Annotated in this window: 104 protein-coding genes and 1 riboswitch (1 of these 105 cut by a window edge); of the genes, 56 read left to right on the plus strand and 48 right to left on the minus strand. The window is 72.2% G+C overall.

Annotation, left to right across the window (positions count from 1 at the left end; genetic code table 11):
* On the plus strand, positions 1–412 hold a 412-nt coding region (locus MFF58_RS14925), incomplete at its 5' end, for a DNA translocase FtsK (RefSeq protein ID WP_283206440.1).
* Between the two features lie 328 nt (positions 413–740).
* On the plus strand, positions 741–2267 hold the full coding sequence (zwf, locus tag MFF58_RS14930; protein ID WP_238289294.1) for a glucose-6-phosphate dehydrogenase: 1527 nt from the start codon (positions 741–743) through the stop codon (positions 2265–2267).
* 289 nt (positions 2268–2556) lie between these two features.
* Here the strand turns inward: zwf and rnhA are convergent, their stop codons facing one another.
* From rnhA to MFF58_RS14950, 4 genes are all read right to left on the minus strand, one after another.
* Complete coding sequence (rnhA, locus tag MFF58_RS14935; protein ID WP_238289505.1) at positions 2557–2985, minus strand: ribonuclease HI; 429 nt, start codon at positions 2983–2985, stop codon at positions 2557–2559.
* A gap of 94 nt (positions 2986–3079) precedes the next feature.
* Entirely contained in the window at positions 3080–4045 is a 966-nt protein-coding gene (locus tag MFF58_RS14940) for a homoserine kinase (protein ID WP_238289296.1), read from the minus strand.
* A 91-nt stretch (positions 4046–4136) separates the two neighbouring features.
* The gene (gene ispH, locus MFF58_RS14945; protein ID WP_238289298.1) at positions 4137–5138 is read right to left on the minus strand and encodes a 4-hydroxy-3-methylbut-2-enyl diphosphate reductase; all 1002 of its coding nucleotides are present in this window, start codon (positions 5136–5138) and stop codon (positions 4137–4139) included.
* Positions 5139–5295: 157 nt separating this feature from the next.
* Positions 5296–6141 (minus strand): C40 family peptidase, encoded by an 846-nt coding sequence (locus MFF58_RS14950; RefSeq protein WP_238289300.1) that lies wholly within the window; start codon positions 6139–6141, stop codon positions 5296–5298.
* A 359-nt stretch (positions 6142–6500) separates the two neighbouring features.
* Between MFF58_RS14950 and MFF58_RS14955 the strand changes: the two genes are divergently transcribed.
* A complete protein-coding gene (locus MFF58_RS14955; RefSeq protein ID WP_238289302.1) occupies positions 6501–6845 on the plus strand; it encodes a hypothetical protein in 345 nt (114 codons plus the stop codon).
* Between the two features lie 21 nt (positions 6846–6866).
* On the opposite strand, the gene MFF58_RS14960 is transcribed toward MFF58_RS14955, so the two are convergent.
* On the minus strand, positions 6867–7553 hold the full coding sequence (locus tag MFF58_RS14960; protein WP_238289304.1) for an SDR family oxidoreductase: 687 nt from the start codon (positions 7551–7553) through the stop codon (positions 6867–6869).
* Between the two features lie 219 nt (positions 7554–7772).
* On the opposite strand from MFF58_RS14960, the gene MFF58_RS14965 reads away from it, so the two are divergent.
* Positions 7773–8012, plus strand: coding sequence for a hypothetical protein (locus tag MFF58_RS14965; protein ID WP_238289306.1), 240 nt, complete (start codon positions 7773–7775; stop codon positions 8010–8012).
* Between the two features lie 193 nt (positions 8013–8205).
* On the opposite strand, the gene MFF58_RS14970 is transcribed toward MFF58_RS14965, so the two are convergent.
* The gene (locus tag MFF58_RS14970) at positions 8206–8391 is read right to left on the minus strand and encodes a hypothetical protein (protein WP_238289308.1); all 186 of its coding nucleotides are present in this window, start codon (positions 8389–8391) and stop codon (positions 8206–8208) included.
* Between the two features lie 597 nt (positions 8392–8988).
* Positions 8989–9699, minus strand: a complete 711-nt coding sequence (locus MFF58_RS14975) for an MgtC/SapB family protein (protein ID WP_238289310.1) — start codon at positions 9697–9699, stop codon at positions 8989–8991.
* A 233-nt stretch (positions 9700–9932) separates the two neighbouring features.
* On the opposite strand from MFF58_RS14975, the gene MFF58_RS14980 reads away from it, so the two are divergent.
* The 9 genes from MFF58_RS14980 (at position 9933) to crcB (ending at position 18499) form a co-directional block, all read left to right on the plus strand.
* Positions 9933–10946 (plus strand): AAA family ATPase, encoded by a 1014-nt coding sequence (locus MFF58_RS14980; protein ID WP_238289312.1) that lies wholly within the window; start codon positions 9933–9935, stop codon positions 10944–10946.
* Positions 10947–11194: 248 nt separating this feature from the next.
* The gene (locus MFF58_RS14985) at positions 11195–12064 is read left to right on the plus strand and encodes a DUF58 domain-containing protein (RefSeq protein WP_238289507.1); all 870 of its coding nucleotides are present in this window, start codon (positions 11195–11197) and stop codon (positions 12062–12064) included.
* A 24-nt stretch (positions 12065–12088) separates the two neighbouring features.
* On the plus strand, positions 12089–12568 hold the full coding sequence (locus tag MFF58_RS14990) for a DUF4381 family protein (RefSeq protein WP_238289314.1): 480 nt from the start codon (positions 12089–12091) through the stop codon (positions 12566–12568).
* The gene (locus tag MFF58_RS14995) at positions 12565–13605 is read left to right on the plus strand and encodes a VWA domain-containing protein (RefSeq protein ID WP_238289316.1); all 1041 of its coding nucleotides are present in this window, start codon (positions 12565–12567) and stop codon (positions 13603–13605) included. The genes MFF58_RS14990 and MFF58_RS14995 overlap by 4 nt, the downstream gene beginning before the upstream one ends.
* A gap of 181 nt (positions 13606–13786) precedes the next feature.
* Entirely contained in the window at positions 13787–14716 is a 930-nt protein-coding gene (locus MFF58_RS15000) for a VWA domain-containing protein (RefSeq protein WP_238289317.1), read from the plus strand.
* A 13-nt stretch (positions 14717–14729) separates the two neighbouring features.
* Entirely contained in the window at positions 14730–15650 is a 921-nt protein-coding gene (locus tag MFF58_RS15005; RefSeq protein WP_238289319.1) for a tetratricopeptide repeat protein, read from the plus strand.
* A gap of 11 nt (positions 15651–15661) precedes the next feature.
* Positions 15662–16927 (plus strand): hypothetical protein, encoded by a 1266-nt coding sequence (locus tag MFF58_RS15010; RefSeq protein ID WP_238289509.1) that lies wholly within the window; start codon positions 15662–15664, stop codon positions 16925–16927.
* A gap of 452 nt (positions 16928–17379) precedes the next feature.
* Positions 17380–17889 (plus strand): hypothetical protein, encoded by a 510-nt coding sequence (locus MFF58_RS15015; protein ID WP_238289321.1) that lies wholly within the window; start codon positions 17380–17382, stop codon positions 17887–17889.
* 64 nt (positions 17890–17953) lie between these two features.
* Positions 17954–18026: riboswitch (Fluoride riboswitch) on the plus strand.
* 83 nt (positions 18027–18109) lie between these two features.
* Positions 18110–18499 (plus strand): fluoride efflux transporter CrcB, encoded by a 390-nt coding sequence (gene crcB / locus MFF58_RS15020; protein WP_238289324.1) that lies wholly within the window; start codon positions 18110–18112, stop codon positions 18497–18499.
* A 43-nt stretch (positions 18500–18542) separates the two neighbouring features.
* On the opposite strand, the gene MFF58_RS15025 is transcribed toward crcB, so the two are convergent.
* Entirely contained in the window at positions 18543–19373 is an 831-nt protein-coding gene (locus MFF58_RS15025; RefSeq protein WP_238289326.1) for a pyruvate, water dikinase regulatory protein, read from the minus strand.
* Positions 19374–19836: 463 nt separating this feature from the next.
* Between MFF58_RS15025 and MFF58_RS15030 the strand changes: the two genes are divergently transcribed.
* The 3 genes from MFF58_RS15030 (at position 19837) to MFF58_RS15040 (ending at position 21868) form a co-directional block, all read left to right on the plus strand.
* A complete protein-coding gene (locus MFF58_RS15030; RefSeq protein ID WP_238289328.1) occupies positions 19837–21003 on the plus strand; it encodes a uroporphyrinogen decarboxylase in 1167 nt (388 codons plus the stop codon).
* A 10-nt stretch (positions 21004–21013) separates the two neighbouring features.
* Positions 21014–21445, plus strand: a complete 432-nt coding sequence (hemJ, locus tag MFF58_RS15035; protein WP_238289330.1) for a protoporphyrinogen oxidase HemJ — start codon at positions 21014–21016, stop codon at positions 21443–21445.
* Between the two features lie 75 nt (positions 21446–21520).
* Positions 21521–21868 carry a lysozyme inhibitor LprI family protein gene (locus MFF58_RS15040; RefSeq protein WP_238289332.1) on the plus strand — a complete coding sequence of 116 codons (348 nt, stop codon included), beginning with the start codon at positions 21521–21523 and terminating at the stop codon, positions 21866–21868.
* Between the two features lie 120 nt (positions 21869–21988).
* On the opposite strand, the gene hisG is transcribed toward MFF58_RS15040, so the two are convergent.
* Together hisG and MFF58_RS15050 are read right to left on the minus strand one after the other, a co-directional pair.
* Positions 21989–22981, minus strand: a complete 993-nt coding sequence (gene hisG, locus MFF58_RS15045; RefSeq protein ID WP_238289334.1) for an ATP phosphoribosyltransferase — start codon at positions 22979–22981, stop codon at positions 21989–21991.
* The gene (locus MFF58_RS15050) at positions 22978–24120 is read right to left on the minus strand and encodes an ATP phosphoribosyltransferase regulatory subunit (RefSeq protein WP_238289336.1); all 1143 of its coding nucleotides are present in this window, start codon (positions 24118–24120) and stop codon (positions 22978–22980) included. Before MFF58_RS15050 ends, hisG begins: the two co-directional genes overlap by 4 nt.
* Positions 24121–24600: 480 nt before the next feature.
* On the opposite strand from MFF58_RS15050, the gene MFF58_RS15055 reads away from it, so the two are divergent.
* Positions 24601–25167 (plus strand): histidine-type phosphatase, encoded by a 567-nt coding sequence (locus MFF58_RS15055; RefSeq protein WP_238289338.1) that lies wholly within the window; start codon positions 24601–24603, stop codon positions 25165–25167.
* A gap of 112 nt (positions 25168–25279) precedes the next feature.
* Here MFF58_RS15055 and MFF58_RS15060 read toward each other — a convergent pair whose 3' ends face one another.
* The 3 genes from MFF58_RS15060 to MFF58_RS15070 form a co-directional block, all read right to left on the minus strand.
* Complete coding sequence (locus MFF58_RS15060) at positions 25280–25522, minus strand: hypothetical protein (RefSeq protein WP_238289340.1); 243 nt, start codon at positions 25520–25522, stop codon at positions 25280–25282.
* Between the two features lie 67 nt (positions 25523–25589).
* Complete coding sequence (gene hisS / locus MFF58_RS15065) at positions 25590–27137, minus strand: histidine--tRNA ligase (protein WP_238289342.1); 1548 nt, start codon at positions 27135–27137, stop codon at positions 25590–25592.
* A gap of 250 nt (positions 27138–27387) precedes the next feature.
* Positions 27388–27891 (minus strand): DUF3429 domain-containing protein, encoded by a 504-nt coding sequence (locus tag MFF58_RS15070; protein ID WP_238289512.1) that lies wholly within the window; start codon positions 27889–27891, stop codon positions 27388–27390.
* A 423-nt stretch (positions 27892–28314) separates the two neighbouring features.
* Between MFF58_RS15070 and rho the strand changes: the two genes are divergently transcribed.
* From rho to MFF58_RS15125, 11 genes are all read left to right on the plus strand, one after another.
* Positions 28315–29658 (plus strand): transcription termination factor Rho, encoded by a 1344-nt coding sequence (gene rho / locus MFF58_RS15075; protein ID WP_373323345.1) that lies wholly within the window; start codon positions 28315–28317, stop codon positions 29656–29658.
* Positions 29659–29981: 323 nt separating this feature from the next.
* Positions 29982–30593, plus strand: coding sequence for a Maf family protein (locus tag MFF58_RS15080; RefSeq protein ID WP_238289344.1), 612 nt, complete (start codon positions 29982–29984; stop codon positions 30591–30593).
* A gap of 12 nt (positions 30594–30605) precedes the next feature.
* The gene (locus MFF58_RS15085; protein ID WP_238289346.1) at positions 30606–31625 is read left to right on the plus strand and encodes a cation diffusion facilitator family transporter; all 1020 of its coding nucleotides are present in this window, start codon (positions 30606–30608) and stop codon (positions 31623–31625) included.
* Positions 31622–32467 carry a shikimate dehydrogenase gene (locus MFF58_RS15090; RefSeq protein ID WP_238289348.1) on the plus strand — a complete coding sequence of 282 codons (846 nt, stop codon included), beginning with the start codon at positions 31622–31624 and terminating at the stop codon, positions 32465–32467. Before MFF58_RS15085 ends, MFF58_RS15090 begins: the two co-directional genes overlap by 4 nt.
* Positions 32464–33102 (plus strand): dephospho-CoA kinase, encoded by a 639-nt coding sequence (gene coaE / locus MFF58_RS15095; RefSeq protein WP_238289350.1) that lies wholly within the window; start codon positions 32464–32466, stop codon positions 33100–33102. The genes MFF58_RS15090 and coaE overlap by 4 nt, the downstream gene beginning before the upstream one ends.
* An 87-nt stretch (positions 33103–33189) precedes the next feature.
* Complete coding sequence (locus tag MFF58_RS15100; protein WP_238289352.1) at positions 33190–33381, plus strand: hypothetical protein; 192 nt, start codon at positions 33190–33192, stop codon at positions 33379–33381.
* Positions 33382–33452: 71 nt separating this feature from the next.
* Positions 33453–34175 (plus strand): DNA polymerase III subunit epsilon, encoded by a 723-nt coding sequence (gene dnaQ, locus MFF58_RS15105; RefSeq protein ID WP_238289354.1) that lies wholly within the window; start codon positions 33453–33455, stop codon positions 34173–34175.
* Positions 34176–34342: 167 nt separating this feature from the next.
* The gene (locus tag MFF58_RS15110; RefSeq protein ID WP_238289356.1) at positions 34343–35587 is read left to right on the plus strand and encodes an extracellular catalytic domain type 1 short-chain-length polyhydroxyalkanoate depolymerase; all 1245 of its coding nucleotides are present in this window, start codon (positions 34343–34345) and stop codon (positions 35585–35587) included.
* 139 nt (positions 35588–35726) lie between these two features.
* Entirely contained in the window at positions 35727–36605 is an 879-nt protein-coding gene (locus MFF58_RS15115; protein ID WP_238289358.1) for a TIGR01459 family HAD-type hydrolase, read from the plus strand.
* Between the two features lie 547 nt (positions 36606–37152).
* Entirely contained in the window at positions 37153–37977 is an 825-nt protein-coding gene (locus tag MFF58_RS15120) for a 2-keto-4-pentenoate hydratase (protein ID WP_238289359.1), read from the plus strand.
* Between the two features lie 101 nt (positions 37978–38078).
* Positions 38079–38312: a hypothetical protein gene (locus MFF58_RS15125; RefSeq protein WP_238289361.1), complete on the plus strand. Its 234-nt coding sequence runs from the start codon at positions 38079–38081 to the stop codon at positions 38310–38312.
* 74 nt (positions 38313–38386) lie between these two features.
* Here MFF58_RS15125 and MFF58_RS15130 read toward each other — a convergent pair whose 3' ends face one another.
* Together MFF58_RS15130 and MFF58_RS15135 are read right to left on the minus strand one after the other, a co-directional pair.
* Positions 38387–39094, minus strand: a complete 708-nt coding sequence (locus tag MFF58_RS15130; RefSeq protein ID WP_238289363.1) for a response regulator — start codon at positions 39092–39094, stop codon at positions 38387–38389.
* Positions 39091–39615, minus strand: a complete 525-nt coding sequence (locus MFF58_RS15135) for a MarR family winged helix-turn-helix transcriptional regulator (RefSeq protein WP_238289365.1) — start codon at positions 39613–39615, stop codon at positions 39091–39093. Before MFF58_RS15135 ends, MFF58_RS15130 begins: the two co-directional genes overlap by 4 nt.
* 243 nt (positions 39616–39858) lie before the next feature.
* Here MFF58_RS15135 and MFF58_RS15140 point away from each other — a divergent pair, with 243 nt between their 5' ends.
* A complete protein-coding gene (locus MFF58_RS15140; RefSeq protein WP_238289368.1) occupies positions 39859–41223 on the plus strand; it encodes an 8-oxoguanine deaminase in 1365 nt (454 codons plus the stop codon).
* Between the two features lie 213 nt (positions 41224–41436).
* Here the strand turns inward: MFF58_RS15140 and MFF58_RS15145 are convergent, their stop codons facing one another.
* From MFF58_RS15145 to MFF58_RS15155, 3 genes are all read right to left on the minus strand, one after another.
* Positions 41437–43110: a formate--tetrahydrofolate ligase gene (locus tag MFF58_RS15145; RefSeq protein ID WP_238289370.1), complete on the minus strand. Its 1674-nt coding sequence runs from the start codon at positions 43108–43110 to the stop codon at positions 41437–41439.
* Positions 43111–43469: 359 nt separating this feature from the next.
* Entirely contained in the window at positions 43470–45338 is a 1869-nt protein-coding gene (locus MFF58_RS15150) for a tetratricopeptide repeat protein (protein WP_238289372.1), read from the minus strand.
* A gap of 265 nt (positions 45339–45603) precedes the next feature.
* On the minus strand, positions 45604–47277 hold the full coding sequence (locus tag MFF58_RS15155) for an electron transfer flavoprotein-ubiquinone oxidoreductase (RefSeq protein WP_238289374.1): 1674 nt from the start codon (positions 47275–47277) through the stop codon (positions 45604–45606).
* Positions 47278–47597: 320 nt separating this feature from the next.
* On the opposite strand from MFF58_RS15155, the gene MFF58_RS15160 reads away from it, so the two are divergent.
* Complete coding sequence (locus MFF58_RS15160; protein ID WP_238289377.1) at positions 47598–48464, plus strand: uracil-DNA glycosylase; 867 nt, start codon at positions 47598–47600, stop codon at positions 48462–48464.
* 142 nt (positions 48465–48606) lie between these two features.
* Positions 48607–49521 (plus strand): KPN_02809 family neutral zinc metallopeptidase, encoded by a 915-nt coding sequence (gene ypfJ, locus MFF58_RS15165; RefSeq protein ID WP_238289379.1) that lies wholly within the window; start codon positions 48607–48609, stop codon positions 49519–49521.
* A gap of 128 nt (positions 49522–49649) precedes the next feature.
* Here the strand turns inward: ypfJ and MFF58_RS15170 are convergent, their stop codons facing one another.
* Positions 49650–49910, minus strand: a complete 261-nt coding sequence (locus MFF58_RS15170) for a hypothetical protein (RefSeq protein WP_238289381.1) — start codon at positions 49908–49910, stop codon at positions 49650–49652.
* A 368-nt stretch (positions 49911–50278) separates the two neighbouring features.
* On the opposite strand from MFF58_RS15170, the gene MFF58_RS15175 reads away from it, so the two are divergent.
* Positions 50279–51901 carry an ABC-F family ATP-binding cassette domain-containing protein gene (locus tag MFF58_RS15175; protein ID WP_238289383.1) on the plus strand — a complete coding sequence of 541 codons (1623 nt, stop codon included), beginning with the start codon at positions 50279–50281 and terminating at the stop codon, positions 51899–51901.
* A gap of 112 nt (positions 51902–52013) precedes the next feature.
* Positions 52014–52493: a hypothetical protein gene (locus MFF58_RS15180; RefSeq protein WP_238289387.1), complete on the plus strand. Its 480-nt coding sequence runs from the start codon at positions 52014–52016 to the stop codon at positions 52491–52493.
* 5 nt (positions 52494–52498) lie between these two features.
* On the opposite strand, the gene mnmE is transcribed toward MFF58_RS15180, so the two are convergent.
* Entirely contained in the window at positions 52499–53824 is a 1326-nt protein-coding gene (mnmE, locus tag MFF58_RS15185; protein ID WP_238289388.1) for a tRNA uridine-5-carboxymethylaminomethyl(34) synthesis GTPase MnmE, read from the minus strand.
* Positions 53825–53977: 153 nt separating this feature from the next.
* Here mnmE and bla point away from each other — a divergent pair, with 153 nt between their 5' ends.
* The 6 genes from bla (at position 53978) to MFF58_RS32580 (ending at position 58730) form a co-directional block, all read left to right on the plus strand.
* Positions 53978–54859: a class A beta-lactamase gene (gene bla / locus MFF58_RS15190; protein ID WP_238289390.1), complete on the plus strand. Its 882-nt coding sequence runs from the start codon at positions 53978–53980 to the stop codon at positions 54857–54859.
* Positions 54860–54884: 25 nt separating this feature from the next.
* On the plus strand, positions 54885–55373 hold the full coding sequence (locus MFF58_RS15195) for an aminoacyl-tRNA deacylase (RefSeq protein ID WP_238289392.1): 489 nt from the start codon (positions 54885–54887) through the stop codon (positions 55371–55373).
* 89 nt (positions 55374–55462) lie between these two features.
* Positions 55463–55795, plus strand: a complete 333-nt coding sequence (locus MFF58_RS15200) for a hypothetical protein (RefSeq protein ID WP_238289394.1) — start codon at positions 55463–55465, stop codon at positions 55793–55795.
* 87 nt (positions 55796–55882) lie between these two features.
* Positions 55883–56731 carry a pantoate--beta-alanine ligase gene (gene panC, locus MFF58_RS15205; RefSeq protein WP_238289396.1) on the plus strand — a complete coding sequence of 283 codons (849 nt, stop codon included), beginning with the start codon at positions 55883–55885 and terminating at the stop codon, positions 56729–56731.
* A 255-nt stretch (positions 56732–56986) separates the two neighbouring features.
* The gene (locus tag MFF58_RS15210; protein ID WP_238289398.1) at positions 56987–58291 is read left to right on the plus strand and encodes an OprO/OprP family phosphate-selective porin; all 1305 of its coding nucleotides are present in this window, start codon (positions 56987–56989) and stop codon (positions 58289–58291) included.
* A gap of 163 nt (positions 58292–58454) precedes the next feature.
* Positions 58455–58730 (plus strand): aminoglycoside phosphotransferase family protein, encoded by a 276-nt coding sequence (locus tag MFF58_RS32580; protein ID WP_353959806.1) that lies wholly within the window; start codon positions 58455–58457, stop codon positions 58728–58730.
* Between the two features lie 156 nt (positions 58731–58886).
* Here the strand turns inward: MFF58_RS32580 and MFF58_RS15215 are convergent, their stop codons facing one another.
* Positions 58887–60335 (minus strand): EAL domain-containing protein, encoded by a 1449-nt coding sequence (locus tag MFF58_RS15215; RefSeq protein WP_238289516.1) that lies wholly within the window; start codon positions 60333–60335, stop codon positions 58887–58889.
* A gap of 287 nt (positions 60336–60622) precedes the next feature.
* Here MFF58_RS15215 and MFF58_RS15220 point away from each other — a divergent pair, with 287 nt between their 5' ends.
* Positions 60623–61495: a MipA/OmpV family protein gene (locus MFF58_RS15220; protein ID WP_279603006.1), complete on the plus strand. Its 873-nt coding sequence runs from the start codon at positions 60623–60625 to the stop codon at positions 61493–61495.
* Positions 61496–61556: 61 nt separating this feature from the next.
* Entirely contained in the window at positions 61557–61778 is a 222-nt protein-coding gene (locus MFF58_RS15225; protein WP_238289402.1) for a heavy-metal-associated domain-containing protein, read from the plus strand.
* 21 nt (positions 61779–61799) lie between these two features.
* On the opposite strand, the gene MFF58_RS15230 is transcribed toward MFF58_RS15225, so the two are convergent.
* Positions 61800–61949, minus strand: coding sequence for a hypothetical protein (locus MFF58_RS15230; RefSeq protein WP_238289404.1), 150 nt, complete (start codon positions 61947–61949; stop codon positions 61800–61802).
* A gap of 471 nt (positions 61950–62420) precedes the next feature.
* Between MFF58_RS15230 and mnmG the strand changes: the two genes are divergently transcribed.
* The 4 genes from mnmG (at position 62421) to MFF58_RS15250 (ending at position 66866) form a co-directional block, all read left to right on the plus strand.
* Positions 62421–64328 carry a tRNA uridine-5-carboxymethylaminomethyl(34) synthesis enzyme MnmG gene (gene mnmG, locus MFF58_RS15235; protein WP_238289406.1) on the plus strand — a complete coding sequence of 636 codons (1908 nt, stop codon included), beginning with the start codon at positions 62421–62423 and terminating at the stop codon, positions 64326–64328.
* Positions 64325–64960 carry a 16S rRNA (guanine(527)-N(7))-methyltransferase RsmG gene (gene rsmG, locus MFF58_RS15240; RefSeq protein ID WP_238289408.1) on the plus strand — a complete coding sequence of 212 codons (636 nt, stop codon included), beginning with the start codon at positions 64325–64327 and terminating at the stop codon, positions 64958–64960. Before mnmG ends, rsmG begins: the two co-directional genes overlap by 4 nt.
* The gene (locus tag MFF58_RS15245; protein WP_279603007.1) at positions 64957–65814 is read left to right on the plus strand and encodes a ParA family protein; all 858 of its coding nucleotides are present in this window, start codon (positions 64957–64959) and stop codon (positions 65812–65814) included. Before rsmG ends, MFF58_RS15245 begins: the two co-directional genes overlap by 4 nt.
* Before the next feature lie 158 nt (positions 65815–65972).
* Complete coding sequence (locus MFF58_RS15250) at positions 65973–66866, plus strand: ParB/RepB/Spo0J family partition protein (RefSeq protein ID WP_238289518.1); 894 nt, start codon at positions 65973–65975, stop codon at positions 66864–66866.
* Positions 66867–67093: 227 nt separating this feature from the next.
* Here MFF58_RS15250 and holA read toward each other — a convergent pair whose 3' ends face one another.
* The 9 genes from holA to MFF58_RS15295 form a co-directional block, all read right to left on the minus strand.
* Positions 67094–68125 (minus strand): DNA polymerase III subunit delta, encoded by a 1032-nt coding sequence (holA, locus tag MFF58_RS15255; RefSeq protein WP_238289411.1) that lies wholly within the window; start codon positions 68123–68125, stop codon positions 67094–67096.
* Between the two features lie 83 nt (positions 68126–68208).
* A complete protein-coding gene (locus MFF58_RS15260; protein ID WP_238289413.1) occupies positions 68209–68754 on the minus strand; it encodes an LPS assembly lipoprotein LptE in 546 nt (181 codons plus the stop codon).
* Between the two features lie 164 nt (positions 68755–68918).
* Positions 68919–69875 (minus strand): AEC family transporter, encoded by a 957-nt coding sequence (locus tag MFF58_RS15265; protein ID WP_238289415.1) that lies wholly within the window; start codon positions 69873–69875, stop codon positions 68919–68921.
* A 108-nt stretch (positions 69876–69983) separates the two neighbouring features.
* Positions 69984–72224, minus strand: coding sequence for a TonB-dependent siderophore receptor (locus MFF58_RS15270; protein ID WP_238289418.1), 2241 nt, complete (start codon positions 72222–72224; stop codon positions 69984–69986).
* A gap of 378 nt (positions 72225–72602) precedes the next feature.
* A complete protein-coding gene (locus tag MFF58_RS15275) occupies positions 72603–73481 on the minus strand; it encodes an acid phosphatase (RefSeq protein ID WP_238289420.1) in 879 nt (292 codons plus the stop codon).
* A gap of 317 nt (positions 73482–73798) precedes the next feature.
* Complete coding sequence (locus MFF58_RS15280; protein WP_238289422.1) at positions 73799–74647, minus strand: alpha/beta fold hydrolase; 849 nt, start codon at positions 74645–74647, stop codon at positions 73799–73801.
* A gap of 23 nt (positions 74648–74670) precedes the next feature.
* Complete coding sequence (dapD, locus tag MFF58_RS15285) at positions 74671–75516, minus strand: 2,3,4,5-tetrahydropyridine-2,6-dicarboxylate N-succinyltransferase (protein WP_238289521.1); 846 nt, start codon at positions 75514–75516, stop codon at positions 74671–74673.
* 165 nt (positions 75517–75681) lie between these two features.
* Positions 75682–76134 carry a cyclic nucleotide-binding domain-containing protein gene (locus tag MFF58_RS15290; RefSeq protein ID WP_238289424.1) on the minus strand — a complete coding sequence of 151 codons (453 nt, stop codon included), beginning with the start codon at positions 76132–76134 and terminating at the stop codon, positions 75682–75684.
* A 65-nt stretch (positions 76135–76199) separates the two neighbouring features.
* Positions 76200–76886 carry a response regulator transcription factor gene (locus tag MFF58_RS15295; RefSeq protein ID WP_238289426.1) on the minus strand — a complete coding sequence of 229 codons (687 nt, stop codon included), beginning with the start codon at positions 76884–76886 and terminating at the stop codon, positions 76200–76202.
* Positions 76887–77256: 370 nt separating this feature from the next.
* Between MFF58_RS15295 and MFF58_RS15300 the strand changes: the two genes are divergently transcribed.
* Entirely contained in the window at positions 77257–77823 is a 567-nt protein-coding gene (locus tag MFF58_RS15300; protein WP_238289428.1) for a L,D-transpeptidase family protein, read from the plus strand.
* Between the two features lie 3 nt (positions 77824–77826).
* Here MFF58_RS15300 and MFF58_RS15305 read toward each other — a convergent pair whose 3' ends face one another.
* A complete protein-coding gene (locus MFF58_RS15305; protein WP_238289430.1) occupies positions 77827–78579 on the minus strand; it encodes a YggS family pyridoxal phosphate-dependent enzyme in 753 nt (250 codons plus the stop codon).
* 418 nt (positions 78580–78997) lie between these two features.
* On the opposite strand from MFF58_RS15305, the gene leuS reads away from it, so the two are divergent.
* Positions 78998–81580, plus strand: a complete 2583-nt coding sequence (leuS, locus tag MFF58_RS15310) for a leucine--tRNA ligase (protein ID WP_238289433.1) — start codon at positions 78998–79000, stop codon at positions 81578–81580.
* Positions 81581–81850: 270 nt separating this feature from the next.
* Here leuS and MFF58_RS15315 read toward each other — a convergent pair whose 3' ends face one another.
* The 3 genes from MFF58_RS15315 to MFF58_RS15325 form a co-directional block, all read right to left on the minus strand.
* Positions 81851–82570: an ABC transporter substrate-binding protein gene (locus tag MFF58_RS15315; protein ID WP_238289435.1), complete on the minus strand. Its 720-nt coding sequence runs from the start codon at positions 82568–82570 to the stop codon at positions 81851–81853.
* Positions 82571–82646: 76 nt separating this feature from the next.
* Positions 82647–83420 carry a TerC family protein gene (locus tag MFF58_RS15320; RefSeq protein ID WP_238289437.1) on the minus strand — a complete coding sequence of 258 codons (774 nt, stop codon included), beginning with the start codon at positions 83418–83420 and terminating at the stop codon, positions 82647–82649.
* Positions 83417–84370, minus strand: coding sequence for a lipid kinase (locus MFF58_RS15325; RefSeq protein WP_238289438.1), 954 nt, complete (start codon positions 84368–84370; stop codon positions 83417–83419). The genes MFF58_RS15320 and MFF58_RS15325 overlap by 4 nt, the downstream gene beginning before the upstream one ends.
* Positions 84371–84672: 302 nt before the next feature.
* On the opposite strand from MFF58_RS15325, the gene MFF58_RS15330 reads away from it, so the two are divergent.
* The 3 genes from MFF58_RS15330 (at position 84673) to MFF58_RS15340 (ending at position 88255) form a co-directional block, all read left to right on the plus strand.
* Positions 84673–85581 (plus strand): hypothetical protein, encoded by a 909-nt coding sequence (locus MFF58_RS15330; protein ID WP_238289440.1) that lies wholly within the window; start codon positions 84673–84675, stop codon positions 85579–85581.
* Positions 85582–85704: 123 nt separating this feature from the next.
* On the plus strand, positions 85705–86982 hold the full coding sequence (locus MFF58_RS15335; RefSeq protein WP_238289442.1) for a thermonuclease family protein: 1278 nt from the start codon (positions 85705–85707) through the stop codon (positions 86980–86982).
* 232 nt (positions 86983–87214) lie between these two features.
* Positions 87215–88255: an aldose epimerase family protein gene (locus tag MFF58_RS15340; protein WP_238289444.1), complete on the plus strand. Its 1041-nt coding sequence runs from the start codon at positions 87215–87217 to the stop codon at positions 88253–88255.
* A gap of 15 nt (positions 88256–88270) precedes the next feature.
* Here MFF58_RS15340 and MFF58_RS32275 read toward each other — a convergent pair whose 3' ends face one another.
* The 6 genes from MFF58_RS32275 to MFF58_RS15370 form a co-directional block, all read right to left on the minus strand.
* Complete coding sequence (locus MFF58_RS32275; protein WP_279602974.1) at positions 88271–89002, minus strand: hypothetical protein; 732 nt, start codon at positions 89000–89002, stop codon at positions 88271–88273.
* Between the two features lie 39 nt (positions 89003–89041).
* Positions 89042–89377: a hypothetical protein gene (locus MFF58_RS15350; protein ID WP_238289445.1), complete on the minus strand. Its 336-nt coding sequence runs from the start codon at positions 89375–89377 to the stop codon at positions 89042–89044.
* Positions 89378–89393: 16 nt separating this feature from the next.
* On the minus strand, positions 89394–89819 hold the full coding sequence (locus MFF58_RS15355; protein ID WP_238289447.1) for a hypothetical protein: 426 nt from the start codon (positions 89817–89819) through the stop codon (positions 89394–89396).
* 160 nt (positions 89820–89979) lie between these two features.
* Complete coding sequence (locus MFF58_RS15360) at positions 89980–90531, minus strand: Hsp20/alpha crystallin family protein (RefSeq protein WP_238289449.1); 552 nt, start codon at positions 90529–90531, stop codon at positions 89980–89982.
* 122 nt (positions 90532–90653) lie between these two features.
* Positions 90654–91214, minus strand: coding sequence for an Hsp20 family protein (locus MFF58_RS15365; RefSeq protein WP_238289451.1), 561 nt, complete (start codon positions 91212–91214; stop codon positions 90654–90656).
* Between the two features lie 559 nt (positions 91215–91773).
* The gene (locus MFF58_RS15370) at positions 91774–92799 is read right to left on the minus strand and encodes a KpsF/GutQ family sugar-phosphate isomerase (protein WP_238289453.1); all 1026 of its coding nucleotides are present in this window, start codon (positions 92797–92799) and stop codon (positions 91774–91776) included.
* Between the two features lie 216 nt (positions 92800–93015).
* On the opposite strand from MFF58_RS15370, the gene MFF58_RS15375 reads away from it, so the two are divergent.
* Positions 93016–94449, plus strand: a complete 1434-nt coding sequence (locus MFF58_RS15375; protein WP_238289455.1) for an FAD-linked oxidase C-terminal domain-containing protein — start codon at positions 93016–93018, stop codon at positions 94447–94449.
* A gap of 25 nt (positions 94450–94474) precedes the next feature.
* Here the strand turns inward: MFF58_RS15375 and MFF58_RS15380 are convergent, their stop codons facing one another.
* The 4 genes from MFF58_RS15380 to MFF58_RS15395 all read right to left on the minus strand — a co-directional run bounded on the left by MFF58_RS15380 (position 94475) and on the right by MFF58_RS15395 (position 98681).
* The gene (locus MFF58_RS15380) at positions 94475–95029 is read right to left on the minus strand and encodes a Ros/MucR family transcriptional regulator (RefSeq protein WP_238289457.1); all 555 of its coding nucleotides are present in this window, start codon (positions 95027–95029) and stop codon (positions 94475–94477) included.
* A gap of 426 nt (positions 95030–95455) precedes the next feature.
* Positions 95456–96667 (minus strand): ABC transporter permease, encoded by a 1212-nt coding sequence (locus tag MFF58_RS15385; RefSeq protein ID WP_238289460.1) that lies wholly within the window; start codon positions 96665–96667, stop codon positions 95456–95458.
* Positions 96668–96953: 286 nt separating this feature from the next.
* Positions 96954–97448 (minus strand): DUF4112 domain-containing protein, encoded by a 495-nt coding sequence (locus MFF58_RS15390; protein ID WP_238289462.1) that lies wholly within the window; start codon positions 97446–97448, stop codon positions 96954–96956.
* A 78-nt stretch (positions 97449–97526) separates the two neighbouring features.
* Positions 97527–98681 (minus strand): aminotransferase, encoded by a 1155-nt coding sequence (locus MFF58_RS15395; RefSeq protein ID WP_238289464.1) that lies wholly within the window; start codon positions 98679–98681, stop codon positions 97527–97529.
* A 389-nt stretch (positions 98682–99070) separates the two neighbouring features.
* Between MFF58_RS15395 and MFF58_RS15400 the strand changes: the two genes are divergently transcribed.
* The 5 genes from MFF58_RS15400 to MFF58_RS15420 all read left to right on the plus strand — a co-directional run bounded on the left by MFF58_RS15400 (position 99071) and on the right by MFF58_RS15420 (position 109365).
* A complete protein-coding gene (locus MFF58_RS15400) occupies positions 99071–99259 on the plus strand; it encodes a hypothetical protein (protein ID WP_238289466.1) in 189 nt (62 codons plus the stop codon).
* Positions 99260–99535: 276 nt separating this feature from the next.
* A complete protein-coding gene (locus MFF58_RS15405) occupies positions 99536–100954 on the plus strand; it encodes an MdtA/MuxA family multidrug efflux RND transporter periplasmic adaptor subunit (RefSeq protein ID WP_238289468.1) in 1419 nt (472 codons plus the stop codon).
* Positions 100955–101060: 106 nt separating this feature from the next.
* Positions 101061–104186: an MdtB/MuxB family multidrug efflux RND transporter permease subunit gene (locus tag MFF58_RS15410; RefSeq protein WP_238289470.1), complete on the plus strand. Its 3126-nt coding sequence runs from the start codon at positions 101061–101063 to the stop codon at positions 104184–104186.
* Positions 104183–107635: an efflux RND transporter permease subunit gene (locus tag MFF58_RS15415; protein ID WP_238289472.1), complete on the plus strand. Its 3453-nt coding sequence runs from the start codon at positions 104183–104185 to the stop codon at positions 107633–107635. The genes MFF58_RS15410 and MFF58_RS15415 overlap by 4 nt, the downstream gene beginning before the upstream one ends.
* A gap of 260 nt (positions 107636–107895) precedes the next feature.
* Positions 107896–109365, plus strand: coding sequence for an efflux transporter outer membrane subunit (locus tag MFF58_RS15420; RefSeq protein ID WP_238289474.1), 1470 nt, complete (start codon positions 107896–107898; stop codon positions 109363–109365).
* Positions 109366–109451: 86 nt separating this feature from the next.
* On the opposite strand, the gene MFF58_RS15425 is transcribed toward MFF58_RS15420, so the two are convergent.
* The 3 genes from MFF58_RS15425 to MFF58_RS15435 all read right to left on the minus strand — a co-directional run.
* Positions 109452–110276, minus strand: a complete 825-nt coding sequence (locus tag MFF58_RS15425) for an SHOCT domain-containing protein (RefSeq protein ID WP_238289475.1) — start codon at positions 110274–110276, stop codon at positions 109452–109454.
* 154 nt (positions 110277–110430) lie between these two features.
* A complete protein-coding gene (locus MFF58_RS15430) occupies positions 110431–111030 on the minus strand; it encodes a nitroreductase family protein (protein WP_238289477.1) in 600 nt (199 codons plus the stop codon).
* A gap of 214 nt (positions 111031–111244) precedes the next feature.
* Positions 111245–111469: the 3' end of a GSCFA domain-containing protein gene (locus MFF58_RS15435; RefSeq protein WP_238289479.1), read on the minus strand. It continues 843 nt past the right edge of the window; 225 of the gene's 1068 nt are visible here — the last part of the coding sequence; the start codon falls outside the window, past its right edge — the gene reads right to left on this strand; its stop codon occupies positions 111245–111247.

Raw genomic sequence — 111469 nt, forward strand, 5'->3', positions numbered from 1 at the left:
CACCACGCGCGTGCACGGGCCGTTCTGCTCGGACAGCGAGGTCGAGACCGTGGTCGCCCACCTCAAGCGCCAGGGCCGACCCAGCTACCTCGACGCCGTCACCGCGGACGACGAGGAGGGCGCGGCCGAGAAGGGCGGCGCCAAGGGCAAGGCCGGCCCGGCGGAACTCGAACTCGACGGTGCCGTGTTCGATCAGGGTTCGTTCGGCGAGACCGGCGGCGACCTCTACGATCAGGCCGTGCAGGTGGTGCTGCGCGACCAGAAGGCGTCGACCAGCTACATCCAGCGCCGCCTGCAGATCGGCTACAACCGCGCCGCCTCGATCATGGAGCGGATGGAGGTCGAGGGCATCGTCGGCCCGGCCAACCATGCCGGCAAGCGCGAGATCCTGGTGGAGGACGCCGTCGGCTGAGGGCGGCTTTCCTCGGACGGTGCCTCGGCCAGCGCAGCTGGCAGCGCATCGGATGGCGCGCCGGGCTGGTCGGACGGAAGGCCGCCCCTCCGCGTCCCGGGGCCGCCGGCGCGCCGGGACCGGTTTCCGGCCGTGCGGCGTCGCGATGACGTCTCCAGACGCGCCGCGCTCGATGCGCAGCGGGCGCCGGCGTCGCAGACGCCGATGTCCATCCGGGACGCCGCCATCCTAAGGTCGGCTCCGCGGAGCCGCCGGGACTCCGGAACGGGCCCCGCCCCGGCGGGTTGTCTGGCCGGTTTGCTGCAGCGCAGCCGCACGGGAGGCAGGGATGGCCGAGCCGACGACGACCCTCAAGGACAAGGCCGCCTGCGGCACCAAGCCGGCGCCGCCCTGCACGCTGGTGATCTTCGGGGCCGGCGGCGACCTGACCAAGCGCCTCCTGATGCCCTCGCTCTACAACCTCGCGGGGGCCGGGCTCCTGCCGGAGGGCTTCTCGATCCTCGGGGTCGACCACAACGACGGCACCGACGAGGGTCTGCGCGACACCCTCACCAAGACCCTGGAGGCGTTCAGCCAGGACCCGACCTCCGAGTTCCACGCCGACCATATCGACCAGACGAGCTGGGGCTTCATCCGCGACCGGCTGCACTACCTCAAGGGCGACTTCGAGAAGCCCGAGACGTTCTCCGCGATCCGGGAGCGGGTGACGGGCAGCGCGGTGTTCTACTGCGCGGTGGCGGCCCGCTTCTTCGGGACGATCGTGGACGGGCTCGGGCAGGCCGGCCTGCTCAAGCAGGAGGGTGACGAATTCCGCCGCGTGGTCATCGAGAAGCCGTTCGGCTCCGACCTCGCCTCGGCCCGGGAACTCAACGCCCGCATCCTCAAGCAGGGCGACGAGAGCCAGTTCTACCGGATCGACCACTTCCTGGGTAAGGAGACGGTGCAGTCGATCATGGCGTTCCGCTTCGCCAACGGGCTGCTGGAGCCGGTCTGGCGGCGGGAATACATCGACAGCATCCAGATCACGGCCGCCGAGACGGTGGGCGTCGAGGAGCGCGGCGGCTTCTACGAGCCGACCGGGGCGCTGCGCGACATGGTGCCCAACCACATGTTCCAGCTCCTCTGCATGGTCGCCATGGAGCCCCCGAACTCCTTCGACGCCGAGGCGGTGCGCACCGAAAAGGCCAAGCTCGCCGAAGCCGTGCGGCCGATCCCGCCGACGGATGCGGTGCGCGGCCAGTACACGGCCGGCACCTCGGCGGGGCGCGACGTGCCGGCCTACCGGGACGAGCCGCACGTGGCCGAGGATTCGGTCACCGAGACCTACATCGCCCTCAAGCTCCATATCGAGAACTGGCGCTGGGCCGGCGTGCCGTTCTACGTCCGCACCGGCAAGCGCATGGCCGGGCGGCGCACCGAGATCGCGGTGCTGTTCAAGCCGGCCCCGTTCAAGATGTTCGCGGATACGCCCAATGCGGATCTCGGGCCCACCGTGATGCGGATCCTGATCGATCCCGATCACGGGGTCAGCACCGAGTTCAACGTGAAGGTGCCGGGGCCGCAGATGCGGATCGGCCGGGTGCGGTCCGGCTTCCGCTACAAGGACTTCTTCGCCGACACGCCGAATGTCGGCTACGAGACGCTGCTGTACGACTGCATGACCGGCGACGCGACGCTGTTCCAGCGCGCCGACAACATCGAGGCCGGCTGGGCCGCGGTGGAGCCCCTGCTCGCGGGCTGGCCGCAGGCGGAAGTGGCCTTCTACCCCGCCGGCAGCACCGGCCCCAGAGAGGCCGACGCGCTCCTGGCGCGCGACGGCCGCCACTGGCTGGGTCTCGACGGGACGACGGATTGAGCGAACCGGGCGGAACCGGGCGGGGGCTGCCGGCCGGGCCGCCCGGCTTCACGCCCCCTGGCGACGCCCCCGCCCTCGAGGGCTGAGAGGCGGAACTGGAGCCGGCGCTCCTGTCCGTCAGGCGGGACCCCACCCGGATCCGCCTCGCGGCGATCGGCCCGCGGGCGACCTCGCGGCTTCGGACGGCCCGTGACCGTTTGCGGGTGCAGGGCCGTGCCCTCCGGAAGCGCGGCGGAACTCCGCCCGGGCGACCCGCCGGCGGTGGGCAATCCTTCCGAAACCCGGAATCTCAGCGGCGCTTGAACGGCACCATCGCGGCCACCGCGAGGGCGTCGACCCGGTTGTTCAGCGGGTCGCTGGCGTGGCCCTTCACCCAGTGCCACGCCACCTCGTGGCGCTCCCGGGCGGCGTCGATGCGGCGCCAGAGATCCTCGTTCTTGACGGGCTTCTTGTCGGCGGTGCGCCAGCCCCGGGCCTTCCAATTGTGGATCCAGCTGGTGACGCCCTGGCGCAGGTACTGCGAGTCCGTGAACAGGTCGACCCGGCAGGGGCGCTTCAGCGCCTCCAACGCCGCGATCGCCGCGAGGATCTCCATCCGGTTGTTGGTGGTGTGGGCCTCGCCCCCGGAGAGTTCCTTGCGGGTGTCGCCGAAGATCAGGATCGCGCCCCAGCCACCGGGCCCGGGATTCCCCGAGCAGGCGCCGTCCGTGTAGATCATCACGCGCTTCGGTTCGGCGGCAGACCCAGCCTCGGATTCAGCCTCGGACCCGGCCTCGGGTCCAGCCTCGCTCAGATCGGTGCGCATCCAGCCCTCAACCCTGCCGCCCGTAATCCCGCGCGTCCCGCGCCCGCCGGTGGAAGGTGAGCCGGCGATCGAATTCCCGCGGGTCCTTGGGCTTCACCAGGGCACCCGGCGGCACGTTCAGCCAGTCCACCAGCCGGGTGAGCATGAACCGGAGCGCCGCGCCCCGGCACAGGACCGGCAGGGCCGCGACCTCGGCGGGTTCGAGCGGCCGCACGGCCTCGTAGCCCGCGATCAGCGCCGCCGCCATGTCGCGGTGGAAGGTGCCGTCGACCGAGAAGCACCACGCGTTGAGGCAGACCGCGAGGTCGTACGCGAAGGCGTCCGTGCAGGCGAAGTAGAAGTCGATCAGCCCCGACAGGGCGTCGCCGATGAAGAACACGTTGTCGGTGAAGAGATCCGCGTGGATCACCCCGCCCGGCAGGTCCCGGGGCCAGTGCGCCTCCAGGACGTCGAGGTCGGCGCGGGTGCGCGCCGCGAGGCCGGGCTCGACCGAATCGGCCTGCGCCTCGGCCTGTTCGAAGAGCGGTCGCCAGGCCTCGACCGAGAGGTTGTTCTCCCGCGCCATCGCGAAATCCCGCCCGGCCGCATGCAGCTCGGCCAGTGCCCGGCCGAGTTCCCGGCAATGCTCCGCGCCCGGCGCCTTGACGGACACGCCCTCCAGGAAGCTCACGATCGCGGCGGGCCGCCCGCACAGCTGCCCCAGGGCCTGGCCGGCCCGGTCCCGCACCGGCTGCGGGCAGGCGAGGCCGCGGGCGGAGAGGTGCTCCATCAGGCCGATGAAGAACGGCAGATCCTGCTCCCGCACCCGCTTCTCGTACAGCGTCAGGATGTAGGAACCGTCGGTGGTGTGCAGGAAGAAGTTCGAGTTCTCGACCCCCTCGGCGATGCCCTTGTAGGAGAGCAGGCTGCCGATCGCGTAGGCGGACAGGAAGTCGGCGAGCGCCGCGTCGGATACCTCGGTGTAGACGGCCACGTGTTCGCGCTCTGGATTTTCGGATCTTCGATACAACGAGGGGCGCCGAAGCGCCCCCGCATAAAGCCTGCCGCGCCCGTGTCCAGGCTGCCTACTCGGCGGCCTCGCTGCGCAGCTCCCGCGGCAGCGGGAAGACCATGTCCTCGATCACCGTCGAGACCGTGTCGACCAGGACGTCGTAGCGGGCCGCGAAGGCGTCGATGATCTCCTCAACCAGCACCTCGGGGGCCGAGGCCCCGGCGGTGAGGCCGAGCTTCCGGATGCCCTCGAAGGCCGGCCAGTCGATCTCCTCGGCGCGGAGCACCAGGCGGGTGATCGGGCAGCCGACGCGCTCGGCGACCTCGCGCAGGCGCTGCGAATTCGACGAGTTGGACGAGCCCACGACGATCAGGGCGTCCACCAGCGGGGCCACCTGCTTCACCGCCTCCTGGCGGTTGGTGGTGGCGTAGCAGATGTCGTCCTTGTGCGGCCCGGTGATGGTCGGGAACTTCTTCTTCAACGCTTCGACGATGTGCCGGGTGTCGTCCACCGACAGGGTCGTCTGGGTGACCCAGGCGAGGTTGTTGGGGTTGTCGGGGGTCAGGGCCGCGATCTGGTCGAGATCCTCCACCAGGGTGATCGAGCCCTTGGGCAGCTGGCCCATGGTGCCGACCACCTCGGGATGGCCGGAATGGCCGACCAGCAGCACGTGGCGGCCGCGCTTGTGGTGGATCTCGGCCTCGCGGTGGACCTTCGTCACCAGCGGGCAGGTGGCGTCGATGGTGGTCAGGCCGCGCGAATCGGCGTTGGCCGGCACCGTCTTGGCGACGCCGTGGGCGGAGAAGATCACCGGGGCGGCGCCGTCCGGCACCTCGTCGAGCTCGCGGACGAACACCGCGCCCTTCCGCTTCAGGCTCTCGACCACGTACTTGTTGTGCACGATCTCGTGCCGCACGTAGACGGGCGGCCCGTAGATGGCGAGCGCCCGTTCCACCACATCGATGGCCCGCACCACGCCGGCGCAGAAGCCGCGAGGGGCACAGAGCAGGATTTCCAGCGGCGGCTTGCCGGTGGTGCCCGCGACGGGCTCAGAAGGCGCGATTTCGACGGTCATAGGGGGGATGTGGCGAGGGCGGGGCTATCCTGTCAACAGGAGTCACCCACGAACAGGGCAGGAAGAGGGACGCGGAGCGGCTCTGTAGCACGATTGCCGCGGGACGCACGACGGGGGCGGACCGGGACCCGCGCCGGTCCTCGAACGCCCCCCGAGACTAAAGGCGTCTGAGGCCCGTGACCGCGCCGAAGCTGTTCGCCCGGATCCGGGCGACCGCCGCGTCCAGCGGCTCCGCAGCCACCGCCATGTGGTGGCCGTTGGCGTGGATCAGCGTCCCGGGATCGAGCATCAGCCCGACATGGCCGCGCCAGAACACGAAGTCGCCCCGGCGCAGGCCCGCGAGATCGAGCGGCAGGGCCTGCCCGAGATCTCGCTCCTGCATGTCCGCGTCCCGCGGGCAGGGCAGGCCGGCCGCGTCGAGGCAGAGCTGCACGAGGCCCGAGCAATCGAGGCCGAGGCTGGTGCGCCCGCCCCACAGGTAGGGCGTCCCGATGAGCCGCGCCGCGGTGGCCGGGTAGTCGGGTTCGCACTCCGCGGCGGGCGCGCAATGGTCGGCGAACACGAAGCCGCCCGGCGTTTCCAGGTACGCCCCGGCCGCGCCGGTCACGACGAGGCGCGCCCCCAGGCTCAGATGGGCGCGGACCGGCCGCTTCAGGTCCGGCGCGGGATACAGGAAGGTGCGCAGAGCCGTGACCCGGTGCGTCGGCTCCGGCTCGGCCGGTCCCAGGCAGGCGGACGGCAGGTAGCCGACATACCCGTCGCGGACGAGCTGCACGAAGGCGAAACCGTCCGCCTCGGCGTAGAGCGTGACCGGGTCGCCCTGGAGCGCTTCAGTGTCGAGCCCGGCCTCCGGTCCGGGTGCGCGGCGGAGGGGCGCCGAGGGCGCGACGACCCGGCGCGGCGTGCCATCCACGTAGCGGGCCGCCGCGACGCGGCCGCGCAGGCCGCTGTCGGCGATGTCGGGGCGGGCCGGCGTCAGGCGCGGATCGAGCGTGTCGGTCATGGGAGGATCGTACACGCACCTCGTTAATCCCGCCCGCCCCGCGCGGCCGGGCGACGCGACCGCCGTGCCGGGGCACCGGCGCGCGAATCCGCCGATGCGCCATTATGCCGCACGAGCCGCGTTCTGGGATGGGGAGTGCTGAAGACGTGGTCGTCTGCCCCACCCCGCCGGGCGGATCCGCCCGGGCGCCCTGCTCATTTCGACGCCACGCGACCGTCGGGCGGCATTGGCGCCGCCTGCAAGCCGGCTTCCCGCAGCCATCAGGCATGTGCCCGGCACGGCGGTCGTCCGTTTTTGATGCACTGCACAACCGGCCCGGAAGACGCTATGTCTGTCCCATGAAGACTGCGAGTCGCCCCGTGAAGAAGACGCAGAAGAGCTTTGCCGACCTGCCGCCGATCCGGGTGCGCCGCGAGCCGCCGACGGTGAACGAGGCGGTGGCCGCCGCGCAGGACCTCGCCGACGACGTCGAGCAGCAGGTCGAGATCGCCGCCGGCCTGATGGGCCTGCCGGCGGATGAGGTCCGTCCCCACGTCCTGGCGGCCAAGCTGGCGGCCAGGACGGCCAAGCCGGAGCGCGTCCCGGAGCGGATCCTGACCCATGCGAGCCCGAGCCGGGCCCCCCGCACCGTCGTGGTCGAGCGCCGCACCCGACCGACCGTGGTGATCGAGCGCCGCGGCCGGCCCCTCGACCCGCGGCGCTGAGCCGCCGTCAGGGCGATGGCCTCACCAGGTCAGCGCCTCGCCCCGGAAGTCGAGGTAGTGGGCGCCCGGTCGGCCGAGCTGCGCCGTGATCACGTCGGCGAGGCCGGCGACGCTGGTCGCCACGTCGATGTCGGCCGCCGCCCCGCCCATCTCGGTGCGCACCCAGCCCGGGTGCAGGATCAGCACCGACAGGTTCTCCGCCCGGTGGCGGATCTCGAAGCTGCGCGCCAGGGTGTTCAGCGCCGCCTTGCTGGCCCGGTAGGTCTCCCAGCCCCCGGTGTCGTTCAGGCCGACGCTGCCGAGGACCGAGCTCATCACCGCGATGCTGCCGCCGGCGGCGAGGCGATCGAGGAAGGCTTCGGCGAAGCGGATCGGGCTGACGGCGTTGGTGAGATAGACCTGCGCGGCCACCGCCCGAGGGACCACGTGGAGCGGGTCCTGCGCCTGCGTGGCGACGCCGGCGACCACGAAGATCAGGTCGAACCGCTGGTCCGCCAGCCGGTCGTGAAGGGCGGCGACACCCGCGTCGTCGTCGATGTCGGCGGTCTCGATGCGCAGCGCCGGCGCGCTCAGGCGGCCGAGTTCGGGGGACGGCGTGCGCTGGGTCGCGGTGACGCGCCAGCCCCGCGCCAGGAAGGTCTCGACGAGGCCGAGCCCCAGGCCGCGGGAGGCCCCGACGATCAGCGCGCTCTTCTGGGATGGAATCATGGTCGGTCTCCGGGATCGGCCGGATAAGGTCCGATCGGGTCCGGAGGTTGCGTGACCGGGCTCACGTCCCGGGCGGTCGGGCCTCGTCCGGATCGGATCTGTGGCCGCGTCAGGACACCCTGGCGTGTCGGGGCCTCGGACGCGTTGTGTGCGGGTTCCGACTCAACCGCTCCCGTGCGCGGGCCGCCCGACCGCGGCGCATCGCACGAGCCGCAGGCCATGATCCCGACCCCCACTCTGCTGACCGCCATGCTCAAGCGGGACGACGCCGATCTCTCCTACCTCCAGCAGGCGCTCGCGACCGTCTGCGCGCAGACGGGCGGCAAGGCCGGCACCGTCCTCGAAACGGTCCTCACGCCCGTGCCGAGGCAGCGCGCCGCCGTCGTGCGACCGTTGGCCGTCCAGGTCCAAGCGGAACGATCGCCCGGCCCGCCGGACGCGGACGACCCCTGGCCGTAGGCCGAATGCGGCTTCCTCGTTCGCGAGCGCCGGACGGTGCGCGCCCACCGGCGGGCAGGTCCTCGGTCGGCAAGGCTCTCGGTCGGCGAGATCCGCGGCAGGGTCGAGGCGGAACGCCGGCTCACCGGCGACGAGCCAGGGTCCGACCCCTACCGGTTGCGGACCTGCAGGGCGGGCGCCGGGCGCCGGATCGTCATCGCGACCCTGCGGGATACAGGGCGCTGTGCGGGGGGAAGCTGGCGAGATACCGCGCACGTTCCCAGAGATCGATGCCGTGACCGTTGGACAGCGTGGCCGCCAAGGCTTTCGCCTCGTCGTCGGTGCGTGCGTCGAGGATGTTGGCCTCCCCCACCGTTCCGTCGGGGCTGAGCCTGATCACGCGGTACGCCCTCGGTCCCGGATCAGGATCATCGATGCTGGTTGGGGACCCTGACACGCGCTGATCCGTCTGTTCCGGGCCGAACCACGACAATCGCCCCACGCCCCGTTGCGGGCGCCTACGCCAGCGGATCGAGGCAGACGCGCATCGGCGCGGGCGACGCCGGCGGGAGCCGACCAAGCCGATTTTGCACAATCAACCTGAGAATGCACTTCGGAAAACCACGCAGGATCGCTGATTCCCAGAGCATTCGATCACTTTTCCGTTGATCAGGTGACGCGGTTTGTTTTCGAACATCGAATGATTACGGTGATCATCGCGCAATCCTTGAAGCCCTGCGGGCCCTCGACCCCATCGATCGGACGTTCTTGCAGCGCGGCGGCGGGACTATTCGGTCCTAGAAAGGCAACATCTCTGTCGAGTTCGTGTCGAAGATAATCTTGACTATTCGACTTAAGTCCACCCGCGGTCCTTGGACTGTCGGCGTGGACCGGCGTTCCGGAAGCCCCGGCCGATCCCGGGCCGTTCCTCGCAGGTCCGGGATGGCCGGACGCGGATTCCGATACGACCGGGCCAATCGGGGGTGCTCCCTGTGAATCAGTCGGCGGTCTGGAGCGACCAGGTGGCGTGGCGGATACCCGGGGCGCGGGCGAGTTCGGCCGTGACGGCGTCGAGCTCCTCCGCCTTCACGGCGCTGGCCGTGAGGGTCGCCACCACGTCGACCGCGCTCTCGCCCCGCTCCGCGACCTCGACGTTGCTCACCGGGTAGTTGGCCGCCTCCAGGCGCTCGACCAGAAGGTCCTGGGCGGGTCCCGCCTCGCCGGGGGCCGTGGTGACCTGGACCTCGTAGGTCGCCTCGGTGGCGGATTCGCGGATCGGCGCGCGGTTGATGGCGTTCACCAGCGGCCGGAGCGCGGTGTTGCAGGCGAGCACCGTCACCATCACGAACACGGCCTCCAGGGGCAGGTCGGCCCCGCAGAACGCGCCGACCGCGGCCGAGCACCAGAGGGTGGCGGCCGTGTTGAGGCCGCGGACGTTCATGCCTTCCTTCATGATCACGCCGGCGCCGAGGAAGCCGATGCCGGAGATCACGTAGGCCACCGTGCGGACGCCCCCGTCCGGGCCGGTCAGGCGCATGCCGAGATCCACGAAGGCGCTCGCCCCCACCGCGACCAGCACCGCCGTGCGCAGGCCCGCGGTGCGCTGCCGGTACTGCCGCTCGGCCCCGATGATCGTGCCGAGCACGAAGGCCACGAGCAGGCCGATACCGGATTTGAGCTCTTCGGGAAGGGAGGCGTAGCTGATCATCCGCGGTCTCATGGGAGCGGGGCGGTGACGAAACCGTGACACCGTGGCCCGGGTCGGGCTCGAAAGGGCGACCGGATCGGGATTGACGGCCGCACCGGGCAGCGGGCACACCGGCAAGAGCCTGAGGATCCCTTAAGAATTCGGGACCCGGCCGAGGAGACGTGCAGGATGCAGCACACGGCCCAGGATATGGCCCGACGGGCGGCTTCGGTCCGCACCGGATCGTTCTCCGCATGAGCGGCGCCCTCGCCGAACGCCGGCCCGACACCGCGCCCAGCAGCGCCCCCGACGCCGCCCTGCACGGCCGCGTCATGGCGCTGCGCGAGGGGCTGGAGCGCGGCCTGATCGGCAGCGCCGGCCTCGTGGAGCGCCTGCTGATCGGGCTCCTGACCGGCGGCCACCTGCTGATCGAGGGCGCGCCGGGGCTGGCCAAGACCCGCGCGGTCAAGCGCCTCGCCGACGGCCTCGACGGCTCCTTCGCGCGCATCCAGTGCACCCCGGACCTGATGCCGGCCGACCTCACCGGCACCACCGTCTGGCGCCAGGACAGCGGCACCTTCGAGTTCCTGCAGGGACCGCTGTTCCACGCCCTCGTGCTGGTGGACGAGGTCAACCGCGCCCCCCCGAAGGTGCAGTCGGCGCTGCTCGAATCCATGGCCGAGGGGCAGGTGACGGTCTCCGGCCACACGCATCGCCTGTCCGATCCGTTCATGGTGGTGGCGACCCAGAACCCGATCGAGCATGCCGGCACCTTCCCGCTGCCCGAGGCGCAGCTCGACCGCTTCCTCTTGCACGTCGTCGTCGACATGCCCGACGAGGCCACCGAGCGGGCGATCCTCGACCTCGTGGAGGGTGAGATCACCCACCACGTCGACGCGATGACCATGCGGTTGTCGCTGGCGGACGTGCGCGCGGCCCGGGAGGCGGCACTCGCCACCTACGTGTCGCCGGCGCTCAAGGACTACCTGGTCCGGCTGGTGGCGGCGACCCGCACCGACGCGGCCGCGCCGGACCTGCGCGCCATGATCGAGCACCCGGCCTCCCCGCGCGGCACCCTGGCGCTGATGATGGCCGGCAAGGCCCGGGCCTGGCTGCGGGGGCGCGACCACGTCATCCCCGAGGACGTCACGGAGCTGGCCCGCGACGCCCTCTCCCACCGCATCGGCCTGACCTGGCGGGCGGCCGCCGAGGGCAGGACGGCGCGCGGCCTCGTCGGCGAGCTGGTGCAGCGGGTGCGGGCGCTCTGACGGTGTTCGGGTTCGGGCAGGCGCGCCGCAGATCCCCTCCCCCCTCCGCGGCGGAGGGTACCCCGCGCGGCAGGGGAGGAGCGGGGACCGAGGCCGCGGGCACGGTCTCCCCCGACGTGAAGGCGACATCCCTCTTCGGAAGCGTCGCTGCCCTCTCCCGACCCGGCCTGACGGCCGGGCCACCCGTCCCCGGAAAGGGGGACGGGATTGGCAGCGGCGCGGGCATCCACCTCTCGGGGGAGGCCCTGATGGGCCTGCGCCACCTCGCCCGGCGGGGTTCCGCGCCCGCCACCCGGACGCTGGCCGGGCTCCCCGGCGGCATCGTCACCCGCCGCCGCGGCCGCGGCTCCGAGCCGGAGGATGTCCGCCTCTGGTCCGAGGGCGACGACCGTCGCTTCATCGACCGCAACGCCACCGCCCGCACCGGGCAGCTGCACGTCCGCACCCACCACGACGAGCGCGACCGGGCCGTGGTGCTGCTCGCCGATTTCCGGCCCTCCATGCTGTTCGGAACCCGCCGGGCCCTGCGCTCGGTGGCGGCCGCCGAGGCCCTGGCGCTGCTCGGCTGGCGGATCGCCGCCGATGGCGGCCGGGTCGGCCTCGCGGTGGCGGCCTCCGGGGCGCCGACCGTGCTGCGGCCCGCGGGGGGCGAGCGCGCCATGATCGCGGTCACCGGCGCCCTCGCCCAGGCCCATGCCGACGCTCTCGGGGCCGAGTCCGGTTCCCCGGCCCGCGCGGAGCCGCCGCTCGAGGCGACGCTGGGTCTCGCCCGCAGCCTGCTGCCGGCCGGCGGCCACCTCGTGATCGCCAGCGCCCTGGACGATCCCGGCCCGGGCTTCGACGAACTCCTGACGCTGCTCGCCGAGCGGATCGCCATCCGGCTGATCCTGGTGAGCGACGCCTTCGAGCGCGCCCGGCCGCCGGGCTTCTACCCCTTCGCCCTCGCGGATGGCCGCCGCGGGACCGCGCTGCCGACGGCCGCCGGGCCGGCGGGCGAGTCCGCCGAGGCCCGGCTCGCCGACTACGCCCGCCGGGGCATCGCGGGGGTGCGCCTCGACGTCGAGACCGGCCCGGAGGCCTACGCGCCGCTCATGGAGCGCCTCGATGCGGTGCTGTGAGGCCGGACCCGGCGGCGCGATCCGATGAATCCCGTCACGCCCGCCGAGATCCCCCTGACCCTCGATCAGCTCCGGGGCCTGCACCTGCCCGGCGGCGCCGCGGGCGCCGTGCAGGGCGAGGTCGTCGCGGCGGCCGCCCTGGGCTTCCTCGCCGCCCTGCTGGTGGGGCTCGTGCGCTACGCCCGCGGCCGGGCGCGGGCCACCGTCCGCCGGGCGGCCCTCGCCGAACTCGCCCGGAGCCGCGGCCTCGACCCGGAGGCGCGCCTCGTCGCCCAGGCCCGGCTCCTGCGCCGCCTCGGCCGGACGCTCGACCGGTCCGGCGCGGCCGAGGTCCGGGCGACGGGCGCGGACTGGGCCGCGCGGCTGGACGGGCTGTTCCGGACCGACTTCTTCACCCGGGGCGCCGGCCGGGTGCTCGCCGACGGGCTGTACCGGCGGCAGGATCCCGACCTCGACGCCCTGGACGCCGAACTCGGCCGCCTGATCGGACGGCTGCGGGCATGACCGGCTTCCTGCCCGCGTGGCTCAGCGCGCTCCTGTCGGCCTTCGACCTGGCCGCGCCCTGGGCGCTCCTGGCCCTGCCCCTGCCCCTGCTGGCCGCGCGCCTGATCCCGGCCGAGCCCGAGGGCGGCAGCGGCGCCCTGCGCGTGCCCGGCACGCTGGTGGGCGGGGCGCGCTCCGGCGCCGACCTCGCGGCCCGCGGGCGGCGTCGGGCCCTGCTGACCTGGACGCTCTGGATCGCCCTGGTGGCGGCGCTGTCGGGCCCGCGGCTGGTCATGCCGGCGGCCGCGCTCCCGGCCTCGGGCCGCGAGATCATGATCGCCATGGACCTGTCGGGCTCGATGGAGCGGCGCGACTTCACCCTCGACGGCGAGACCGTGAACCGGCTCACCGCGGTCAAGCGCGTGGGCACCGACTTCATCCGGCGCCGGGCCGGAGACCGGATCGGCCTCGTGATCTTCGCCGACCAGGCCTACGTGGCGGCGGCCCCGAGCTTCGACACCGCCGCGGTCGCCCGCGCCCTCGACGAGGCCACGATCGGCATCAGCGGCCGCTCCACCGGCATCGGCGACGGCCTCGGCCTCGCCCTGCGCCGCCTGGACCCGCGGGATGCCGAGGGCGAGGCCGGGTCCAAGGGCGCCAAGCCCGGCGAGAAGGCCGCGAAGGCCGTGATCCTGCTCTCGGACGGCGCCAACAATGCCGGCCAGACCGCCCCCAAGGACGTGGCCGAGCTCGCCAAGACGCTGGGCATCAAGGTCTACACGATCGCGCTCGGCCCCCGCGACATGGCCGATGCCGACGGCGAGCAGGACGTGGTCGACACCGAGACCCTGCGCGACATGGCGCAGGCCAGCGGCGGCGAGGCGTTCCGGGTGCGCACCACCGACGATCTGGTCCGGGTCGCCGACGCCATCGACCGGCTGGAGGGCGGCCGCGCCCTGGCGCCGCCCCTGCCCCTGCGTCGGGACCTCTGGCCCTGGCCGGCCGGCCTGGCGCTCCTCGCCGCCGCCGCGCTGCTCGCGAGCCGGAGGGGCGCGTGATGGGTCCGCACCCGACCCTTACAGCCGGCCCCCTTATCCCGAGATGCGCGCAGCGCGAGCCCCGCACGAGGGCTCCCGGGATCGCGGCGTCTTCCGGCGGGATCCTTCGTGGCCCCCTTCGCGGCCCCCTTCGCGCTCCGGCCCCTCAGGGTGCGGGGATCTTGGCGGGAGGACCGGCCCGATGAGCGCACTCACCGCCTTCGCCCTCCTGCGCCCCTGGTGGTTCCTGGCGATTCCCGCGGTCGTCCTGCTGGGCCTGCGCGCCGCGTGGCGCTCGGCGCCGCTGGGCGACTGGGCGCGGGCCGTGGACCCGGCGCTGATGGCCCATCTCGCCCGCGCCGGCGCGGTGCTGGGCGGGCGGCGGCAGGCGAACCTCGCCGCCGCGCTGGCGGCCGGGCTGATCGCCCTCGCGCTCACCGGCCCGGCCGTGGAGCGGGCGGACGGGCGGACCTTCCGCAACCTCGACGAGACCGTGATCGTCGTCGACCTGTCCCGCTCGGTCACGGAGGGCGGCAGCCTCCAGGGCGTCCGGCAGGCCGCCGCCGCCGTCGCCGAGGCCGCCGGCACCCGGGCGGTCGCCCTCGTGGTCTACGCGGGCGACGCCTACCTCGCCGCCTCCCCCACCACCGACCGCGACAGCCTCGGCACCACCCTGTTCGCGCTGGACGCCGACACGGTGCCGGACCGCGGCTCCCACCCCGAGCGCGGGCTGGCGCTGGCCCGCCGCACCCTGGCGGAGGCCAACGTGGTGGCGGCCGACGTGGTGCTGATCAGTGACGGCGACGGCATCGGCGAGGCCGCCAACCGCGAGGCCCGCGCCATCGCCGAGCACGGCTGGCGGCTCCAGGCCCTGTTCGTCCCGGCCGACAAGCCGCTGCCCCCCGGCGCGCCCAAGCCCGACCGGACCGCCCTCGACGCCCTTGCCCGGGCCGGCGGTGGCACAGCCGCCGACATCGCGACGCCGGGCCCGGTGCTCGACGCGGTCGGCGCCGGTCTGGCGCAGCACCTCGCGGCGGGCGGCTACGGCGTCCTGGCCTACGCGGATCTCGGGCGCTGGCTGCTGCTGCTGGCGGCCCTGCCGGCCCTGGTCCTGTTCCGCAGGAGCGCATGATGAGGAGCGCGTGATGCGGCTCACCCTCCCCGATACGGGCTTCGCCGCCCCGCTCCGGGCCGGCCTGCCGCCGCGCTGGCGGCGCCGCGCGCGGATCGCCGGCCTGGCGCTCGCCGGCGTCGGCCTCCTGGCGCTGCTCACCGTCTCGCAGCCCCGCACCGGCTTCGGGCGCCTGCTGATGGGTCTCGGCCTGCCGGGACTCGCCGCCGACGTCTTCGTCGATCCGGCCTGGCGCGCCGCCGCGCTCTACGAGGCCGGCCGCTACGACGCGGCGATCGCGCTGTTCCGCACCGGCGGGCGGCGCGCGAGCTACAATCTCGGCAACGCCCTCGCGAGGGCGGGCGACCTCGACGGGGCGCTCGCGGCCTACGACGAGGCCCTGCGCTTCAACCCCCGCGACGCCGACGCGCAGGCCAACCGCTCGCTGATCGCCCGGATGCAGGCCGAGGTGATCGACCGCGGGCCCGGCGGCGGCATCGCCAACGGCACGGCCCAGTACGGCGCCCGCTACAACAACACCGCCAACCAGGATCAGAACAACGACATCAACGCCGCCTCCAGCGGCGAGGGTCTGGCCGGCAACAAGGAGTCCAACGCCAGCGCGTCGCTGCCCGGCAACAGCAAGGTCGCCCGCCGCGGCAAGGCCGAGCAGCAGTCGATCGACGCCGGCAAGGGCCAGGCCCGCGGCTCCGCGGGCGACGCGGCGGGTCGCGGCCGGACCGGCGGCGGCGCCGCCATGGTGGCCGAGGCCCCCGAGCGGGAGGTCCGCCGGGTGACCAAGAGCTTCGAGGCCCACGAGATCCGCCCGGACCGGCTCTGGCTCCAGACCCTGCCGGACGATCCCGGCCGCTATCTCAAGCTGCGCCTGCGCGCCGAGCAGACCCGCCGGGTCGAGGCCGGCACCGCGATTCCAGCCGGGAGCAACCCGTGGTGACTGTGTCCGGGATGCCCGAGAGGCGCGCCCTCGTCCTCATCCTCCTCGCTCCCCTGCTCGCTCCCCTGCCCGCCCGCGCCGAGGTCGAGCCCGGCGACCTCACCCTGACGGTGACGGCCGAGCTGAACGGCAACAGCGCGCCCTTCTCCCGCGAGATGGTGCTCTTGAAGATCCACGGGGTCTACAAGCAGCCGATCCTGCTGGAGGAGGTGGTGCAGCCCTCCCTCGCCAATTTCTCCTGGACGCAGCTCGGCCGCGACCACTGGAGCCGGACCAAGCTCCCCGACGGCCAGAGCGCCATCGCGTTCGACCGCACCGTGGCGGTGTTCCCGCACCATGCCGGGCAGTTCACCATCGAGCCGTTCACCCACAAGCTGACCGTCAACGATGTCGGCGAGCGGCGGGTGGTCGAGGTGCGCTCGAAGCCGATCCCCTTCCCGGTCGCGCCCTGGACCGAGCCCGCCGGCGGCCCGGACGCCAAGGAGCCCTGGTGGCTGCCCGCCAAGGACGTCGCCATCACGGATTCCTGGAGCCCGGACCCCGAGACCATCAAGATCGGCGAGACCGCCCGCCGGATCGTCACCCTGGAGGCGCAGGGCATGGTGGCCGAGGGGCTGCCGCCGCGGCCGGTGATGCGCACCCGCGGCATCATCACCTTCGCGGGGCCCGTCACCCGCGAGACCCTGCTGACGCCCTCGGGCCCCGTGGCCCGCGCCACCTATCAGTGGGACGTGAAGCCCGGCGTCCCGGAGATCATCCCCCTCGACGCCATCGCGATCCCCTGGTTCGACACCAGCACCCGCACGATGCGGGAGACCGAGATCCCGGCCCGGCAGATCGGCGGCGGCCTGCCCGATCAGGAGACCGACCGGGCGCCGCCCCCGGTCCCCTCGCCGCTCGTGACCGCCGCCGCGGCCCTCGCGGCCTTCGGGCTCGGACTGGCCCTGATCGGCTTCGGCCTCGGCCGGCCGTCCTTACGCCTCTCGGGACCGAACCGGCGCGCCCTGCGGGCGGCGGCCCGCACGGGCGATCCGGCCCGGTTCCGCGCGGTTCTGGACGCCGCGATGCGGGAGGCCCCGGACCTCGTCCGGATCTGGCGGGCGCGACCCGGCCTCGCGGCGTCCTTCGCGGCCCTCGACCGGGCGGTGTTCGGCGCGTCCGGCGCCCCCGTCCCGGACCTGCCGGCCCTGGCCCGGTCCCTGTCGCGCCCCGAACGCGTCGCCGGCCCGGCTCCGGGCACGGGCCGTCTCGCCCCCCTCGACGGTCCGGTCGGCTGACCCCGGCGACGGGCACGGGCCGCACGGACTCGGCGGCGGGTGATCGGCGGCTGTGGTCGGCGGCGGTGGTCGGCGGCGGTGGTCGGCGGCGGTGGTCGGCGGCGGTGGTCGGCGGCGGTGGTCGGCGGCGGTGGTCGGCGGCTTGCGGACGCGCCGCCGGGAGCGGCCCGCCGCAGGGCGGCTTGGGCTGACGATCCCGACGGCGACGGCCCCTCGATGCCGGGGACCCCACGAGCCCGGCCGGACGGAGCCTGCCGGTGGGCCTCGCGCGAGGCCGACCCACCGGATGATCGCCGTTGCACAGTTCGTGAGCAAGTATTATTCCTGTGCAACGGCTCAAGTTTCGAGCAGGCATCAATATTTTGCACGATATTGCATCGTCTGATCTGCCTCCGTAGGTTCACAATGTCCGGGCGACAAAGCATCGGGCAGAACCATCAGGGAGGCGCGCGATGGCACACGTGAACGAGGTCAAGGACAGGTTCCGCGCGCGGCTGCAGGAGGCCGATGCCCGCAGCAACGATTTCCGCAAGAAGCTCCTGGAGGACGGCGCCCGGGCGCTGGAGCCGGTCGTCGGCGTGCTGCACCTCATGGCCGAGGTCCTCAACGAGGAGGACAACGTCCACGGCAGCATCACCGGCCTCGAGGCCAAGATCGACCAGGACAACTTCATCAGCCTCTGCGCGCAGCTGCGCGGCACCGAGTCGGAGCAGAAGATCAAGATCAAGTACGGGCCCGAACTCGGCGGCAGCAACTACATCTCGGTCTCGGGCCTGAACCAGCGCTACAACGAGCGCCTCGTGCCCGGAGCGGCGAGCTGCGCCGTCGGCCGGACGGTCGGCAGCGACATCCAGCTCGACGAGCACCGGGGCGACGAGCTGGCCGAGGTGGTGCGCGAGGTCATCGAGGATTTCTACGCCGCCCAGATCGAGCAGCGCAGCCACTTCGCCTTCGCGCGCTGATCCGGCGGGATCGCGGGCGAGCCGGAAAACCCGTTTCCCCCGTCGCGCATCCTGCGCTATCCCTGTCCGCGATGGGGATGGAGCTCCCCGACAACCGCCCGGCAATCCCGTGCCGGGCTGATGGCTCCTACCGCACGGGCGCGCCTGACGCCGTCCGCGGTGGGGCCGTGCGCCGAGCCGCGACGTGACGCAGCCGCCCGACCGAACAGGAAGGGCAGGCATGATCAACACCCTCATCGTCATCCTCGGCGCCGGGCTCGGCGGCGGGACCCGCCACGGGATCAACGTCGCGGTGGCGCGGCTGCTGCCCGGCCTCGGCTTCCCCCTCGCCACGCTGATCATCAACGTGCTGGGCTCGTTCCTGATGGGCGTGCTCGCGGAGGGTTTTGCCCTGCGGGGCGCCGCCGGCCATCCGGCCCGGCTATTCCTGACCACCGGGATCCTCGGCGGCTTCACGACCTTCTCGACCTTCTCCCTCGACGCGATCAGCCTGTACGAGCGCGGCGAGCCGGCCGCGGCCGCGGGCTACGTCGTCGCCTCGGTGGCGGCCGGCCTGGTCGGCCTCGTGGCGGGCCTCGCGCTGGTGCGGGCGATCCTGAGCGGGGGGTGAAACGTTCCGGTTCGCGGGGACCGGTCCTGCCGAGACTCCGCCCTCAATCGGCGATGAACTTGAGCCGGTGGTCGCGGTACAGGTCGACGATCGCCGCCGCGGTCTCCTCGATCGAGCGGCGGGTCACGTCGATCGTCGGCCAGCGGTTCCGGGTGAACAGCCGGCGCGACATCGTGATCTCGTCGGCCACCGCCGAGCGGTCGACGTAGAGGGAGGATTCGTCGGCGTTGAGGCTGGAGAGCCGGTTCTGCCGGATCTGCACGATCCGCTCCGGTGAGGCGAACAGCCCGACGACCAGGGGCTTGCGGGCGCGCTCGATCGCCGGCGGCAGCGGCATGCCCGGCACCAGCGGCAGGTTGGTGGTCTTGAGGCCGCGATTGGCGAGGTAGATCGAGGTCGGCGTCTTCGAGGTCCGGCTGACGCCCAGCAGGATCACGTCGGCCTCCTCCAGATCCTCCGGCAGGTTGCCGTCGTCGTGGGCCAGCGTGAAGTTCATCGCGTCGATGCGCTTGAAGTACTCGGCGTTCAGCATGTGCTGGGCGCCGGGTCGGGCCGTGGTCTCGGCGCCGAGATAGGCGCGCAGCAGGTCGTGGACCGGCCGCAGCACCGACAGGCAGGGGGATCCGGTCTCCCGGGCAACCTCCTCCAGCCGCTCGCCGAGGTCACCGCCCACCAGGGTGTAGAGGACGAGGCCCGGCGCCGCCCGGATCTCGGAGATCACCCGGTCGAGCTGCGCGGCCGAGCGCACCAGAGGGTAGACGTGCTCGATCGCCGAGACGCCCTCGTACTGGGCGGCCGCGGCGCGCCCGACATTGATCAGCGTCTCGCCGGTGGAGTCGGAGACGAGGTGCAGGTGGAAGTAGCTGCGGCCCATTCTGGTCGCCTTTGCGGTCGCCGTTGGCGGGGCCCACGTTGTCCACCGCCGGCCGCCAGGGGAGTCGATGAGTGTGGATAGGATGCCCGACCGGGCCGGTCCAGGGCGATTCCGTTGCGCGCTATCGACTCCGCCGTTCACAGGCAGACGGTCGGGACGCGCAGAATCCGGCCCGCTGGGAGAATCCGGGACGCATCCGGGGCCCGCACTGGACTCGGCGCCGCCAAGCCGCTGTCGGACTTGGCCGTTCTCACAAGATGAAGCGAATCCTTTAAAGCCCCGTTAACGGCGCGGCGCCGGGGACCGCCTGTGGACGCTTTTGCGCTCCCGCGATTCGCCCCCCCAATAGAAAAAACAGAGTCCTAGAATCTCTCTTTTCTTTTCGAAGGGGCCTGTGTGGGGATCGTCGCGCTTCGACTCGACAGGAGGCGCGCCGACGGGCATGCGGGATGACGGATACGGGATGGGAACGACGATGACGGGGACGCAGCGCGAGTCCGAGCGGAAGCCGTCCGAGCGGAAGGTGCTGCGCGTCCTCGAAGGGGACGCGGTCGGACCGCCCCCCGCCTGGATGATGCGTCAGGCCGGGCGCTACCTGCCGGAATACCGGGCGACCCGGGCCGAGGCCGGCTCGTTTCTCGACCTCTGCTACAGCCCGGATTTCGCCGTCGAGGTGACGCTCCAGCCGATCCGGCGCTTCGGCTTCGACGCCGCGATCCTGTTCTCGGACATCCTCGTCATCCCCCACGCGCTCGGGCAGGACGTGCGCTTCGTGGAGGGCGAGGGGCCACGCCTCGACCCCCTCGACGGCCGCGCGGCCTACGGACGGCTGCGCGAGGCCGGCGATCCGGCCGTGATGACGCATCTCGCCCCGGTCTTCGAGACGGTGACGCGGCTGCGCGCGGAATTACCGGGCGAGACCACGCTGCTCGGCTTCTGCGGCGCCCCCTGGACGGTGGCGAGCTACATGATCGGCGGGCGCGGCACCCCGGACCTCGCCCCCGCGCGGGCGCTGGCCGAGGGCGACACCGCGCTGGTGGACGCCCTGATCGACCGCCTCGTCACGGTGCAGACCGACTACCTCGTGCGCCAGCTCGAGGCCGGCGCCGACGCCGTGCAGATCTTCGAGTCCCATGCCGGCACCCTGCCACGCGCCCTGCCGGCCTCCGGCGGCCCGGTCGAGCCCGTGGGCGACGTCGCCGAGAGCGCGCTGCCGGACGCGCCCGCCGCGGATGCCCTCACCCGCTGGTCCCTGCGGCCGATCGCCCGGATGGTGGCGGGCGTCCGCGCCCGGGTGCCGGGCGCCAAGATCATCGTGTTCGCCCGCGGCTCGGGGCTCGACGGCCACGCCCGGGTGGTGCCCGAGACCGGCGCCGACGCGGTCGGGGTCGATTGGGGCGTGGACCTGAAGGCCCTGCGGGCCGCGGTCCCGCCCACCATGGTGACGCAGGGCAACCTGCATCCCGAGACGCTGATCGAAGGCGGCGCCGCCCTGGACGCGGCGGTCGATACCGTGCTGGCGGCGACCGCCGGCCTGCCGCACATCTTCAACCTCGGCCACGGCATCACGCCGCAGACGCCGGTGGCCCATGTCGAGCGGATGCTCGCGCGGCTGCGCGGGCAGGGCTGAGGCGGGACGCGTGCTGTACGACTGGATCAAGGCCGGCCACGTCATCAGCCTGATCGCCTGGATGGCCGGCATGCTCTACCTGCCCCGGCTGTTCGTCTATCACGCGAGCCTGCCGCCCGGCTCGGAGCCGCAGGCCGCGACCTTCAAGGTGATGGAGCGCCGCCTGCTCAAGGCGATCATGACCCCGGCGCTGATCGCCACCTGGGCGTTCGGGCTGGCGCTCGCCGGGATGAGCGGCTTCTACGCGAGCCCCTGGCTGCAGGCGAAGTTCGTGCTGGTGCTCGCGATGTCGGGCATCCACGGCTGGCTCGCCCGGATGGTCAAGGATTTCGCCGCCGACCGGAACACCCGCGGGCACCGGTTCTACCGGGTGCTCAACGAGGTGCCGACGCTGCTGATGATCGGCATCGTCATCCTGGCGATCGTCAAGCCGGGCTCCTGAGCCCGGGATCCCGGGCCGGTTCACCACGCCGCGGCGGCGCGCGGAGCCTTTCGCCGGCCGGACCGTTCTGAGGCCATGTCGAAGTCGTTCCCCGCCGTCCTGGTCCTGACCGCCCTGGCGTTCGGACCCTGCGCGCAGGCCGCGAGCTTCCCGTGCGACAGGGCCGAGGCGGCCGACGAGAAGGCCGTGTGCGCACACCGGCCCCTCAACGACCGGGACGTCGAGATGGCGACCCGGTTCGAGATCCTGAAGGCCGTTCTGCCGATGGGCGGCCAGACCAAGCTGCGCGATGACCAGGAGGCGTGGCTGACGGAGCGCCGGACCTGCGGCGGCGACGTCGCCTGCCTCACCGGGGTGTACGACACGCGGCTGAAGGTGCTGCGCGGGGTCTTGGCGGAGTTCGCCAAGCAGGGGCCGCAGTAGTTCGAGCGGCCGGTCCAGGGCCCCGAACGCGGACGACGGCCGGAACATGCCGATGCCGTCGGCCGGCGCCGGCCGCGAACCCCTAGCGCGCGCCCGCCCTCCGCCCCCGGATATCGGCCCTCACAACCGCGCCAGCAGCCGCTCCGCCAGGGGGTTCTCGGCCGCGAAGGCGTAGTCCACGCGCCGCACCGTCACGGCCCGGGCGCCGGCCTGGACCAGGGCTCCCGCGAGGTCGAACACCGCGCCCTCCGGGCAGCGCAGGACGATCTCGCCCTCCGCGCCCTTCGGCGCGCCGTAGGGCAACTCGGCCTCGTGCAGGCCCGCGATGGTGGCGAGGTCGATCGTGCCGCTCTCCGGCAGGGCGGCGCGCACCTCCCGGGTGGTCCGGGCGCGCTCCTCGGCGGCGATGCGGCCGAGCACGGTGCGCAGGGCCGCCCGCTGGCCCTCGCCCCAGGGCGCCTTCAGCGAGGCGACGAGGTTCGCCTCCGAGCGCAGGATGATGCCGTCGTCCAGCACCTTCAGGGCGTTGGCGCTGAGGGTGGCGCCCGTGGTGGTGATGTCGACCACGATCTCGGCCGAGCCCGCCGCCGGCGCCCCCTCGGTGGCGCCCAGGCTCTCGACGATCCGGTAGTCGGCCACGCCCTTCTCGGCGAAGAACCGGCGGGTCAGGTTCACGTACTTGGTGGCCACGCGCAGGCGCCGCCCGTGGCGGGTGCGCATGCCGGCCGCGACCTCGTCGAGGTCGGACATGTCGCGCACGTCGATCCAGGCCTGGGGCACCGCCACCACCACGGTGGCGTTGCCGAAGCCCAGCGGCGTCAGCAGCTCGACCTGGCCGCGCACGTCCGGCAGGGTCTCGCGGATCAGGTCCTCGCCGGTGACACCGAGATGGGCGGCGCCCGAGGCGAGCTGCGCGGCGATCTCGGAGGCCGAGAGGTAGCGCACCTCGACGTCGGGCACGCCCAGCAGCTTGCCGCGGTAGTCGCGGGCGCCCGCGCCTTGAGCGAGCTTGAGGCCCGCGCGGCCGAAGAACGCGCTGGCATTCTCCTGCAGGCGGCCCTTCGACGGGACGGCGAGGATCAGCGGCAGGGTGGTCGCGTCCGAAGCACTCATCGGCCGGCTCCCGCCACGCGCTCGATCCAGAAGGTGCAGCCCACCGCGGGCAGCGGGACGGGGCTGCCGAGATGGCCGAGCAGGCCGTCGTAGCGGCCGCCGCCGACCAGGATCGGGCCCGCTTCTTCGGTCACCTCGAAGATGAAGCCGGTGTAGTAGTCGAGGTTGCGGGCGAAGCCGCCCTGGAAGCGGAACCGCTCGATCGGCAGGCCGCGGGCCGCGATGAAGCCGGTGCGCTCCTCGAACAGGTCGAGGGCGGCCGAGAGGGCGTCGTGGCGGATCTGCGCGTCGGCGACCAGCGCCCGCAGGTCGCGGGCGGCCGCGTCCGGATGGCCGGCGATCACCCGGTAGCGGTCGAGGATCGCGCGGTTCTCGGCGTTGAGCCCAGCCCCGCCATGGGCCTGTGCGGAGGCCTTGGCGAGGAAGCGCTCGGCAATCTCGCCGGCGCTGCGCCCGCCCACCGCCGAGATGCCGGCGATCGCCAGCACGTCCTCCACGAAGGCGCGCACGCCCCGCGGGTCCTGGCCCTGGATCGCCGCCAGCAGGCCCGCATGGGGATCCTCGGGACGGGTCCCTTCGGCGCCGTTGGTGACGGCATCGAGCGAGCGCCCGGCCGCCAGCGCCCGGAGCGTCCGGCGCTTGGCGGCGGGCGGGACCGCGAGGCCGTCGAGGAGCGCCACGGTCAGGCCCATGTCGCCGAGCCGCACCGCCGGGTCGGTCCGGCCGAACAGCGCGAGGCCTTCCAGGGCGAGACCCAGCACCTCGGCGTCGGCCGCCGGCGTGTCGGTGCGCCCGATCGACTCGATCCCGGCCTGGAAGAACTCGTCGGGCTCGTCGGCGGCGAGCCGGAAGACCGGGCCGCAATAGCTGTAATCCGCCGCCCGTCCGTCGGACTCCGCGCGGTGCAGGCGGCAGACCGGAATGGTGAATTCGGGCCGCAGGCACAATTCGGCCCCGCCCGCGTCCTGGGTGACGAAGATCCGCCGGCGGATATCCTCGCCCGACAGTTCGAGGAACGGCTCCAGCGGCTGCAGCACCGGCGGCGTCACCGGCCGGTAGCCGGCCGCCGCCAGATGCGCGAGCAGCCGCGTGCGCGCCGCGTCCCCCGCCCCCGTCTCTCCCGCCTCCGGTCGTGTCATCGCAATCCACCTCGCGGGCGCTCTGTAGCAACCGCGACCGGGCTTGGCGACCGGGTTGGCGACCGGGTTGGCGACCGGGTTGGCGACCGGGCTTGGCGACCGAGCTTGGCGACGCCGTCGGTCGACCCGAACGGCATCGGCTTCCTCTCCACGGACGCAGCGCCGCGATCCCGGCGGGGCGATCTCGGTGAGCGCGGCGCCACCCGGGCCGGCCCGGCCGCTGGGCCGCGGCCGTCGACCTGCTCCGCGTCCCCGTCGCGGATCGTCTACCCGGTGGATACCGCAAATACAGGGTCGGTTTCGTCGTCGGACATCGTGTCGTGTCAGGACCCTTCCGAGGCCTGATCCCTCGGCGCGATGCAGAGGCGGCGCCTGAAATCTCAGGACGGATCGAAGACGCGGCCGATTGCGTCCGGAGCGATGCCGGATCCATCATGGCGTAACCGGATCGTCCGGCGACGGAGTGGGGACAAGGCTGCGATGCGGCGGCGCGCTTCTCGGGCCGTGGGCCGGCCGCGATGCACCGGGCTGTGCGCCGCGCTGATCACGCTCCTCGCCGCCGCCCCCCGCCGCGCGGCCGATCTCCTGCACCGGACGCCTGAGATCGCGGCATTCCGCGCGGCGACGCTGCTGCGGATGCTGGCGGACCTGCTGGCCGGTGAGGCGCCCCGGGGGCTCGGCGTGCCGCCGCTGGGCCCGCGCGCCCGCCTCGTCGTGCTGGCCGGTGACGACACCACCCTGGCGAACCTGTCGGGCGCCCTCGGTCTGGGCTGGTCGCTCCCGGGGCAGCCGGATCCCACGCCCCCCGGCGCCGCCCTCGCCTTCGAGCTCTGGCGCAACACCGAGACCGGCGCGCGGACGGTCCGGGTCCGGATCTACGCCCAGACCCTCGACCAGCTGCGGTCCGCCCGGGTGCTCGGCCCCCTCGATCCGCCGGTGACGTTGCCGCTGGCGATCGGGATCTGCCGGGCGCGGGAGGGTGCGTGCGGCGTGGAAACCTTCGCGACCAACCTCTGCGCCGCCGTGCCGCCCGTCTGCGTCCGATAGCGCCCGCGCGGAGCCGGCCCCGGACGAGGGCGCGGGCTGGAGACCGGCCGTCTCGGCCCTCCTCCGGATACGTCGCGATGCGTCCGGATGCGTCCGGAGGCCGGACAGGTTCTCAGAGGGGTCGGATGCTGCCGAGCCGGGCCCCGCGGGGCCGACGTGCCGGCTTGCGCCGTGTGAGGGAGGCGAGTGCGGGGGCGCCCGCGACGCCGGCGCTGAGGACGGGGGCACTGCCGGTGCCCGGCGTGGCGGCCGCGACGGCGCTCGGCAGGGGACCGGGGACCGGACGGGCCGCCGAGGCCGGCGCCGCGCAGGCGAGGACCAGCCCGGCCGACAGGATCAGGATCTTGGTGCGCATCCCCGGATCTCCCTGCCGACGGCGTCGCGGCATCGACCGGGATCAACGCCGTCGAGGCCGCGGCGTTTCAACCGGCCGTGGATGTGAAATGCCGGGCCAGCACGGCGCGGACCTGCGCCACCAGATCGGCCTCGGGACAGGAGATCTGCGCCGGCCGCGCGGCCTTCCACTCGGCGTTGCTGGCGATGGACTCGGCTGCCCGGGCACCCTCGATCAGGTCCTTGATCTGGACCTCGCCGGCCAGCCGCTCGTTCGAGCCCTGGATCACCGCCACCGGGGCGCGGCGGCGGTCGGCATACTTCATCTGCGCCTTCATGCCGGCGGCGCCGAGATAGAGCTCGGCCCGGATGCCGTCGGCCCGCAGCAGCGCCACCAGCCGCTGGTAATCGGTCATGTTCTCCCGGTCGAGGACCAGCACCACGACGGGCCCGGGCGTCTCGGCACCGGCGAGCAGCGGGCTGCCGACGAGCTGCAGCGCCGAGAACAGCCGCGAGACGCCGATCGAGAAGCCGGTGGCCGGCACCGGCTCGGCCCGGAACCGCCCGACGAGGCCGTCGTAGCGGCCACCGCCGGCCACCGAGCCGAAGCGCACGGTCTGGCCGTCCTCGTTGGTGACGGGAAACGTCAGCTCGGCCTCGTAGACCGGGCCGGTATAGTACTCGAGCCCGCGCACCACGCTCGGATCGGCCCGGATCACGTCGTGGCCGTAGCCGGCGGCGGCGCAGAGCCGCATGATCGCGTGCAATTCGGCGATGCCCTCGCGGCCGGTCTCGGACGCGCCGACCGCGTCGTGCCAGCCCGCGAAGAACTTCTCCCAGAACGCCATCTTGTCGGCGCCGTCCCCGGCATCGGCCTGGAACGACACGTAGGCGAGGATCCGGCCGATCGCCGCCGCGTCGAGGCCCGCGCCCCGGGTGAAGTCGCCGCTCTCGTCCTTGCGGCCGGCGCCGAGCAAGTCGCGCACCCCGTCGACGCCCAGCCGGTCGAGCTTGTCGATGGCGCGCAGGACCGTCAGGCGCTGGCCGGCCTTGTCGGCGCCGGCGAGCCCGATCGCCTCCATGACGCCGTCGAGCACCTTGCGGTTGTTGACCTTGACGACGTACTGCCCGCCGAGCCCGAGGCGGTTCAGCGTGTCGGCCATCAGCATGCAGGTCTCGGCGTCGGCCGCCACCGATCCGGCGCCGACGATGTCGGCGTCGAACTGCATGAACTGGCGGAACCGGCCCGGCCCCGGCTTCTCGTTGCGGAAGACGTAGCCGGCCCGGTAGCTGCGATAGGGCTTCGGCAGCGCGTCGTAGTTCTCGGCCACGAACCGGGCCAGCGGCGCCGTGAGGTCGTAGCGCAGGCTCAGCCACGCCTCGTCGTCGTCCTGGAACGAGAACACGCCCGCATTCGGACGGTCGAGGTCGGGCAGGAACTTGCCCAAAGCTTCGGTGTACTCGACGAAGGGCGTCTCCAGGGCCTCGAAACCGTAGAGTTCGAAGCTCCTGCGAATCGTCTCCAGCATCCGTGCCTGCGCGGCGATCTCGCCGGCGCGCCGGTCGACGAAGCCGCGCGGCAGGCGGGGCTTCAGGGTCTCGGCCTTCTCGGCCCGGGGGGTATCGGCCTTGGACATGGGTGCGCGTTCGCTTCTCGCGGACCCGGATTCCGGGTCCGGCATCGGATCTTGAATCGTCTCCGGCGGGCGGAGATCCTGGGGCCGGGCTCTAGAGCATGCCGCGCGAAAGGGGAATTCGGTTTCCGGCTGCCCGATGCGAGGCTGGCCCGGTGCGAGGCCGCCTCCCCGATCGGGTCCGGCTCCGCTCGACCGTGTCGTTCCGGAGCGCCGCCGGGGGTCCGGACCGACGGCCCGCGGGCGGGATCCGTCAGTACGGCGCCGTCAGCTTGAGCCAGAGCAGGGCCGCGAGGCTCACGACGGCGATCGGCATCTGCAGGGGGCGCAGGCGCGCATGGGCGAGCGGCACCTCGCCGGCCCGCGCGGCGATCGGGTCGAGGATGCCGATGAGGGCGTAGCCGAGGATCAGCATGGCGAGCGCCGGCACCGCCTTACCCATCACCGCCGCGAACAGGCTGGCGAGCCCGAGGACGTACAGGATCAGCATGGTCACGATCTGCGAGACCTGCGGGCCGCCCTCGGTCCGGAAGCTAACGCCCCGGTGCACGCCCGCCAGGAACAGCAGGATCGAGGCGGCGTACAGCAGGGTGAACAGCGCCACCAAGTAGTCGAGGGGCTGCCCGTTCAGCCACCACGCCCCCGCGGCGCCGACCGCGATCGGCACCATGGGCCCGAAGCCGAAGACGACGTCGAGCCAGGGGATCCGGCGCGGCTCGTGCGCGGTGAGGGTGCGTCCGGTGGCGTCGTCGCGCATGGCGTTCAAGCAGGCTCTCGTGGGATGTTCGGGCGGATTTCTGTTGCGCTGCGGCGCCGGCACGGTGAACGGCCCCGCGCCGGCACGGTTCCGAACCGGGGCCGGCGGCGCCGCGGGCGTCGCCCCGGCCGACCCGCCGGGAAGTCCCGGGCCCGCCGATCCTGACGCCTTGAACTTGCCGAACGCTTGCGCCGCCGCAAGCCCCCTTGAGTACGGTGAGGAAACGCGTTATTTCTGTCCCGCCCTCATCACAAGGTCTGCGCCACAGCGCGCCCGTGAGCCACGAGGGTCCTGCCAAAACGGTTTCGCCAACCTGATCCTCGGGCCCCTCGCCGCAGCGCGGCCCGTCCCTCGGCGCCCGTCCCCCGGGCGCATGGCACAGAACCGGCCCTCCCACCTTCTCCGTCGGTTGCAAGACACTCCATGACGCAAAACCCCGACGCCCTCGCCGACGACATCGAGACCGCGGAGCCGGCTGAAATGCCCGCCGCCCTCGTGGGCGTCCGCGAGGTCAAGCTCCAGGACCTCAAGTCCAAGACGCCCACCGACCTCACGGCCTTCGCCGAGGAGGTCGAGGTCGAGAACGCCTCGACCATGCGCAAGCAGGAGCTGATGTTCGCCATCCTGAAGCAGCTCGCTGCCAAGGAGGTCGAGATCATCGGTTCGGGCACCGTCGAGGTGCTGCAGGACGGCTTCGGCTTCCTGCGCTCCTCCGACTCGAACTACCTGCCCGGTCCGGACGACATCTACATCTCGCCGACTCAGATCCGCCGCTTCGGCCTGCGCACCGGCGACACGGTCGAGGGTCCGATCCGCGGCCCCAAGGACGGCGAGCGCTACTTCGCGCTTCTGAAGGTCAACACGATCAACTTCGAGAATCCGGAGAAGATCAAGCACAAGGTCCATTTCGACAACCTGACGCCGCTCTTCCCCACGAAGCGGTTCAAGCTCGAGCTCGAGAATCCGACCAAGAAGGATTTCTCGCCCCGGATCATCGACATCGTCTCGCCGATCGGCAAGGGCCAGCGCGCCCTGATCGTGGCGCCGCCGCGCACGGGCAAGACCGTGCTGATGCAGAACATCGCCCAGTCGATCACCCTGAACCATCCCGAGTGCTACCTGATCGTGCTGCTCATCGACGAGCGGCCCGAGGAGGTCACCGACATGCAGCGCTCGGTGAAGGGCGAGGTCATCGCCTCGACCTTCGACGAGCCGGCCACCCGCCACGTGCAGGTCGCCGAGATGGTCATCGAGAAGGCCAAGCGCCTCGTGGAGCACGGGCGCGACGTCGTCATCCTGCTCGACTCGATCACACGGCTGGGCCGCGCCTACAACACCGTGGTGCCGTCCTCCGGCAAGGTGCTCACCGGCGGCGTCGACGCCAACGCCCTGCAGCGGCCCAAGCGCTTCTTCGGCGCCGCCCGCAACATCGAGGAGGGCGGCTCGCTCTCGATCATCGCCACCGCGCTCATCGACACCGGCTCGCGCATGGACGAGGTGATCTTCGAGGAGTTCAAGGGCACCGGCAACTCCGAGATCATCCTGGACCGCAAGGTCTCCGACAAGCGCATCTTCCCAGCGATCGACATCACCCGCTCGGGCACCCGCAAGGAGGAGCTGCTGGTCCCGCCGGACGCCCTCAAGAAGACCTACGTGCTGCGCCGCATCCTCAACCCGATGGGCGTCACCGACGCGATCGAGTTCCTCCTCGACAAGCTGCGCCAGACCAAGAGCAACGGCGACTTCTTCGACTCGATGAACACCTGAGGCGACGCCACGGGTATCCCGGCCGCCCGCCGCATCCGGGGTCCGCACGTCGGCGGACCTCGCGGGAGAGCTCCGGGGATCGCCGGGCCGGCCGGTGCCTCTGCCCGTGTCCCGCCGCGGCACAGTTGCGCCCCGCCGCCCGGCGCGGCCGTTGACCGTCCTCTAACCGGTCCCTGCCAGGATCATCACCGGGCGCCAGGTTGCGTATCGGCCCCGCGACAGCCCCGCCGGCCGGTCGAACCCGGCGGTGGGGCTCGTCGCAGCCCCCGCGTCCGGGGCGGCCGCCGACTTGCGCCCGACGCCGGATCCGTGACACTGGCGCGATGCCCCGCTCGCCCTGGATCGGCCCGGACCCGCTCCTCCTCGCCTCCACCAGCCCGACCCGGCGCCTTCTTCTGGAGAGCGCCGCCCTGCCGGTCGAGACCGCCGCCCCCGACGTGGACGAGCGCGCCCTGGAGGCGCAGTGCGCCGGCCTGTCCCCGGCCGACCTCGCCCTGACCCTGGCCCGCGCCAAGGCCCGCGCGGTGGCGGCCCGGTTCCCCGGGCGGCTGGTGGTCGGCGCCGACCAAGTGCTCGCTCTCGACGGCACCGTGTTCCACAAGCCGGAAGACGCCGCCTCGGCCCGGGCGCAGCTCGCCCGGCTCGCCGGCCGGACCCACACCCTGCACGCCGCCGTGGCGCTGGCCGGTCCGGTCACGGACGCCTTCGTGGAGACCGCGCGGCTGACCCTGCGCCCCCTCGATGACCGGGCCATCGCGGCCTATGTGGACTGCGCCGGCGCGGACCGGGTGCGGTCGAGCGTCGGCGGCTATCAGCTCGAAGGGCCGGGGATCCACCTGTTCGAATCGGTCGCGGGCGACCACAGCACCGTCCTGGGCCTGCCGCTGCTGCCGCTCCTCGCGCGGCTCCGCGCCGCCGGGCGTCTGGATTTCTGAGGGAGCACCGCCTTGGCGGGACACGACCACGCGCATGGCGGCCCTGCTCGGGGCAGCCCCGGGCCCGGGAGCCATTCCCACGGGGGACACGGCGGGCATGGGGGGCACGGGGGACACGCCCACGGCGGCCACGCGCACGCGCCGAAGGATTTCGGCGCGGCCTTCGCCATCGGCATCGGGCTGAACACCGCCTTCGTGGTGGTGGAGGCCGTCTACGGCTATCTCAGCAATTCCATGTCGCTCGTGGCCGATGCCGGCCATAACCTCTCGGACGTACTGGGCCTCGCCGCCGCCTGGATCGCCGCGATCCTGGTCCGGCGGCGCGCCACCGCGCGCTTCACCTACGGCTACCGGGGCTCCTCGATCCTGGCCGCCCTGTTCAACGCGGTGTTCCTGCTGATCGCCATGGGTGCGGTGATCTGGGAGGCCCTGGTCCGGCTGGTCCATCCCGAGCCCGTGGCGGGCACGACCGTGATGGTGGTGGCCGCCATCGGGATCCTGGTCAACGGCCTGACCGCGTGGCTCTTCGCCAGCGGCGCCAAGGGCGACATCAACGTCCGCGGCGCCTTCCTGCACATGATGGCCGACGCCGCGGTCTCGGCCGGGGTCGTGGTGGCGGGCCTCGTGATCCAGCTGACCGGCCTCGCCTGGCTCGACCCCGCGGTCAGCCTCGTCATCGCCGCCCTCGTCGTCTGGGCGACCTGGGGACTCCTGCGCGACAGCGTGGCGATGTCCCTCGATGCGGTGCCGCCGGAGATCTCCCCGGAGGCGGTCACCGGCTTCCTGCGCGACCGGCCCGGCGTCGCCGACCTCCACGACCTGCATATCTGGCCGATGAGCACCACCAGCATCGCCCTCACCGTCCACCTCGTGATGGAAGAGGGCCATCAGGCGCACCGGACGCCCGGCAACGGCTTCCTGAACGAGACGGCGGACGGCCTGCGCGCGCGCTTCGGCATCGGCCACGCCACGGTGCAGATCGAGGAGGCCGGCGGCCCGGCCTGCCGCCTCGCGACGGCGTGCGCGGCATGAGCGCCGCCGCGCCGCCCCGCGCCTTCGTGGTCGGCCACCCGATCGCCCATTCGCGCTCGCCGCTGATCCACGGCCACTGGCTCGCCGCGCACGGGATTCCCGGCTCCTACGAGCGCCTGGACGTGGCGCCCGAGGCGTTTCCGGACTTCGTCCGCGGCCTGCCGGCCTCCGGCTACCGGGGCGGCAACGTCACCCTCCCCCACAAGGAAGCGGCCTTCGCGCTCGCCGACACCCTGACGGCGCGGGCCGAGAGGATCGGGGCCGTGAACACCCTGGTGGTCGAGCCGGACGGCCGGATCCGCGGCGACAACACCGACGCGCCGGGCTTCTGCGCCCATCTCGACCAGGCCCTGGGGGCGGACTGGCCGGCGCGGGGCACGGCCGTGGTCCTGGGGGCCGGCGGGGCGGCGCGCGCCATCGTGGCCGGCCTCGCCGAGCGCGGCGTGCCGCGCATCCTGGTGGCCAACCGCACCCCGGCCCGGGCCGAGGCGGTCGCGGCGCTCGCGCCGGGCATCGGCGCGGCGCTGGCCTGGGACGACCTGCCGTCGGCGCTGGAGGCGGCCGGGCTCCTCGTCAACACCACGTCGCTCGGCATGAAGGGCCAGCCGCCCCTCGACCTCGACCTCGCGCCCCTGCCGGCCCGGGCCGCGGTGGCCGACATCGTCTACGCGCCGCTGGAGACGGCCCTGCTGGCCGCCGCGCGGGAACGGGGCCTCGCCGCCGCGGACGGGCTGGGGATGCTGCTGCACCAGGCGGTGCCGGGCTTCGAGGCCTGGTTCGGGCTGCGCCCGACCGTGACCCCGGCCCTGCGCGACCGGATCGTGGCGGATCTCGCCCCATGAGGCCGAAGGCCGGTTCCGGACCCGTCGTGCTCGGGCTCACCGGCTCGATCGGCATGGGCAAGTCGGCCACCGCGGCGATGTTCGCGCGGCTCGGCGTCCCGGTCCACGATGCGGATGCGGCCGTGCACGCCCTCTACGGGCCGGGCGGTGCGGCCGCGGCGGCGATCGGGGAGGCCTTCCCGGGCGTGCGCGACGCGGAGGGCGGCGTCGACCGGACGCGCCTGCGCGCCGCCGTGCTGGGCGCCCCCGACCGGATGGCGGTCCTCGAGAGACTCGTCCACCCGCTGGTCCGGGCGGCCAGCACGGCGTTCCTGGCCCGGCACGCGGACGCGCCCCTGGTCGTCCTCGACATCCCGCTCCTCTACGAGACCGGCGGCGAGGGCCGCTGCGACGCGGTCGCGGTGGTGAGCGCGCCGCCGGACGTCCAGCGCGCCCGGGTGCTCGCCCGCCCCGGCATGGACGAGGCGGCCTTCGCGGCGATCCTCGCCAAGCAGATGCCCGATGCCGAGAAGCGCGCCCGGGCGGATTTCGTGATCGACACGAGCCGGGGTTTTCCCGCTGCCGAGGCCGCGGTGGCGGGGATCGTCGCCCGGCTGACGGAGGGGGGTGCGCCGACGCACCGGGCGGACGGATGACACGGCCGCACGGCCGCATATCTGCGGGTGCCGGTCGCGCGGGCGCGAACCGGCCACGGGGTGGACGCGATGGGACGGCGGTTCGGAATGGTCGATCGGACCGGGCGCGCCGGAATCCTGGCGGTGACGGCCCTGCTCGGAACGACACCGGCGCAGGCCCCGTACGCCGCGTCCTGTCCGCCGCCCCTGAAGCTGGCCGCCGGCGCCTGCCTGGCCGCCTGCCCGGCCGGCTACGCGGATCAGGGCCGCGTCTGCCTCTACCGCAACAGCTCGCGCTGAGGGGCACGGGAGCTTAACCACGCCGGCCTATCCGGGTAGGATCCGCCCCCCATCTGCGAGCCGCGAGACCCATGCTGCGCGAGATCGTCCTCGACACCGAGACCACCGGCACCGAGGCGAAGGGGGGCGACCGGCTGATCGAGATCGGCGCGGTGGAGCTCCTCAACCACATCCCGACGGGCCGGACCTTCCACCGCTACTGCAACCCTCAGCGCGCCGTCTCCGAGGGCGCGTTCAACGTCCACGGCCTGTCCGACGCGTTCCTGTCCGACAAGCCGCCCTTCGCCGACATCGTGGGCGAACTCCTGGCCTTCCTCGCCGACGGGCGCCTCGTCATCCACAACGCGCCCTTCGACGTCGGCTTCCTCAACATGGAATACGCGCGGCTCGGGGCGAACGCCCCCCCGCCAATCCGGCTGGAGGACGTGGTCGACACGCTGCCCATGGCCCGGCGCAAGCACCCGGGGGCGGCCAACAATCTCGACGCCCTCTGCAACCGCTACGGCATCGACAACACCCGGCGCACCAAGCACGGGGCGCTCCTCGACGCGCAGATCCTGGCGGAGGTCTATGTCGAGTTGCTCGGCGGCAAGCAGACCAGCCTCGGCCTCACGGCGGCGGCGACCGCGGCCCCGGCGGCGGGGTCGTCCGGCCGCGAGGCGGCCCCGGCGATGTCCCGACCCTACCGGAGCCGCCTGACCGAGGCGGAGCGCGCCCGCCACGACGGCTTCCGGGCGAGCCTCGGTCCCGCCGCGATCTGGTCCGAGTATATCGGCGCGGACGATCCCGCCTGACCGGTCCGCGCCCGAGGGCGTTGCCGCATCGCACATCGGCGTTTATTGCAATGCACAATAGGTTGTCGGCGCTCCCACCCGCCGGGTGGTGACGCCGAGGCACGCGGCGGCACCGGCGAGCCGGTCCCGCCCGCGGCAGGAATGCTGAGGCAACGAGGCGCGCACGCATGGCCGAGAATTTCGGGACTCGCGACAGGGACAACGAGGCCCAGGACGGCATATCCCGCGGCGGGTCGCCCCTCGCCGACATGATCGAGGCCACCCGCCTCACCGGCCTCGGCCGCCTGGAGGAGGCGACCGCCCTGATCCAGCGCAGCCTCGGCGGCCACAGGGCGGCCCCGCCGGCGGCTCCCGCCCGCAGCGACGAGACCCGGGCCGATACAGGGGCCGAAACACGGGCCGAGACCTCCCGCGGCGCGGCTGAGTCGGGGACGCGGGTGCGCGAGGTGGTCGGCCACGTGGTGCGCGGCCTCGCGCCGGTGCTGAAGGGCCTCGGCAGCCCCCGGCGCCCGTCCGCGCCCCCCGGTGAGCGGAAGCGCCCCGCCGGCAGCCAGTTCGTGGCTCTGAGCCACGCCGAGACCGCCGGCACCCGCGAGTACAAGCTGTTCATCCCGAGCCATCCGGAGGCGCGGGCGCCGCTGATCGTCATGCTGCACGGCTGCACGCAGAACCCGGACGATTTCGCCGCCGGCACCGGCATGAACGAACTGGCCGAGCGCGCGGGCGTGTATGTCGCCTATCCGGCGCAGAGCCGTCAGGCCCACGCCCAGCGCTGCTGGAACTGGTACGAGCCCCGCGACCAGGCCCGGGGATCGGGCGAGGCGGCGATTATCGCGGGCCTCACCCACGCGATCGTGGCGGAGCACCCGATCGACCCAGCACGGGTCTACATCGCCGGCCTGTCGGCCGGCGGCGCGGCCGCCCTCAACATCGCCCGGGCCTATCCCGACCTCTACGCCGCCGTGGGCGTCCATTCGGGCCTCGCCGCCGGCTGCGCCCGCGACCTGGGCTCGGCGCTGATGGCCATGCAGGTCGGCGCGCCGGGCCTCGGCGCCGCGACCGCCTTCGGGGCGCCGGCCGCGGCGATCCGGGTGCCCACCATCATCGTCCACGGCGAGGATGACGGTACGGTGAGCGTGCGCAACGCCGACCAGGTGCTGGCGCAGGCCAACGTCGCGGACCTGACCGCGCGGTCCGAGACCATCGAGGGCCGCGGCCACCCCTTCACCCGCACCCGCTACCGGGATGCCTCCGGGCGCGTCGTCGTCGAGGATTGGCGGGTGCGCGGCGCCGGCCATGCCTGGTCGGGCGGCCACCCCGAGGGCAGCTATACGGACCGCGAGGGGCCCGACGCCTCCCGCGCCATGCTCGACTTCTTCGCCGAGCACCGGCTGGGCCCGCAGCGCCGATAAAGGGTTCCCCAGGGGCAAGCCCTCCGGCGGGCCGCCGGGGCGGGCTCGGGCTTCAGCGCGCCGTGCCCGCTTGCAGGGCGCCGCCCCGCACCCCCACAAGGTCCCGGACCTTCAGAAACCACGATTTCCACGGACCATCATGACCGCGATCCCGACCCTCGACGGCCTCTCGAACGTCGCCGACCGGTACGACCTGATCCTCTGCGATGTCTGGGGCGTGCTGCACGATGGCCAGAAGGCGCACGAACCCGCCGGCGCGGCGCTGATCCGCTTCCGCGGCCTGTCGGGAGACCGGCCGCGCCGGGTGATCCTCGTCTCGAACGCCCCGCGGCCCGGCGACGGCGTGGGGCGCATCCTCGACCGGTTCGGCGTGCCGCGGGAGGCCTACGACGCGATCCTGACCTCGGGCGACCTCACCCGCGGCCTGATCGCCCAGCGCCCCGGCGCCCGGATCCGGCATCTCGGGCCGGAGCGCGACCTCGGCATCTTCCAGGACCTCGACCTCAGCCTCGTCCCCGAGGGGGAGGCCGACCTCGTGGTCTGCACCGGGCTGTTCGACGACCGCAGCGAGACCGAGGAGGATTACCGCGAGGAACTCACGCGCTGCGCCACCCGGGGGCTGCCGATGATCTGCGCCAACCCCGACCTCGTGGTCGAGAGCGGCGACCGGCTGATCCCCTGCGCGGGCCTCCTCGCGGCCGCCTACGCGGAGATCGGCGGCACCGTCGTCTATGCCGGCAAACCGCACCGCCCGGTCTACGAGGCGGCCCTCGGCAAGGGGGCGGACCTGACCGGCGCCCCGGTGGACCCGACCCGGGTCCTGGCGATCGGCGACGCGATCCGCACCGACATCGCGGGCGCCAGCGGCTTCGGCATCGCGAGCCTCCTGGTGGCGCGGGGCATCCACGCGGGGGAACTCGGCGTCACCGCCGCGCATCACCGGCTCGGCGACGTGGCGGAATGGCTCGGCCGGCAGGCGGTGCACCCGGACGCGGTGATCGAGCGGCTGGTCTGGTAGGCACCGGCGCCGCACGATCCGGTGAATGCACGCATCGGGTCGAACAGGTCTGGCCCTCGGAGCGGTCCGTCGGCCACGCGAGCCCCGATACGAGGGGCCGCCCGGTTCAAGGATCGGACGCCTGCATACGCCCCGTGACCCCACGGCGATGGCCGAGAGCCTGCGCTCGCCGCCCGGCGGATCGCCGTCGCCCACAGGGACAGCCCGGGATGCGGGGCCCGCCAGCTCGGCTGGCGGGCCTGGAACATCCTTGCGGCGGAGGGCTCGCGGCGCGACGACCACGAGACGGGCTTCGATCCGCGGGTCGACTGCGCGCTCATCCGGTACAGGGCCGACGTCGCGGCGCCGGTTCCGGCCCGGCGGGGATCCGGCATCGGGCCGCTGACGCAGCCGTTCCTTCGTAGGGCGCCCCTTCGTAGAGTGACCGTCGTAGGGTGACCTTCGGCCCGGCGGTCGGGATCGCCGGGCCGATCCACCGGCGCCGACACCGCCCGCGCCGGCGTAGCGCGGGCGCCAAGCCGCCGATCTCATCACCGGAAGCGGACCTATGACCGAGCCTGTATCCACCGCCGCCCATGCCCGGACCATCCTGGCCGCGCACGAGCATCGGCGCCCGATCCCGCCGCTGACCGGCTGGGATCCGGCCCTCGACCTGCCGGCCGCCTACCGGGTGGCCGCGGAGGTCCGGCGGCTGCGGGAGGCGCGGGGCGAGCGTCCGGCGGGCCGCAAGATCGGCTTCACCAACACGACGATCTGGGAGCGGTACGGCGTCGGCGCCCCGATCTGGGGCCACGTCTACGACACGACCCTGCGTGACCGGGACGCCCTGACGGGGCCGGTGGCGCTCGCCGCCTTCGTGGAACCCCGGATCGAGCCGGAGATCGTGTTCGGCCTCGCCCGCGCGCCGGAGCCCGGCCTGGACGCGGCGGCCCTGCTCGCGTGCTGCGACTGGGTGGCGAGCGGCTTCGAGATCGTGCAGTCGCTCTATCCCGGCTGGCGCTTCGCGGCCCCCGACACCGTCGCGGCCTTCGGGCTGCACGGGATGCTGGTGGTCGGCGAGCGCGTGCCCGTCGCCCGGGCGGACCCGCGGGCCTGGATCGGCGGCCTTGAGAGCTTCACGGCCGATCTCCTGTGCGACGGCGCCGTGGCGGATCGTGGCGGCGGCCGCAACGTCATGGGGACCGGGCCCCTGGCCGCCCTCGCCCACCTCGTCGATGTGCTGGCTAACGATCCGGCTGCGCCGCCGCTCGCCGCCGGCGAGGTCGTCACCACCGGCACCCTCACCGACGCGCTGCCGGTCGCCGCCGGCCAGGTGTGGCGCCTGCGGCTCGCGGGCCTGCCGCTGCCCGGCCTCGACCTCGCCCTGATCTGAACGACCCGCCCGGATCGCCGGGCCGGAACCCTGCGGATTTCCGGACCGGTTCGGGAACTCGGGCATTGGTAATGGTTAGCCGACATGCCAGATGCTGAGACATGCCCGGACGCCTGCGGAGACGCTACACGACCTTCCTCGTCTCCGTCACGGCGGGACGATCCCGCAGCCAGGGCACCACGGTCTACGCGGTCATGATGCCGGGGGCCGAGGAGGCGCTGGAGGCGGTCCGCGCGCGCGCCGACCCGGGCGCCACCGTGGCCATCGTGGGCAGCCTCTCCACCCGGATCGCCAAGGCCCTCAAGCTGAAGCCCGACGAGCCGCGCGCGGTGTAGGGCGGCCCGGGACCGGCCGCCCCGGTCCCGCGGCCGGAAGCCCCGGTCCCGGGCCGGAAGCCCCTGGCCCGGGCTCAATCCACCGCCAGCCGGTAGCCCACGCCCCGCACGGTCTGCAGGAAGACGGGGTTCGCGGGATCGACCTCGGTCTTGCGGCGCAGGCGGTTGATCTGCACGTCGACGGTGCGCTCCGCCGCCGCGCCGCCGCTGCCGGCGAGCTGCTCGCGCTCGACATTGGCGCCGCCCGCCATCGCCAGGACGGTCAGGATCTCGCGCTCGCGCTCGGTGATGCGGATCAGCTCGTCGTCCCGGCGCAGCTCGCCCCGGTCGATCCGGTACGCGAACGGACCGAAGGTCACGGATTCGGCGCCCGCCGCCCGGGGGCGCACGCCGCGCTTGATGATGTTGTTGAGCCGGAGGGTCAGCTCCCGCGGCTCGAAGGGCTTGGGCAGGTAATCGTCCGCGCCGATCTCCAGGCCCATCACCCGGTCGTTGGTGTTGGAGCGGGCCGTGAGCATCAGGATCGGCACCCGGGAGGTCTCGCGCACGCTGCGGGCGTAGTCGAAGCCGTTCTCGCCCGGCATCATCACGTCGAGCACCATCGCGTCGAACACCACGCTCTGGGCCCGCGCCCGCGCCTCCGCGGCGCTCGCCGCCGTGGTGACCCGGAAGCCCTGGTCGGTGAGGTAGCGGGCGAGCAGCTCCCGCAGCCGGCGGTCGTCGTCGACCACCAGGACGTGCGGGGCCTCGTCGGGCAGCTCCGCCCGGACGGGGATCGTCACGCGCCGCTCCCGCGCCGCGCCATCAGGCGTTGGACCGCCGGGCGGTCCTCCGGCTCGATCATGGCCATCAGGAAATCCTCCGGCGAGCCCCGTGCGTCCGGGGCGGCCAGCGCCCGCACGAGGCGACGGGCCTGGACGCGGGTGAGGTCGGCGGCCAGCCCCGCGCCGGCCTCCGTGCAGTAGAGCAGGCGCTGGCGCCGGTCGCTGGCGCCGGGCTTCTGCGCCACGTAGCCCTGGCCGATCAGGTCCTTGAGGACCCGGTTCAGGCTCTGCTTGGTGATGCGCAGGATGTCGAGGAGTTCGGCGATGGTCAGGCCCGGATAGCGGTCGACGAAGTGCAGCACCCGGTGGTGCGCCCGGCCGAAGCCGTAATCCGCCAGGATCCGGTCCGGATCGCCCACGAAGTCGCGGTAGGCGAAGAACAGGAGCTCGATCAGGTCGTCGCTGCCGAGGGTGGCCGGCGCGGCGACCGGGACGGGTTTGACCGCGAAGGACTCCTCGTGCGGGGCTGTCCGTGTCACGGCGCGGCCGCTCCCAACGTGATAGGTCAGTTTCGGTGACGTTTCTCAAGCAGGGCGGGGCCCGTCAACCCTGACGCGCCCCGAGGCACCCGGGCGCGTGACCCGCCCGGCCTGGCGGCGCCTCGCCCGCCCGACTCGCGCGTCCGCGCCCGGACCGGTCCGGGCACTTGCCCCCGGCCGGGCTTGCGGGCGATCCGGCCCCTCCGCTACGCAGTCCCGGGCGGACGGACGGAGCGATCGACCATGGCCGAGGCAGCTGAACCGGGGCGCCGCCTGTGGATCCGCGACCCGCTCGCCATCCTGGCCGAGGGGGCCGGCGGCGGGATCGTGGTCGCGGGAACCCGGATCGTCGAACACGTACCGGCCGGGGCACGGCCCGCGGGGCCCGTGGACGAGATCTTCGACGCGTCCCGCCACGTGGTCATCCCCGGGCTGATCAACACCCACCACCACGCCTTCCAGACGCTGACCCGCGCCCACCCGCTGGCGATCGACAAGCCGCTCTTCCCCTGGCTGAAGGCGCTCTACACGGTCTGGGGGCGGATCACCCCGGAGGCGTTCCGGCTGGCCACGCGGGTGGCCTTCACCGAACTGCTGCTCTCGGGCTGCACCACGGCGGGCGACCACCATTACCTGTTCCCCAGGGGGCTGGAGGATTCCGTGGACGTCCAGGTCGCGGAGGCCCGGGACCTGGGCATCCGCGCCTTCGTCACCCGCGGCTCCATGAGCCTGTCCGACCGGGAGGGCGGCCTGCCCCCGGAGGCGCTGACGCAGGACGACGACGCGATCCTCTCCGACAGCGAGCGGGTGCTGAACCTGTTCCACGACCCCGCCCCCGGCGCGATGGTGCAGATCGGGCTGGCGCCGTGCTCGCCCTTCGCGGTGACCAAGCGCCTGATGCGCGAGAGCGCGGACCTCGCCGCCCGCCACGGAGCCCGCCTGCACACCCATCTGGGCGAGACGCTGGACGAGGACGGCTATTGCCAGTCGATGTTCGGCTGCCGGCCCGTGGAGTACCTGGAGGAGGTCGGGTGGCTGAACGACCGGGTCTGGCTCGCCCACGGCATCCACTTCACCGATGCCGAGGTGGCCCGGCTCGGCGGGGCGGGGGTCGGCGTCTGCCACTGCCCGACCTCGAACATGACCCTGGCCTCGGGCCGCTGCCGCACCTGCGAACTGGAGGCGGCGGGCTCGCCCGTGGGCCTCGGGGTCGACGGCTCGGCCTCCAACGACAGCTCGAACCTGATGGAGGGGGTGCGTCACGCCCTGATGATCAACCGGCTCACCTACGGGGCGGAGGCCGTGACCCATCTGGATGCCCTGCGCTGGGCGACCGAGGGCTCGGCCGCCTGCCTCGGCCGCTCCGATATCGGCCGGATCGCGCCGGGCCGGGAGGCCGATCTCGCGCTGTTCACCCTGGAGGAACTGCGCTTCTCCGGCGCCCACGACCCGCTGGCCGCGCTGGTCCTGTGCGGCGCCACCCGGGCCGACCGGGTGATGGTGGCGGGGCGCTGGCGGGTGATCGACGGGCAGCCGCTCGGGGTCGATACCGGGATGCTCCACGAGGCGCATTCCCGGCTGGCGGTGGCGCTGTTCGGGACGCTGTAGGATCCGGCCGCCGGAGGGCCCGCGCCCGTCCGCGGTCTCCGCCCCGGTCCGGCCCTATCGGGACGGGTCGCCGGCCGCGACGGCGCTCATCCGCGGCCCGAGGGTCGTGACCGGCGAGGTGATCGACGGCGGCGCGACCGGCGTGCCCCGGCCCGATCCCTGGACCGGCTCACCGGAGGGGCGAGCCGGTCCGGCTGCGGGAACCGGCGCTCCTCAGAACAGCCCGTCGATCTGGCCGTTGGCGTCGAGGCGGATCGTGTCGGCGGCGGGCACCCGGGGCAGGCCCGGCATGGTCATGATCTCCCCGCAGATCGCCACCACGAAGCCGGCGCCGGCCGAGAGCCGCACGTCGCGCACCCCCACGATGTGGCCCTCCGGGGCACCCATCAGCCCCGGGTTGGTGGAGAACGAGTACTGCGTCTTGGCCATGCAGATCGGCAAGTGGCCGTAGCCGTCCTTCTCGAAGGCGGCGAGCTTGCCGGCCGCCTTGGCCTCGATCTGGATGTCGGCCGCGCCGTAGAGCTTGGTAGCGATCGACCGGATCTTCTCCGAGAGCGGCGCCTCCGTCTCGTAGGCGTGGCGGATCGGCGCCGGCTCGGCCTGCGCGAGCTTCACCACGGCCCGGGCGAGTTCCTCGGCCCCGGCCCCGCCCTCGGCCCAGTGGCGGCAGGTGATCGCCTCGACGTCGAGCCGCGCGCGGCACAGCTCCTTGAGCTTGGCGTGCTCGGCGTCGGTGTCGGCGTGGAAGTGGTTGACGCCGACCACCACCGGCAGGCCGAAGCCGCGCAGGTTGGTCACGTGCCGGGCGAGGTTGGCGAAGCCCTTCTCCAGGGCGTCGATGTTCTCGGCCCCGAGGTTCTTCTTGTCGACGCCGCCGTGCATCTTGAGGGCGCGGATCGTGGCGACCACCACGACCGCCGAGGGGGCCAGCCCCGCCTGCCGGCACTTGATGTCGAGGAACTTCTCGGCGCCCAGATCGGCGCCGAACCCGGCCTCGGTCACCGTGTAGTCGGCGAGCCGCAGGCCGGCCCGGGTGGCGATCACCGAGTTGCAGCCATGGGCGATGTTGGCGAAGGGGCCGCCATGGATCAGCGCGGGGTTGCCCTCCAGCGTCTGCACGAGGTTGGGCTGCAGGGCGTCCTTGAGCAGCACCGTCATGGCGCCGGTGGCCTTCACGTCCTTGAGGGTGACGAGCTTGCGGTCGCGGGTCTCGGCGATGACGATCCGGCCGAGGCGCTCCTCCAGGTCGGCGAGGTCACGCGCGAGGCAGAACACCGCCATCACCTCGGAGGCGACCGTGATGTCGAAGCCGTCCTCCCGGGGGAAGCCGTTGGCGACGCCGCCGAGCGACTGGGTGATCTGGCGCAGCGCCCGGTCGTTCATGTCGACGACGCGGCGCCAGTGGATGCGGCGCACGTCGATGTTGAGCTCGTTGGCCCAGTAGACGTGGTTGTCGATCAGCGCGGCCGCGAGGCTGTGGGCCGACGTGATGGCGTGGAAGTCGCCGGTGAAGTGCAGGTTGATCTGCTCCATCGGCACGACCTGCGCCTTGCCGCCGCCGGCCGCGCCGCCCTTCATGCCGAAGCACGGCCCGAGCGAGGGCTCGCGCAGGCAGATCATGGTCTTCTCGCCGATGCGGTTCAGGGCGTCGCCCAGGCCCACCGTGGTGGTGGTCTTGCCCTCGCCCGCCGGCGTCGGCGAGATGGCGGTCACCAGCACGAGCTTGCCGGGCGTCCGGCTCTCCAGCCCGGCGATGTAGCCGTGGTCGATCTTGGCGATGTGCCGGCCGTAATTGTGGAGTGCGTCATCCGGGATGCCCAGCGTCTCGGCGACCTGTGCGATCGGCTTCAGGGTCGCGGCGCGGGCGATCTCGATGTCTGACGGCATGGGCGTTCCCTCCCTGGATTGCGGGCTCGGAGCCCGACCGCCGGCTGTTGCCGTGACGGTGTCCGCTCGTGCGGGCAGCCGCCCGCGAACGGCTGCGCAGTGTGCGTCAAACGTGCGGGAAATGCGCGTCGATTTTTATGAGGCGGCGGACAAAAACAAGTTTCTGGTCCGCCGGCCGGGGGAGGCCGGGGGATGGCCGCCATCCCCGGGCCTCATCCGGAGGCGCCGGAGCGCGGCGCAGGCCGCGAAGGGGGCGCCGGAAGGTGCCGCGACCCGTCGAGCCCGCCTTCCCGGGCGGCCTCGCCGCACCGCGGGATGACGGGGGTGGAGGGGAGCCGGCGTCGCGGGGCCGGGCCCCGTCAGCCCCCCGACTTCTTGGCCTTGTCGGCGGCGCCGGGCGCCTCGTGGGGCTGCGGCGCGCCCTTCGGAAGCTCCGGGTTCTCGGCATTGTGCGGGGCGGCCACCGGCGCCGGCACGGTCTCGGCCGTGGCGGTCGGCTTCTCGATGTCCGGCAGACCGTCCTTCAGCTTCGCGTTGATCTGCGCGAGGTCGTCCGGCTCGGGATTGAGGTCCTTGGCATGCTGCCACTGGAACTTGCCCTCCAGCCGCCGGCCCGCGCGCCAGTAGGCGTCCCCCAGGTGGTCGTTGATGGTCGGATCGCCGGGCTTCAGCTCGACCGCCTTCTCCAGCTCCCGCACCGCGTCGTCCCAGCGGCCGAGGCGGAAATAGGCCCAGCCCAGGCTGTCGACGATCATGCCGTCCCGCGGGCTCGCGTCGGCGGCCTGCTGCAGCAGCTTGAACGCCTCGTCGATGTTGGTGTTCTGGTCGACCCAGGAATAGCCCAGGTAGTTCATCACCTGCGCCTTGGCGGCCGGCTGGTTGGCCGGCACGAGGGACAGCGCCTTCTTCAGGTCGGCCTCGGCCTTCGGCCACTGCTTGGCGCGCTCGTAGGCGGTGCCGCGGAAGTAGTAGGTCGTCCAGTAATTGGCCTGCGGCCGGTCGCCGATCAGGTTGATCGCCCGCGAGTAGGTGGCGGCGGCCTCCTCGTACTTCTTGCGGGCGCGCTGGACGTTGCCGAGCGCCGAGATCACGTCGATGTCGTCCGGGTGGGCCTTCATGGTCGCGTCGAGATGCGCGAGCGCCTCGTCGCCCTTGCCCATCTGCTCCAAGTTCAGGCCGACCTGGATGTCGGCGTTGAGCTTGAGCGGCGAGGTCGCGGGGATCTGCGCGTAGGCCTCGTTGGCGCGCTCGGTCTGCTTCATCCGGTCGAGGGTGTCGGCCAGCGTCAGCCGGGCGAGGGCATGGTCGGGGGCGAGGTAGAGGGCCAGCCGCAGGTAGATCACCGCGGGCAGCTCGTCGCCCTGCGTGGAACCGGCCGAGCCCAGCCCGTACAGCACCTCGGCGGCGCCCTCCTGCGCGGTGGTGACCAGGCGCGTGAGGGGCTTGCCCTCCTTGAGCTTGTCGAGGGCGTCGCGCACCAGCGGGTGGCGCGGCGAGAGCTGGTCGAAGTCCGAATAGGCCTGGATCGCGAGGTCGGTGCGGCCGAGGCTCGCCTCCATCCGGGCATAGGCGTCGACGATGCGCAGGGTGTTGCGGTCGGCCTCGTAGGCGGCCTTGAGGCGCCGCTCGGCCTCGGCGTTGTCGCCGGTCACCGCCGCGATCAGGCCGGCATGGTAGTCCCGGAAGGTGTTGTAGTAGCGCTCGCCCCGGAGCTTGTTGACCGTCTCCAGCGCCTTCTTGCCGTCGCCCGCGCCGGCATACGACCAGGCGGTGAGCAGCGTCGCGGTCAGGTCGGTGGCCGCCCCGCGCCCGCTGCGGGAGAAGTTCTGGCGGGCGGCGGCCCACTGGCCGGCCTTGATCTGGCGCACCCCGAGGGAGAGGTTGGCGAGCCCGTTGGTGGGATCGCGGGCGATCAGCTTCTCGGCCGCGCGGAACGCGTCCGGCAGGGCGCCGTCGGCGAGCAGCGAGATGAAGGCGCGCTCGACCAGCTCGGCGTTGCGCGGGTCGGCCTTCACGGCCTCGCGGTAGAAGGTGGCCGCCGCCGCCGTGTCCCGGGAGGCGCCCGCGATGTAGGCCGAGAGGAAGTTGCCCTCCAGCGAGTCCGCGGGCTCGTAGTCGAGCACCGGGGCCGATTCCTTGGGCTGCGCGGCCAGCACGGTCTGCGGGAGCCCGGCGGCGAGCAGCAGGGCGAGCGCCGAGACGCTCCGGCGGGCGCGTGATGTCATCATGAACCGATCGCGGCTCCTGGGCGCCGGCCAGCCAAGGGGCCAGGCGCGAGAATGGCGGGTTATCCCCGGAAAAACGCCGGGGACACTGGACCCATCCCGCCAGCCCCGCAAGGCGAAAGGATGGCGCGGGGCGGATGAGCGGGTCGTCCGCCGTCCCGTCGGCGGGCGCGCCGCGACCCGGTGCGGCACGGGGCCGGCCGCGACGCCCCCGCGCCCGCGGGCGGCGCGCCTCGGCGCCCCTCGGCGTTCCGGCCGGGACCCGGCCTCACATGTTCGGGTAGTTCGGGCCGCCCGGGCCCTCCGGCGTCACCCAGTCGATGTTCTGGTTCGGATCCTTGATGTCGCAGGTCTTGCAGTGGACGCAGTTCTGCGCGTTGATCTGGTAGCGCACGCCGTCGCTGGCGGCGGCATCCTCCACCCACTCGTACACGCCCGCCGGGCAGTAGCGGCCCGAGGGCCCGCCGTAGACGTCGTGCTCGGAGCGCTTCTGCAACTCCAGGTCGCGGACCTTGAGGTGGGGCGGCTGGTCCTCCTCGTGGTTGGTGTTCGACAGGTAGACCGAGGAGAGCCGGTCGAAGGTCAGCTTGCCGTCGGGCTTCGGGTAGACGATCGGCGTCACCTCGGAGAGGGGCTTCAGGCAGGCATGGTCGGGCTTGCCGTGCGAGAGCGTGCCGAACGGCGAGGCGCCCAGCAGGCTGGTCGCCCACATGTCGATCCCGCCGAGCCCCACGCCCACCAGGGTGCCGTAACGCGACCAGAGCGGCTTGACGTTGCGCACGGCCTTGAGGTCCCGCCCGATCGGGCTGTCGCGCCAGCCGGCCTCGTAGGCGGTGAGCTCGTCGCCGGCGCGACCGGCCTTCAGGGCGTCCGCGATGGCCTCGGCCGCCTGCATGCCGGACAGCACCGCGTTGTGCGAACCCTTGATCCGCGGGACGTTCACGAACCCCGCCGAGCAGCCGACCAGGCAGCCGCCGGGGAAGACGAGCTTCGGCACCGATTGCCAGCCGCCCTCCATGATGGCGCGCGCGCCGTAGCCGATGCGCTTGGCGCCCGCGAAGGTGTCGGCGATCAGCGGGTGGGTCTTGAAGCGCTGGAACTCCTCGAACGGCGACAGGGTCGGGTTCTCGTAGTTCAGGTGCGTGACGAAGCCGACCGAGAGCAGGTTGTCGTCGAAATGGTAGAGCCAGGAGCCGCCGCCGGCCTTGTTGGGGAGCGGCCAGCCCATGGTGTGGCGCACCAGCCCCCGCTCGAAGGTCGCGTCCGGCAGCTGCCACAGCTCCTTCACGCCGAGCCCGTACTTGAAGTGGTCGCTGTGCCGGCTGAGGGAGAAGCGCTGGATCAGGCCCTTGGTGAGGTTGCCCCGCGCGCCCTCGCCGAACACCGTGTACTTGGCGCGCAGCTCCATGCCGCGGGTGTAGTCCTCCCGCGGCTCGCCCGAGCGGCCGATGCCGAGATCGCCCGTGGCGACGCCCGCCACGGCGCCGTTGGCGTCGAACAGCACCTCGGAGGCCGGGAAGCCCGGATAGATCTCGACCCCGAGCGCCTCGGCCTGGGCGCCCAGGTACTTGCACACGTTCGACAGCGAGCCGACGAAGTTGCCGTGGTTCGACATGAGCTTGGGGAAGAACACGTTCGGCATGGTGACGCCGCTGTTCCGGGTGAGCAGCATGAACTCGTCGCGCTGGACCTCCGTCTTGAGCGGGCGCTCCGGATCCTGGCGCCACTCGGGCAGCAGCTGGTCGAGGCCGCTCGGGTCGATCACCGCGCCCGACAGGATGTGGGCGCCGACCTCCGAGCCCTTCTCGACGACGACGACGGAGATCTCCTCGCCGATCTCGGCGGCGCGCTGCTTCAGGCGGATCGCGGTGGCGAGGCCGGCCGGGCCGGCGCCCACCACGACCACGTCGAAATCCATGCTCTCGCGTTCGGGCAGCGCCATCCTGGCCTCCTTATTCTTGTTCCGGCGCCCGGTACGTCGCCGGGCCGGCATCCCTGCTGCCGTCTCAAGCGATTCCAAGCTGGAAAGGCAAGGTGCCGAAGCGTCGGCCGCAGGCAAAGTTCCCTGTGCCGCAGGGCGGGCCCCGCGGCGCCGCGCAGCCGGCCGGTCCCCTCCGGCGCGGGCGCCCCACCCTGCGGGGGCCGGGGCGGACCGGCGCCCCCGGGGCGCGGGCACCGCGCTGTTGCGTCACGCAAGCCCTTGCCGGCGGACGGGTTTCATGAGTTGTCCACAGGCTGCCGCGACCCCATCTACCGAGTCACATGCCGAGCCCCTCCGACGCGCAAGCCGACCTGATCGCCTATCTCGACTTCCACGTGGAGGCCGGTGCCGACGCGGTGCTCGACGAGCGGCCGCACGACCGGTTCGGGGAGGCGGATGCGCCGGCGCCGGCCCTACGCGCCCCGCGCCGGCCCGCCGTCCAGGCCGAGGCGCCGGCCCGGACCCTCGTGCCGCCCCCCGGTTCGCCCCCGCCCTCCGCGGCGCCGGCCCGCACCTTCGGCCGCGCCGCGAGCGCCCAGCCCGACGAGGCCGCGAGCGACGCCCGCGCCCGGGCGCGGCAGGCGAAGACGCTGGACGAGCTGGAGCGGATCCTGGCCGATTTCGACGCCTGCCCGCTGCGCTTCACCGCCAAGAACCTCGTCTTCGCGGACGGCAATCCCGCGGCGCGGGTGATGTTTCTCGGCGAGGCGCCCGGCGCCGACGAGGACCGGATCGGCAAGCCGTTCATGGGCCGCTCGGGCCAGCTCCTCGACAAGATGATGAAGGCGGTCGGCCTCGACCGGTCGAGCGCCTATATCGGCAACATCGTGCCCTGGCGCCCCCCGGGCAACCGCAACCCGACGCCCCAGGAGGTGGCCGTGTGCCGGCCCTTCGTGGAGCGTCAGATCGAGCTGGTCGACCCGGACATCATCGTGTGCCTCGGCGCGCCCGCGACCCAGACGCTCACCGGCAGCAAGGACGGCATCCTGCGGACCCGCGGCCGGCTGTTCCCGTACCGCCTGCCGCACCGCGAGGTGAAGCTGCTGGCGACGCTCCACCCGGCCTTCCTGCTGCGCCAGCCGGTGCAGAAGCGCCTGGCGTGGCGGGATTTCCGCGCCCTGCGGTCGCTGCTGGACGGGAAAGCTTGACCGCGGTGGCGGAACCGGCTCTCCCCTCCCGTCATTAGAGCTTCGTTCCCGCCGGCGGTTCGCCGCTGTCCGGACACAACGACGCACAGCAAGGTCCGGCCCCCCGCGGCGGCCGGCGCAGCATCGATGGCGGGACCCAACCATGCGCTGGGAAGATCTACGCAGCTCCGACAACGTCGAGGATCGGCGCGGTGAAGGCGGCGGCGGCGGGGGCGGCATGGGCTTCCCCGGCGGCGGCGCCGGCGGCCTCGGCATCGGCACCATCGTGGTGCTGCTGATCGTCAGCTACTTCACCGGCATCAACCCGGCGATCCTGATCGGCGGCGCCGAGCGGATCGGCGGCGGCCACAGCAGCCAGGAGCAGCCGGCCGACCCGCAGACCCAGGCCAAGCGCCGTCAGGCCCCCACCGACGACAGCGGTCGGTTCGCGTCGAAGATCCTGGGCAACACCGAGGACGTGTGGAGCCAGATCCTGCCGCAGCAGACCGGCAAGCAGTACACGCCGACGACGCTGGTGCTCTACACCGGCGGCACCCGCTCGGGCTGCGGCTCGGCCCAGGCCGCCATGGGCCCGTTCTACTGCCCGCTGGACAAGAAGGTCTACCTGGACACGGGCTTCTTCAAGGAGATGGCCTCGAAGTTCGGCGTGAAGGGCGACTTCGCCTACGCGTACGTGATCGCCCACGAGGTCGGCCACCACGTCCAGGACGTGCTGGGCATCCTCGGCAAGGTGCAGGCCCGCCAGCAGCAGGCGTCGAGCAAGACCGAGGCGAACGCCCTGTCGGTGCGCATCGAGCTGATGGCCGATTGCCTCGCGGGCGTCTGGGCCAAGAACTCCAACGACAAGTATGCCGAACTCGACCAGGGCGACATCGACGAGGCTCTGAACGCCGCCGCCCAGATCGGCGACGACGCGCTGCAGCAGCGCTCGCGCGGCTACGTGGTGCCGGATTCCTTCACCCACGGCTCCTCGGCCCAGCGCCAGCGCTGGTTCACCGCCGGCTACAAGAGCGGCCAGACCAAGTCCTGCGACACGTTCCGCACGGCGAATAACTGAGGCGGCACGGGTTCTCGGGATCGCCCGAGGCTTGACCCGACACGCGCCCTCCCTCCCCGCGGAGGGCGGGCGGCTCCCGGTCACGCGTCGCCCGAGGCCTCAGCGGGGGCGCGGGAGCAGATGCGGGCTCACCCCCGGCTCAACCGCTGCGCGTTGGCCTGCACCTTCCGCCGGTAGCTGCGGATCACCTTGCCGTTGGAGGCGCCGGCGGCCAGCATCAGGGCGGCCTCGCCGGCGGCCAGCATCTTCTCGGTCACCATGAGCTGCGCCTCGGCCTGCGCGGCCGGACCGCCGAAGGCGAACATCGCCATCCGCTGGGCGATCACGCCCTGAGCCTCCAGGCCCAGCATGGCCATGTCGAGGCTCGTCGTCCACCAACCGCAAAGCATCGTGTTCCTCAAAGGTGTCGGCAACCGCCAAGCCCCATGCCAATGGGCCAAGATCCCTGCCAATGGGCCAAGCTTCCTGCCCTCGGCCAGGATCCCTGCCGGTGGCTAAGATTCCTGCCTTCGGCAACGATCCATGCCGTCGGCCGAGCCCCGTGCCGTCGGCCGAGCCTGCCACCATACGCCGGAGCGGCGGCCGGTGCGGCCGGGAAACGACGTAGCTCGCAGAATCGGGCCGAATAGCCGCAAAGCGCACGGATGAAGGCCACGGTTGCGCGGCGCGCAGGTCTCACCGCCGCGCCGCCCGTCTTTGCGCCGTCTCGATCCATGCCGTAAGCGCCCGGGAGGTTTCCCCCGACACGGCCCGCGCCATGATACGCCTCGACAAGATCACCAAGCAGAACGGGCGGCAGCTCGTGTTCATCGAGGCCTCGGCCGCCCTGCAGCGGGGCGAGAAGGTCGGGCTCGTGGGCCCGAACGGGGCCGGCAAGACCACGCTGTTCCGGATGATCATCGGCCAGGAGCAGCCCGACGAGGGTCAGGTCGCCGCCGACCGGGGCATCACCATCGGGTATTTCAGCCAGGATGTCGGCGAGATGGCCGGCCGCAGCGTCGTCACCGAGGTGATGGACGGGGCCGGTCCGGTGAGCACGGTGGCGGCGGAACTCGCCGAGCTCGGCGCGGCGCTCGCCGATCCGGACCGCGCCGACGAGATGGACGCGCTGATCGAGCGCTACGGCGAGGTCCAGGCGCGGTTCGAGGAACTCGACGGCTACGCGCTGGAGGGCCGCGCCCGCGAGGTGCTCGACGGGCTGAGCTTCAGCCAGGAGATGATGGACGGGGATGTCGGCGCCCTCTCGGGCGGCTGGAAGATGCGCGTCGCCCTCGCCCGCATCCTGCTGATGCGCCCGGACGTGATGCTCCTCGACGAGCCGTCCAACCACCTCGACCTCGAGAGCCTGATCTGGCTCGAATCCTTCCTCAAGGCCTATGACGGCGCCCTGCTGATGACCTCGCACGACCGCGAGTTCATGAACCGCATCGTCACCAAGGTGGTCGAGATCGACGGCGGCGCGCTCACCACCTACTCGGGCGACTACGCCTTCTACGAGGGCCAGCGGATCCTGAACGAGGCGCAGCAGCAGGCGCAGTTCGAGCGGCAGCAGGCCATGCTCGCCAAGGAGATCGCCTTCATCGAGCGGTTCAAGGCCCGGGCCTCCCACGCCGCCCAGGTGCAGAGCCGGGTGAAGAAGCTCGACAAGATCGAGCGCGTCGAGCCGCCCCGGCGGCGGCAATCCGTGGCCTTCGAGTTCCAGCCGGCGCCGCGCTCGGGGGACGACGTCGTGATGCTGAAGGGCGTCAACAAGCGCTACGGCAGCCGCACGATCTACGAGGGGCTCGACTTCTCGGTGCGGCGCCGGGAGCGCTGGTGCGTGATGGGCATCAACGGCGCCGGCAAGTCGACGCTGCTGAAGCTCGTGACCGGCACCACCGCACCGGATGACGGGTCGGTCACGGTCGGCGGCAGCGTCAAGCTCGGCTACTTCGCCCAGCACGCCATGGACCTGCTCGACGGCGACCGCACGGTCTTCCAGACCCTGGAGGACGCCTTCCCGCAGGCCGGCCAGGGCTCCCTGCGGGCCCTCGCCGGCTGCTTCGGCTTCTCGGGCGACGACGTCGAGAAGCGCTGCCGGGTGCTGTCGGGCGGCGAGAAGGCCCGGCTGGTGATGGCCCTGATGCTCTACGACCCGCCGAACTTCCTGGTGCTCGACGAGCCGACCAACCACCTCGACATGGGCACCAAGGAGATGCTCATCACGGCGCTCGCCCAGTACGAGGGCACGATGCTGTTCGTCTCCCACGACCGGCACTTCCTGGCGGCCCTGTCGAACCGGGTGCTCGAAGTCACCCCGGAGGGCATCCACCAGTACGGCGGCGGCTACACCGAGTACGTGGCCCGCACCGGCCAGGAGGCGCCCGGCCTGCGGAGCTGACGGGGCGGGGCGGGGCGGGCCGGGGACGGGGCGATCCCTGCGACCGCCGCTCCGCTACCCTCCCGGGGCAACCCGGGTTAGGCTGCGCCGAAACGGCCCTGCGCGAGACGCCGTGCGACGCCTGCTGAAGTTCCTCCACACGATGGGGTCCGCCGGATTGCTGGGCGCGATGGCGGCCCTGGTCGTCATGCTGGGCCTCGCGCCCCCGCCGACGGCCCTACCCGGCTACGCGGCGATCCGGGGCGCGATGGGGGCCGTCGCCACCTGGATCTTCCTGCCCGCCCTCGCCCTCACCCTCCTGTCGGGCCTGCTGGCCATGGCGCTGAACCGCGCCTACCTCAACGCCGGCTGGGCCTGGGTGAAGCTCGCCACCGGCGTCCTGATGTTCGAGGGCGGACTGGTCTACGTGCAGGGCCCGATGCGGCGGGAGGCCGAGCAGAGCGCCCGGGCCCTCGCGGGCCTCGCGGATCCCGGCCTCCTCGCGACCGCTCTGGAGGGCGAGCGCGGCACGCTGTGGGTGCTGCTCGCGGTCTCGGCCGCCAACGTGGCGCTCGGGATCTGGCGCCCGCGCATCCTCCGGATCCCGCGATAGACCCGTCACTTCCCAATACAGAAGCCGGCAAACAAACGGTCGAGCACGTCCTCGACGCCGACATGCCCGGCGACTTCGCCGAGGGACCGGACCGCGAGGCGCAGGTCCTCGGCGGCCAGTTCCGGCAGGCCGCCCGCGCCCGCGAGCAGGCGGTCCAGATGGCCCACGCAGGCTTCGAGGGCCGCCCGGTGACGCGCGCGGGTGATCAGTGCGTCGCCCTGGCCGAGGCCGCTCTCGGCCGCCGCCTGCACGGCGTCGAGCAGGGCGTCGAGGCCGAGGCCCGTCCGGGCCGAGACCGCCAGCGCGGCCTCGGGGAAAGGTTGTAATGAGCCGGCAATTAAGTCGGTCTTCGTGAGCACCGTGCGGTACGACGTTCCGGACCGGCCGAGATCGGGGGGATCCTCTCCGGGCGGCACCAGGACGAGCACCAGATCGGCCGCGTCGATCCGGGCACGGGCCCGCCGGATGCCGGCGGCCTCCACGGGCTCGGCGGTCTCGCGCAGCCCCGCCGTATCGACGAGGATCACGGGGAGGCCGCCCAGGTCCAGCCGGACCTCGATGGCATCCCGGGTGGTGCCGGGGATCTCCGAGACGATGGCGACCTCCCGGCGGCTGAGGGCGTTCAGCAGGGTCGACTTGCCGGCATTGGGTGCACCGGCGAGGACCACCGTGAAACCGTCGCGCAGGCGCTCGCCCCGACGCCCGTCCCGCAAGGCGGCGGCGATCTCGTCGCGGAGGGCGGTGGCGCGTTGGACCAGCCCCGCATCCAGGCCGGCCTCGTCCACGTCGCCCTCGTCGGAGAAGTCGAGGGCCGCCTCGGCGGCGGCGAGGCCATCGATCGCCTGCATCCGCCAGGCCGCGACCTGCCGGCTCAGGGCGCCGTCGAGCTGGCGCAGGGCCTGACGGCGCTGGCCCTCGGTCTCCGCGTCGATCAGGTCGGCCACCGCCTCGGCTTCGGCCAAATCCAGGCGGCCGTTCAGGACCGCCCGACGGGTGAAGGCCCCGGGCCCGGCGGCGCGGCAACCCGGCAGCCCTGCCAGGGCCGTCAGCACGCCCATCCGGACCGCCTGTCCGCCATGGAGGTGCAGCTCGACCATATCCTCGCCGCTGTACGTCTCCGGGCCGGGAAACCACGCGACCAGCGCGCGGTCGAGTTCGGCGCCGTCGACCGGATCGCGGAGGGTTCGGAGCGACAGGCGCCGGGGCGGCGGAAGCGCGGCACCCAGGGCGGTCAGGACGTCCCGGGCGGCAGGACCGCTGATCCGGATCACCGCGACGGCGGCCCGGCCGAATCCACTGGCGGGAGCGAAGAGCGTTTCGGTTTCGGTCATGGTTCGCAGCTTCGCACAGACACCGCCTTCATTCGGCCCCGGGCAGGCGTTTCACGTGAAACATGCCGGCTGCTCCATAGCATCCGGCGCGGCCGGCGTTCCGCGGTGTGGACCGGCATGATGCAGACCCGTCGCACGAGGATGCAGCCCGCCATGCACACGACGCGCCGCGCGCTCTGCCGCGCCCTCCTCGCCGCACCCCTGGTCCTGCCGGTCCGGACGGCCGCCGCCGACACCGATCCCGACCTCGCGGCGATCGAGCGGCGGCTCGGCGGCCGCCTCGGTGTGGCGGCCGGATCGACGGAGCGCCTCCTGATCGGCCACCGGGCCGACGAGGACTTCCCGATGTGCAGCACCTTCAAGGTCCTGGCGGCGGCCGCGGTTCTGGCGCGGGCCGATGCCGGGTCCGAGAACCTCGACCGGGTTGTGACTTACGGCGCCGGCGATCTCCTCAGCTACGCGCCGGTGACCCGGAAAGCCCTGGAATCCAGTGGCGGGACGGGGCGGCTGTTGGTCTCCGACCTCTGCGCCGCCGCCCTGGAATGGAGCGACAATACCGCCGTCAACCTGCTTCTTCCGAGCCTGGGCGGACCGGAGGGCCTGACGGCGTGGCTGCGGCGTATCGACGATCCCCGCACCCGGCTCGACCGCACGGAGCCGACCCTCAACAGCGCGATTCCCGGCGACCCGCGCGATACCACCACCCCCGCGGCGATGCGGTCGACCCTCGGTCGGATCCTGCTCGGCTCAATCCTGGCGCCGGCCTCGCGCGGGCGATTGGAGGGCTGGATGGCGGGAAGCCAGACCGGCTTCAAGCGGCTCCGCGCCGGCCTGCCGAAGGATTGGCCGGTGGGCGACAAGACCGGCAGCGGCGACAACGGCACGGTCAACGACGTGGCGATCCTGCGGCCGCCCGGCCGTGCACCCGTGCTCGCCGCCGTGTACATGACCGGCACGACGGCGCCCGCGGCGGTTTGGGAAGCGGCCTATGCCGAGATCGGCCGGCTCATCGCCGCACGGGCGTCCGGTGCCTGATTGAGACCGACCGTTCGACGAGGCCATGGCCAGGACAGCTTCGAAGACCACCCGCGCGACGCAGGCCCTGGACAGGGCCGGCACCCGCTACAGCCTTCACGCCTACGATTACGATCCGGAGGCCCAGCGCGTCGGCCTCCAGGCCGCCGAGGCTCTGGGTGTCGCACCCGGCCGGGTGCTGAAGACCCTGATGGCGGCGGTGGACGGGCGTCCGGTCTGCCTGCTGGTCGCCTCGGACCGAGAGGTCTCGATGAAGCGGGCGGCCGCGGCCTTTTCGGGCAAAGCCGCCGCGATGCTCAAGCCCGCTGATGCCGAGCGGCTGACGGGCTACCATGTGGGCGGCATCAGCCCGCTCGGACAGAAGCGGCCCTTTCCCACGGCGATCGATGCCGGCTCCCTCGGTGAGCCGGATACGGAGATCCACGTCAATGGCGGAGGCCGAGGCCTGCAGATCCGCCTGAGGGAGGCCGACTTGGTCGCCGTGCTGCAGGCTCGCGTCGTCCCGCTGACATGATCCGCAGCCGGTAAGCGCCCGTTTACCCTGGTCCCCCACGGTGACGGCGCACGGGAGAAGTGAGGCGGCATCGGATGACGGGACGGGGCATGGCGGCCATCGGTTGCGCGCTGCTGCTCGCCGGTCCCTGCGCGGCGGCGGACCTCGATCTGCGCGGCGTCGCGGAGCCCGGTCTCGCCGCAACGCCGCGGTTCTTTCCGCGCAGCGACGGAACCGACCGTCGCCCGGTCTTCGCAATCCGGAACCGCCCGGTGGCGGTGGGATGCACGCCCCGGCGGGTGCCCGTGCCGACCAACGCGCCGGACGACCCGAGCTACGTGGGGTCCGAGTACGGCCTGTCCCATCCGAGCTACTACGGCTTCACGCCTCCGTTGGGCGTCGATGATCCATTCGGGCGATCTCTCCTCCCCTACTGCCCCTGAGGCGATCCTCCGCAGGGAACCGGACCGCTGTTCCCTTGAGGCGGCCGCATGCTCTAGACGGGCAGCGACCCCTGCGGAGCCAGTCCCGTGCCCGATTCGACGCCCCAGCGCTTCACCGATCTCGCCGCCCTCCGGCACTGCGTGGCCGGCTGGCGGGCGGCCGGTGAGCGGGTCGTGCTGGTGCCCACCATGGGCGCCCTGCACGAGGGGCATCTCGCCCTGATGGCCGAGGCGCGGCAGATCGGACGCCGGACGGTTGCCAGCATCTTCGTCAACCCGACCCAGTTCGGGCCCAACGAGGATTTCTCCCGCTACCCGCGGGATCTCGCGGCGGACTTGGCGCTGCTCGCACAGGCCGGGGCCGACGCCGCCTGGACGCCCGAGGTGGACACCATGTACCCGCCGGGCTTCGCCACGCGGATCGAAGTCGCCGGTCTGTCGGAGGGGTTGTGCGGTCCGTTCCGGCCCGGCCATTTCGCCGGGGTGGCCACGGTGGTGACCAAGCTGCTGAACCAGGTTCGGCCGGACGTCGCCCTGTTCGGCGAGAAGGATTTTCAGCAGCTGCGGGTGATCCAGCAGGCGGTGGCCGACCTCGACCTCGCGGTTGAGATCCGCGGCGTTCCGACCCTGCGGGAGATCGACGGCCTCGCCCTGTCGTCCCGCAATCGCTACCTGGCGCCCGAGGAGCGCGCTGTCGCCCCCAAGCTCCACGCCGTGCTGGCCGATATCGCGGCCGCCTCGCGCAACGGCACCCCCGTGGCCGGGCGGATCGCCGCCGGAAAGGCCGCCCTGGAGGCGGCGGGCTTCCGGGTCCAGTACCTCGCGGTCTGCGATGCCCGGACCCTGGCGCCAGTCGAGCGGGTCGACGGCCCCGCCCGGGTCCTCACCGCGGCCTTCCTGGGGCGGACCCGACTCATCGACAATCTCTCCGTATGAGGCCGCCCGGCACGACGCGGCCCGATGTCCCGAAGGTGCGGCCTCTACCCCGCGCGCGGCGCGTCCGGATCCAGGCGGCACGCCATGGATCGTGACGGGCGCCTCGCCGCCGGACCTGCCCCCTCGATCGCGGGGGCGCGCGCCCCGCCTCCTGGCAGCCGGGCCGCGGGGTGGACCGGTCACGCAGCCGGTGTCTTCGCGCCGACCCCACGCCCTGTATCGGCGGTCCGGGCACGACCTGATCTCTGCTGGCGCGTGATCGGTCTCTGCCCAGCACCGGCCGTCCTGGCCATCCTGGCCATCCTGGCCGTCCTCCTCGTCTGGGGGGGGCCTGCCCGCGCGGAGGACGGTGCCGTCGAGGGGATGGCGGGGCCATACGGCGAGCGCCTGCGCTACGACGCGAAGGGCCTGACCCTCGCCTTCCCCGAACAGGCGGTGAAGCTCGAGCTCGGCGGCCGTCTGCACATCGATGCCGGGGCCGCGGGCTTCAGCCGACCCGGACCGAGCGATGCCTTTCCAGACACGATCGCGGTGCGCCGCTCCTGGATCGAGCCGACGCTGACGGTCAGCCGCGACTGGGTGATCGCCTTCCAGTACGATTTCAGCGATCCGATCCTGCCGATCAACGACGCGTTCGTGGCCTGGAAGGGGGTGCCCGACACCATCCTGACCCTGGGCAACATGAAGGTGCCGTTCAGCCTGGAATGGCTGCAGAGCAACAACGACACCCTGTTCACCGAGCGCTCCCTCGCCAACGCCTTCGTGCCGGACCGCCGGTTCGGCTTCGCGGTCGGCCATCATGGACGGGCCTGGACCGCCGTGGCCGGCGTGTTCGGCGATGCGGCCAGCAATGGCATCACCGGTAACGGGGTCGCGGCCGCGGCGCGCGCTACCTGGGCGCCGATCCTGGAGGAGCGCGAGACCCTGCATCTCGGGCTTGCGGGGATCCATCGTCGACGCGCCCGGGGCGACGGTGACTTCGGTTTCTCCACGCCGGCGGAGACCTTCCTGTTCGCGCGGCCCTTCGTGGACACCGGTGACCTGCCCGATGTGGCCCGGGCATCGCGGATCGGGACCGAGTTCGCCTACCGCAACGGGCCATTCCTCCTGCAGGCCGAGTACATCCGGGCCGAGGTCGAGCGGTTCGCGGGGCCCGGCGGCGCGTTGCCGGTCCTCGGCTTCCAGGGCGGCTATGTCGAGGCGGGCTGGGTGCTCAACGGAGACGACCGCGGCTACGCGCTGGTGCCCGACGGCGGCACCAGCTACGCGACCTTCAAGGGCGTGCGCGTGTCGGAGAGTCGGCGGGTGACGCGCGGCGGGATCGGCGTGTTCGAACTGGCTGCCCGCTACAGCGCCATCGAACTCGACGCCCGGGGCTTCCGGGGCGGAACGGAGCGGGACGTCACCGTGGGCCTGAGCTGGTATCCCGAGCCGAATCTCCGCCTGATCGCCAGCTACATCAACGGGCGCGTCCGCCCGGGCGAGGCGCAGGCCGACGCCTTCGGCACCGCGGCGTTCTCGGTCGATACGGTCATCACGCGGCTGCAGATTTACTGGTAGGCGTCGCGATAACCCGGACCTCCCCGGGGCTGAACGCGGCCGGCTCGGACGTGGCGGTGTCCGTGGGGGGCGCGGCCGTCTGCTCGCGACTGGCCGATCCCTGAAGCGGACATCGCCGCTGGCCCCTGCCCGTCCGCGGACGTCGCCGTGCTATCCGCGCCGCATGTTCGAGAACCGCCCGGGTGTCGGGGCCTGGATCCGGTCCGGACAGCCGATCAAGACCCGAGCCGTCCCTCTCCGTCCCGCCCCGAGGATCGGAGAACCGCCGATGCTCAAGCTCTCGCGCGGGCCAGACGAGCGCCGAGGCGGAGCGGTGATGGACGGGTGGGCTGGCGAGGGCGCGGCGCGGGTCCTCGCCCGGGACGACCACGCGCCTCCTGCAGCAGGCCACCGGTACCGGCTCGCCCGCCCGCATGGCGCGTCGAGGATGGGACGATGAGTGGTGCGGTCGGTCCCTCCGGACGGCCGCTTCCGATCCGGCGCCGGCGGCGCCTGCCGGTCGGCGGAAGACCGCTTTCGGCAAGGATTTTCCGCCGTCCGCACGGCCGGCCTGGGTGGACCGCAGCCCTCCGCTCACGCAATCCCGGCTGGGCTTCTAAACCGCCCGGCGGAGAACCGACCGGAAAGGGCGCCGCTCGGGTTCCGGCTCCGTGGGCGGCGTCGGCGTTTCGGTGGGCGGCGCAGACAGGACTTCGGCGCGCACGGGCCGGGGCGTCGCGAAGGCCGCACCCTGGGCGAACGGCACGTCGAGGTCGATCAGATCGGGTACGTCGGCCTCGTCGGCGACATCCATGGCGACCAAGCGGATCCCGGCCCGCGCCAGGGCCGGCGCCGTGTCCTCGACGGCGATGTCCGACAGGCCGCCCCGGCCGGAGCCGGATCGCAGCAGCATGTCGGCCGGCACCTTCACCTGTCCGATACCGAGTGCAGCCAACTCCGCCGCATCGAAGCGGAGGTCGTCCGGCCGGTCGAGGCTGAAGCCGATCCGGTCCCGCAGGGCGGCGAGCAGGCTGCGCTGACCGGCATCGAGGCCCCGCCAGCTCGCCTGCGGCAGGGCCAGCACCAGCCCCCCGGCCAGGGGGGGGGCGTCCGCCGCCGTGCGGGCCAGCTCGCGCAGCAGCCCGGGTTCGAACAGCGACAGGGGTGAGAGGCCGTAGGTCAGCGTGGTCTCGCTGCCCCGCCGGGCGAGATGGCGCACCACGATGGCCGCGCGCTGCAGCATGCGGCGGTCGAGCTCGGTGGTGCGGCCGTAGCGCTCCAGCACCGGCAGGAAGGTCTCGGGCTCGACCGGAACCGGCGTGCCGCCGATCCGCAACCGCGCCAGCGCCTCGTAGGCCACCACCTTGCGCTGTGGCAAGGTGACGACGGGCTGGAGGTGGATCTCCAGTCCCTCCCCCTCGAAGGCCCGGATGATCTCTGCCTCGCTCCCGGGATCCCGGGCAGGCTGCGGCGGAAATGGCCGCGGCGGGATGGACCGCGCTGGCGTAGTCGGGGCGGAGGGCGGTGTCTCTGCCATCGGCGGTGCGTCGGGCGGCGCCCGATGGGCTGCCGGCGGCGCGGCGGTGACCCGTGGACGCGGTGGCGCGGGTTCCGGACTCGCCGCGGGGGCGGGCGCAGGCGGATTCTCCGGCCGGATCTCGGGCCGGGCCTTGAGATCCGCGATCTCGGCATCCTGGGTGCTGACCACCGTGGTCAGGTCACGCACGATGCCGCTCAGGAGGCCGAACTCGACGGTGAGTTCCTCGATCTGGGCCAGCAACGCGGCCTCGGCGGTCTCGGGCGGCGGCTGGACCGCAGCATTGGCCGCGGCCGTCTCGACCTTGAGCAGGCGCCGGGACAGCAGGTCCACCTCGCCGGACAGCTTCTCGCAGCGCGCCTTCAGGGTCGCGATGCGGGTGAGGGCGAGGCTGGCGACGCCGGACGCCAGGGCGCCGAGCGTCAGCGCACTCCAGAGCGGCAGGAACACGGCGAGCGGCCCGAACACGACGAGCCCGAGGAGGCCGACCGTCAACAGCCCCGCGTACCGGCCGAGGACCGGGACCATCGTCTGAACACCCGCCAGGGTCACGCGCCGGTCGCCGGGGGAAATCCCGAGCGAACCCCACCGGGCGTAAACCGAATCGTTCGGATCATTGGCCCTGCCCGCGCAGCCCGGCAAGGCTTGAGAGGCCGCTCCGATGCGCCGGCGGCTGTGAATTCCGGGTGGTGTGACGCCGACGCCCGCTGGAACGTTGCGGAATCATCACGGCCGGTCCGATTGCGGACCGAACCGAGACGGGCGGCGCGCCTTGCGCATGCGCGCGGGATGAAATGACGGCATAAAGCGTGGCCATGACGTCAGTCCCTCCGCGTAGCCCACGACGCCGCGCCGCTTGCGGTGCCGGAATTCTCCTCGCCGTCTGCGGGACGGCGGCGCCGCGCGCCGCGGACCTCAACGCCCAACTCCCGCGCGCCGCGCCGACCTTCGCGATGGTCGATCCGGCCACGTGGATCGTCACGCTGAGCGGCTCGATCCAGGCCGTGCCGCGCTATCCCGGCGCCAGCGATTACACGGCCGTGGGCTATCCCTCCATCGACATCCGCCGGGTGGGTGAGCCGCGCCGCTTCTCGACCCCGGACGACGGCTTCAGCCTGGCCCTGTATGACGACCAGACCTTCCGGCTCGGACCGACGGCGCGCTTCGTACCGGGGCGGTACTACGGCGACGATCGCCGCCATCTCTTCGGCTTCCGCGATGCGCGCTTCGCCGTCGAACCGGGCCTGTTCGTGGAGTTCTACCCGGTGTCCTTCATCCGCACCCGGGCGGAGATCCGTCAGGGCGTGTACGGCCATCACGGCACGGTCGGCTCCCTGGCGGCCGACTACCTCGTCCCAACCGAGAAGTTCCTGTTCTCGGTGGGGCCGCGCTTCAACATCGGCGATGCGAGCTTCGCGCGGAAGTATTTCGGCGTCTCGCCTGCCGAGGCCGCGCTGAACGGCCGGGTTACCCCGTACGACCCGGACAGCTTCTACTCGGCCGGTGTCCTCGGCGCCGTGACCTACACGCAGAGCGAGACGTGGGCCTACACGGCCTATGCGGGCTACACCCGCATCCTGGGCGCCTCGGGCGACAGCCCGCTGGTGCGCCGACCGTTCGGCGACCCGAATCAGTTTCAGTTCGGACTCCGCGTCGATTACGCCTTCCGCATGCCGGCCCTGTTCTGAGCCGCTTGCGCGAGCCGGATCGCACGCCGACATGCCGGCGACACGGTTCTCGGAGGTCCCTATGGACGCGACACGCCCCGAATTGCTGATGCGGGTGGACGGCATGACCTGCGATGGCTGCGCTGCCGCCGTGACCCGCACGGTGAAACGCATCGATCCCAAGGCTGACGTTCAGGTTGACAGGACCGGGGGGCGGGTGGCGATCCGCACCGACGCGCAGGCTCTCGACCTTGCCGAAGCGCTGACGAAGGCCGGCTATACGACCACCGCCATGACCGGCTGACCGTGGAATCCAGCCGGCGACTCAGGAACGGGTGAGAAACATCCCGGTCAGGAGCAGGGCGAAACCGGCGAGCCCGAACAGGCCCTCCTTGCGCTGGGTGCGATCGAGGAAATGCGCGGCGGCGCCGGCCGCGCAGCAGGCGGCGCCCAAGCCGATCGCGAGCGACGACATGTCAGTCTCCCTTACCCGGTGACGCGGGACGAACACTGCATTCGATGGGCCGGGCGGACGTCTTTATCCGCTCGGTATAGCGACGGGGAGAAGATTTACACGGGTCCCCTGTTCTGACAAGCGCGACGTGGCGCGCGATCACCGCATCCATCGCAATACAGCGTGGGATCGGGGTAGAATTCCGTCTCGGACGGAATTGAATACTGCATAATTACGCCCATCCGTCCGGCGTCGGTTCACGACATGCCGGAGGGGCGCGGGCTCGACGCGGACGAGCGCGGCAAGGACGGAAGGCACCGTCATTCCAGGCCGCAGTGAAGCCCTGCGGGACTGCGATCCCCGGGCGGCAGTGCCGCGCGTTGACCATCGCGCCCGCGCCCGCTTAGACCGGCGGCGAGGCATCGGGCCTTCGGGTCCCCTCCCCTGCATGAGGCTGCGGCGGGATCCCTGCGAGAGGCGGTTCGTTAGGCGATGCACACTCCATTACGCGACCGGTTCGATGTCGCGGTCGTAGGCGGCGGCCATGCCGGTGTCGAAGCGGCTGCGGCGGCAGCGCGCTGCGGAGCGCGCACCGCCCTGGTGACCCACGATCCGGCCACGATCGGCGCGATGTCGTGCAATCCTGCCATCGGTGGCCTCGGCAAGGGGCACCTCGTGCGCGAGGTCGACGCCCTCGACGGGCTGATGGGCCGGGTGGCGGACGCGGCGGGCATCCAGTTCCGCCTGCTCAATCGCCGCAAGGGACCGGCCGTCCGCGGACCGCGGACGCAGGCCGACCGCAAGCTCTACGCGGCCGCCATGCAGGCGGCGGTGGCCGATACCGGGGGGCTGTCGGTGATCGCGGGCGCCTGCGAGGACCTTGCCTTCGATGCCGACGGACGCCTCAGCGGCCTCGTCCTGGGGGATGGGCGCATCGTCGCGTGCGGTTCCGTGGTGCTGACCACCGGCACCTTCCTGCGCGGCCTCATCCATATCGGAGAGCGGCAGATCCCGGCCGGCCGGGTCGGCGAGGCTCCGGCGATCGGGCTGGCGCAAACCCTCGACCGCCTCGGCCTCCGGCTCGGCCGCCTCAAGACCGGTACGCCCCCGCGCCTCGACGGGCGGACCATCGACTGGGCGGGCCTCGACATGCAGGAGGCCGATGCGGAACCGGTGCCGTTCTCGACGCTGACCGAGCGGATTACCACTCCTCAGATCCGCTGCGGCATCACCCGGACGACCCGGGCGGTCCACGACTTGATCCGGGCCAACCTGCACCGGTCGCCGATGTATTCGGGCGGCATCGCCAGTCGCGGGCCGCGCTATTGCCCATCCATCGAGGACAAGGTCGTGCGCTTCGGCGACCGCGAGGGTCACCAGATCTTCCTGGAACCCGAGGGCCTCGACGACCCCACCGTCTACCCGAACGGGATCTCTACGGCCCTTCCCGAGCCGGTTCAGCACGACATCGTCCGGGCGATCCCGGGATTAGAGCGGGCCGCGATCCTGCGGCCAGGCTACGCGATCGAGTACGATTACGTGGATCCGCGGGAACTCGATACGGGCCTGCAGGTCAAGCGCCTGCCCGGCTTGTTCCTCGCTGGACAGATCAACGGCACCACCGGCTACGAAGAGGCGGCGGCCCAGGGGCTGGTGGCCGGCCTCAACGCCGCCCGGTACGCCGGCGGCCTCGGCATCGTGGGTTTCGATCGGGCCGAATCCTATCTCGGTGTCATGATCGACGACCTCGTGACCCATGGGGTCAGCGAGCCGTACCGGATGTTCACGTCGCGCTCGGAGTACCGGCTCTCGCTGCGGGTCGACAATGCCGATGCCCGGTTGACGCCCCGCGGAATATCCCTCGGCTGCGTCGGCCGCCATCGGACGGCGCATTTCGCCGCCTCGCAGGGGGCCCTCGACGCGGCCCGGTCCCTTCTCGGCAGCCTCAGCCTCACGCCGAGCCAGGCGGCCGTGCACGGGATGAGCCTGAACCGCGACGGCATCCGCCGCACGGGGTTCCAGCTGCTGGCCTACCCCGAGATCACGTGGACAAGCCTGGCGGCGGTCTGGCCGGATCTCGCGAGCGTGCCGGCGCGCGTCGCCGACCGTCTCAAGACGGATGCGACTTATGCGGTGTATCTCGACCGCCAGAATGCCGATATCGCCGCCTTCCGGCGCGATGAGGCGGTGCGGCTGCCGGCCGGGCTGGATTATGCGGCGATCAGCGGCCTCTCGAACGAGATGCGCACGAAGCTGGAGACCGTGCGTCCCGGGACCCTTGGGCAGGCGGCGCGGATCGAGGGGGTCACGCCGGCCGCGCTGACGCTCCTGGCCGCCCATGCCCGCCGGGGCGAGCGGACGGGTTCGGCCCGGGCGGCGGCCGGCCGCCTGTCGGCATGACCGATCCGGATCGCGCCCGCGTCCTCGCGACGTCTCGTGTTTCACGTGAAACAGCCGAGCGGCTCGACCGCTACGTGGCCGAGCTGCGGCGCTGGCAGCCGATCAAGAACCTGGTCGGCCCGGCGACGCTGGCCGAGGTCTGGAGCCGCCACGTCGACGACGCGCTGCAGCTCCTCGAGCTGGCCCCGGAGGCGCGCACGTGGCTCGACCTCGGCTCTGGGGCCGGCATTCCCGGCCTGATCCTGGCCATCGCCGGGATGGAGCGCGGCATCCGGGTCGATCTGGTGGAGAGCAACGCGCGCAAATGCGCCTTCCTCACCGAGACGGCTCGCCTGACCGAGGCTCCGGTTCGCGTGCGCAACGCGCGGATAGAGGCGGTGGTCGGCGAGTATGCGGGGGTCGAGGTCGTCTGCGCCCGGGCCCTGGCGCCGATGGCGCAGCTCCTCGCCTGGACGGAGCCTCTGTTGAAAACGGGCACCACCGGTCTGTTTCCGAAGGGCCGGGACGTACAAGCTGAATTGACCCGGGCCGCCGCGCAGTGGACAGTCGTTAACGACCTCATGCCGAGCCGCACTGATTCCGATGCCCGGATCGTGCGCGTCACTGCCCTCGCCGCCCCGAGCCACCGATGAGCGAAGCGATCCTCGGCGAGTCCGCCGACCGGTCCATGGATTCATCCATGCGACGCCCCCTCCGTGTGCTGGCGCTCGCCAACCAGAAGGGCGGCGTCGGCAAGACCACGACGGCCATCAACCTCGGCACCGCCCTGGCGGCAATCGGCGAAGACGTGCTGGTGATCGACCTCGATCCGCAGGGCAATGCCTCCACCGGGCTGGGGATCGACCGCGCCAAGCGCCGGGTCTCGACCTACGAGGTGATGGCCGGCGAGGCTTCCCTGGCACAGGCCATCGTCCCCACGGCCGTTCCGCGCCTGTCGATCGCGCCCTCGACCATGGACCTCCTCGGTCTCGAGCTGGAATTGGCCACCCTGCCCGACCGGGCGCACCGGTTGCGCGGCATGCTGAAGAGCCTGTCCCAGGCCCCGAGCCTCAGCCGGATCAGCTACGTGCTGATCGATTGCCCGCCTTCGCTCAACCTGCTGACCATCAACGCGCTGGCCGCCGCGGACGCGGTGCTGGTCCCCCTGCAATGCGAGTTCTTCGCCCTGGAGGGTCTCAGCCAGCTGCTGCGGACCGTCGAGCAGGTCCGCGGCGCCCTGAACCCGAAGCTGACGATCCAGGGCATCGTGCTGACGATGTTCGATCCGCGCAACAACCTGTCCGCTCAGGTGGTGGCGGACGTGCGCGGCTTCATGGGCGACAAAGTCTACGAGACGGTGATTCCGCGCAACGTGCGCATCTCGGAGGCTCCCTCGCACGGCAAGCCGGCGCTGCTCTACGACCTGAAATGTGCCGGCAGCCAGGCCTATCTGCGCCTCGCCTCGGAGGTGATCCAGCGCGAGGGCCGGGTGCCCGCGGCGGCCTGACGGCCCTGCGCCTCCGCGGCCGGGACGATCGGTCCGGTGCCGGGGCGCGTCTGACGACGATGCGGAGACGGCCGCCCACTCGACGGGTGTGTGCGCCGGGTCCGGTGAGCCCCGCGGCGAAGTCGGGGCGAGTGTGGAGCGTGACACGGGTGGCGATCATGGCGGAGGAGGGGGCAAGACCTCGACTGGGGCGCGGACTCGCGGCGCTGATCGGTGATTTCGGCGATACCGGACAGACCCCGCCGAAGGCGGAGGGGCAGCGCAAGGTGCCGGTTGAGTTCCTGCGCCCCAATCCGCGCAACCCGCGTCGCAGCTTCGGCGACGCCGAACTGGCCGAACTCGCGGTCTCGATCAACCAGCGCGGCATCATCCAGCCGATCGTGGTGCGGCCGATCCCCGAGGTGCCCGGCACCTACGAGATCGTTGCGGGCGAGCGGCGCTGGCGGGCGGCCCAGCGCGCCGAACTCGAGGAGGTGCCGGTGGTCGTCGTCGAGATCGACGATCGCGCCTCGCTCGAATTCGCCATCCTGGAGAATGTCCAGCGCAGCGACCTCAACCCGATCGAGGAGGCCTCCGGCTACGAGCGCCTGATGCAGGATTTCTCCTACACGCAGAAAGAGTTGGCTGAGATCCTCGGCAAGAGCCGCAGTCACCTCGCTAACACCCTGCGCCTGCTCAACCTGCCGCCCTCCGTGCAGGACCGGGTCTCCGCGGGCGAGCTCACCGCCGGTCATGCCCGGGCGCTCCTGCCCGTGCGGGATCCGGAAGCGCTGGCCCGCCGCGTCGTGGCGGAGGGCCTGTCGGTCCGGGAGGTGGAGGCCCTCGCGTCCGCCGAGGCCGAGCCGGCCGAGACCCCGCGCGCCGGCCGCCCTCGCCTCTCCGCGGAGCGGTCCGCACCGGTGCGCGACCTGGAGCTGCGAATCCATCGGGCGCTGGGCGTCCCGGTATCCTACCGGCCGAAGGATGGGGATTCGGGCGAGATCCGCATCCGCTACGAGTCCCAGGACGAGCTGCAGGGGCTCCTCAACCGCTTCCGGGTGTCGGACGGCTGAGCCGGGCCGTCCGTGGCCGGGCCGCATCGACGAACGCTCCGCGCCGCGGCGACCGTCTGAGGCTCCGGCCGAGATACCCGGCTCCGTCATCGTTGGCGCAGCGCAGCGGCCTGGGACGGCACGGCGCCCACCCGCGTAGGGCGGTGCCGGATCCTTCCGCTCGCGACGACGGCCGTGCGGAAGCCGCCGACCGCTGCACCCGGGAGAACCCCTGCCCCCGTTCTGCGCTACCGCCGCCGCCGCGCGCCCGCATCGGCAACCCGCAGCAGGGCCGCGGAGGCCTGCGCGTGGGCCAGTGCGGGCTCGGCCCGGCGGCAGGCCAGGATCGCCGCCTGGAGGGCCACGACGGCTTGCCGCAGGGTACCGGGTGCCCAGGTGCCGAGCTGCCCCTCGATGCTGGCCCTGCGCTTGAAATGGAGGCCACGCCACGTGGCCACCATCATGGCCGGCGTCTTGTCGGGATTGTCGAGGCGGGTCGTCAGCAACGTGAGGGCGTGACGCAGGGCTGAGCCCAGCACGACGCCCGGATCCAGACCCTCGTGCCGGAACCGCCGGTAGTCGCGATCCACCGCGTCGCGCCGCCCGTCGAAGGCGGCGTCGATCAGGGTGTTGAGCACGCTGGCCGCGACGTCGCTGGTCACCGCCTCAACGTGGTCGAGGGTGACGGTGCCCTCCCCGGCCGCGTAGAGGGCGAGCTTCTCGATCTCCATCAAGCTCGCCCGGCGGTCTCCGCCCAGGCTGCGGGTGAGAACCTCCCGGGCGGCGCGGTCGATGCGCAGGCCACGCTCCTGGAGCGTGCGCTCGATCAGGTCCGAGAGCGTGCGCTCGTCATCGGCGTAGCAGGGAAACGCCAGCGCCCGGGGCGAGCGCTCGCACAGGACGCGCAGCGGGTTGTTCTTGGCGAGGTCACCGGCCTCCACGACGATGCGGGCGTCCGCGATTGCGGCGCCCAGCACCGCCTCCACGGCGGGCGCGTAGTTGCGGGTGCCGGGCCGGACCCAGATCGACCGCCGGCCGCCGAACAGGCCCATCGTGCCGGCCTCGTCGCAGAGCCGCCCCGGATCGGAGGCGAGGGCGTCGCCGTCGATCCGCACCAGCGCGAAGGGATCCGCCGGGTCGGTGACGAAATCCTCGGCGAGCTTGCGGGCGCGCTCGGTCACCAGGCCGGTATCCGGCCCGTAGACGAGGAGGACGGGAATGCGGGGGTCGGGGCCGCGCCGGATCAGGCCCTCGATCTCGCCGGCCTTGACCGCGGTCACGTCCGGCTCGGGCCGGCTGCCCGCGCCCCTCGGGGCCGCAGGACGATCCCGGAAGACCGGTGGCCACGCGCGCGCATCATGCCCTACGGCTTCGTCGAGAGCACGGCGGCGAGGCGGCTCTTGATCTGGTCGGAGAGCACGCTGGCCAGCCGGATCTCGGCGTCCCGGGCCGCCCGCTGGCTGGCGAAGCGCTGGACCGAGCGGTCGTAGGTCGCCGTCGAAGTGGCGACGCCCTCGGTATAGACCTTGGCGCCGGTCATGTCCTCGAGGCTGTACTTGATGTTGGCCACCAGCGTGCCGGCCTCGGCGCGGCCGGTGGTCGACGAGACGATCGGGGTCTGCACGATCTCGGAGCCGGAGAGCTTCAGCCGGTAGCGCTTGGCCGAGGGCTGGCCCGAACCGTCGAGGTCGAAGACGAGCTCGCTGCGCAGATAGTGCCCGAGCCGCTCCTGGCCCTGGGCCATGGCGACCTCGTCCACCTGAACAGCGGCGAGCAGCGCCGGGACGGATTCGCCGGAGGCGGTCGGCCCGTAGAGGGGGCGGAAACAGGCTGAGAGGCTCAGGCTCAAGCCGGCCGCGCAGGCGAGGCGGGTGACCCGCCCCACGATCGAAACTCCCGAACCCACCATCACGCCGTCGTTCCGCCCCGCTTCGCCGGATCGTTCTAGCGCGGACACGGCGTGCCGCGCCACGACGCTACGGATCAAGTCTTACGATTCCCTGTTGCGCGCCCTCTGCGGCAGGAGCGTGGTCGTCTCGTTTCCGACCCGTCACCGTGCCGGCGGGGAGGCCTTCAGGCGATCGCCGCGAGGTAGGCCGAGACGGTGGCGACCGCCAGAACGGTGGAGACCAGCACCACCGTGGCGGTCAGGTCGGCCTCGCGCCGGTAGAACTCCGCCAGCATGAACGGTCCGGTTCCCGTGGGGAGGGCGGCCATGAGCACGGCCGTGTGCAGCAGGAGCGGCGGCAGGTCGAACAGGTAGCGGCCGAGCCCGTAGGCGAGCAGGGGGTGGAGGGCGAGCTTCAGCCCGACCAGCAGGGCCGCAATCCGCCCCTGCCCGCTCCGGGGGCGGCGCTTCTGGGCCAGGAACAGGCCGAGCGCCACGAGGGCGCAGGGCGCGGCCGCGCCGCCGAGGAGCTTCAGGAACGTCTCTACGGTGGCCGGGAGCGCCAGTCCCGCGCCCGGCACCAGGGCGCCCAGAGCCGGTGCCACCAAGAGCGGATTGCGCAGGAGCGAGCGGCCGACCGCGTGCCAGACGGGGATGCGCGAACCGCCCTGACCCGTCGCCGCCGCTTCCCTCCGGAGCCCGGTCTCGATCAGCACGATCGCCACCGCGAACACGCCGCAGACCGTGAGGATCGCCGCCACCGTCGTGGGTGCCAGGGCCTCCGGCCCGAAGGCGACGAGCGCCAGCGGGAAACCCATGAAGCCGCAATTCGCGTAGCCGGCATTGAGCCCGTCCACGGCGGCATCCGCCAAAGGCTGCCCCTCCCCCCGACGGATCACCACGGTGAGGGCGAAGACCGCGAGGCTGCTGAGACCGAAGGCGCCGATGAAGCCGGGCTTCCAGATGGCGCTCCAATGGGCGTGGGCGGTGACGTCGAACAGGAGCGCCGGCAGCGCCAGGAAGACCACGAAGCGGTTGAGCTCGGTGGTGGCGGCGGCGCCGAGCACGCCGATCCGCCGGACCAGCCAGCCGGCGAAGATCAGCGCGAAGATCGGCAGCACGACCAGGAGGGTCGAGAGCATGGCGGGTCCGGAGCGGGCGGCGACGCTCCGGCCTTACGGCAAGGTCCGCCGCCACCGCCAGTGTCGCGGGTTGGAGCCTGCCATGCTGGCTGCCGACGCTGGACAGGCTTACCAGCGATAGATCAGGCTGCCGATCACGGTCGCCGGGGCACCGCGGTAGCAGAAGCCCGCTTGGCAGTTGTAGTAGTCGCGATCGAAGATGTTGAACGCGTTGATCTGAGCCCGGAAGCCTTTGTACTTCGGGTCGAGGGCGGCGAAGTCGTAGGCGACCAACGCGTCGAACAGCGTCACGGTCGGGTTGCGCACCGTGTTGTCGTCGTCGGCGAAGCTGTTGGTGTTGAACCGGATGCCGCCGCCGAGGGTCAGGCCGCGCAACGGGGAGGAGGGCGGGAACAGGTAGGTCAGGAAGGACGCGAACGTGTCCCCCGGGATGCCCGAGAGCCGGTTCCCGTCGATCGCCGCGCCTGTGACCGCGGATGTCTGCCGGACGAAGCGGAAGTCGAGGTGCGTGTAGGCGACCGTCAGGTTGGTGCCGGGGGCGAAATTCGCGGTCGCCTCCATCTCGAAGCCCCGCGAATTGACCGCGCCGGTGGCTACTTGGTTGGCAAAGTTCGTCGGATCCTGGCGCAGGATGCGCGTCTGGTTGATGTCGAAGCCCGCGATGGCCGCGCTGATGTTCGTGCCCGGGATCAGGTATTTCACCCCCGCCTCGATCTGATCGCCGGTGGCGGGCCGGTAGGGGCGACCGGTGACGGTGCTGACGCCGACCTGCGGGGTGAAGGTCGTGGCGTAGCTGGCATACGGCACGAGGCCGGGCGCGAGCTCGTAGTTCAGGCCGGCGCGGTACGTGAAGGCGCTGTCGTTCTGCCCCTGCGGGCCCGCGACGACGCCCCGGGTGACGCTCGCCGTGTCGGAGGCGACCCAGTCCTCCCGCCCGGTCAGCGTGAGGACGAACCGCCCCCACCTGGCTTGTTCCTGCACGTAGACGCCGACCTGATCCTGCGCCTGACGCGACGAGCGGTCGATGCTCGGGCGGGTGATCGGCTGACGGCCGTAGTTCAAGGTCAGCAGGTTGAGGTCGGGCGCCACGCCGAACCCGGCGCGGCTCGCGAAATCATAGTGGTAGTAGTCGACGCCCGCGAGCAGCATGTGGGCCACCGGCCCGGTCCGGACGTGGCCCTCAAGCTGCGTGTCCACCGCGACGGCGGCGAAGGATTGGTTGAACAGGCCGGTGGAGCGTTGCGCGCTGAGGCCGGTCACCGAATCGACCTGCGTGTACGAGAAGTTGGCCTCGACGCGGGAATAGCGGAAGTTCTGCCGGACGATCAGGTCCGGCGTGAACACGTGCTCGAAGGCGTAGCCGATCCGGTGCTGGTCGGTCCGGTAGGTGTTGAGCGCGCCGTCGCCCGAGTAGATTCGCGACACGCGGAAACCCGGGAGGTTGTAGAAGGCCGCGTTGCCCGGGACGTTCGATTCCTGGAACTCGGTCAGCAGCGTGAAGGTCGTGTCGGCCGAGGGGCGCCACGTGAAGGCCGGCGCGATGGTGAACCGGTCGTCCCGGACGCCGGGGCCGGGCAGGAACGCGTTGGAGTGGCGGGCGACGCCGGTGAGTCGGAAGGCCATCGTGCCGTCCGATCCTTCCACCGGGCCGCCGATGTCGAAGTTCCCCTGGTAGCGGTCGAAGCTGCCGCCCTGGAACCAAAGCTCGCCGAACGGGGCGAAGACCGGACGCTTGCTGGTCACGTCGACGATGCCGCCGGGCGAGCCCAGGCCGTAGAGCCCCGAGGCCGGCCCGCGCAGGATGGTGAGCGCCTCTGTGCCGTAGGGCTCGATCCGGGGCACCGCGAAGCCGACGCCGGTCTGGCGCAGGCCGTCGCGGAAGATGCCGTCGTAGGTCTCGGCGAAGCCGCGGATGTAGAACGCATCGGCGCGCGGATCGAAGCCGAACACGTTGCTGGAGACGCCCGGCGTGTACGCCACCGCCTCGTTGAGGCTCTGCACGTTGCGGTCGTTGAGCTGCTCGCGGGTGACGACGGAGACCGATTGCGGGGTCTCGATCAGCGGCGTGTTGGTCTTGGTGGCGGTGGGGCTCACCCGCGCCACGTAGCCGGTCACGCCCGAAGGCCCCCCGCCGCCGCTGGTCGCCGCGCTGCCGCCGTCGCCGCCGCTCACGTTGACACCCCCGAATCCTGCACCCGCGACGGGCGCGGCGCCCGGACGGGCCGCCTCCACGGAGATCTCGTTGAGCTGCACGGCCGCACCCTGGGCGGCGGCGGTGCCCACGAGGGCGGCCGTCGTGAGGGCGGTGGTGGCGAGGAGCAGCCCGAAGGGGGCGGAACAGGTGGACATCGGAGACCCCGAAACGCGCCCTGACGCGGCGCATCATCCAAGGTCCACCAATCGCGGCGTGTCGAGCAAGTCGAAAACGTGTTGTAAATCACACACTTAGAAGACTTAAAATCTGGAACGGTTCGAGAGAGATCCGCTCTCGACAGGGTTGAAAACCTGTCCCGTCAGGCCAAGGCACCGCAGGCCAGCCCGGGATTCAGGCGCACCGCGGGTGGACGCTTTCGAGGCGTCGGCGGACCCGGGATGACGTGGAGGCCGTACCCGCGCGGAGCCGAGGTCGCTGCCGGCACGATGGGCAGGCCGACGCATCACCGGCTCGGATCCGATGGGCCGCAGGTTCTCGACGGAGACATCGCTGCCTCGTCCGCGAAACCCGCCTCAGAACTCCAGCGGCGGCTCCCGGAGGGCATCCGCCTCCCGCGTGCAGGCTGCCTGATCGGGGGCCGTTCCGGCGCCCGCCAGGGCGGCTCGGAGCTCGCCGCGGGCCTTCTCCAGATCGGCGCGGAAGGTCGGATCGCCCATCAAGGCGGCGAAGACCGACGTGCCCGTGAGGCGCCCCGCCACCACGTCGCTGAGCCAGTGCACGCCGCACACGATCCGGCTCTCGCCGTAGGCGCGGCCGCGCACCAGGATCGGGGTCGCCTTCTCGGGGACCAGGGCCGCCAGGATCAGCGCGTAGGCCCAGCCCTGCGTCGCATGGCCCGACGGATAGCTGAAGCTGTCGGCCAGAGCCTGGCTCCGCTGCACGCAGATCGGCGCCTCGTTGCCCACGAAGGGGCGCAGGCGGCGGTAATGGACCTTCGGTCCCCGCGTCGCCCGGGCGAGGTCGAGGCGGGTCCGCTCCAGGAGATGGATCACCGCGGGAACCCGAGCCTGGTCGATCCGCGTGCCGAGCACGCAGGCGAAATTCTCCAGCACCGCGGACGCACCCTCCGCCACGTCGTTGGCGGCGATCTCCCACCGCGGGGTGCCCCTGAGGACCCGGGTACTGGCGAAGGCCGCCCGGTCGGCCTTGTCGAGGGGCGCATCATGGGCCGGCGGCGACGGCAGGATCTGCACGGCATCGGGTGTCGCCGTCTCGGCCAGATAGGGCTTCACGGCCGGCTTGCCGGGCTTGAGCGTGTCGGTGCCCAGGGACGGCGCCGAGGGCGCGGCCGGCGGGGCAGGGTGGGGCATGTCCTCGGCGTGGGCCGCGACCGGTGCGGCCAGGAGGAGGGTGAGGACGGTCGAAGCGAGGCGGGATGGGGTGCGCAGCATCGGATCCGGGACTCTCTCGGATGAAACCTGCGGGTCGATCCCGCTGACTGACGAACGGCTCGGCCGGCCCGCTCAGTCCCTGCACAGGCGAAACCTCCTGTCCAGGGTGCGGCGGCGACGGTCGCCAGGAGCCCGGCTCCGCGCGAACCCCGCGGCGCGATTGGCAGGGCCGGGAAGCCTCTCGCCCGGACTCGGGTCCGCCGAACCCCGTCCGGGGCTGCCGGACGCCGGGACCCGACTGCCCTGTTCGTGCCCCACGATAACCCTGCGGCACCCTCTGCCCTGCGTCAGACGGGCGGTGTTCCGGACGACTCCCCTCAGGCCGCGCGGATCGCCGCCGCGACCGCACCGGGATGCTCCTCGTGCGGGCTGAGGGCGCCGGGGACCGACACGCCCGTCACCCGGCCGCTGCCGACGAGGGCATCCATCTCGGTCCCCGAGCGCCGGGGCGCTCCCTCAGGCCGCAGGACCAGGATCGGCGGCAACCCGCCGGCGAACAGGTCGAGGAACGCCTCCCGGCTGCCCACCGGATCGAGCCCGCCGGTGACGAAGGCGGCGGTGCCGAACCGGCCGTTGCGCTGGCGGGTGATCGCGTGCTTGTCCCGGACCAGGGCCGGGGTCACCCCCGCGGGGTCGGCGTAGACGTGGGCGCGCATCATCCGGCCGATGATCGGCGGGCTGATGTTGATCCGGTAGAGGGCCTCCCCGAGGATCGGCGCCTCCACGGCCCGGCGGATGCGCGGGAACCAGTGGGCCCGCCCCGGCATCGCGGTGGGCAGCGGCCCCCGCCAGGTCGGCGCCACCAGGACCAGCTGCGCGAAGGCCTGCGGGTGGCGCCTGGCCGCCGCCACGAGGTAGCCGGCGGCATGGCCGGCCGCGACACCGAGGGCGTAGGGGCCGGCGGCGAGGAGCGCGTCCAGGAAGCCGTGGAACGTCGCCGGTTCCAGCGGCACCCGCGTCCGGGGATGGGCGCCGAAGCCCGGCCAGTCGGGAATGCGGCACCGGTATTCGGATCCCAGCGCCTCCGCGAGGCTGCGCATCTCGGCGCGCGCCGAGATGGTCGAGAGGGCCGGAAGCAGCAGCGCCTCCGGCCCCTCCCCGAACACGTCGCAGGGGGTCGGCACGGACCGGCCCGCCACCGTCAGGTTGAGCACCCGCGTCTCCATCGGTCCCCCGCCAAGTCCCAGGATCAGGTGCGGAGCAGCTCGTTGATGGCGGTCTTCGACCGGGTGCCGGCATCGACGCGCTTGACGATCACCGCGCAGTACAGGCCCGGGCCCGGCGAGCCGTCCGGCAGCGCCTTGCCGGGCATCGTGCCCGAGACGACCACCGAGTAGGGCGGCACCCGGCCGTACATGACCTCGCCGGTGGTGCGATCGACGATCTTGGTGGAGGCGCCGATGTAGACGCCCATGGACAGGACGCTGCCCTGGCCGACGATGACGCCCTCCGCCACCTCGGCGCGGGCGCCGATGAAGCAATCGTCCTCGATGATCACCGGGTTGGCCTGGAGGGGCTCCAGCACCCCCGCGATGCCGGCGCCGCCCGAGATGTGGCAGTTTTTTCCCACCTGCGCGCAGGAGCCGATCGTCACCCAGGTGTCCACCATGGTGCCCTCGCCGACATGGGCGCCGAGGTTGACGAAGCTCGGCATCAGCACGGCGCCGGGGGCGATGTAGGAGCCGCGGCGGACGAAGCAGCCCGGCACCGCGCGCAGGCCCGCGGCCCGGAACTCGGCCTCGCCCCAGCCGGCGAACTTGGAGGCGACCTTGTCCCACCAGGGTGCCCCGCCGGGGCCGCCCTCGATCGCCGCCATGTCGTTGAGTCGGAAGGAGAGCAGCACCGCCTTCTTCAGCCACTGGTTCACCACCCAGTCGTGGTTGCCGGACTTCTCGGCGACGCGGGCCTTGCCCGAATCGAGCAGCTCCAGTGCCGCCTCGACCGCCTCGCGCACCGCCCCCTGGGTGGCGGTCGAGATGTTGGCGCGGTCTTCCCAGGCGGCTTCGATGGTCTGGGCGAGATCGGAATGGGGCAGGCCGGCCTGGGACATGGAACGGGTCAGAACTCTTGCGGCGGGAGCCCGTGCTTACAAGGGGGCACCCGCCCTGTCACCTGAGGGCGGCCGGCGTCGCGGTCACCGGCGTTGCACGGCCCCGGATCGCTTCGCTGCGCGCGGCGCCGGGGGAGGGGCCCGGCGCCCTCAGGCGTCGTCGAGCAGCACCCGCACGCGGTCGAGGTCGGCCACGAACGCCGCGAGATCTTCCGCCAGCGTGGCGTGGACCGCCTGCGCGGCCGCCGGGAATTCCTCAAGCACGCGGCGCATCAGCGTGGGGGTGATCCGCATGACCTCGGTGGCGCCCTCGGCGCGGGCCTCGGTGGGGCGCGTGCCGCGCACGAACAGGGCGAGTTGCCCGATCAGCGCGGAGCGCCCGGCGCGAACCGGCTCGGCGGCGCCGCTTCGCGGGATCAGCCGGATCGTGCCCGACAGGACCACGAAGCCGCCATCGGCGGGATCGCCGCGGGCGAAGAGCAGGTCGCCGTCGGCGAGGTCCCGGCGCTCGGCCGCGAAGGTGAGCAGGCGCAGGGCATCACGGTCGAGGAAGCCGAACACGGGCGCAGCGGCGAGGATCGCGATGTCGTCGTCGAGACCCAAGGAATCGCCTCACCAACCCTGCCGACCGGGATCGCAGGATCGATTACACGCAAAAACCTAAACAGTCAGGGCAGTAACTTGTATCCGCCACCCTCGGTCACGAGGATCGCCGCGGTGGCCGGGTTTGGCTCGATCTTCTGGCGCAGCCGGTAGATGTGGGTCTCCAGCGTGTGGGTGGTGACGTGGGCATTGTAGCCCCAGACCTCGGCGAGCAGCGTGTCCCGGTTCACCACGGCGCGCCCCGCCCGGTAGAGGAAGCGCAGGATCGCGGTCTCCTTCTCGGTGAGCTTGAGCTTCGAGCCGCGCTCGCCGACCAGCAGCTTGGCGCCGGGTCGGAACGTGTAGGGGCCGATCTGGAACACCGCGTCCTCGGAGGCCTCGTGGCTGCGCAGGTGGGCGCGGATGCGGGCCAGAAGGATGCCGAACTTGAACGGCTTGGTGACGTAGTCGTTGGCGCCGGCCTCCAGGCCCTCGACGTGATCCGCCTCGGAATCCTGGGCGGTCAGCATGATCACCGGGCCGCGGAATCCGCCCGCCCGCATCCGGCGCACGGCCTCGCGCCCGTCGAGGTCGGGCAGGCCGACATCCATCACGGCGAGGTCGATGCGCTCCGTGGCCGTCCGCCGGATCGCGTCCGCGGCATTCGCTTCCGTGAACACCGCGAATTCCTCGCAGAGATCCAGCTGCTCGGTGAGGGTGTCGCGCAGGATCGCGTCGTCGTCGCAGATCAGCAGGCGGTAGGCATTCGGCATCGTCCGATTCCCAGAGCAGGCAGCGGGAAGGGGCGGGCCGCCTTCCGGGCGCAGCGTGCGATGACTAAGATCTCAGCAGGATCGCGCGCGGCGACTCTGCCGGGGCTTCTGTTTCCGCATCATTGTCCCTGCCGGGGCGACGACGCACCGAAATTTCCCAGGCGTCGACCCTTCGCGACCGGGCGTTGAACGTGTTCGCTCCCGCATCCCGACTCGGCAGCCGGTTGCCGGCCAAGGATAGGGCAACGTTTGTGGCCGGAAACTGGCTTGCGCGCAATTGTTCACCGGTTTCGGGGCACCGATCCCGGGCGACGGAGGCCCCGGTCCGCCGCGGCGGGCTGGCGGAGACAGGAAGCGGAGGAGGGCTGGCATGCGTCAGCGGCGAAGCGAGCGGCCCGGATTCGTCCGTCTGACCCTGGGCGAGATCCGCGTCCGGGCGATGATCGGCGATCGGCGGCGGGGTCAGCTCCTGATCGGTCCGGCGGTGATTCCCTGCGCCCTGGGGGCCGGCGGGATCGTCATCGACAAGCGCGAGGGCGATGGCGGCACGCCGCGCGGACGGTTCCGGCTGCGGGGCGGTGCCTATCGGCCCGACCATCTCGGGATCCGCCCGCGCACCGCGCTCCCGCTCCGGCCGACACGGCAGGACGACGGCTGGTGCGACGATCGTCGCGACCGCCGCTACAACCGGCCGATCCGCCTGCCGGCACCCGGAATCAGCGCCGAGGCGATGTGGCGGGGCGACGGACTCTACGACGTGGTGATCGACCTCGACTACAACCGCGCCCCGATCCGGAAGGGGCGGGGCTCGGCGATCTTCCTGCACGTCGCCCGGGACGGCTACCGCCCCACGGAGGGCTGCGTCGCCCTGGCCCGGGCCGACCTGCTGCGGCTGCTCCGCCGGCTCGGACCACGGACCCATCTGCGGATCGGGTGACCCTCAGGCCTTCCGGGTCCGCGCCCCGAAGATCGCGGTCCCGACCCGCACATGGGTGGCGCCGAGCTGGATCGCGGCGGGGAAATCCGCGCTCATCCCCATGGAGAGGATCGGCAGGTTGTGCTCCCGGGCGAGCCGGGCCAGCAGGGCGAAGTGGGCCGAGGGCGGATCCTCGGCCGGGGGGATGCACATCAGGCCCTGGATCGCCAGCCCGTGGGTGTCCCGGCACTCCGACAGCAGGGTGGCGAGCTGGTCCGGCAGGACGCCGCCCTTCTGGGGCTCCGCACCTGTGTTGACCTGGATCAGCAGCTTCGGCGTGCGGCCGGACCGGTCGATCTCCTTGGCGATCGCCGCCGCCAGGGACAGCCGGTCGAGGGAGTGGATCACGTCGAACAGCGCCACCGCCTCGCGCGCCTTGTTGGATTGCAGCGGCCCGACGAGATGCAACTCGACGTCGGGGTAGCGGGCCCGCAGATCCGGCCATTTCGCGGCGGATTCCTGGACGTAGTTCTCGCCGAACACGCGTTGCCCGGCCTGGAGCGCCGGCAGGATGCCCTCGGCCGGCACGGTCTTGGAGACGGCCACGAGCTGCACCGATGCGGGGTCGCGCTCCGAATCCTCGGCCGCCCGGGCGATGGCGGCGCGCACCTCGGCGAGCCCGGCGGCGACGTCGGCCTGACCGACGGGGAGCTTCGCGGTTGCGTGCCCCATCCCGTCTGTCGGTTGGGTGTTCGTGTCCGTCGTCGCGTCGTCCATGGCGTGTCTGTCCTGTCGCTGCCGGGCGCCGGTCTGCGCGGCCCCGTGCCGTGCTTCTCGAGCGAGGAGACGATCATCCCACCCACCCCCCTCATCCTGAGGCGACGGAGCGCGACGGAGGCCTTGAAGGAGCCCTCCACCCGGCGCGCGATCCCTGGAGCCCTCCTCCTTCGAGGCCCGCTGCCGCGGTCACGTCAGGATGAGGAATGAGATCGGGAGCGCCCCGGCGCAGGCCCTCGGTGTGTTCGGTGTCCCGGTGTTCTGTGTCCCGTCATGCGGACCTATGCGTTCGCGCGCCCCGCGCAAGCCCGAATCGCGCGCCGCGTTGACCGGCTGCGGCGCAGATATGCTATCGCGGCGCAAACCGTGCCGCGCCGGCTCCTGTGGCCGCCGCCGAGCCCCTGACCCAGCCGGATCCATGACCAGCACCGCCCCCCAGCCCGTCGAGCGCTACAACGCCAAGGATGCCGAGCCGCGCTGGCAGGAGGCCTGGGCCGCGCAGCGCCTGTTCGAGACCGACAACGGCGACCCGCGCCCGAAATACTACGTGCTGGAGATGTTCCCCTACCCGTCGGGGCGCATCCACATGGGCCACGTCCGCAACTACGCGATGGGCGACGTGGTCGCCCGCTACAAGCGCGCCCGCGGCTTCAACGTGCTCCACCCGATGGGCTGGGACGCCTTCGGGTTGCCGGCCGAGAACGCCGCCATGGAGCGCAAGGTCAACCCGCGGGACTGGACCTACGCCAACATCGCGTCGATGCGCGACCAGCTGAAGGCCATGGGCCTGTCGCTCGACTGGAGCCGGGAGATCGCGACCTGCGATCCCGACTACTACAAGCACCAGCAGCGCATGTTCCTGGACTTCCTGAAGAAGGGCCTCGTCACCCGGCGCACCGCCAAGGTGAACTGGGACCCGGTGGACCATACGGTGCTGGCCAACGAGCAAGTGATCGACGGGCGCGGCTGGCGCTCCGGCGCCCTGGTGGAGCAGCGCGAGCTGACCCAGTGGTTCTTCAAGATCACCGATTTCGCCGAGGATTTGCTGACCGCCCTCGACGGGCTGGACCGCTGGCCGGAAAAGGTCCGGCTGATGCAGAAGAACTGGATCGGCCGCTCGGAAGGCCTGGAGGTCCGGTTCAGCCTCGCCCGGCCGGTGGCCGGCGCCGACGATTCGGTGACCGTCTACACGACCCGGCCCGACACGCTGTTCGGCGCCAAGTTCCTGGCGATCGCGGCCGACCATCCCCTGGCGGCCGCCCTCGCGGCGGACCGGCCGGACCTGCAGACCTTCATCGAGGAGTGCCGCCGCACCGGCACCGCGCAGGCCGCGATCGACACCGCCGAGAAGCACGGCTTCGACACCGGCCTCACGGTCCGCCATCCCCTGGACCCATCCTGGGAGCTGCCGGTCTACGTGGCGAACTTCGTGCTCATGGAATACGGCACCGGCGCGGTGTTCGGCTGCCCAGCCCACGACCAGCGCGACCTCGATTTCGCGAACAAGTACGGGCTCGGCAACACGCCGGTGGTCTGCCCTGAGGGTCAGGATCCGGCGGGCTTCGTGATCACCGACACCGCCTATGTCGAGGACGGGCGGATAATCAACTCGCGCTTCCTCGACGGGATGAGCACCGGCGAGGCCTTCGAGGCCGTGGCGCGACGTCTGGAAGGGGAGGGGATCGCCGCCCGCAAGGTCCAGTTCCGTCTGCGCGACTGGGGCGTCTCCCGCCAGCGCTACTGGGGCTGCCCGATCCCGATCATCCACTGCGAGTCCTGCGGCCCGGTGGCGGTGCCCGTGGCCGACCTGCCGGTGACGCTCCCCGAGGACGTGTCCTTCGATCAGCCCGGCAACCCGCTGGAGCGGGACGCGGCGTGGCGCAACGTGACCTGCCCGCATTGCGGCGGCCCGGCCCGGCGTGAGACCGACACGATGGACACGTTCGTCGATTCGTCCTGGTACTATGCCCGGTTCACCGCGCCCTGGCTCACGGATGCGCCTACCGACCGGGCCGTGGTCGATCGCTGGCTGGCGGTGGACCAGTATATCGGGGGCATCGAGCACGCGATCCTGCACCTGCTCTACGCCCGGTTCTTCATGCGGGCGATGTGCGAGACCGGCTGGGCCGGCACGCCCGAGCCCTTCGCGGGCCTGTTCACGCAGGGCATGGTGGTCCACGAGACCTACAAGGACGCGGCCGGCGCCTGGGTGCCCCCGGCCGAGATCCGCTTCGCCACCGAGGAGGGCGAACGCCGCGCGTTTCACGTGAAAACTCAGGCGCCGATCACGATCGGCTCCATCGAGAAGATGTCGAAGTCGAAGAAGAACGTGGTCGACCCCGACGACATCATCGCGAGCTACGGGGCCGACACGGCGCGCTGGTTCATGCTGTCCGACTCGCCGCCCGAGCGCGACGTGATCTGGACCGAGGAGGGCGTGCAGGGCGCGGCCCGGTTCGTCCAGAAGGTCTGGCGGCTGGTCAACGCCGCCGGGCAGGCGACCGGAGACGGCGCGGCCGACCTCGCCGTGCGCAAGGCCGCCCACCGGGCGCTCGCCTCCGTCCAGGACGATATCGAACGGCTGCGCTTCAACCGCTGCGTCGCCCACATCTACACCCTGGCCAACGCCCTGGAGGATGGGTTGCGCGGTCCGGTCTCGGCGAGCGCCGCGCGGGAGGCCGCCGGCATCCTGGTGCAGCTGATCGCCCCAATGATGCCGCACCTCGCCGAGGAATGCTGGTCGGTCCTCGGCCGCGGCAACCTCGTCGCCCAGGCGCCCTGGCCGGAGGCTGAAGCCGGGCTCCTCGTCGAGGACGAGATCACCCTGCCGGTCCAGATCAACGGCAAGAAGCGCGCGGACGTCACCGTTCCGCGGGAGGCCGACGCCAAGGCCGTCGAGGCCGCGACCCTGGCGCTGGAGGCCGTCCAGAAGGTGCTGGACGGCAAGGCGCCCCGGAAGGTGATCGTCGTGCCGGGGCGGATCGTGAACCTGGTGGTGTGAGGCGTCGATCGGCTCATCCCACCCGACATCTACTTCCGCCCGCCACGGTCCTCATCCTGAGGTGCCGGAGCGTAGCGGAGGCCTCGAAGGAGCCCTCCAGTCATCGCCGCACTCCTTGGAGCCCTCCTCCGAAGCCCGCTGGCGCGGTCACCTCAGGATGAGGGCGGGGGTGGGATCAGCGGATCGCAAGGCGATGACGGCTCTGCTGTGTAGGGCCTTTGTGACGGCGCCGGTGTCGAGGAAGGCCCTCGTCGCGCCGCGTGTCGCCGCTCACGGCGCCGCCAGCGCCGGATCCTGCCCGCTGGCCTCCAGGCCGCGGCGCACCAGCCCGTCCCGCTTCGCCGACGCGATGAAATCGGCGAGGTACGCCGCCCCCGCCGGACGCCCGACCGGCAGGCCCATCGCCTGCGGGATCTCCATGAAATGTCCCGGCAGCAGCCGCACCTCCGGGTGCGTCGCCGCGTAGCCGGCGAGCGGTTGCTCCACGCCGGCCGCCACCTCCAGCCCGTCCCGCGTGAAGGCCGTCACCGCCTCGGACGAGGTCGGCGCCCGCACCAGGGTCGCGTGCGTCAGGGCGCGGGTCAGGAACAGGTCGTAGGCGCTGCCACGTCCCACCGAGACGCGCACGCCGGCGCGGTCGACCGCCTCCAGGCTCCGGATCGGCGAGGCTGCCGGCACGAGGTAGCTGCCGGCGATCAGCACGTAGGGATCGGTGAAGGTGATGCCCTCGGCCCGCTTCGGATCGATCGCCAGGAAGCAGATGTCCCAGGTCCCGGATCCCGCCGACCCGGAGACCGCGCCCGCCCCCGGATAGGTCACCAACGCCACCGGCACGCCGAGCCGCGCCGCCAGCGCCCGCGCCAGGTCCACCGATACGCCGGCCGGCCCGTCCGGGCCCCCTTGAGCGAGGACCGGGTTGCCGAGGTTGATCGCCGCCCGGAGCGTGCCGGTCGGAGCGAGGTCGTGCAGGATCGCGGGATCGGGTGTCACGGGTTTCGTCTCCGCGCGGGCCAGGGCCGGGAGAAGGAGCAGGCAGAGGGCCGCGGGGATCCGCATTGGGCGCCCGTCAGACCTGCCGTGCCGCGCCGCCGGCCGGGGCCTGCGTCCCGGCCTTGGCCGCTCGCCTGCGCCGACGGACCAGCATGTTGAGCCCCTCGACGCCGGCCGAGAAGGCCATCGCGGTGTAGATGTAGCCCTTCGGCACGTGCGCGCCGAACCCCTCGGCGATCAGCGTCATGCCGATCATGATCAGGAAGCCGAGCGCCAGCATCACCACGGTGGGGTTCCGGGCGATGAAGGCCGAGAGCGGCTCGGCCGCGACCAGCATCACCACCACGGCGACCACCACCGCCACCATCATCACCGGCACGTGCTCGGTCATGCCGACCGCCGTGATGATCGAGTCGATCGAGAAGACGAGGTCGAGGAGCAGGATCTGGCCGATCGCCGCGCCGAAGCCGATCGTCCCGCCGCGCGCCCGCTCGGTCTCCGGCTCCGGATCCACCGTGTGGTGGATCTCCTTGGTCGCCTTCCAGAGCAGGAACAGGCCGCCGCCGATCAGGATCAGGTCGCGCCAGGAGAAAGCCTGGCCCAGCACCGAGAAGACCGGCTCGGTCAGGTGCACGATGAACGCCACGGTGCCCAGCAGTCCCAGCCGCAGGATCAGCGCGAGCCCGATCCCGATGCGCCGCGCCCGGGTCTGCTGATCGGCCGGCAGCTTGTTGGTCAGGATCGAGATGAAGATCAGGTTGTCGATCCCGAGCACCACCTCCATCACCACCAGGGTGGCGAGGGCCGCCCAGACGGCGGGTTGGCCGGCGAGCGCGATCAGGTCCGTCACAGGCGGGGGGCCTCGCTGGTCGGGAACAGGCGGCTGCCCAGGGCGGCGAGGTCGAGCGGGGCGGGCCCGCGCACCGGTTCCGGGGCGAAGACCTGCAGGATCTTCGGGATCACCTTGAAATGCGCCGGCGTCTGGGTGGTCAATTCGCCGTCGGTGTTCACCGGCCGGGGCCGGCGGGTCGTGAGCTTGATCTCCTGCGCGTGGAAGGCACGCACGTCGGCGGCGCGCCCGTGCGTGCCGCGCCGCAGGGCGGGGAGCAGCGCGAGCAGCCGCCACCAGTGATTGATCTCCAAGCTGTAGAAATCGAGCTTGCCGTCATCCACCGCGGCGCTCTCGGCCACCGTCATGCCGCCGCCGTAGTGGCGGCCGTTGCCCACCGAGACCTGGATGGTGGTCACCTTCTCGACCGTGCCGTCGTGCTCGATCGTCACCGTGAAGGGCCGCACCCGGCGCAGCACCCGGATGGCCGCCACCGCGTAGCCGAGCACGCCCCAGGTCTTCTTCGATTCGGCCGTGAGCTCACCCGCGAGTTCCGCCGAGAAGCCGACGCTCGCCACGTTGAAGAAGTAGTGGCCGTTGACCCAGCCGAGATCGACCGGCCGCGCCTGCCCGGTCGGGATGAAGCGGGCCGCCGCCAGGGGATCGAGCGGCAGGTCCAGCGAGCGGGCGAGATCGTTGGCGGTGCCCAGCGGCAGGATGGCGAGCGGGAGACCGGTCTCGACCAGGGCCGGTGCGGCGCAGTTCATGGTGCCGTCGCCGCCGCCGAGGATCACGAGATCGACCTCGCCGGCCCGGGCCCGGATCACGTCGCAGCAATCGGCGTCCGGCGGCGGCTCGACCGGCTCGATGCCGCCGTCGCGGAGGATCTGGCGCACCTCGTCCAGGTCGAGGCCGCCGTTGCGGGCTTTGGCGTTGCAGATCAGCAGGGCCCGGCGCGGGGCGGTGCTCATCGTGAAAACCCGGGCTGCGGGCCGGATGGCGTCTCGATCTGGGGTTGGGCCACGGGATCCTCGATGCGCGGCGGCGCGGAGCGGGAGGGCGCCTGGGAACGGTCGAAGACCGGGCGAGGCCAGGACTATCCCCGACTTGGTACCCAAACGCACGAACGCAACCCCATCATCCCCGCAATCCCGGGCTGGTCGCGGCCGCGCAATCCGGCAGGATGGGGAATGTGCCCGCGCTGTCCCCGGACCTTCCGGGACTCGCGGGTGCGTTCCCAGCCACGTCCAACCCGGCCGCCAGGAAGGCACCGATGCCCGCCACCGTTTCCCACCGCCCGCACGCCCTCGCGCTCGGCCTGATCCTGCCGCTGGCCATCGCGGGCGCTGCCTCGGCCCAGCAGAGCGCGGCCCCGCTCTCGGCCTGGGTGGATCCACCGCCCCGCACGGCCGCGACGGTGCCCGGCGCCGCGACGGCGCTTCCGCGCGATGCGGCGCCGGGCGGCCGGGACCGGGCGGGGATCGCGGTCCAGGACGTGGTGGTCGCGCGGCGGCCGGCGGACCGGGCGCAGGATCGAGCCGGCGAGGGCCGGGAGGCGCGGCCCCTCCGCCAGGCCGCCAGGCCGGAGCCCCGCGAGAGCGCCCTGCCGAAGACCGCCGCGACGCGGCCTCCGGGGCCGAAGCGGGCCGCCGCCCTGGAGCGCTCGGTCGGACGGGGAACGCCGCACCGCCACGGCCACCTGGGGTACCGGTACGCCGAGGCGCCGGTCGCCCCCGGCCCGATTCCCGCCGTCTCCGGCGAGCGGGCCGCCGCAGCCCGGGCGCTGACCGCCGACTACCTCGTCACCGTCTCGGGCCCCGGCGACGCGATGATCGGGGCGGCGAACCGGTTCTACGCGACCCGCATCCGCTTCTACGGGCACCCGGTCACCACGGCCGGACTCGCCGCCGAGAAGCGCAGCTTCGTCCAGCGCTGGCCCGTGCGGCGCTATGAGCCGCGGGCGATGAGCACCGCGTGCGACGCCCAGACCTGCACGATCCGCACCCTCGTCGACTTCCGGACCGCCAACCCGGAGCGCGGCGCGGTCTCCAGCGGGGAGGCCGAGCTGATCCTGGAGGTGGGCTTCGCGGGCGCCCGGCCCTACATTATCGGTGAGACCGGACGGGTCTTGCGCCGCAGCCTCCAAGCCGGCACCCTGGCACCCTCGCCCGGCAAGGCGTAAGAGGCGTCCGGGAAGGTCCCGGGTGCCGTCGGGCGCAGAGGGATACGTCCCGGCCGTCGAACGTTCAGCGAGGCGCACGCGCGCCGGCTTCGTGCCGCGCGGGGTGGGGCCGGGATCGGGTGTATGACGTCTTCAACGGTGGTGGCGAAACAGGATTCGGGGCCGGCGCGTCCGGCTCTCGATGATCCCGGCCGCACCGCCCTGCGCGCGGTGATCCGGGCCGAGATCGCGCGCGCCCGTCCGCGCCCGGTGGCCGTGCGGACGCTGGAACTCCTCGCGGAGGCCGCAACCGCCCCCGAAGGCGCCGGGCCCGGCATCCGGGTGCTCGACCGGCACGGGGCCGTGCGCCTGCGGGGGGAGACCGCCGAGCCCATGACCCTGGCGGACCTGATCGCGGAATTGCAGGAGCGGCATCCCGCCCTGTTCCTGCCGCCGGAGCCGGTGCCGGAGCCGGTGCCACAGGCCGAGGAAGCCCGGGATTCGGCGCTGCTGAGCAGCGCCTACGAGATGAAGGCCGCCACCGCGCGCTTCGTGGAGACGCAGTCGGAGCGGGCCCGATCCCTGGCGGAGCGCTCCTCCGTGCAGGGCCGGGCGCTGGCCCAGACCGCCGCTGGCCGGTTCGCGACCCTGCGGACGCGCCTGCAGGGCCGGTTCAACCGGCCGGTCGATGCCGCGCCCGGCGAGACCGTCACGGCCGAGGCCGCGCGGCCGGCCGATCCCGTGGCGGCCTGGAACACGGGACCCGGCCGGCTCGGTGAGTCCGTGCGCGACGGCCTGGAGGGCCTGCGCGACCGCCTCGGCTTCGGGCGGGACCTCGGAGACGAGGGGGCCAACCGCCAGCGGCGCTGGCTCACGGGGGCCAGCGTGGCCGCCCTGGTGGCGGTGATCGCCGCGGGACTCGTCCTGGAGGGCCGCCCGCCCGAGACCGCGCGCCCCGCGGCTCCCGAAGGAACGCCCCCGGCGACGACGTCCAGGGACGCGGCCCCGGCCGCGCCGCCCGCTGCGGCGCCCTCCGTCCCCGACACGGTCACGCCGCCCCCCGAGACCGGCGGCGATCCCGAGCCCGATTCCACGCCGCCGCCCCCGAATTCCGTGACCGGCCCGGTGCAGGTCGTCGACACCGCCACCCTGAAGGTGGGCGGCAAGGTCGTGCGCCTGTTCGGCGTCGAGTGGGTGCGGGGCGGCCAGGCGGGGGAGCTGGCCCGCTACATCGGCAGCCGGTCGGTGACCTGCCAGCCCGCCCCCGGCAGCGAGACCATGAACTGCCTCGTGGACGGGCGCGATCTCTCCGAGGTGGTGCTGTTCAACGGCGGCGGGCGCGCCTCCCCGGAGGCGAGCCCGGAGCTGGTCGCGGCGGAGGACCATGCCCGGAGCGAGCGGCTGGGCGTCTGGAAGCGCTGAACCCCCCGGTTTCCCGGCGGGGGGGCGGAGCCCTCCGGGGCCTCGGCGAGGGGGACTCGGCGCACCGAAGAAACACGACCCGCGTCCGGAACGGCCTCGCGCGGCCGTCCAATCCGTGCGCCCATCCCGAGGCACCGCGGGGGACAGGCGGCGCGTGCGGGGGCCGTGGTGTGTACCGTGCGGCTCGTGACGGGCGCCCGCTCGGCCGCGTTGCCAGGGAGCGGAGGGACACATGCCGAGCGAGGTTTTCGGTCACACGGCGGAGGGGCAGGCGGTCACGCGCCACGTGCTGAGCCGGCAAAATCTCCGGGTGGCCGTCATCGATTTCGGCGCGGCCGTCACGGCGATCGAGGTGCCCGACCGCGCCGGGCGCGTGGCCAACGTGGTTCTCGGCCTCGACACCCTGGAGGGTTACGAGACCGTCAGCCCGAGCTTCGGCGCGGTGGTCGGCCGCTACGCCAACCGGATCGCGGGCGGACGCTTCAGACTCGACGGCCGGACCTACCAGCTGCCCGTGAACGAGGGTCCCAACACCCTCCACGGCGGTCCGGCGAATTTCGGCAAGCGCCTGTGGCGGGTGGAGCGCTCCGAGGCGACGAGCCTGACCCTGGCCCGCCGCTCTCCCGACGGGGAAGAGGGGTTTCCCGGCACGCTGGACGTCCGGGTCCGCTACAGCCTGCCGGCGGACGGCGTGCTGCGCATCGACTACGCGGCGACGACCGACCGGCCGACGGTGCTGAACCTCACCAATCACAGCTACTTCAACCTCGCCGGGGAGGGGACCGGCAGCGTCCTCGGCCACGTGGTGCAGCTCGCGGCCGACGCCTACACGCCCACCGACGCCACTCAGATCCCCACCGGCGCGTTCCGGGCGGTGGCCGGCACCCCGTTCGACTTCCGCACCCCATACCCGCTGGAGGCGCGCATCCGGGACGGCGACCCGCAGCTCGCCATCGCCAAGGGCTACGACCACACCTTCGTGCTGCGCGGTCCCGCCGGGACGCTCCGGCCGGCGGCCACCTGCATCGAGCCGGTCGGCGGACGGCGGCTCGACGTGGCGACCACGCAGCCGGCGCTGCAGCTCTACACCGGCAACACCCTCGACGGCACGCTGATCGGCCCCTCCGGGCGGATCTACCGGTCCGGCGACGGCGTCTGCTTCGAGACACAGGCTTTCCCCGACGCCCCGAACCAGCCGAGCTTCCCCGCCGCTCTGCTCCGCCCGGGCGAGACGTTCGCGGAGACCACGGAGTTCCGGTTCTCCGTGGTGTGAGGAGGTCGAGCGGCCTCAGGCGGCAGCGGGCAGCGTATCCCCGGCCGCCGGGGCGATCGGGGACACCGCCGGCGCGGCCGGATGCGGTCCCCAGGTCTCGCCGAGGGCGAGGAGGGCGACCTTGACCGCGTCGAGGCGCGACGGCTCGCCCGCCGTCATGCCCTCGGCGGCGGCGACGTCCTTCAGGTACTCGTCCCAGGCCCAGCGCCGCAGGATCTCCCGCTTCAGGGGGCGCAGCAGCCGGGGATGGTCGAGCAGAGCGGCGGGTGTGGCGAATACCGCCGCCGGGTTGACCAGGGCCCGCTCCAGGTCCGGCATGGCCGCGGGGGCCGGGGAGGCGATGCGTGGGGCCGGCGATGGGGCAGGGGGCTCCGGACGGGCCGGCACCGGACGGGCCGGCACCGGGCGCGCCGCGGCGGATTGGTGCGACCGCCGGACCCGCCAGGAAACCGGCCCGGACCGCGCCGCGGGCTCGGCCCCGGAGCTGCCGGAGAAGTCCGGACACCCCGCATGGGCCATCGCCTGCGCCCGCGTCGGGCTGCCCGATGCCAGACCGGCGGCGCGGCGGTCCGGACCGCCGGCCCAGCCCGGCGGCGGCCCGGTCTCCGCCGGCGTCTTCCCGTCGACGCCGAGCACCCAGGCGTCGGCCCGGGTACGGCCCCCGGACTCGACGGCGCGGCCAGCGCGCCACGGAGCCGCCGCGGCGGACGGGTTGTCGTGTTGAGGTCCGATCCTGCCATCCTGCATGGGATCCTCCAGGGTTGCCTCCTCGTCGCGCGCGCCCGGTCAGAGGAGCCCGAGGCGCGCGGCGGATTGCACGCCGAAGCTCGCCGCGAACGACAGCAGCGCGGCGTCCCAGGCGGTCGGGTGCGGCGCGTGGGCGGGCGGCCCGGCCTGCGTGATCGCGAGGCCGAGCCAAGCGAAGCCCGACAGGCTCAGCAGCCCGGCCAGCATCCAGGGCCCGAGCGGCGGCCCGCAGAGCATCGCCAGGGTGAGGCACAGCAGGGCGGACAGACACCAGCCGCCGAGCACGCCCCGGCCGCCGTCGGAACGTCCATCCCTCCAGGCGCGGCGCAGCCGCGACCGGCGTCGGCGGCCGTCTTTCAGGTCGAACGTCGTCATGGGCGACCTCCGCGCCTCAGTTCAGGGACCGGCGGCCCGTCGCCGGGCCGCGCTGCCAGCGGCGGGTGAACGCCTCCGGGTCCAGGGGCCGAGGCGAAGCCGCCGGAGCCGCGCCGCCCTGGGACGACCCCTCGTCCAGGGCCTGGAGCGCTGCCAGGATCTCGTCGATGGGCACCGGTTCGGCGCGGCAGCCCGGCAGGCAGCGGAGCGTCGGGCAGGATTCGACCGCGCGCGCGTCCGAGGCCCAGGAGGCCAGGACCGCCCGCTTCTCGGCCCGCGACAGGCCGGGATGGGCCAGCACCGCACGCGGGTGGCGGAACACGTCGCCGGGCGCCACGAAGGCCTCGAACGGGTCGACGGCTGCGGACTTCAGGTTGGCGGCGACCAGGGTGCCGAGAGGGCCGGCGGGGCTCTCGGTCTGCAGGGTATCGATCGGCTGCATGCGATCCTCCGTGGGGTAAGCCAAGGTTGGGGCGGCCGGCACGACCGACCGGTCCGTGCCGGCCGCGTCATGCGTTCGGGCCGGTTGTGCCTCCGCGCGTCGACGGGCGTGCCGGTTCGGCGCGCGGGTGGGTCGGGGCTCCGAGCCGGCCCCGCGGCGCTCAGTGCCGGGATGCCGACGTGCCGGTGCCGGGGCCAGGACGGGTGTCAGGATCGGTGCCGTTGATCGCGATCCGGCGTCGGCGCTCCGGCGCCGCGGCCGCGCGCGGCAGCGTCACGGTGAGCACGCCGTTGCGGAACGCCGCCTCCACCCGGTCCTCCTCGACCGGAACGGGGAGGGCGATCGACCGTTCGAAGTGGCCGTAGCTGCGCTCCGTGTAGCCGCGGGCCGCGTCGGTGGTCTCGGCGCGCTTCTCGCCCTTGAGGGTGAGCACGCCGTCCGCGATCAGGAGTTCGATGTCCTTCTCGTCGAGGCCGGGCAGTTCGGCCGAGACCCGCAGGGCCCCGTCCGTCTCCACCAGCTCGATGTTCGGCCAGCCGAGACTCCGGCCGGCGAGGCTCGGGAGGCCGCCGAAGCCGCTGAACACGTCGTCGAACAGGCGGTTCACCTCGCGGTGGAGCGTCAGGAAGGGGCTGGCCGGCTCGCTCGGCAGGGCGGCCGGCGCCGGGGCGCCGGTGCCGCGGTTCCAGGGGATCAGATCGCGCATGTTCATGGTCCTATCTCCATCGCAAGCGCTGCCATCGTGGGAACAGGCCCGCGGGTCCGCGGACCCGTGAGGGATGTCGTCTGCTCAAGGCCGGGGGCCCGGGCTTCGGGAGCCCGGACCGACGCCGATCAGGCGGCCGTCCTGGCGTCCGCGACCCTGGCTTCGGCGACCCTGGTCTCTGCGACCTTGGGCTCGGCAGTCTTGAGCTCGGCAGCCTCGGCCTCGCGGGCGATCTGCGCCGGCGCGTTGTCCTGCCCGGACGCCGCCGTGACGCCGCCGATGGCGATGCGGCGGGGTTTCAGGGCCTCCGGCACCTCGCGCTTCAGCGCGACGGTGAGCAACCCGTTCTCCAAGTCGGCCCCCACGACCTTCACGTGCTCGGCCAGGTTGAAGGTCTGGCGGAAGCCGCGCGCCGCGATGCCGCGATGCAGGTAGTGCCTCTGACCCTCCGTCCCCGCCTTCTGGCCGACGACCAGGAGCACGGTGTCCTGCTGGGTGAGTTCGATCTCCTCGGGTGTGAAGCCGGCCACCGCCATGGTGATGCGGTATTGGTCGTCGGCGACCTTCTCGATGTTGTAGGGCGGCCAAGCCGCGGATGTCTCGACGCGCTCGGCCTGGTTGAGCAACTCGAACAGGCGGTCAAATCCGATCGATGACCGGAACAGGGGCGAAACGTCGTAGGTCCTCATAACCACATCCTCCAGCGAGCAACGTGACTACAAGCGACGCCGGACACCATGCCCGGCGCCCTGGGCGAGCCCGGTCCTGGGCCTCGCACGCGCGTAACGTGGATGTCGGGTCTCGGGTTCCCGCCAGGAGCAGGTTTTTTGCGCCTCATCGCGCAGGGCGCTGTCGGGTCTGCGCGTGCCGCCGACGTGGGCAGGGCGCTCCCCCACGGCCCTGGGCGGTCGAAGGGCTGCTGGCCGCGCGATCTCCGCCGCGCGTGCGAGCGCGCGTGCGAGGGAGCATCGCGATCCCGGTCCCGATGCGGAGGGAACGCGGCCGCGTCGCCCCGTCATCCCGGACTCACCGACCTGGCCCCGGATGAGCGCGCCGATCAGCAGGCGTGAACCGTCGCCGACGCTGCGGTCTCAGATCCCAGGGGCCCGTCGCCCGCAGGGCGGGCGGCACCCAGACCCGGCGGCCGGGACCCGGAAGGGCCGGTACCGCGCGCTCCCACGACCATCCATCGGGGGCGCGCCGGGGATTTGCCTCCCCGCCTCCTGGCCGGCCGCCCGGGGGCGCCGGTCAGGCGATGCCGGCGCGCAGCAGGTCGTGGACGTGCACGATGCCCACCGGCCGCCCGTCCGTCACCGCGAACACCGCGGTGATGAGCCGGCGGTTCATCACCTCCAGGGCGGTCTGGGCGAGCTTGTGCGGCTCCACGGTGATCGGCTCGCGGGTCATGACCGTGGAGACCGGCGTGTCGAGGAGCGCCGGGCCCATGTGGCGGCGCAGGTCGCCGTCCGTGACGATGCCGACGAGCCGGCCCGCCGCGTCGGTGACGCCGACGCAGCCGTAGCGCCGCGCGGCCATCTCGATCAGCACCTCGGACATCAGCGCGGTCTCGTGGACCAGCGGCATGTCCTGGGGACCGTGCATCACCTGCTGCACGGTTTTCAGACGGGCCGCCAGCGTCCCGCCGGGATGCAGGGTGTGGAACCGGGCCGAGGTGAAGCCGCGCCGCTCCAGCAGCGCCACCGCGAGGGCGTCGCCGAGCGCGAGCTGGACCAGGCTGGACGAGGTCGGCGCGAGGTCGTGCGGGCAGGATTCCCGCACCCGGGGCAGCTCGAGCAGCACGTCGGCGGCCCGGCCCAGCGTGCTCTCGCCGTTGCGGGTGATGGCCACCAGGGGGATCGAGAAGCGGCGGCTGAAGCCGACGAGGTCGGACAGTTCCGCGGTCTCCCCGGACCACGACAACGCGATGATCACGTCGTCCCGGGCGATCATCCCGAGGTCGCCGTGGCTCGCCTCAGTGGGATGGACGAAGAAGGCGTGGGTGCCGGTGGAGGCCAAGGTCGCGGCGATCTTGCGGCCGACATGGCCGCTCTTGCCGATGCCGCTGACGATGACCCGCCCCTTGCTCTGCAGGATCGTCTGGACCGCCTCCTCGAAGGCCGCGCCGAGCCGGCCCTGGAACGCCGCGCTCGCCTCCTGCAGGGCCGCGATGCCGAGCTGCAGGCTGCGGATCCCGAGGTCGCGGGTGGTGTTGAGGTGCGCGGAGGGCGCGTCGTAACGATCGTCGCGCAGGGCGCTGGAGGCGGGAGCGTTCATCGTTTCCGTTCTGGACCCGTCGACCGGATCCGGCGCCGGGGGCCGGACTCGGGGATCTGCGAAGCGAGGCGTGTCCGGCGACGCTAGGCAGCCGTCGTGGTTGAAATGTGACGCGGGGACGACGCAGCGCCGCAGGCCGGTTGAAGGTGCGGCCGCCGGGGTCCATGCTGCCCGTACGCCATCCCGCGCCGCGGGCCCAAGGAGGGCACAGGCCCCATGACCATCCGCTTCCCCGACCCCGATCCCGCGATCCTCGCCCGCCGCGACGCGATCCTGGCCGGTCTCGCGCCCCTGGTCGCGCCGGAGGCGCTGGTGGTCAGCGAGGACGAACGCCGGGCCTTCGAGACCGACGGGCTGACCGCGTACCGGCAGATGCCGCTGGCCGTGGTGCTGCCCTCGACCACCGCGGAGGTCGCCGCCGTGATGGCCTATTGCCACGCGAACGGCGTGCGGGTCGTGCCCCGCGGGGCCGGCACGTCGCTCGCGGGCGGCGCCATCGCGCAGGCCGACGCGATCATCCTGGGCGTCGGCAAGATGACCAAGGTCCTCGACCTCGATTTCGCCAACCGCACCGCCCGGGTGCAGAGCGGCATCACCAACTTGGCGATCTCCGGGGCCGTCAGCCACGAGGGCTTCTTCTACGCCCCCGACCCGTCGAGCCAGCTCGCCTGCACGATCGCCGGCAACATCGCGATGAATTCCGGCGGCGCGCACTGCCTCAAATACGGCGTGACCACCAACAACCTCCTGGGCGTCACCCTGGTGCTCAACGACGGCACCGTGGTGGAGATCGGCGGCCCGCACCTCGACAGCGGCGGCTACGACCTGCTGGGCCTCGTCTGCGGCTCGGAGGGGCAGCTCGGCATCGTCACGGAGGCGACCGTGCGGATCCTGCGCGCGGCGGAAGGGGCGCGGCCGGTGCTGGTCGGCTTCTCGAAGGTGGAGGACGCGGGCGACTGCGTCGCCGCGATCATCGCGGCCGGCATCATACCGGTGGCGATCGAGTACATGGACCGCGAGGCGATCCTCATCACCGAGGACTTCGCCCAGGCCGGCTATCCCCGCGACGCCGAGGCGATGCTGATCATCGAGGTCGAGGGCTCGGACGCCGAGTGCGACGCGATGCTGGCGCGGATCGAGACGATCGCCAAGGATTTCCGCCCGACCAGCGTGCGCGTCTCGCGCTCGGAGGCGGAATCGGCCGCGATCTGGAAGGGCCGCAAGTCGGCCTTCGGCGCCACCGGCCGGATCTCCGACTACATCTGCATGGACGGCACGATCCCCACCGGGCAGCTCGGGCCGGTGCTGGAGCGGATCGGCGCGATCTGCGCCGAGAAGGGCCTGCGGGTCGCCAACGTGTTCCACGCGGGCGACGGCAACCTGCACCCGCTGATCCTGTTCGACATCAACAGGCCCGGCGAGCTGCAGAAGGCCGAGGCCGCGGGCGACGAGATCCTGAAGCTCTGCGTCGAGGTCGGCGGCTGCCTCACCGGCGAGCACGGCGTCGGCATCGAGAAGCGCGACCTGATGCGCTTCCAGTACGATCAGGTCGATCTCGAGCAGCAGATGCGGGTCAAGGCGGTGTTCGATCCCGACTGGATGCTGAACCCCGCCAAGGTTTTCCCGCTGGAGGGACGGCTCGCGGCCTGATCCGGCCGCCCCGTCCCCCGGAGGCTCAGGCGGCCTCGACCTTGCGGTTGGCGCTGCCGCGGCCCTTGGCCGGAGCGGACCCGCCCTTGCGGCGGCTCTCCGCGGGGGCGGGCGCGGCCTGCTGTACGGGCTCGAACTCAGGCTCCTCGAAGCCGGATTGCTGTGCACGGCCGGGCTGGCCGAGGCCCAGGCTCTTGGCGAGAGCCGAGCGCTGCGCCGAGTAGTTCGCCGAAGTGGTCGGATAATCGCTCGGCAGCCCGTAGCGCTCGCGGTAGCTCTGCGGATCCAGGCCGTGCTTGGTCAGGTGACGCTTCAGGGTCTTGTACGACTTCCCGTCGATGAAGCTGACCAGGCCGTCGGGGCGGATCGACTTGCGGATCTGGGCGGGGGTCGGCCGCTCGACAGCTTCGTCCACGACCGCGACCGGGCCGGACCCGATCGAGTTCAGAGCGTCGTGGATGCTCACGATCAGCGCCGGCAGTTCGGCCGAGGGCAGGGAGTTGTTGGAAACGTAGGCCGCGACGACGTCTACGGTCTGTTCGATATAATCCATCTGGGATGTCGGCGTGGCGTCAGTCATACTTTCTTTCCTTGGCTTCGAAGCCTGCGAGGTCCCCTCTTTTCGCGAGTTAAGACACCGTCCGAAAAATGCAAGGTGATCCGTACAATGCCCTGTGCTCCGTCGGAAGTCTAAGGATGCATTGCGAGGCTTGGGCTACAGGGCAAGGTTGCATTCATAGCACTTAGGGGGGACTTCCGGGAGGATTTACCGGTGCCAGATCTATGAATGCACGATGGAGCCGTCGGCCGGGTTTTCGCTTGCGGCAGAGACCTTTACCCGCGAGATGTCCAGGCGATTTAGACCGTCTTGCCACGCCGCTCGACGGTCCTGTTGAAAAAGATGCGCACTCTTCGTGCAAAATTCCGCGATCAACGCGTGACTTCGCGTCCGGCGGCTCGGTATCCGGGCGCCGGCGTCCTGCCAAGTTGCCCGCCAAGTTGCCCCTCAGGCGAAGGTCTTCCGGGGATCGAAGGCGTCGCGCACCGCCTCGCCGGCGAAGACCAGCAGGCTCAGCATTACGGCGATGACCAGGAAGCCGGTGAGACCGAGCCACGGCGCGGTCAGGTTGTCCTTGCCCTGCGCCAGGAGTTCCCCGAGCGACGGCGAGCCCGGCGGCAGGCCGAAGCCCAGGAAGTCGAGCGAGGTCAGCGTGGTGATCGAGCCGTTCAGGATGAACGGCAGGAAGGTCAGCGTCGCCACCATCGCGTTCGGCAGCAGGTGGACGGTCATGATGCGGATATTCGACAGGCCCAGGGCCCGCGCGGCCCGGACATATTCGAAGTTCCGCGCCCGCAGGAACTCGGCGCGCACGACGCTCACCAGCGAGACCCACGAGAACAGCAGCATGATGCCGAGCAGCACGAAGAAGCCCGGGGCGATGAAGGCCGAGATGATGATGATCAGGTAGAGGGTCGGAATACCGCCCCAGACCTCGATGAAGCGCTGGAAGGCGAGATCGACCCAGCCGCCGAAATAGCCCTGCACGGCCCCCGCCACCACGCCGATCACCGAGGAGACGGCGGCTAGGATCAGGCCGAACAGCACCGAGATGCGGAAGCCGTAGATCACCCGCGCCAGCACGTCCCGGGTGGTGTTGTCGGTGCCGAGCCAGTGCTGGGGAAGATCCGCGCACGTCGTGCCGCCGAGCTTCTCCGCCACGGGCCGGCACTGCGCGTCCGACAGCATCCAGGTCGGCGGCGACGGCGAGGGGGTCGGCAGGTCCTCGTTGATCGTGTCGTAGGAGAACCGGATCGGCGGCCAGAGCGCCCAGCCGTTCTCGGCGATCTCCCTGCGGATCTCGGGCGACCGGTAATCGGTCACGGCCAGGAAGCCGCCGAACTTCTCCTCCGGATAATCAACCAGGACGGGCACCAGCCACTCGCCCTTGTACGACATGAGGATCGGCCGGTCGTTGGCGATGAACTCGGCGAACAGGCTGGCGATGAACAGCCCGGCGAAGATCAGGAACGACGCGTAGCCGAGGCGGTTGCGACGGAAATTGTCGAGCCGGCGCCGGTTGAGCGGCGACAGCCCGCTGCGGCCGGTCGGAGCGAGGGGCGGAGGTGCCCCTTCGTCCGGACGCAGCACGAGCGGTTGGGCACCGGGCATCGGCGCCGGCACGACCTCGCTCTCGCCGGGACGCGCGACCTCGTTCATGGCTGATGCCTCCGCGGCGGTCCCGCGACGCCACAGCCCCCCGTACGGGCCGCGCCGTTGCCGCATCGGGGCCGGGTCGATCGGGACCTGCTTCCGCGCATCTGCCCCTCTCTGCCGACGAGAGTGGCCCCCGAGGGGCGGGGGGCGACGGCGCGGAGAGACGCGCGATCCCGCATGAGGGCCGCGCCCCGTCCGGAAGCGGGGGTCCCCCCTCCCGCACTCCGCCGACACAGGGGCTCCTCTCCCCCGCACGGAGGAGAGGGAGCGGGAGCGGCGCCGACGGCCTTCAGCCGTCGATCCGGGTGGCGGTGCCCTCGATCTCGCTCGGGCGCAGGCCGCCGCTGCGCTCCATCCAGCGGCGCAGCAGGCCGACGTTGCGGCGGTTGGCCTTGAAGGCGGCGTCGAACAGGTCGCCGGCCACCGGCACCGCGCCGATCAGGCCGTCGAACGCGACGTTGAGCCCCATCCGCGCCAGCAGCCAGCGGGGGGCGCCGAGGCGCTTGGCCTCGTAGACGATGAAGGACGAGATCACCATGCCGGCGACGTCGCCGATCACCGGCACGAGTCCGATCAGCGCGTCGAAGCCGACGCGCCGGTTGAGGCCCGGGATGACGAAGGCCGTGTCCATCAGGTGGGCCAGCGTTTCCAGGCGGGCGAGGCTCGCCTCGCGGCTGAGATCCGCCGACAGGAAGGGCGGCCGGCCGCCGGAGCGGGCCTCGCCGCCGGACATGGTCTCGGCACGGGAGAAGCGCCCGGCCTGGGGAGCCTGGGTGAAGTCCATGGTCGGGATCCGTCGGGAAGCCATCGTCCACAACGATGTGGTCCCCCGATCGGATCCCCGCAAGGACGGCCGCCCCCCTCACGCCGGCCCCCCGCTGAGCCCGCGCATGCGGTCGAGCGCCGCATCCAGGGTGGCGTCCTCCTTGGCGAAGCAGAGCCGGACGAGGTTGGACACCGAGGCGTCCGGGTAGAAGGCGCTCACCGGGATCGCCGCGACGCCGTGACGGGTGACCAGCGCCTCGCAGAACGCCGCGTCGTCGGCGTAGCCGAGACCCGCGATGTCGATGTTGAGGAACCACGTGGCCTGCGCCGGCAGCACCGTGAAGCCGAGGCCGCGCAGGCCGTCCGCCAGCCGGTCGCGGGATCGGGCGTAGCCCGTCCGCATGGCCTCGAACCACGGGGTCGGCTTGCCCAGCCCGTAGGCCACCGCCTCTTGGAGGTTGGGCGGCGTAGTGAAGGTGAGGAACTGGTGCGCCTTGGCGAGGCCGCGCATCAGCCGGGCATCCGCCATCACGAACCCGACTTTCCAGCCGGTGAGCGAGAAGATCTTGCCGGCGGAGCCGATCTTGACGGTCCGCTCCCGCATCCCGGGCAGCGCCATGAGCGGCCGGTGGCGGGCGCCGTCGAACACCACGTGCTCCCAGACCTCGTCGCAGAGCGCGATGACGTCGAAGCGTCGGCAGTAGCGGGCGAGCACATCGAGGTCGGCGGGGTCGATCAGGGTCGCGCTGGGGTTCAGGGGGTTGTTCAGCACCACGACCCGGGTGCGCCCCCCGAAGGCCTCCGCCAGCGCGGCCTCGTCGAGGCGGAAGGCCGGCGGCTGCAGCGCCACGATCCGCGGCACGCCGCCGGCCCGCCGGACCAGCGGCAGGTAGGCGTCGTACATGGGCGCGAACAGCACGACCTCGTCGCCGGGCTCGATCAGCGCCAGGAGCGCACCGGCGATCGCCTCGGTGGCGCCGGACGTCACCATCACCTCGGTCTCGGGATCGAGGGTCAGTCCCTGATGCTGCCCGTAATGCGCCGCCACCGCCTCCCGCAGGGCCGGCAGACCCATCATCGGGGGATACTGGTTCCAGCCGTCGCGGAGCGCCCGGGCTCCGCACGCGCGCACGTCCTCGGGGCCGGGATCGTCCGGGAAGCCCTGGCCAAGATTGATCGCGCCGTGGACCTGCGCCAGCCGCGACATGGTCTCGAACACCGTCGTCGGCAGTGCGGCGAAAACGGGATTCATGCGGCGCTGAACGGGGCGCCGGACCGCGAGGGTCTCGACATGGCGGGGCTCGACATGGCGGGGCTCGAAATGGCGGGGCTCGAAGCGTCAGGTCTCGGCATCACCGGCCTGTAGCATGAGCGCCGCGCGTTGCGGAATGTGCGGCGCCGCACAGAGCCCGATCCCCGCGTGCCGCGGGCGACTGACGAATGTTGACATTCATCACTCGTATCGTAGGTTTCGGTCACGGCCGGAGCGGTGCTCTCGACGGCGGGGCTTCGCCCCCTCGCTCCGTCAGCGGGATGCCGCTCCGGTCGTCACGAAGGGCCATCGACTTGCGGGTCGGTGGCCCTTTCGTCATGTCCGGATCCGGCCGTTCCGATCGTCGGGTCGGCGCCTTCGGACCCGACATGCGGACGACATCGCGCGGCTTCATCGGCTGCCTGTTCCTGGCACTTCTGACCGGCCTCCTCGGAATCGGCCTGCGACACGCCGTAGCGGTCACCCCGGTGGATGTTGCCTTCCGGGCGGTGCTGCGCGCCTACGCGGCGCCGGAGCCGTCCGGCACCAGCAACACGGGTGAAACGTCGCCGCCCTAGTGACGGCGCATTGGGCGGGCACCGCTGGATCCGCACATCCACGCCGCCCGGTGAACACGTCGCCGCGGTCAGGAGCCGTTCGGGGTCCGGACAGCTTTATGGGCGTACCCTCCCGCGTGCGGGATGGAAGCCGGCATTCCCCTGGGATGGCGGCTTCAACGCGGGTCTCCGGGGTGCGGCAGGACGCGGCGCAGCGGGGGCTGGAATGGGGGCTTGGACAGCGAGGGATAGGGTGCCGACGGTCGCGCAGGCGGCCGTCCTGTGCTCTAGTCAGGCATGAACGAGAGTTCACCGATCCGGACCGACACGGCCCGCGCCTATCAGCCCGGCGAGGCGCCCGTGCGCGACGTCCGCCGGCGGCGGTTCCGGCCGATCCGCTGGCTCGTGATCCTGGTGCTGCTCGCCGCTGCTGGGGCGATCGGCCATCGCTGGTACGAGGCCCGTACCGACAAGGGCGCGGAGCCAGCGACCGCGCACCGGACCGGAGGCCGCGGCGGCCGGCACGGCGGCATGGACATGCCGCAGGCGGTGGGCATCGCGTCCATCACGTCCGGCGACATGCCGGTGGTGCTCCAGGGACTCGGCACGGTGACGCCGCTCGCCACCGTGACGGTGAAGTCGCAGATCAGCGGCTACCTCACGCAGGTGCAGTTCCGGGAAGGCCAGATGGTCAAGGCGGGCGACGAGCTCGCCCGCATCGATCCCCGCCCCTACGAGGCGCTGCTCGCCCAGTACCAGGGCCAGCTCGCCCGCGATCAGGCGCTGCTGCAGAACTCGAAGCTCGACCTGCAGCGCTACCAGATGCTGAACCGGCAGGACTCGATCTCGAAGCAGAACGTCGACACGCAGGGCGCCCTCGTGAAGCAGAACGAGGGCACGGTCGCGGCCGACCAAGCGCTCGTCGACCAGCAGAAGCTCAACATCGCCTACACGCACATCATCGCGCCGGTGGAGGGGCGGGTCGGCCTGCGGCAGGTCGATCAGGGCAACTACATCTCGGCCGCCTCCACGGCGATCGTTGTGGTGACCCAGCTCCATCCGATCTCGGTGCTCTTCACCTTGCCGGAGGACGACGTGTCGCGGGTGATGCGGCAGGTGCGGGCGGGCGCGAAGCTCACCGTGCGGGCCTACGACCGGGGCGACGCCCACGAGATCGCCACCGGCCGGCTCGACACCGTCGACAACCAGATCGACACGACCACCGGCACGGTGAAGCTGCGCGCCCTGTTCGACAACGCCGACGAGGAGCTGTTCCCGAACCAGTTCGTCAACGCCAAGCTCACCGTCGACACGGTGCGGGCCGCGACGCTGGTGCCGAATTCCAGCCTGCTCCAGGGCACGCCCGGCACCTACGTCTACCTGATGGATGGGGACAGCAAGGTCACGGTCCGGCCGATCAAGACCGGCGAGACCGACGGGACCCACACCGTGGTGGTCTCCGGCCTGAACCCGGGCGACCGCGTCGTCACGGACGGCACCGACCGGCTGAAGGACGGGGCGCCGGTCCGGATCACCGAGGGCGCGCAGGCGGCCGCGGGGGACGGTAAGGGAGACGGCAAGGGAGACGGAAAGCCCGCGGCGGCGAAGCCGGACGGCACGGGGGACGTGAAGTCCGGCGCGCCGGCCGAGGCCGCGGCGGATTCACAAGGGGCAGCGGAGGGCGGTCGTCGGCACCGGCGCCGTCAGGCGCAGTGAGTTCGGGGTTTGCGCAACGCCCTCCCCCGCCTTGCGCGGGAGGGTGGCCCGCGAAGGCGGTCGGGAGCGGGGAACCCGGATCCCGGAGGGGAGGGGGGGTGTTGCCATGAACCCGTCCCGCCTCTTCATCCTCCGCCCGGTGGCCACGACGCTCTTGATGCTGGCGATCCTGATCGTCGGCGGCGTGTCGTACCTGAACCTGCCGGTCTCGGCGCTGCCGGCCGTCGATTACCCGACCATCCAGGTCCAGACCTTCTATCCCGGCGCCAGCCCCGAGGTGATGACCTCTTCGGTCACCGCGCCGCTGGAGCGGCAGTTCGGGCAGCTCGCCAACCTCAACCAGATGACCTCGCAATCCTCCGCGGGCGCGTCGGTCATCACCCTGCAGTTCAGCCTGGACCTGCCGCTGGACATCGCCGAGCAGCAGGTCCAGGCGGCGATCAACGCCGCCGGCAACCTGCTGCCCTCGGACCTGCCGGCGCCCCCGATCTACGCCAAGGTCAACCCGGCCGACGCGCCGGTCCTGACGCTGGCGCTGACCTCCAAGACTCTGCCGCTCACCCAGGTGCGGGATCTGGCGGAGTCGCGCCTCGCCCAGAAGATCAGCCAGGTGGCGGGCGTCGGCCTCGTGAGCATCTCGGGCGGGCAGCGCCCGGCCGTGCGGGTGCGGTTCAACGCGCGGGCGCTCGCCGCCTACGGGCTCAACATCGACGACCTGCGCACCACCATCACCAACCTCAACGTCAACACGCCGAAGGGCACGATCGACGGGCCGAAGCAGTCCTACGCGATCAACGCCAACGACCAGATCCGCGACCCCAAGGCCTACAATGCGGCGATCATCGCCTACCGCAACGGCGCCCCGGTGATGCTCTCGGAGGTGGCTGACGTGGTCGAGGGGCCAGAGAACACCAAGCTCGGCGCCTGGGCCGACGCGACGCCGGCGGTGATCCTCAACATCCAGCGCCAGCCGGGCGCCAACGTCATCGCCACGGTCGACAAGATCAAATCCCTGCTGCCCCAGCTCCAGGCGAGCCTGCCGGCCGCCGTGGCGGTGGCGCCGCTCACCGACCGCACCACCACGATCCGCGCCTCCGTGGAGGACGTGCAGTTCGAGCTCGGCCTCGCCATCGCCCTGGTGGTGCTGGTGATCTTCCTGTTCCTGCGCAGCCTGTCGGCGACCCTGATCCCGAGCCTGTCGGTCCCCCTGTCGCTGGTCGGCGCCCTGTCGGTGATGGACCTCTACGGCTTCTCCCTCGACAACCTGTCGCTGATGGCGCTGACCATCGCTACCGGCTTCGTGGTCGACGACGCCATCGTGGTGATCGAGAACATCGCCCGCCACGTGGAGGCCGGCGACTCGCCGCTGGAGGCGGCGCTCAAGGGCTCCCGCGAGATCGGCTTCACCATCATCTCGCTCACCGTCTCGCTGATCGCCGTGCTGATCCCGCTCCTGTTCATGGGCGACGTGGTCGGGCGTCTGTTCCACGAATTCGCCATCACGCTGGCGGCGACCATCATCATCTCGGCGGTGGTGTCGCTGACGCTGGTGCCGATGCTGTGCGCGCGGCTCCTGAAGCACGTGCCCGAGGCCGGGCGCCGCCGCCGGGAGGGCGTCCTCGCCCGCCTCGGCCGGCGCGCCGTCGACGGCACCATCGAATCCTACGGCCGCTCCCTTCGGGTCGTCCTGAACCACCAGGGCCTGACGCTGCTGGTGGCTCTGGGAACGCTCGGGCTCACGATCTACCTGTTCGCGGTGATCCCGAAGGGGTTCTTCCCCGTGCAGGACACGGGCGTGATCCAGGGCATCACCCAGGCCGACCAGTCGGTCTCCTACGGCGCCATGGCCGAGCGCCAGCAGCGGATGGCGGAGATCGTCCTCAGGGATCCGGACGTGGCCAGCCTGTCCTCGTTCATCGGGGTCGACGGCCAGAACGTCACGCTCAATTCCGGCCGGATGCTGATCAACCTGAAGCCCCGGGAAGCGCGCACGGCCTCGGCCAGCGCGATCATCCGGCGGATCTCGGCGGCCGCCGCCAATCAGCCCGGCATGCGGCTCTACATGCAGCCGGTCCAGGACCTGACCATCGACACCGCGGTCTCGGCGACCCAGTACCAGGTGATCCTCGAGAGCCCGAACATCGCCGATTTCGAGACCTGGGTGCCGCGCTTCACCGAGGCCTTGGCGAAGTCGCCCGTGGTCATGGACGTGGCGAGCGACCACCAGGGCGAGGGGCTCGCCGCCTACGTGACCATCGACCGGCCCACGGCCGGCCGCTACGGCATCACCCCGGCCACGATCGACAACGCCCTCTACGACGCCTTCGGCCAGCGGATCATCTCGACGATCTTCACCCAGTCGAACCAGTACCGGGTGATCCTGGAGGCCGACCCGAAGCTGCACACGACCCTGCGCAGCCTCGATTCGATCTACCTGCCCTCCTCCACGGCGACCAACGGGCAGGTGCCGCTCTCCGCGGTGGCGCGGATCAGCGAGCGGCGGGCGCCGCTGCTGATCTCGCATCTCGGCCAGTTCCCGGCCACCACCGTGTCGTTCAACCTCGCGCCCGGCGCGGCCCTGGGCCAGGCCGTGGAGGCGATCGACGGGGTGCGGGCCACGATCGGGCTGCCGCCCTCGTTCCGAGTGGTGCCGCAGGGCTCGGTCTTCGCGTTCCAGTCGGCGCTCGGCAACGAGCTGTTCCTGGTGCTCGCGGCGATCGTCACCGTCTACATCGTGCTGGGCGTGCTCTACGAGAGCTTCATCCACCCGATCACGATCCTCTCCACCCTGCCGTCGGCGGGGATCGGGGCGCTCCTCGGCCTGATGCTGTTCGGCCTGTCGCTCGACATCATCGCGGTGATCGGCATCGTGCTGCTGATCGGCATCGTGAAGAAGAACGCGATCATGATGATCGACTTCGCGCTCCAGGCGGAGCGCGAGGACGGGCTTGAGCCGCGGGAGGCGATCTTCCAGGCCTGCCTGCTGCGCTTCCGGCCGATCCTGATGACGACCCTGGCGGCGCTGTTCGCCGCGGTGCCGCTGATCCTCGGCACCGGCGTTGGCTCGGAACTGCGTCAGCCGCTCGGCATCTGCATCGCGGGCGGCCTGATCGTCAGCCAGGTGCTGACGCTGTTCACGACGCCGGTGATCTACCTGGCCTTCGACCGGCTGGAGCGGCGGATCGCGGGGCGGCGGGGGCCGGAACTCGCGAGCGGCGAGGCGCTGCCGTGAACATCTCCGAGCCGTTCATCCGGCGGCCGGTGGCGACCACGCTGCTCACGATCGGCGTGCTGCTCGCCGGGCTGTTCGCCTTCCTGAAGCTGCCGGTGGCGCCGCTGCCGCAGATCGATTTCCCGGTGATCCTCGTCCAGGCGCAGATGGCCGGCGCCTCCCCCGACACCATGGCCACCACGGTGGCGGCACCTCTGGAGCGGCGGCTCGGCGCCATCGCGGACGTCAACGAGATGACGTCCACCAACACCCTGGGCTCGACCCGGATCGTGCTGCTGTTCGGCCTCAACCGCGACATCGACGGTGCGGCCCGGGACGTCCAGGCCGCCATCAACGCGGCCCGGGCCGACCTGCCGACGGCCCTGCGGCAGAACCCGACCTACCGGAAGTTCAACCCCGCCGACACGCCGATCATCATCCTCGGCATGACCTCGGAGACGCTCACCCGCGGTCAGGTCTACGATTCCGCCGCCACCGTGGTGCAGCAGAAGCTGTCGCAGCTCCCCGGTGTCGGCAACGTCGACATCGGCGGCTCGTCCCTGCCGGCGGTGCGGGTCGAGCTCGATCCCACCGCCCTGTTCAATTACGGCATCGGCCTCGAGGGCATCCGGGCGGCGCTCGCCTCCGCCAACGCCAATTCGCCGAAGGGCGAGATCGACGCGGGCGACCGCCGCTACCAGCTCTACGCCAACGACCAGGGACGCAAGGCCGCCGATTACCGCGACATCATCGTGGCCTACCGCAACGGCGCCGCGGTGAAGCTCACCGATGTGGGCCAAGTGCTCGACGGCGTCGAGGACAAGCGCAATCTCGGCATCGTCAACGGCCAGCCCGGCGTGCTGCTGTTCGTCTACAAGCAGCCCGGCGCCAACGTGGTCGAGACGATCAACGGCGTGAAGGAGGCGCTGCCGCAGATCACGGCCTCGCTCCCCGGCGGCATCGACATCAAGCTCACGGGCGACCGCAGCGCCACGATCCGCGCCTCGCTCTCGGCCACCGAGGAGACCCTCCTGGTGGCGGTCGGCCTCGTGATCCTGGTGGTGTTCGGCTTCCTGCGCTCCTGGCGGGCCACGCTGATCCCGGCGGTCGCCGTGCCGATCTCGATCATCGGCACCTTCTCGGCGATGTACCTGCTCGGCTACTCGCTCAACATCCTGTCCCTCACCGCGCTGATCATCGGCACCGGCTTCGTGGTCGACGACGCCATCGTGGTGCTGGAGAACGTCCAACGCCACATCGAGGAGGGCAAGCCGCGGCTCCAGGCGGCGCTGATCGGCGCCCGGGAGGTTGGGTTCACGGTGATCTCGATGAGCCTGTCGCTCATCGCGGTGTTCCTGCCGATCCTGCTGATGGGCGGCCTCGTCGGCCGCATCTTCCAGGAATTCTCCGTCACCCTGTCGCTGTCGATCCTGATCTCCCTGGTCCTGTCGCTGACGACGACGCCGATGATGTGCGCCCGGCTGCTGCGGGCCGAGGGGCACCGCCCGGGCGGAGAGCCCGCGCCGAAGCGCCGGCCGAACCTGCTGATCCGGATCCTGGAGGGCGGCTTCAACCGGCTGCTCGGCGCCTACGCGCGCACCCTCGCGGTGGCGCTCGCCCATCCGCGCCTCGTGCTGCTGAGCCTGCTCGCCACGGTGGGGCTCAACGTCTACCTCTACATCATCGTCCCGAAGGGCTTCTTCCCCGAGCAGGATACCGGCCAGATGATGGGCGGCGTCCAGGCTGATCAGCGCATCTCGTTCCAGTCCATGGAGAAGAAGCTCAAGCAGGCGACCGCGATCGTCGGTGCCGATCCGGCGGTGGAGAGCGTCGTCGGCTTCACGGGGGGGCGCGGCACCAACTCGGCCAACGTGTTCGTCGGCCTGAAGCCGCTCAACGAGCGGGCGCCGATCTCGGCCGTGATGGCGCGGCTGCGGCCGAAGCTCGCCCAGGTGGCGGGCGCACGCCTCTACGTCTTCCCGCGCCAGGACCTTCAGATGGGCGGGCGCCAGAGCTTCGCCCAATACCAGTACACCCTCCAGGGCGACTCCGCCGAGGAGCTGTTCGCCGCCGCCCCGAAGCTGGTGGCCGCCCTGCAGAAGGACCCGACCTTCGCGGACGTCACCTCGGACCAGCAGGAGGGCGGGCTGGAGACCCGACTGGTGATCGACCGAGCGACCGCGTTCCGCTACGGCATCACCCCGAACAAGATCGACAACACCCTCTACGACGCCTTCGGCCAGCGCCAGGTCTCGACGATCTACAATCCGCTGAACCAGTACCACGTCGTGATGGAGATCGCCCCGCGCTACCTGGAGACGCCGGAGACGCTCAAGCAGATCTATGTCTCGACCTCGGGCGGCAACGCGGCCGGCTCGGCCACCACCAACGCGGTGGCCGGCACGGTGGCGGCGGGCGGGAGCGTCAACACCAACGCGGCAACCGGCACAAGCAGCCCGGGCAGCGCGTCGTCCGCGACGGGCGCCGCCACCGGAACCGGCGCGGTCGGCGGGGCGTCGGGCAGCGCGGGCGCGGCGGCCGCAGCGGCTTCAGCCAGCACGGCCGACACCGCCTCGAACGCCGCCGCCATCGCGTCCGACTCGGCCCGCAATGCCTCGGCCAACGCCATCGCGGCTTCCAAGGGGGGCGCCTCGTCGAGCGCCCCGGTGTCGGCCGCCAAGGAGACGATGGTCCCGCTCTCGGCCTTCGCGCGGATCGAGCCGGGCAACGCCCCCGTCCAGGTGAGCCACCAGGGCCTGTTCGTGGCGACCACGATCTCGTTCAACCTCGCCCCGGGGAAGAGCCTGTCGGATGCCACCGACGCCATCGACCGGGCCATGGCCTCCCTGCAGCTTCCGGCCACGATCCACGGCGAGTATGCCGGCGCGGCCAAGAACTACGTCGCCTCGGCCTCGCGCCAGCCGCTGCTGATCCTGGCGGCAATCCTGGCGGTCTACGCGGTGCTGGGGATCCTGTACGAGAGCTTCGTGCACCCGCTGACGATCCTCTCGACCCTGCCGTCGGCGGGCGTCGGCGCGGTGCTGGCCCTGCTGGTGACCGGCACGGACTTCACCATCATCGCGCTGATCGCGGTGTTCCTGCTGATCGGCATCGTGAAGAAGAACGCCATCATGATGATCGACGTGGCGATCGATGCCGAGCGGACCCTGGGCGCGAATCCCGTGGATGCCATCCGCGAGGCCTGTCTCCTGCGCTTCCGGCCGATCATGATGACGACGCTGGCGGCGATGCTCGGGGCGGTGCCGCTGATCCTGGCCAACGGCGAGGGCGCCGAGCTGCGCCGCCCCCTGGGGATCGCCATCGTGGGCGGGCTGATCGTGAGCCAGATCCTGACCCTCTACACCACCCCCGTCGTCTACCTGACCCTTGATCGCCTCCGGCACAGGGTGCTCAACCGCCGCAGGCGCGCCGGACGGGGCGGAGAAGCGGCGCTGCCGGCCGGAGAGTGATGCTCAAGGTTTCACGTGAAACAGCGGCCGGGATGAACGCGCGCGCGCCTATCCCTCCCTCCTTGGGGGAGGGCGGCTCTGGCGTCGGCGAGGCTCGGGACCGGGGTGCGAGGCGGCCGGCGGCGGTTGGGGCCGTCACGTCGGGCGGGACAGCGCCTGAAACGGTGCTGCCCCGTCCCCCGCTGCAGCGCCGCGCACTCGCCCGTGCAGAGAGGGGAAGGGGTGCGTCGCGCGTCCCGCTCGGCCTCGTCACCCTTCTCGTGACGGCACCCGTCCTCGCCGGATGCGTGGTCGGTCCCGATTACACCCGCCCCTCCGTGGAAACCCCGTTCGCCTACAAGCAGGGCGGCCTCCGGGAGGACAGCCCGGCCTACATCGCCGCGCGAAAGAAGGGGTTTCGCGAGGCGCGGCCCAACGACGCCGTGGAGCGCGGCGACTGGTGGCGGGTGTTCCGGGATCCGACCCTGGACCGGCTGATCCGCCTCGTCGACGTCGACAACCAGTCCCTCCGGCAGGCGGTGGCGAATTACCGGCAGGCGCGGGCGCTCGTCGCCTCGGCCCAGGCCGCCCTGTACCCGACGGTGATCGGCGCGCCGAGCATCACCCGGACCGGCAGCGGCGGCACCGTGCGCACGAGCGCCTCGCTGATCGGCCAGGCGAGCTGGGAACTCGACCTGTTCGGCGGCACGCGGCGGACCATCGAGAGCGAGGCGGCGCTGGCGCAATCCGACGCCGCCACGATCGCGCTGACCCGCCTGACCATCCAGGCGGAGGTCGCGGCCGATTACCTGACGGTGCGCTACGCCGATTCCCTCCAGAAGGTGCTCGACGAGAACGTTGAGAACTTCAAGAAGACGCTGGGGATCACCGAGAACCAGTACGCCGCCGGCGTGGCAGCGCGCTCGGACGTGATCACCGCCCAGACCCAGGTCCAGACCATCGAGGCCCAGGCCATCGCGGTGCGGCTGACCCGGGTCCAGTACGTGAACGCCATCGCCACGCTGATCGGGCGGCCGCCCTCGGAGGTGTCGATCCCGACCGGCGGCATCGCGCGCAATCCGCCCGCGGTGCCGGTAGGCATCCCCAGCGATCTGCTGGAGCGGCGGCCCGACGTTGCCCAGGCCGAGCGCCTCGTCCAGGCGCAGAGCGAGCGGATCGGCGTGGCGGTGGCGGCCTTCTTCCCCACCGTGACGATCTCGGCTCAGGGCGGCATCTCCGGGCTGACCCGCAACGGCCTGTTCTCGGTGGCGAACCAGTTCTGGTCGGTGACGGCGGCCGGCAGCGAGGTGCTGTTCGACGGCGGTGCCCGCACGGCGGCCCTGCGCGCGGCCGAGGCTGGCTACGACTCCGCGGTCGCCGGCTACCGCCAGGTGGTGCTCTCTGCCTTCGCCGAGGTGGAGAACCAGATGGCGGCGCTGCGAATCCTCACTCAGCAGCAGACGGCGCAGGACACCGCCGTGGACCTGTCGCGCAAGGCCGTGGAGATCACCCTCAACGAGTACCGGGCCGGCACGCAGAACTTCACCACCGTGGTGACCGCGCAGGGCCTGCTCGTGAACAACGAGATCAATGCCCTTCAAGTGCGGCTGAACCGCTTCACCGCGGCGGTCACGCTGATCCGGGCGCTCGGCGGTGGCTGGGACGTGCGGTCCCTGCCGAGCGATTCCGAGCTGAAGGGCCCGAGCCTGCCGATCGATCGGGGGGGGCAGGCGGTGCGGCCCGACGAGTAGGGGCCCGGTGCAGACGGACGCGTGCCGCCCGCACGTCCCGGTCCTCGCAGCGCGCGCAAGGTCGGGGCGCGGCGGGCGGACCCGCCCTACAGCCGCGCCAGCAGCTCCGCCTTCTTGGCGGAGAATTCCTGTTCGGTGAGCACGCCCCGGGCGTGCAGATCCGCGAGCCGCTCGATGGTCGCGAGCACGTCGGCCGCGGCCCCCTGCGCCGGGCCGGACTCCTGCGCCGGGCCGGACCCCTGCGCCGGGGTGACGCCGTGTGTCGGGGCGGCCGTCTCGGCGGCGGTGGGCGCGCGCGCGCGTTCCGGATCGACCTGACGCGGGGCGGCCGCCTCGGCCTCGATACGGCGCAGACGTTCGAGATCGACGGCGCCCGTCGCGCCGGTGAGGCTGAGGCTGCCATTCACCTGCGACACCCCGGTGATGCGATGCTCGCCGGTGTCGTAGAGGGCGACGCCCGCACCGGACTCGACGGCGAGGCGCTGTCGCTCGGGGAAATACGCGTAGCGCAGACCATTCTGCGCGCCGGTGCGCGCCGGGGATCCGAGATCGGCGGGCCACCACTCGCCACCGCCGCGCCGCGCGGCCGGCGCAGCCTCCGAGAACCCGCCCGGGGGAAGGGTCTCGGCCAGTTCGGTGCAGAGGGCATTGACCCGCGCCTTCAGCCCGTCATCGAACATCCGGCCGACCATCACCATGCCGCCGGAGAACCACTGGCCCATCCCGCCGAGGTCCGGATGGTCGAACTGGGCCATCGTGCCGTGCCCGCGCTCCAGCGCCTGCATCAGGTGGCGCACGGCCTCCAGGCTGACGCCGTGGCGCTCGGCCACGCTGCGCAGCCCCGAGGCATGGTCGAAGCCGCCCTCGTCCAGAAAGGCGGCGGGCGACGTGGCCCGGTCGGACGGATCCATCAGCCAGCTCCCGAAGCGCCGCAGGAGCGAGCGGGGATGGGCCCAATCGGCGACCCCGCTGCCCGGGGACCGACCGGCAGGCGGTGATCCCCGGCCACGACGGCATTGCGATGCGAACACAATCTTCAGTCGCAGGCGACGGTTCCGCTTCGCTTCAACCCGCGGCCGCCGGGAACGGGCCCGCGATGGTGAAGTCGGTAACCGGCCGGCGGCCGTTGGGCGCCTCGCGCGGGCGCTGCTCGTCGGTGAGGTCGGCCTCCGGCGTCTTGCGGCCGACCGCGAAGGCCGCCTCGATCCGGTGGTTCTCGGGCAGGCGCAGAACCTCGGGCGCGCGGACATGGTCGAACCCGACCATGCCGTGGGCGTGCCAGCCCTGGTGGATCGCCTGGAGCTGGAAGGCCAGCGAGGCAGTGCCGGCGTCGAAGGAGTGGCTGTAGGACGGCTTCAGCTCGTCGCCGACCTTCATGAGCCCGTTCGAGACCAGGAACAGGATCGCGCCGGTGCCGGAGACCCATTTCTGGTTGCCGGGCACGAGCAGGCCAAGGAACGTCTCCCAATGGGCATCGCCGCGCAGCGCGTAGAGGAAGCGCCAGGGCTGCGAATTGTACGCCGAGGGCGACCAGCGCGCCGCCTCGATCATCCGCATCAGCTCGGACTCGGGCACGGCCTCGCCCGTGAAGGCGCGAGGGGAGTGCCGCGCGACGAAGACCGGATCGATGTCGTGGTCGGCACGGCGGGGCGGGGGCAGACTCAAGGGATTCGTCTCCGGATGGGCAGCATGCCCGACCTGCCGAGCTTGCCCGAAACGCCCGCCCCGAGGCAAACCCGGATCGGCGTCCCGGCCGAGCGGTGGCGGAAGGCGCGACCCCGCTCTCCCGCCGTCCTCGCGCGCGACGTGGCGGCGGGGGCGCCGTCACCGGACTGAACGGATCGACCGGCGCGGTCCCGAGGGCCCGCGCCGTGCCGCCTCACGCCACGCTGCGCTCGATCTCCTCCTCGTCGCAGATCACGCCGGCATTGCCCTCGAACTCCGCCGCGAGGTCCACGGGGGCGTGGACCGGAGCCGCGTTCACACGGTCGCGGGCGAAGGTCGCCAGGAACAACCGCATGACGTGGCGCACGCCCGCGTCGTTGATGGTGCGCTGGTCCTCGTTGTAGTAGCGCCCGGCATTCACGTTGCTCGTGACGATGTC

Source organism: Methylobacterium longum, from assembly GCF_022179385.1.
In the GTDB taxonomy this organism is placed as follows: Bacteria; Pseudomonadota; Alphaproteobacteria; order Rhizobiales; family Beijerinckiaceae; genus Methylobacterium; species Methylobacterium longum.

What these genes read in the sequence shown, in the direction of transcription:
- zwf (WP_238289294.1), top strand. Translation starts at nt 741, where the DNA reads ATGGCCGAGCCGACGACGACCCTCAAGGACAAGGCCGCCTGCGGCACC.
- rnhA (WP_238289505.1), bottom strand. Translation starts at nt 2,985, where the DNA reads ATGATCTACACGGACGGCGCCTGCTCGGGGAATCCCGGGCCCGGTGGC.
- ispH (WP_238289298.1), bottom strand. Translation starts at nt 5,138, where the DNA reads ATGACCGTCGAAATCGCGCCTTCTGAGCCCGTCGCGGGCACCACCGGC.
- MFF58_RS14950 (WP_238289300.1), bottom strand. Translation starts at nt 6,141, where the DNA reads ATGACCGACACGCTCGATCCGCGCCTGACGCCGGCCCGCCCCGACATC.
- MFF58_RS14960 (WP_238289304.1), bottom strand. Translation starts at nt 7,553, where the DNA reads ATGATTCCATCCCAGAAGAGCGCGCTGATCGTCGGGGCCTCCCGCGGC.
- MFF58_RS14965 (WP_238289306.1), top strand. Translation starts at nt 7,773, where the DNA reads ATGATCCCGACCCCCACTCTGCTGACCGCCATGCTCAAGCGGGACGAC.
- MFF58_RS14975 (WP_238289310.1), bottom strand. Translation starts at nt 9,699, where the DNA reads ATGATCAGCTACGCCTCCCTTCCCGAAGAGCTCAAATCCGGTATCGGC.
- MFF58_RS14980 (WP_238289312.1), top strand. Translation starts at nt 9,933, where the DNA reads ATGAGCGGCGCCCTCGCCGAACGCCGGCCCGACACCGCGCCCAGCAGC.
- MFF58_RS14985 (WP_238289507.1), top strand. Translation starts at nt 11,195, where the DNA reads ATGGGCCTGCGCCACCTCGCCCGGCGGGGTTCCGCGCCCGCCACCCGG.
- MFF58_RS14990 (WP_238289314.1), top strand. Translation starts at nt 12,089, where the DNA reads ATGAATCCCGTCACGCCCGCCGAGATCCCCCTGACCCTCGATCAGCTC.
- MFF58_RS14995 (WP_238289316.1), top strand. Translation starts at nt 12,565, where the DNA reads ATGACCGGCTTCCTGCCCGCGTGGCTCAGCGCGCTCCTGTCGGCCTTC.
- MFF58_RS15000 (WP_238289317.1), top strand. Translation starts at nt 13,787, where the DNA reads ATGAGCGCACTCACCGCCTTCGCCCTCCTGCGCCCCTGGTGGTTCCTG.
- MFF58_RS15005 (WP_238289319.1), top strand. Translation starts at nt 14,730, where the DNA reads ATGCGGCTCACCCTCCCCGATACGGGCTTCGCCGCCCCGCTCCGGGCC.
- MFF58_RS15010 (WP_238289509.1), top strand. Translation starts at nt 15,662, where the DNA reads ATGCCCGAGAGGCGCGCCCTCGTCCTCATCCTCCTCGCTCCCCTGCTC.
- MFF58_RS15015 (WP_238289321.1), top strand. Translation starts at nt 17,380, where the DNA reads ATGGCACACGTGAACGAGGTCAAGGACAGGTTCCGCGCGCGGCTGCAG.
- crcB (WP_238289324.1), top strand. Translation starts at nt 18,110, where the DNA reads ATGATCAACACCCTCATCGTCATCCTCGGCGCCGGGCTCGGCGGCGGG.
- MFF58_RS15025 (WP_238289326.1), bottom strand. Translation starts at nt 19,373, where the DNA reads ATGGGCCGCAGCTACTTCCACCTGCACCTCGTCTCCGACTCCACCGGC.
- MFF58_RS15030 (WP_238289328.1), top strand. Translation starts at nt 19,837, where the DNA reads ATGGGAACGACGATGACGGGGACGCAGCGCGAGTCCGAGCGGAAGCCG.
- MFF58_RS15040 (WP_238289332.1), top strand. Translation starts at nt 21,521, where the DNA reads ATGTCGAAGTCGTTCCCCGCCGTCCTGGTCCTGACCGCCCTGGCGTTC.
- hisG (WP_238289334.1), bottom strand. Translation starts at nt 22,981, where the DNA reads ATGAGTGCTTCGGACGCGACCACCCTGCCGCTGATCCTCGCCGTCCCG.
- MFF58_RS15050 (WP_238289336.1), bottom strand. Translation starts at nt 24,120, where the DNA reads ATGACACGACCGGAGGCGGGAGAGACGGGGGCGGGGGACGCGGCGCGC.
- MFF58_RS15055 (WP_238289338.1), top strand. Translation starts at nt 24,601, where the DNA reads ATGCGGCGGCGCGCTTCTCGGGCCGTGGGCCGGCCGCGATGCACCGGG.
- MFF58_RS15060 (WP_238289340.1), bottom strand. Translation starts at nt 25,522, where the DNA reads ATGCGCACCAAGATCCTGATCCTGTCGGCCGGGCTGGTCCTCGCCTGC.
- hisS (WP_238289342.1), bottom strand. Translation starts at nt 27,137, where the DNA reads ATGTCCAAGGCCGATACCCCCCGGGCCGAGAAGGCCGAGACCCTGAAG.
- MFF58_RS15070 (WP_238289512.1), bottom strand. Translation starts at nt 27,891, where the DNA reads ATGCGCGACGACGCCACCGGACGCACCCTCACCGCGCACGAGCCGCGC.
- rho (WP_373323345.1), top strand. Translation starts at nt 28,315, where the DNA reads ATGACGCAAAACCCCGACGCCCTCGCCGACGACATCGAGACCGCGGAG.
- MFF58_RS15080 (WP_238289344.1), top strand. Translation starts at nt 29,982, where the DNA reads ATGCCCCGCTCGCCCTGGATCGGCCCGGACCCGCTCCTCCTCGCCTCC.
- MFF58_RS15090 (WP_238289348.1), top strand. Translation starts at nt 31,622, where the DNA reads ATGAGCGCCGCCGCGCCGCCCCGCGCCTTCGTGGTCGGCCACCCGATC.
- coaE (WP_238289350.1), top strand. Translation starts at nt 32,464, where the DNA reads ATGAGGCCGAAGGCCGGTTCCGGACCCGTCGTGCTCGGGCTCACCGGC.
- MFF58_RS15100 (WP_238289352.1), top strand. Translation starts at nt 33,190, where the DNA reads ATGGTCGATCGGACCGGGCGCGCCGGAATCCTGGCGGTGACGGCCCTG.
- dnaQ (WP_238289354.1), top strand. Translation starts at nt 33,453, where the DNA reads ATGCTGCGCGAGATCGTCCTCGACACCGAGACCACCGGCACCGAGGCG.
- MFF58_RS15110 (WP_238289356.1), top strand. Translation starts at nt 34,343, where the DNA reads ATGGCCGAGAATTTCGGGACTCGCGACAGGGACAACGAGGCCCAGGAC.
- MFF58_RS15115 (WP_238289358.1), top strand. Translation starts at nt 35,727, where the DNA reads ATGACCGCGATCCCGACCCTCGACGGCCTCTCGAACGTCGCCGACCGG.
- MFF58_RS15120 (WP_238289359.1), top strand. Translation starts at nt 37,153, where the DNA reads ATGACCGAGCCTGTATCCACCGCCGCCCATGCCCGGACCATCCTGGCC.
- MFF58_RS15125 (WP_238289361.1), top strand. Translation starts at nt 38,079, where the DNA reads ATGCCCGGACGCCTGCGGAGACGCTACACGACCTTCCTCGTCTCCGTC.
- MFF58_RS15140 (WP_238289368.1), top strand. Translation starts at nt 39,859, where the DNA reads ATGGCCGAGGCAGCTGAACCGGGGCGCCGCCTGTGGATCCGCGACCCG.
- MFF58_RS15145 (WP_238289370.1), bottom strand. Translation starts at nt 43,110, where the DNA reads ATGCCGTCAGACATCGAGATCGCCCGCGCCGCGACCCTGAAGCCGATC.
- MFF58_RS15150 (WP_238289372.1), bottom strand. Translation starts at nt 45,338, where the DNA reads ATGATGACATCACGCGCCCGCCGGAGCGTCTCGGCGCTCGCCCTGCTG.
- MFF58_RS15155 (WP_238289374.1), bottom strand. Translation starts at nt 47,277, where the DNA reads ATGGCGCTGCCCGAACGCGAGAGCATGGATTTCGACGTGGTCGTGGTG.
- MFF58_RS15160 (WP_238289377.1), top strand. Translation starts at nt 47,598, where the DNA reads ATGCCGAGCCCCTCCGACGCGCAAGCCGACCTGATCGCCTATCTCGAC.
- ypfJ (WP_238289379.1), top strand. Translation starts at nt 48,607, where the DNA reads ATGCGCTGGGAAGATCTACGCAGCTCCGACAACGTCGAGGATCGGCGC.
- MFF58_RS15170 (WP_238289381.1), bottom strand. Translation starts at nt 49,910, where the DNA reads ATGCTTTGCGGTTGGTGGACGACGAGCCTCGACATGGCCATGCTGGGC.
- MFF58_RS15175 (WP_238289383.1), top strand. Translation starts at nt 50,279, where the DNA reads ATGATACGCCTCGACAAGATCACCAAGCAGAACGGGCGGCAGCTCGTG.
- mnmE (WP_238289388.1), bottom strand. Translation starts at nt 53,824, where the DNA reads ATGACCGAAACCGAAACGCTCTTCGCTCCCGCCAGTGGATTCGGCCGG.
- bla (WP_238289390.1), top strand. Translation starts at nt 53,978, where the DNA reads ATGCACACGACGCGCCGCGCGCTCTGCCGCGCCCTCCTCGCCGCACCC.
- MFF58_RS15195 (WP_238289392.1), top strand. Translation starts at nt 54,885, where the DNA reads ATGGCCAGGACAGCTTCGAAGACCACCCGCGCGACGCAGGCCCTGGAC.
- MFF58_RS15200 (WP_238289394.1), top strand. Translation starts at nt 55,463, where the DNA reads ATGGCGGCCATCGGTTGCGCGCTGCTGCTCGCCGGTCCCTGCGCGGCG.
- MFF58_RS32580 (WP_353959806.1), top strand. Translation starts at nt 58,455, where the DNA reads ATGTTCGAGAACCGCCCGGGTGTCGGGGCCTGGATCCGGTCCGGACAG.
- MFF58_RS15215 (WP_238289516.1), bottom strand. Translation starts at nt 60,335, where the DNA reads ATGGTCCCGGTCCTCGGCCGGTACGCGGGGCTGTTGACGGTCGGCCTC.
- MFF58_RS15220 (WP_279603006.1), top strand. Translation starts at nt 60,623, where the DNA reads ATGACGTCAGTCCCTCCGCGTAGCCCACGACGCCGCGCCGCTTGCGGT.
- MFF58_RS15225 (WP_238289402.1), top strand. Translation starts at nt 61,557, where the DNA reads ATGGACGCGACACGCCCCGAATTGCTGATGCGGGTGGACGGCATGACC.
- MFF58_RS15230 (WP_238289404.1), bottom strand. Translation starts at nt 61,949, where the DNA reads ATGTCGTCGCTCGCGATCGGCTTGGGCGCCGCCTGCTGCGCGGCCGGC.
- mnmG (WP_238289406.1), top strand. Translation starts at nt 62,421, where the DNA reads ATGCACACTCCATTACGCGACCGGTTCGATGTCGCGGTCGTAGGCGGC.
- rsmG (WP_238289408.1), top strand. Translation starts at nt 64,325, where the DNA reads ATGACCGATCCGGATCGCGCCCGCGTCCTCGCGACGTCTCGTGTTTCA.
- MFF58_RS15245 (WP_279603007.1), top strand. Translation starts at nt 64,957, where the DNA reads ATGAGCGAAGCGATCCTCGGCGAGTCCGCCGACCGGTCCATGGATTCA.
- MFF58_RS15250 (WP_238289518.1), top strand. Translation starts at nt 65,973, where the DNA reads ATGGCGGAGGAGGGGGCAAGACCTCGACTGGGGCGCGGACTCGCGGCG.
- MFF58_RS15260 (WP_238289413.1), bottom strand. Translation starts at nt 68,754, where the DNA reads ATGGTGGGTTCGGGAGTTTCGATCGTGGGGCGGGTCACCCGCCTCGCC.
- MFF58_RS15265 (WP_238289415.1), bottom strand. Translation starts at nt 69,875, where the DNA reads ATGCTCTCGACCCTCCTGGTCGTGCTGCCGATCTTCGCGCTGATCTTC.
- MFF58_RS15270 (WP_238289418.1), bottom strand. Translation starts at nt 72,224, where the DNA reads ATGTCCACCTGTTCCGCCCCCTTCGGGCTGCTCCTCGCCACCACCGCC.
- MFF58_RS15275 (WP_238289420.1), bottom strand. Translation starts at nt 73,481, where the DNA reads ATGCTGCGCACCCCATCCCGCCTCGCTTCGACCGTCCTCACCCTCCTC.
- MFF58_RS15280 (WP_238289422.1), bottom strand. Translation starts at nt 74,647, where the DNA reads ATGGAGACGCGGGTGCTCAACCTGACGGTGGCGGGCCGGTCCGTGCCG.
- MFF58_RS15295 (WP_238289426.1), bottom strand. Translation starts at nt 76,886, where the DNA reads ATGCCGAATGCCTACCGCCTGCTGATCTGCGACGACGACGCGATCCTG.
- MFF58_RS15300 (WP_238289428.1), top strand. Translation starts at nt 77,257, where the DNA reads ATGCGTCAGCGGCGAAGCGAGCGGCCCGGATTCGTCCGTCTGACCCTG.
- MFF58_RS15305 (WP_238289430.1), bottom strand. Translation starts at nt 78,579, where the DNA reads ATGGACGACGCGACGACGGACACGAACACCCAACCGACAGACGGGATG.
- leuS (WP_238289433.1), top strand. Translation starts at nt 78,998, where the DNA reads ATGACCAGCACCGCCCCCCAGCCCGTCGAGCGCTACAACGCCAAGGAT.
- MFF58_RS15325 (WP_238289438.1), bottom strand. Translation starts at nt 84,370, where the DNA reads ATGAGCACCGCCCCGCGCCGGGCCCTGCTGATCTGCAACGCCAAAGCC.
- MFF58_RS15330 (WP_238289440.1), top strand. Translation starts at nt 84,673, where the DNA reads ATGCCCGCCACCGTTTCCCACCGCCCGCACGCCCTCGCGCTCGGCCTG.
- MFF58_RS15335 (WP_238289442.1), top strand. Translation starts at nt 85,705, where the DNA reads ATGACGTCTTCAACGGTGGTGGCGAAACAGGATTCGGGGCCGGCGCGT.
- MFF58_RS15340 (WP_238289444.1), top strand. Translation starts at nt 87,215, where the DNA reads ATGCCGAGCGAGGTTTTCGGTCACACGGCGGAGGGGCAGGCGGTCACG.
- MFF58_RS32275 (WP_279602974.1), bottom strand. Translation starts at nt 89,002, where the DNA reads ATGCAGGATGGCAGGATCGGACCTCAACACGACAACCCGTCCGCCGCG.
- MFF58_RS15350 (WP_238289445.1), bottom strand. Translation starts at nt 89,377, where the DNA reads ATGACGACGTTCGACCTGAAAGACGGCCGCCGACGCCGGTCGCGGCTG.
- MFF58_RS15355 (WP_238289447.1), bottom strand. Translation starts at nt 89,819, where the DNA reads ATGCAGCCGATCGATACCCTGCAGACCGAGAGCCCCGCCGGCCCTCTC.
- MFF58_RS15360 (WP_238289449.1), bottom strand. Translation starts at nt 90,531, where the DNA reads ATGAACATGCGCGATCTGATCCCCTGGAACCGCGGCACCGGCGCCCCG.
- MFF58_RS15365 (WP_238289451.1), bottom strand. Translation starts at nt 91,214, where the DNA reads ATGAGGACCTACGACGTTTCGCCCCTGTTCCGGTCATCGATCGGATTT.
- MFF58_RS15370 (WP_238289453.1), bottom strand. Translation starts at nt 92,799, where the DNA reads ATGAACGCTCCCGCCTCCAGCGCCCTGCGCGACGATCGTTACGACGCG.
- MFF58_RS15375 (WP_238289455.1), top strand. Translation starts at nt 93,016, where the DNA reads ATGACCATCCGCTTCCCCGACCCCGATCCCGCGATCCTCGCCCGCCGC.
- MFF58_RS15380 (WP_238289457.1), bottom strand. Translation starts at nt 95,029, where the DNA reads ATGACTGACGCCACGCCGACATCCCAGATGGATTATATCGAACAGACC.
- MFF58_RS15385 (WP_238289460.1), bottom strand. Translation starts at nt 96,667, where the DNA reads ATGAACGAGGTCGCGCGTCCCGGCGAGAGCGAGGTCGTGCCGGCGCCG.
- MFF58_RS15390 (WP_238289462.1), bottom strand. Translation starts at nt 97,448, where the DNA reads ATGGACTTCACCCAGGCTCCCCAGGCCGGGCGCTTCTCCCGTGCCGAG.
- MFF58_RS15395 (WP_238289464.1), bottom strand. Translation starts at nt 98,681, where the DNA reads ATGAATCCCGTTTTCGCCGCACTGCCGACGACGGTGTTCGAGACCATG.
- MFF58_RS15400 (WP_238289466.1), top strand. Translation starts at nt 99,071, where the DNA reads ATGCGGACGACATCGCGCGGCTTCATCGGCTGCCTGTTCCTGGCACTT.
- MFF58_RS15405 (WP_238289468.1), top strand. Translation starts at nt 99,536, where the DNA reads ATGAACGAGAGTTCACCGATCCGGACCGACACGGCCCGCGCCTATCAG.
- MFF58_RS15410 (WP_238289470.1), top strand. Translation starts at nt 101,061, where the DNA reads ATGAACCCGTCCCGCCTCTTCATCCTCCGCCCGGTGGCCACGACGCTC.
- MFF58_RS15425 (WP_238289475.1), bottom strand. Translation starts at nt 110,276, where the DNA reads ATGGATCCGTCCGACCGGGCCACGTCGCCCGCCGCCTTTCTGGACGAG.